Source organism: Mycobacteriales bacterium (assembly GCA_035504215.1).
Classification (GTDB): Bacteria; Actinomycetota; Actinomycetes; order JAFAQI01; family JAFAQI01; genus DATAUK01.
The window spans coordinates 1-115,343 of sequence record DATJSI010000036.1; the positions used below are offsets into that span (position 1 = coordinate 1).

The following is a 115,343-nucleotide window of genomic DNA, read 5'->3' on the forward strand; positions in this document are numbered from 1 at the left end:
CGGCCGTTTGTGCGCCTCCAACGCCAAGATCACGAAGGGTGTGCGCCTCCAACGTCAAGATCACGAAGGGGGATGGCGGAGGGTGCGGAGCGGGCAGAGCCGGGCTCAGGCCAGGTGGGCGAGCCAGCCGACCAGCGGCACCATCACGATCGGGGCGGTCAGCACGAGCAGGCCGACGATCACCAGCGCGGCGAGCAGCCGGACCCGGATCCGGGGCGCGCCCTGGGTGTCCTGCAACCGGCTCAGCACAGCCGCACGCTACGCCGCTCCCGGCGGCGGCGCACCTCGGTCGGCACCCGGACCCGCCCGGGGACAACGCCGCCGACGCGCTCGCGCCGGCTGTCCCCCGAACGCCGGTTGTGGGCGGATTCGAGATTGTCATATGATTCGTAAAAAAGTTGAGCCAATCCGGCTCAAGAAAGGAATGACGTCGCAGCTCGCGGCGTTGACCTGATGACACGCGGCTCAACCCTGAGCCGCACCCACAAGCAAGCGAAAGGTCAACTCACATGGGACGAGCGGTCGGCATCGACCTCGGTACGACGAACAGCGTCGTGACCGTCCTCGAGGGCGGGGAGCCCAACGTCATCGCGAACGCCGAGGGCTCGCGGACCACGCCCAGCGTCGTCGCGTTCGCCAAGAACGGCGAGGTGCTGGTCGGCGAGGTCGCCAAGCGCCAGGCGGTCACGAACCCGGACCGGACCATCCGGTCGGTCAAGCGCCACATGGGCACCGATTGGACGATCGAGATCGACGGCAAGAAGCAGACGCCGCAGCAGATCTCGGCTTTCATCCTGCAAAAGCTCAAGCGCGATGCGGAGGCCTACCTCGGCGAGTCGGTCAGCGACGCCGTGATCACGGTTCCGGCGTACTTCTCCGACGCCCAGCGCCAGGCCACCAAGGAGGCCGGCCAGATCGCCGGGCTCAACGTGCTGCGGATCATCAACGAGCCCACCGCGGCCGCACTGGCGTACGGCCTGGACAAGGAGGCCGACCAGACCATCCTGGTCTTCGACCTCGGCGGTGGCACGTTCGACGTGTCGCTGCTGGAGATCGGCGACGGCGTGATCGAGGTCAAGGCCACCAGTGGTGACAACCACCTCGGGGGCGACGACTGGGACCAGAAGGTCGTCGACTGGCTGGTCGAGAAGTTCAAGGGCGGCCACGGCATCGACCTGTCCAAGGACAAGATGGCGATGCAGCGGCTGCGTGAAGCGGCCGAGAAGGCGAAGATCGAGCTCTCGTCGTCCTCCGACACCACGATCAACCTGCCCTACATCACCGCCAGCGACGCCGGCCCGTTGCACCTCGACGAGAAGCTGACCCGTGCGGAGTTCCAGCGGATCACCTCCGATCTGCTCGACCGGACCAAGGGCCCCTTCGAGCAGGCCATCCGTGACGCCGGAATCAAGATCGCCGACATCCACCACGTGGTGCTCGTCGGTGGCTCGACCCGGATGCCCGCGGTCGTCGACGTCGTCAAGGAGCTGACCGGCGGGCGTGAGCCCAACAAGGGCGTCAACCCCGACGAGGTCGTCGCGGTCGGCGCGGCCCTGCAGGCCGGCGTGCTCAAGGGCGAGGTCAAGGACGTCCTGCTGCTCGACGTGACCCCGCTGTCGCTGGGCATCGAGACCAAGGGCGGCATCTTCACCAAGCTGATCGAGCGCAACACGACGATCCCGACCAAGCGCAGCGAGATCTTCACGACCGCCGACGACGCACAACCGTCGGTGCAGATCCAGGTCTTCCAGGGCGAGCGCGAGATCGCGGCGTACAACAAGAAGCTCGGCATGTTCGAGCTGACCGGCCTTCCGCCGGCGCCGCGTGGCGTCCCGCAGATCGAGGTCACCTTCGACATCGACGCGAACGGCATCGTGCACGTCAGCGCGAAGGACCTCGGGACCGGCAAGGAGCAGTCGATGACGATCACCGGCGGCTCGGCGCTGCCGAAGGACGACATCGAGCGGATGATGAAGGAAGCCGAGCAGTACGCCGAGGAGGACCGCAAGCGGCGGGAGTCCGCGGAGGCCCGCAACCAGGCGGACCAGCTCGTCTACACCACGGAGAAGTTCCTCGCGGACAACGGGGACAAGGTCCCGAGCGACGTGCGCGACGAGGTGACCGCTGCGGTCGCCGAGGTCAAGCAGGCGCTCGAGTCTGACGACCTGGACGCGATCACCCGCACGTCGGCCGCGCTCGCGACCGTGAGCCAGAAGATGGGTCAGGCGATGTACGCCGCGAACCCCGACGCCGGCCAGGCGACGCCAGGAGCCGACGCGACGAGTGAGTCCGCCGACGGCGACGACAACGTCGTGGACGCGGAGATCGTCGACGAGCCAGGCGACGGTGGCTCTGAGTGAGCGATTTCCCCGAGGAGGTCGGCCCGGTCATTCGTGACCGGCGCCGCCTCGATCCGACCACCGGCGAGGTGCGGGCCGGCGCGGCGCAGGTCGCCGCTGCCGCCGGCTCGGCCGCGCCGGCACCGGAGGCGGGAGCCTCGGCCGAGCTGCAAGCCCAGCTTGCCGAGCGCACCGCCGACCTGCAGCGGCTCCAGGCGGAGTACGCCAACTACCGGCGCCGGGTCGATCGCGATCGGCAGGCGGTCGGCGAGGCTGCGCTCGCGTCGGTGTTCGCCAACCTGCTGCCGTTGCTCGACGACATCGACCGGGCGCGCGCGCACGGCGAGGTGTCGGGCGGGTTCGCGCTCGTCGCCGACGGCCTCGAGGCGACGCTCACCAAGCTGGGCCTGACCCGCTTCGGTCAGGTCGGCGAGCCGTTCGACCCCACCCAGCACGAGGCGCTGACCCACGGCTTCTCCGACGAGGTTCAGGAGCCGACCTGTGCCGAGGTGCTGCAGTCCGGCTACCGGGTCGGCGAGCGGATCCTGCGGCCCGCACGGGTCGCGGTGGTGGAGCCCGAGACCGCGGTGCTTCCCGACCAGCCGTCCCGCACCGCCGCACCGAACGAGGACGACGACCAGCCGGACACCGACCCGCCGGCCAACCCGGCGTACTGAGCAAAGCGCGGGCACTACGACGACGATCACCATGAGTAGCGGGAAGGAGGCGCAGGAACCCCGATGAGCGTTCGCGACTATGTCGAGAAGGACTACTACGCGGCGCTCGGAGTCCCGAAGACCGCCTCTGCCGCTGAGATCAAGAAGGCGTACCGCAAGCTGGCCCGCACCTACCACCCGGACGCAAACTCCGGTGACGCCAAGGCCGAGGAGAAGTTCAAGGAGATCTCCGAGGCCTACGACGTGCTCTCCGACGCCGACAAGCGCAAGGAGTATGACGAGGCCCGGACGCTGTTCGGGTCCGGCGGGTTCCGGATGCCGCCGGGTGGCGGCGCGGGCGGCCCGGGCGGCGTGCCGTTCGACCTCGGCGACCTGTTCGGTGGTGCCGGCGCCGGTGCCGCCGGTGGTGGGCTCGGCGACCTGTTCGGGGGGTTGTTCGGTGGTGGCCGCCGCAGTCAGACCGCGGCGCCGCGTCGCGGGGTCGACGTCGAGGCCGAGGTGACGCTGTCGTTCACCGACGCGACCGAGGGCGCGACCATCCCGCTCACCTTGTCCGGACCGCACGCCTGCCCGACCTGCAAGGGCAGCGGCGCCAAGCCGGGTACGACGACCCGGGTCTGCCCCGGCTGCTCGGGCACCGGCATGTCCTCGCGCAACCAGGGCGGCTTCGCCTTCGCCGAGCCGTGCCGTGACTGCCGGGGACGGGGTCTGATCGTCGACGAGCCGTGCGCGGACTGCGGCGGGTCGGGTCAGGCGATCACCTCGCGCAGCTTGCGCGTGCGGATCCCCGCCGGCGTCGCCGACGGGCAGAAGATCCGGCTGAAGGGCAAGGGTGAGGCCGGCACTCGCGGCGGGCCCGCCGGGGACCTGATCGTCACCGTGCACGTCAGCCCGCACGATCTGTTCGGCCGCAAGGGTCACAACCTGACCCTGAAGCTGCCGGTGACCTACGCCGAGGCGGCGCTCGGCGCCACGGTCAAGGTCCCGACCTTGAACGGGCCGATGGTGTCGATGAAGATCCCGGCCGGCACCGCCAACGGCCGCGTACTTCGGCTCCGCGGCAAGGGCGTGGCGAAACGCGACGGCAGCAAGGGCGACCTGCTGGTCACGGTCGAGGTCGTCGTACCCGAACAGCTCTCCGACGAGGCCCGCGAGGCACTCAAGGCGTACGCGACCGCACACCCGCACGACCCGCGGACCCATCTCGGATCGGGAGGCGCTCACCATGGCTGACGGGCTCGGCTTCGGTGCACCGGATGACGACTCGCCGGTTTTTGTGATCTCCGTTGCGGCGACACTCGCCGGAATGCACCCTCAGACGCTGCGCTCCTACGACCGGATCGGCCTGGTCTCTCCCGGGCGGACCCAAGGTCGCGGCCGTCGCTACTCGGCGCGTGACATCGCGCTGCTGCGTGAGGTGCAACGGCTCAGCCAGGACGAGGGCATCAACCTCGCCGGCGTGAAGCGCATCCTGGAGCTCGAAGACCAGGTCGCCGCCCTCCAGGCGCGCGTGCACGAACTGCACGCACAGCTCGAAGCGACGGCACACGAGGCGGCTCGCCGCGAGCGGAAGGTCCACCAGTCCTACCGCCGCGATCTCGTGCCGATCGACCAGTCCGCCGTCGTGGTCTGGCGGCGCCAGCCCGACCACCACTGACTTTCCCCTTTCCGCCTTCCCCCAAGAGAAGAACCAGCTGATGGACACCTACCGATTCACCGCTCGTAGCCAGGAGGCGCTCGGCGCTGCCGTGCAGGCCGCCGGCGCCGCCGGGCATCCGCATGTCGAGCCGCTGCACATGCTGCACGCGCTGCTCATCCCGGCCGACGGGGTGCCGCGACCGCTGATCGAGGCGGCCGGCGGTGATCCGGCGCTCGTCGCGCGGGAGGTGCAGGCCGCACTCAACCGGTTGCCCACCGCGACCGGGGCAACCGTCGCGGCCCCCGGCCTGTCGTCCGTTGCCCTCGCCGTCGTCAACACCGCGGCCGAGATCGCGAAGTCGCTCGGTGACGAGTTCGTCTCGACCGAGCACCTGATCGTCGGACTGGCCCGCTCCGGCGGCCACCCGGTGGCCGACTTCCTGCCCGACCCGGATGCGCTGCAGGACGCCTTCAAGGCCGTTCGCGGTTCGGCTCGGGTGACCAGCCCCGAGCCGGAGGCGACGTACCAGACCTTGGAGAAGTACGGCGTCGACCTCACCGCGCAGGCTCGCGAGGGCAAGCTCGACCCGGTGATCGGTCGCGACACCGAGATCCGCCGGGTCGTCCAGGTGCTGTCGCGGCGGACGAAGAACAACCCGGTGCTGATCGGCGAGCCGGGCGTCGGCAAGACCGCCGTGGTCGAGGGGCTCGCCCAGCGGATCGTTGCCGGTGACGTGCCGGAGTCGCTGCGCGACAAGCGGTTGGTCTCGTTGGACCTCGCTGCGATGGTTGCCGGCGCGAAGTACCGCGGCGAGTTCGAGGAGCGGCTCAAGGCCGTCCTCGCCGAGATCCGCGACAGCGACGGTCAGATCGTCACCTTCATCGACGAGCTGCACACGGTCGTCGGTGCCGGTGCGACCGGCGAAGGCGCGATGGACGCCGGCAACATGTTGAAACCGATGCTCGCGCGCGGCGAGCTGCGGCTGATCGGTGCGACGACGCTCGATGAGTACCGCACCTCGATCGAGAAGGACCCCGCCCTCGAGCGCCGGTTCGCTCCGGTGATGGTGGGCGAGCCCAGCGTCGAGGACACGATCGCGATCCTGCGCGGCCTCAAGGGCCGCTATGAAGCGCATCACAAGGTCGAGATCGCCGATGCCGCGCTGGTCGCTGCCGCGACGCTTTCGAACCGCTACATCACCTCACGCTTCCTTCCGGACAAGGCGATCGACCTCATCGACGAAGCGGCATCGAGGCTGCGGATGGAGATCGACTCCCGTCCGGTCGAGATCGACGAGCTGCAACGCTCGGTCGACCGGCTGCGGATGGAGGAGATGGCGCTCGAGCGCGAGGAGGACGAGGCCTCGCGCGCCCGGCTCGACCGGCTACGCGCGGAGCTCGCCGACCGATCCGAGCAGCTGGCCGCGCTCACCGCGCGGTGGGAGCGCGAGAAGAGTGGTCTCAACCGGGTCGGTGAGCTGAAGCAGCGGCTCGACAGCCTGCGCACGCAGGCCGAGTCCGCGCAGCGTCAGGGCGACTTCGAGGCTGCGTCGCGCCTGCTCTACGCCGACATCCCGGCCGCCGAAGCCGAGCTCGCCGCGGCCGCCAGCGCCTCCGAGCAACGCGAGGCGATGGTGAAGGAAGAGGTCGGTGCGGACGACGTCGCCGAGGTCGTGGCGTCGTGGACCGGCATCCCCGCCGGCCGCCTGCTCGAAGGCGAGACCGCGAAGCTGTTGCGGATGGACGAGGCGCTGTCGGCGCGGGTGGTCGGCCAGGACGACGCCGTCCACGCGGTATCGGACGCGGTTCGCCGGGCGCGGTCCGGCATCTCCGACCCGGACCGGCCGACCGGCTCGTTCCTGTTCCTCGGCCCGACCGGGGTCGGCAAGACCGAGCTCGCGAAGGCGCTGGCCGGCTACCTGTTCGACGACGAGCGGGCGATGGTGCGCATCGACATGAGCGAGTACGGCGAGAAGCACACCGTCTCGCGTCTCGTCGGCGCGCCGCCCGGCTACGTCGGCTACGACGAGGGCGGCCAGCTGACCGAGGCGGTCCGCCGCCGGCCCTACACCGTGATCCTGCTCGACGAGGTCGAGAAGGCACATGCCGACGTCTTCGACGTACTGCTGCAGGTGCTCGACGACGGCCGGCTCACGGATGGGCAGGGCCGCACCGTCGACTTCCGCAACACGATCCTGCTGATGACGTCCAACCTCGGCTCGGTCTTCATCAATGACCCGGCGTTGGACGACAAGGCGAAGCACGAGGCCGCGATGCGTGCCGCGCGCGAACACTTCAAGCCGGAGTTCCTGAACCGGCTCGACGACATCGTGGTCTTCCACTCTCTCGGCAGCGAGCAGCTGGCGCAGATCGTCGAGATCCAGATCGAGCGGCTGATGACGCGGCTGGCCGACCGGCGGCTGACCCTCGAGGTCACTGACGGCGCCCGCGAGTGGCTCGCGATCACCGGCTTCGACCCGGTCTACGGGGCCCGGCCGCTGCGGCGGCTGATCCAGACCGCGATCGGAGACCCGCTGGCGAAGGCGTTGCTCAGCGGCGCGATCGCCGATGGCGACACGGTGCTGGTCGACGTGAACGAAGACCGCTCGGGACTCTCGGTGGTCTCGGCGGCCGAGAAAGCCGCCGCGCCGTTGATCGCCTGAGCGGGCGCTGCCTGGGCCGGCGCGGCCGCACCGTCCCGATGACGGGTAATCCCGTGGCCGGGCGTACGGCGGCGTCGGTAGGGTCGCTGGCGTGAGCGACGGCGACCGCGACGAGCTGCTGACCCGGATCAAACAGGACGCGGTGGTGCACGGCCGTGTGACGCTGTCCTCCGGGCAGGACGCGGACTACTACGTGGACCTGCGGCGAGTCACGTTGTCTGCCGCGGCGGCTCCGCTCGTCGGCCGGGTGATGCTTGACCTCACCGCGGACCTCGACTTCGACGCCGTCGGCGGGCTGACCCTGGGGGCCGACCCGGTCGCTGCGGCGATGTTGCACGCGGCCGCCGCGTCCGGGCGCAAGCTCGACGCGTTCGTCGTGCGCAAGCAAGGCAAGGCACACGGCTTGCAACGCCGGATCGAGGGTCCGGATGTGGCGGGTCGGCGAGTGCTCGCCGTCGAGGACACCTCGACGACCGGGGGCTCGGTGCTGACCGCGGTCGGGGCGCTGCGCGAAGCCGGGGCCGACGTGGTCGGTGTCGCGGTGATCGTCGAGCGCGGCGCCGCAGACGCGGTGCGGGCCACGGGCCTCGACTACCTGGCGGCGTACTCGCTCGCCGATCTCGACCTGGCCTGACTCCGGCGTTTCCGCTCAGGAGCTCGCGGCCCCGCGGTGGCGAGCCATGTGCACGAGCGCGGGCACGATCGCGAGGATGACGATGATGACCGCGAGCCCTTCGATGTAGTGCCGGATGAAGGAGATGTGTCCGAGCCAGTGGCCGAGCAGGATGATCGGTACGGTCCAGACCAGCCCGCCGATCAGGTTCCACGTCGTGTATGACGGCACCGGCATCGCGGCCACCCCGACGATCGGGCTGGCGAAGGTGCGCACGATCGGGACGAACCTCGACAGCACGACCGTCCGCGCCATGCCGAACCGCTCCAGGAAGCGATCGGCGCGTTCGACGTACTCGCGCTTGTAGTACCTGGACTCGGGGCGGTCCTGCAGCCGGAGCTCCGCGCGACGGCCGACCTCGTAGCCGACTTGCCCCCCGATCACCGCCCCGGCGGCGGCCGCGATCATCAGCCAGCCGAGCGGCAGGTGCAGGTGCAGCGAGTTGTGGCCGTTCGTCGCATAGCCGGCGACGAACAGCAGCGAGTCGCCGGGCAGGAAGAAGCCGACCAGCACTCCCATCTCGGCCAGCAGGATGACCAGTACGCCGATGACGCCGAAGGTCGAAAGCAGGTGCGTCGGGCTGATCGCACCGAGCAACGCCTGCTGGTGCAGCGCGAGCTGGTGCAAGGCCGGCGCGTCCGCCGCCTGCGAGGCAAGGTGCTGGTGCACGCGCGCAGGGTAGCGCCCATACTTCAGGACAAGGCATGGTGAGCAGTGCCCCGGGAAAGACAGCCAACGGTCTGTGCTGAGGAGAGCCGAGATGCCCGTCGCGAACCCTGAGGTCTACGCCGAGATGATCGACCGGGCGAAGGCCGGTGGCTTTGCCTATCCGGCGATCAACGTGACGTCGTCGGGGAGTCTGAACGCCGCGCTGCGCGGGTTCGCCGATGCCGAAAGCGACGGCATCATCCAGATCTCCTGGGGCGGCGCCGAGTTCGCCTCCGGTGCCTCGATCAAGAACATGGTGTCCGGGGCGGTGGCGATGGCGGCGTTCGCCAAGGTCGTCGCGACGAACTACCCGGTCAACGTCGGTCTGCACACCGACCACTGCCCGCCGGACAAGCTGGCCGGCTACATGCGTCCGCTGCTGGAGCTTTCGATCGAGCGCGTAAAAGCCGGAGGCGACCCGATCTTCGGCTCGCACATGTGGGACGGCTCGGGCCTGGATCTCGAGGACAACCTCAAGACCGCCGACGAGCTGTTCGCGATGTCGATCGAGGCGCACACGATCATGGAGCTCGAGATCGGCGTCGTCGGTGGCGAGGAGGACGGCGTCAGCAACGAGCAGAACGAGAAGCTCTACACCTCGCCGAAGGACATGATGCGGGTCGCCGAGGTCCTCGGCGCTCCGGGCGAGCGCGGCCGCTACCTGCTCGCCGCGGTCTTCGGCAACGTGCACGGCGTCTACAAGCCCGGATCGGTCAAGCTCAAGCCCTCGATCCTCAAGGAGGGTCAGGAGTACGTCGGCAAGAAGCTCGGTGTGGAGCGGCCGTTCGACCTCGTGTTCCACGGCGGTTCGGGCTCGATGTTCGACGAGATCCGCGAGACGCTGAACTACGGCGTGGTCAAGATGAACGTGGACACCGACACGCAGTACGCGTTCACCAGGCCGGTGGTCGACCACATGATGAAGAACTACGACGGGGTGCTGAAGGTCGACGGCGACGTGGGCAGCAAGAAGGCGTACGACCCGCGGGCGTGGGGCCGGGCGGCTGAGGAGGGCATGGCCGCGCGGGTGACCAAGGCGTGCGAGGACCTGAAGAGCACCGGCACCCGGATGACCTGACCCGGCCGGGCGGCGTTCCACTTGGCCGATCGGCCGTCACAAGTGGATCACGACTGGGCGCTCAGCAGGTCGATGTGCGCCGCAAAACCGGCAAGTACGACGTATCGTTGGAGAGCTTTCTTCCATCCGAGTAGGGGAACGATGTCGTCGACGCTGCGCGCGTTCGCTGTGGCGAGCTGCTCCGCGCTTCTCGTGGCCGGTGTGGCCACTTCAGCCGCCGCCTCCGGCGGCACCGACTTCAGCCTGCATCCGGCGTACGGCGTCCAGGGCAGCACGCTCACGCTGACCGGTGCCACCTTCACCGGCGAGACCGCCGCCACCATCAATGGCATTACCGCCGCTCACTTCCACCACGTCAACGCGCAGAAGGTGACGATCGTCGTGCCGGCCGGCGCGACCTCTGGTCCCGTGGTCGTGACCGGTGCGAAGACGCTGAACGGGCCGGACTTCTCGCTCCAGCAGCAGACCACCGCTACCGCGACCCTGTCGCGCAGCAGCCTGACCTTCACCCAGTCGCTCGTGGTGACCGGCGACCTGACCGAAAAGAGCACTGGCCACCCGGTGAGCGGGCAGCCGGCGGTGCTCCAGCACCGGGTCGCGGGGTCGACGTCCTGGCACCGTGCGAAGGGCACGCCGCAGCGCACGACCGGCTCGCAGGGCCAGGTCGGGTGGACGGTGCAGCCCGCGGTCAGTGGCGCTTACCGGGTGGCGTTCAAGAACACCCCGAGCTACACGAGCGCGACGACGTCCGGGCACAAGTACGCGTTGCGCCCGCTGCTGTCGTTCAACCCGCAGCACACCGTTCCGGTCTACTCGGACTCGGTGCTGCGCGGCCGGGTCCGGCCGCACCTGACCGGCACCATCTATCTCTGGAAGCAGGTCGACGGCGTCTGGAAGCACGCCGGCAAGACGACGGCGTACGACGGTCGGTTCTCCTTCACGATCCATCCCGATGCGCTCGGTCCGGTGCTCTACCGCGTGGTCCGGCACTACGACGGATTGCACGCGCACGCCCAGTCCGCGACCTTGCACCTGCAGGTCGTGCACCGCGAACTGGTGCTGGGTGACTCGGGCTCGGACGTGAAGGCACTGCAGAAGCGGTTGCGCAAGCTGCACTACTGGCTCGGCTCGGTGAGCAAGTACTACGGCGACGACACCCTGCACGCGGTGACCGCGTTCGAGAAGGTGCAGAAGCTTCCGCCCAACGGCGAGGTCACGATGGCGGTGTGGAACAAGCTGAACCACCCGCGCCACATCCACCTGCGCCATCCGCACGCCGCGACCTACGAGGTTGAGGTCAACATCGGCCGGCAGGTGCTGCTGATGGCCAAGGACGGCCACATCACGCACATCCTCGACACCTCGACCGCGGGCGGCTACCTCTACAAGAACTCCGAAGGCGGGATCTCCAGGGCGATCACCCCGACCGGTCACTTCTCGATCCAGTACAAGCTGACCGGCACCCGCGTCTCGAAGCTCGGCACGCTGTACTACCCGTCGTACTTCACCGACACCGGCTACGCGATCCACGGTGAGGGCAACGGCAACAGCGGCGGCGAGGTGCCGCCGTACCCGAACAGCCACGGCTGCGTCCGGATCACCGATGACGCCGTGCTGCACTTCTTCAGCTCGGCCTACCTCGCGGTCGGCGCTTCGGTCTGGATCTACCACTGAGCCGGCTGCCACGAGGCCGCCGGTGACCCACGGCGGCAACCTGCTGGGCGAGCCACCGGAGACGCTGCTGCCGGATGACCCGCAGGCTCGTACGGCGCTAGAGGCGGGCGAGGATCCGGCCGCGGTCGCGGCTCGGTTCCCGTCGTACCTCGCCGCCTGGGCGGCACTGGCCGACGCGGCCTACGAGCGCGGCGCGGTGATCGAGTCCTACGCCTACGCGCGGGTCGGCTACCACCGCGGGCTCGACGCGCTGCGGCGGTCGGGGTGGAAGGGTTGGGGACCGGTGCCGCGGTCGCACGAGCCCAACCAGGGGTTCCTGCGTTCGCTCAACGCGCTCGCCCGCGCTGCGCAAGCGATCGGTGAGAGCGACGAGGCGGAGCGCTGCCGGTCCTTTCTGGCCGAGAGCGATCCCTCCGCGCCGCTCGGCTGACCGTCGCCCGCTCAGCTGCTGATCGCGTCCGCCAGGACGTGCTCGACCTGTGTCGGGCTCATCCCGATCGAGTCGACCATCAGCAGGTCGCCGTCCGGGAAGGTGATTGCGGTGCTCACGTGATCCGGCAGGGCAGCGGCGCTCTTGGTCGCGCGGGCGCAGCCGGGCTGAGGGACACCGACGCCGAATCCGGCCGGGCTGAGCTTCGAGAACCGGGCCGTCCTGAGGCTCTTGAGCAGCGCGCTCCGCATCGGCAGCGGGGTGTGGGAGATGAGGCGCTTGACCGTCGCCGCCGCTGGTGCGTGCACCACCGACATCGGGCAGACCGGTGAGGTGCCGAACTGATCGATGACGGCCGGCAGCCCAGCGATCGTCGTGGTGATCCGCTTCCTCTCGGCGGCGGGGACGACCGCCCGCTCGGCCGTGGCGATCGGACCGCGGAACATGCTCATGCCGAGGCTCATGCGGGCGCTTCGATCCATCAGCTTGGCGCCTTGGTCCTTGCCCCCGAGATGGTGGGTGGCCGGCCCGAGGTTCATCACCGTGCCGGCGCTCCCGCTCCAGCCGGCGGGGAACTGCAGCCGGTGGTTGAGCAGCGTCACGCTGACCCCGGACTGCGCTGCGTTGCTCGTGAGGCCGTTGATGCCGCTGACGGCGCCGCTGCCCACGGCGTTGGCGGCCAGTATCGAGCCGGCCGCGAGCGCCGCAACCCCGAGCGGGGCACCCAGGAGCACCAGCCGCTGCTGGCGGGCGTACCTGCGACGTACGACGGCCACCAGCGCCGGATCCACGGCCAGGTCCGCCAACTCTGTGCCGAAGCGGGCGTGGAACGCGTCGCGGATCTGCTCGTCAGTGGTCATGGCCGGCTCCGATCGCAGTGGGGACGGTAGGGAGGTCGAGGACGTGGCGCAGGTGGGCGAGCGCCTTGCTGGTCGTTGACTTGACGGTGCCCTCCGAGCAGCCGAGCAGGCTCGCCGTGTCGGCGACCGAGAGGTCCTCCCAGAACCGCAGGACCACGGTCGCGCGCTGGCGGTCCGGGAGCTCACGCAACGCACAGAGCAGCTCCGTGCGGTCCTCGAACGCGGACTCGGTCGCCGGCTGGACCGCCATCAGATCGGGTTCGGGTGCCGGCGACTCCGGATGGCGGCGGCGACGGCGGGCATGGTCGTGCGCGAGGTTGACCAGCACCCGCCGCGTGTAGGCGTCCGGGTTCTCGATCGCCTTGGACCAGTGCCGCGCGACCCGCAGCAGCGCGGTCTGCAGCAGGTCTTCGGCGTCGGTCCGGTCACCGAGCAGCAGGGTCGCGGTACGCAGCAGCGCGGGCGAGCGCGCGACGACGAACTCGTCGAAGTCCGAGCCCAGCCGGGTCACAGCCACACTGTCTCAACGCCGGCGGGCTCGGTCAGGTTGCCTGCGGGTTCCGGCGGGGTAGCCTCGATCCGCAAGAGGCCCCGGTCGATTGCGACCGGGGTTCGTTGTTTGCGGGGCCGGGTGGGCGGTCGTTGCGACGGCGTGCCTCGAGCGGAAGGGACGGCGCAGATGCCCGCGATCGCGCTGCTCGGCGCACAGTGGGGCGACGAGGGCAAGGGCAAGGCGACCGACCTGCTCGGCGAGCGGGTGGACTACGTCGTGAAGTTCAACGGCGGCAACAACGCCGGCCACACGATCGTGATCGGCGCCGAGAAGTACGCGCTGCATCTGCTGCCGGCCGGCATCCTCACGCCCGGCGTCACCCCCGTCATCGGCAACGGAGTGGTGGTCGACCTCGGCGTGCTGTTCAGCGAGATCGAGGCGATCTCGGCCCGTGGGGTCGACTGCTCGCGGTTGGTCGTGTCCGCCGATGCGCACGTCATCACGCCGTACCACGTCCTGATGGACAAGGTCGGCGAACGCTTTCTCGGCAAGTCGAAGATCGGTACGACGGGTCGCGGGATCGGTCCGGCGTACGCCGACAAGATGTCGCGGCTGGGCGTGCGGATCCAGGACCTGTTCGACGAGAAGATCCTTCGCCAGAAGGTGGAGGGCGCGCTCGAGCTGAAGAACCAGATCCTGGTGAAGGTCTACAACCGCAAGGCGATGTCGGTCGACGAGGTGGTCAGTGAGCTGATCGCGTCTGCCGACCGGTTGCGTCCCATGGTTGCCGACACGCAGCTGATGCTTGGCGCGGCACTCGATGCCGGGAAGGTCGTCCTGCTCGAGGCCGGACAGGCCACGATGCTCGACGTCGACCACGGGACCTATCCGTTCGTCACGTCGTCCAACCCGACCGCGGGCGGGGCGTGCACCGGTTCGGGAATCCCGCCGACGCGGATCGACCGCGTGGTCGCGGTTGCGAAGGCCTACACGACCCGGGTCGGCGAAGGACCGATGCCGACCGAGCTGCTCGACGCGGGCGGCGATCGGCTGCGCAGCGTCGGGGCGGAGTTCGGCGTGACCACCGGCCGCCCGCGCCGATGTGGCTGGTACGACGCGGTCGTCGCGCGCTACGCAGCGAGGGTCAACGGCGTGACCGACTTCGTGCTGACCAAGCTCGACGTTCTCACCGGGCTCGAACAGATCCCCGTGTGCGTCGCGTACGACGTGGACGGCACCAGGCACGAGCAGATGCCGATGACCCAGACCGAGTTCCACCATGCGCGACCGATCTACGAGCAGTTCTCGGGGTGGGACGAGGACATCACGGCGGCCCGGTCGCTCGACGACCTGCCCAAGGCGGCGCGCGCGTACGTCGAGGCGATCGAGTCGCTCAGCGGCGCGCCGGTCTCGGTTGTGGGCGTCGGCGCAGAGCGCGAGCAGACCGTCGCGATCCGGCCGCTGCTGTGAGGGCCCGATGCGCGTCCTGGTGATCGGCGGCGGCGGCCGCGAGCACGCGCTGTGCCTCGCGCTGTCCCGCGACTCTGCGGTGACCGCGTTGTTCTGCGCACCGGGCAATCCCGGGATCGCCAAGGTGGCGAGCCTGCTGGCGATCACCGACCCGGTCGATGCCGCCCGCGAGGCGACCGCCGATCTGGTCGTGATCGGCCCCGAGGCGCCGCTCGTGGCGGGGGTCGCGGACGAGCTTCGAGCCGCCGGCTTCGTGGTCTTCGGCCCGAGCGCCGCGGCCGCGCAGCTCGAAGGCAGCAAGGCGTTCGCCAAGGACGTGATGGCGGCCGCGGGCGTGCCGACAGCCGGGCACTGGGTGGCCGAGACGCCCGCTGAGGTCGCGGAAGTGCTGGACCGGCTCGAACCGCCGTACGTCGTGAAGCACGACGAGCTCGCGGCCGGCAAGGGCGTGGTGGTCACCGGCGACCGGGGCGAGGCGCGGCGTCACGCCGCCGGGCATCGGGTCGTGATCGAGGAGTACCTCGACGGGCCGGAGGTATCTCTGTTCTGCCTGACCGACGGTGTCGCGGTCGTGCCGTTGCTTCCGGCGCAGGACTTCAAGCGGGTGGGCGACGGCGACACCGGGCCGAACACCGGTGGCATGGGCGCGTATGCGCCGTTGCCCTGGGCGCCGGCCGACCTGGTCGACGAGGTCGTCGCCCGGGTGGCGCGACCCACGATCGAGGAGATGGCGCGGCGGGGCACGCCGTTCGCCGGCCTGCTCTACGTCGGTCTCGCTCTCACCTCGACCGGGGTGAAGGTGGTGGAGTTCAACGCCCGGTTCGGCGATCCCGAGACGCAGTCGGTGCTCGCCCTGCTCGAGACGCCGCTGGCCGGCGTACTCCACGCGACCGCCACCGGCACCCTCGCCGGCCTGCCGCCGTTGCAGTGGCGCGACGGCTTCGCGGTGACCGTCGTCCTGGCCTCGGCCGGCTATCCCGCGGCGCCGCGGACCGGCGACCCCGTTCATGGCCTAGACGCGGTCAGCGGCGCGGACGTGCTGCATGCCGGGACCGCGGAGGTCGACGGCGCGCTGGTCACGGCCGGCGGGCGGATCCTTGCGGTCACGGCGGTCGCCGCCGAGCTCGCCGGTGCGAGAGAATCGGCGTACGCCGGGATCGAGCGGATCACGATCGAAGGCGCGCATTACCGCACCGACATCGCAGAGGCGGCCTCATGATCGAGCGCTACACGCTCCCCGAGATGGGCCGGGTGTGGAGCGAGGCGCACAAGTACGAGCTGTGGTGCCGGGTCGAGACCGTCGTGCTCGAGGCGCACGCCGCCGCCGGCACGGTGCCCGCGGATGCGCTCGGGCCGGTCCGCGCCGCGCCGCCGCCCACGCCCGAGGCGGTCGCAGCGGTCGAGGCGGTCACGCAGCACGACGTGATCGCGTTCCTCACCGCGTGGGCCGACAACACCACTCCGCGCGAGGCGGCGGCCTGGGTGCACTTCGGCATGACGTCGTCGGACCTGCTCGACACCGCGCTCGCCCTGCAGCTGGTCGGCGCCACGGACCTGTTGTTGGCGAAGACGACCGCACTGGTCGGCGGGCTCCGCGATCATGCGCTCAGCCATCGCGACACGATCCGGGTCGGACGCACGCACGGCGTGCACGCCGAGCCGGATGTGTGGGGTCATCGGGTCGCCGACTTCGCGTTCGCGATGGCGCGGTCGCGTGACCGGCTGCTCCGGGCCCGCGACGCGGTCGGCATCGCGAAGATCTCCGGCGTACTCGGGACGTACTCGAACATCGATCCGGCGGTCGAGCGCCAGGTCGCGGCCGAGCTCGGCCTGCGGCCCGCGGACGTCGCGACCCAGGTGGTCCTCCGTGACGGGATCAGCGAGTGGGTCTCGTCGCTTGCTCTTCTTGCGTCGGTCTGCGAGGCCGTCGCGCTCGAGGTCCGGCACGGCCAGCGCACCGAGGTCCGCGAGCTGGCCGAGCCGTTCGGCGCCGGCCAGAAGGGCTCGAGCGCGATGCCGCACAAGCGCAACCCGGTGATGTGCGAGCGGATCTGCGGCCTGGCGCGCATCGTGCGCGCGCAGATCGTGCCGGTCATGGAGGGCATCGCGCTCTGGCACGAGCGCGACATCTCCCACTCGTCCGTGGAACGGATCGCCCTCCCGGATGCGGCGATCGGCACCGACTACCTGCTGCACCTGACCGGCCGGCTGGTCAACGGTCTGGTGGTCGACGTCGAGCGCATGCGCTCCAACCTCGACGCCACCGGCGGCCTGATCTACACCAGCGCGGTCCTGCTGGAACTGGTCGAGGCCGGGCTCTCGCGCGAGGACGCCTACGCCCTCACCCAGGCGGCAGCGATGGACACCTGGACCACCGGCGTTCCGTTCCGCGAGACGTTGCGCAAGCACGCGGCGGATGCCGGCCAGGAGCTCGACGAGGCCCGCCTGGACGAGGTGTGCCGGCCGCAGCGCTACCTGAAACGGCTGGATGGAGTCTTCGAGCGACTGGAGGGGCTGAGCTAGTGCCGGAACACGCACTGGCCGGGCTGGACGAGTTCCGGCTGCATTCGGGCAAGGTCCGCGATCTCTACGTCGCCGGCGAGGACCAGCTGCTGATGGTCGCGAGCGACCGGATCTCGGCCTTCGACTACGTGCTGCCGACCGAGATCCCGGACAAGGGCGCGGTGCTCACCGGCATCTCGCTCTGGTGGTTCGAGCGGCTCGCCGACCTCGTGCCCAACCACGTCATCACCGCAGACGTCGCCGAGTACCCGCTGGTGTTTGCGCCGTACGCCGATGCGCTGCGCGGGCGGTCGGTGCTGTGCCGGACGCTGGAGATGGTCAGCGTCGAGTGCGTCGCCCGCGGCTACCTCGCCGGCAGCGGCGCCGCGGACTACCGGGCGACCGGCAGCGTGTGCGGGGTCGACCTGCCGCCGGGGCTGCGCGACGGCTCGCGGTTGCCGGCGCCGATCTTCACGCCGACGACGAAGGCGCCGAGCGGGGAGCACGACGCGGCGATGACGTTCGACCAGGTGGTGGAGGCGGTGGGGCCCGAGCTCGCCGGCGAGCTGCGCAAACTGACGCTTGCGGTCTACGCGCGCGGGCGCGAGCTTGCCGAACAGGCCGGGATCATCCTCGCCGACACCAAGATCGAGCTCGGTCACGACCAGGACGGGACCCTGACCCTCGGCGACGAGGTCCTCACCCCGGACTCGTCGCGGTTCTGGCCTTCACTCACCTGGGCCCCCGGCGGCCCGCAGGAGTCCTACGACAAGCAGTACGTGCGCGACTGGCTCAGCGACGAGTCCGGCTGGGATCGCAAGAGCGAGCCTCCGCCGCTTCCCGACGACGTCGTCGCACGGACCAGGGAGAAGTACGTCGAGGCCTACGAGCGGCTGACCGGGCGCGACTTCCACGACTACCTCGCCGCCACTCCCTGACTGCCGTCAAGATCACGGCAGCGAGGGGTGCGGCGTGGTCGGTAGGGTTTGGCAGGTGACCCGAGTCGTCGTCGACGTCATGCCCAAGCCCGAGATCCTCGACCCTCAGGGCCAGGCGATCGCTCGCGCGCTGCCCGACCTCGGCTTCGACACGGTGACGTCCGTGCGCCAGGGCAAGCGGTTCGAGATCGAGATCGCCGACGGAGCGGACGCCCGCGAGATCGCCAGCCGCGCCGCCGAGGCGGTGCTCGCGAACCCGGTGATCGAGGACTTCACCATCCACATCGAGGACTGACCGTCGCGGCCGGGGCGTGGCCACGCCGAGGGCGCGGAGACCGCGCGGCCGGTGCCACCCCGCTCGGTATCCTCGGCCTGTGAGCGCCACGACCACCATCGGCGTGGTGACGTTCCCCGGCTCGCTCGACGACCACGACGCGATTCGCGCCGTGCGCGCGGTCGGAGTCGAGGCGGTGCCGCTGTGGCACGGCGACGCCGCTCTGCACGGCGTCGACGCAGTCATCCTTCCGGGCGGGTTCTCGTACGGCGACTACCTCCGTGGCGGTGCGATCGCGCGGTTCTCACCGGTGGTCGGATCGGTCGTTGCCGCCGCCCGCTCGGGGCTCCCGGTGCTCGGTATCTGCAACGGCTTCCAGGTGCTCTGCGAGGCGCAGCTGCTCCCTGGGGCCCTGGTGCGCAACGCCGGGCTGCGATTCGTCTGCCGGGACCAGGTCCTGACCGTCGAGAACACCTCGACTCGCTGGACGAGCGACTATTCGCCGGGCGAGGAGATCCTCGTCCCGGTCAAGCACGGCGAAGGCCGGTACGTCGCCGACGCCGCGACCGTCGAGCAGCTGGAAGCCGAGGGACTGGTCGTGTTCCGCTACGCGGGAGGCAACCCGAACGGTGCGCTGCACGACATCGCCGGCATCACCAACTCGGCCGGAAACGTGGTCGGCCTCATGCCGCACCCGGAGCACGCGATCGACACGTTGACCGGGCCGAGCGCCGACGGCCTTCCGATGTTCACGTCGGTTGTCGCCGCCATGGTCTCTGCATGACCGACTTCGAGACCGTTGCGGCCGCCGCGGACGCGCCCGACCTCGCCCAGCCGTATGTCGAGCTCGGCCTCAAGGACGACGAGTACTCGCGGATCCGCGAGATCCTCGGGCGTCGCCCGACCGACACCGAGCTCGCGATGTACAGCGTCATGTGGAGCGAGCACTGCTCGTACAAGTCCAGCAAGGTCCACTTGCGGCAGTTCGCCGACAACCCGCCAGCGAGCGCGGCGATGCTCGTCGGCATCGGCGAGAACGCCGGCGTCGTCGACGTCGGCGACGGGCTCGCGGTCACCTTCAAGGTGGAGAGCCACAACCATCCGTCGTACGTCGAGCCCTATCAGGGTGCGGCGACCGGTGTGGGCGGGATCGTCCGCGACATCCTGACGATGGGAGCGCGGCCGATCGCCGTGATGGACTCGCTGCGCTTCGGCGACGCGACCGCGCCGGACACCAAGCGGCTGGTTCGCGGGGTCGTTGCGGGCGTCGGCGGCTACGGCAACTGCCTCGGCCTGCCGAACATCGGCGGCGAGGTGGGCTTCGACCCGACCTATGCCGGCAACCCGCTGGTCAACGCGCTCTGTGTGGGCGTGCTGCCGCACGAGCGGCTGCAGCTGGCGAAGGCCACCGGCGTCGGCAACCAGGTCGTCCTGCTCGGCGCCAAGACCGGCCGCGACGGGATCGGCGGCGTTTCCGTCCTGGCCAGCGCGACCTTCGACGAGGGCTCGTCGGCGAAGCGGCCCAGCGTCCAGGTCGGCGACCCGTTCACCGAGAAGATCCTGATCGAGTGCTGCCTGGAGCTCTTCGATGCCGGCCTGGTGACCGGCATCCAGGACCTCGGCGGCGCCGGGCTGTCCTGTGCGACCAGCGAGACGGCCGGCCACGGCGACGGCGGCATGCGGGTTGCCCTCGACCGAGTGCCGCTGCGCGAGCCGTCGATGTCGCCGCTCGAGGTCATCACGAGCGAGTCGCAGGAGCGGATGCTGGCGATCGTCGCTCCGGGCAACGTGGCGGCCGTGCTCGCGCACTGTGCCAAGTGGGGTGTCCTCGCGACGGTGATCGGAGAGGTCACCGACGGCGACCGGCTGGTGGTCACGTGGTACGGCGAGACCGTGGTCGACGTACCGCCCGGCTCGCTCGCCGACGACGGGCCGGTCTACCACCGGCCGGTGGCGCGCCCGGACGCTGAGCAGGATGCGCTGAACGCGGACACCTCGTCCCGGCTACCGAGGCCGCGCACCGCGGACCAGCTTCGCGCCGCGTTGCTCCAGCTGGCGGGATCTCCCGAGCTGTGCTCCCGCCGCTGGGTGACGGAGCAGTACGACCGCTACGTCCTCGGTGGCACTGTCCTCGCGATGCCGCACGACGGCGGCGTCGTGCGGCTCGGCGACGGCACCTGGCGCGGCATCGCGCTCGCACTGGACGGCAACGGACGGTTCGCCCGCCTCGATCCGTACGCCGGAGCGCAGCTCGCCCTCGCCGAGGCGCATCGCAACGTGGCCTGCACCGGCGCCACGCCGATCGCGGTGACCGACTGCCTGAACTTCGGCTCGCCCGAGGACCCGGCCGTCATGTGGCAGTTCGCCGAGGCGACCCGCGGCCTGGCCGAAGCCTGCCGCGAGCTGGGCACTCCGGTCACGGGTGGCAACGTCAGCTTCTACAACCAGACCGGCGCGACCGCGATCAACCCGACTCCGGTGATCGGAGTCCTCGGTGTGCTCGACGACGTACGCCGGCGGGTGCCGAGCGGGTTCGACGCTGCGGGCCGGACGATCGTGCTGCTGGGGGAGACCGCGGACGAGCTCGACGGATCGGCGTGGGCCTGGGTGGTGCACGGCCATCTCGGCGGTCGGCCCCCGCACGTGCGGCTCGCCGCCGAGCGCGCGCTTGCCACGCTGCTGGCGAGGATGGCGGCGGCCGGCTCGATCGTCTCCGCGCACGATCTCTCGGAGGGCGGTCTCGCACAGGCACTGGTCGAGGCGACCTTGATCGGTGGCGTGGGCGCGACCGTCGGGGTCGACGGCGACGCGTTTGTGGCGCTGTTCAGCGAGTCCGGGGCGCGGGCGATGGTCACCACCGACGACGTCGACGGCGTACTCGAGCTGGCCGGCGAGCTCGAGGTCCCGGCGAAGGTCATCGGCGTGACCGGCGGTGACCGGCTGGCGATCACCGAGCTGTTCGAGCTCCCGCTCGCCGAGCTCGCCGAGGCTTTCGAGCGCACGTTGCCCGCGCTGTTCGACTGATGGCGACGCTCGACGAGCTGAAGGCGGCGTACGTCGCCCAGCAGTCGGCTCTCGCGGCGTGGTTGAGGCAGGTCCCGGACGCCGCTGTCGAGCGGCCGTCCCGCCTGGCCGGCTGGACCGTGCAGCAGCTCGCGTTCCACACGACCGAGGTGCCGCGGGCTCTGACCAACGCGATCGCCGCCCCCGGAGCGAGCGACCGGCCGCTGTCGATCGCTGGCTACACCGCGAAATGGCGCGAGTCGGTGGCCGAGATCGAGCAACGCGGCCGCGATGGGGCGCGCGGGCTCTCGGTCCCTGACATCGCCGACCGGCTGCTCGCCGAAGGAGATGCCCTGATGCAGGCGCTCGAGGGCATGACCGCCGAACAGGTGGTCGCGGCGCGCCGCGGCCCGATCCGGCTGGGCGACATGATGACGACCCGGGTCAACGAGCTGGTCGTGCACAGCACCGATCTCAGCGCGTCGGTGCCGGAGATCGATCCGGTCGCGATCGACTCCGGTGCCCTCGGGACCGCCTGCCGGATGCTCGCGGCGATCCTCGCCGAGCGCGCGCCCGGCCGCTCGGTCGAGGTACGCGTGCCGCCGTACGCCGCGATCCAATGCGTCGAGGGACCGCGGCATACCCGCGGAACGCCGCCGAACGTGGTCGAGATGCCCGCGCTGACCTGGGTGGCGCTCGCGACCGGCCGGATGCGGTGGGCCGACGCGGTCGCCACCGGGGGCGTACGGGCGAGCGGCGAGCGCGCCGACCTCTCGGCACTGCTGCCCGTACTCTCCTGACCGCGCTCTCTTCACCCCACCAACGCTTTCGTGATCTTGACGTTGGAGGCGCACAATCGCGATTTCTGCGCCTCCAACGTCAAGATCACCGAAGGCGAGTGGGCGCGCCTCTACACTGGGGCGCGGTTTCCCTCCGTCGCCAATGCCAAGGAGCCTGGTCGGTGCCGCACCACGCAGCCGACAGTCACGCAGCCGACACCTACGCAGCCGACGACGAGCACATCCCCGACGAGCAACCTCCGCGTGATGCATGCGGGGTTTTCGGGGTCTGGGCGCCGGGCGAAGAGGTTGCCAAGCTCACCTACTACGGGCTCTATGCGCTTCAGCACCGTGGCCAGGAAGCGGCCGGCATGGCGGTCTCCGACGGCACTGCCGTTGTCGTCTACAAGGACCTCGGCCTGGTCGCCCAGGTGTTCGACGAGCCGATCCTCGGCGCGCTCTCCGGTCATCTCGCGATCGGCCACACCCGCTACTCGACCACCGGCTCGTGCACGTGGGAGAACGCGCAGCCGTCGTACCGTCCTTCGCCCGAGGGCGGCGGAATCGCGTTAGGGCACAACGGAAACCTGACGAATACCGCTGAGCTGGCTGCGCGCCTCGCGGAGGATCAGAACGATGACCGTGGAGACGAGTCACCGAAGGCGACCAGCGACTCGGACCTGATCACCGCGATGCTCGCCGGGCACTCCGACCTTTCGCTCGAGGCGGCCGCGATGGACGTGCTGCCGCAGCTGCGCGGTGCGTTCTCGCTCGTCTTCATGGACGAGAACACGATCTACGCCGCGCGGGACCGGCACGGAGTGCGGCCGCTGGTGCTCGGCCGGCTGGAGCGTGGCTGGGTGGTCGCGAGCGAAAGCGCGGCACTGGACATCGTCGGCGCGTCGTTCGTCCGCGAGGTCGAGCCCGGCGAGCTGGTCGCGGTCGACGAGCACGGGCTGCGCTCGCAGCACTTCGCGGAGGCATCGCCCAAGGGCTGCCTGTTCGAGTACGTCTATCTCGCCCGTCCCGACACCGCGATCGCCGGGCGATCGGTGCAGGCGACCCGGGTGGAGGTCGGCCGGCGGCTGGCGCAGCAGCACCCTGCCGATGCCGACCTGGTGATCCCGGTACCCGAGAGCGGGACGCCCGCGGCGGTCGGGTACGCCGAAGCGAGCGGCATCCCCTACGGGATCGGTCTGGTGAAGAACGCCTACGTCGGCCGGACCTTCATCCAGCCGTCCAACACGATTCGCCAGCTGGGCATCCGGCTGAAGCTCAACCCGTTGCGCGCCACGATCGCCGGAAAGCGACTGGTCGTGGTCGACGACTCGATCGTGCGCGGCAACACCCAGCGCGCGCTCGTACGGATGCTGCGTGAGGCGGGCGCGCGCGAGGTCCACGTGCGGATCTCCTCGCCGCCGGTGCAGTGGCCGTGCTTCTACGGGATCGACTTCGCATCCCGGGCCGAGCTGATCGCGAACGGCTTGACCGTCGAGCAGGTGTGCGCGTCGATCGGGGCGGACTCCCTCGGCTACATCTCGCTGGACGAGCTGGTGTCGGCGACGACGCTGCCGGGCGATCGCCTGTGCACGGCTTGTTTCACCGGCGACTACCCGATCGAGCTGCCCGCGCCGGAGCTGCTCGGCAAGCACATGCTCGAAGGCATCTCGCGAGTGGTCGAGAGCGCGCCGACGTTGCACGAGATCGCTACTGATCCGGCGTACGAGCCGATGCTGCCGGGCGTCGGCGCAGCCGACGCGCTCCAGCGGCCGTAGAGCTGGGGACCACCTCCGCATGACCGGGGAAGTCGAGGGGTCGGCGACGTACGCCGCGGCCGGCGTCGACATCGCGGCCGGTGATCGTGCGGTCGAGCTGATCAAGTCGCGCCTCACGTCGACCCGTGCCGAGGTGGTTGGTGGCCTCGGCGGTTTTGCCGGGCTGTTCCGCATCGACGCGGACCGCCTGCTCGCCACGTCGACCGACGGTGTCGGCACGAAGGTCGCGATCGCCCAGGCGATGGACCGCCACGACACGATCGGGCACGACCTCGTCGGCATGGTGGTCGACGACATCGTCGTGTGCGGCGCCGAGCCGCTGTTCATGACCGACTACATCGCCTGCGGCAAGGTGGTGCCGGAGCGGATCGCGGACATCGTCGCGGGCATCGACGCCGGCTGCGCTCTCGCCGGGTGCGCGCTGATCGGGGGCGAGACTGCTGAGCACCCGGGCCTGCTCGCCCCGGACGACTACGACCTCGCGGGCGCGGCGACCGGGATGGTGCGCGCGGACGCGCTGCTCGGCCCCGACCGCGTGCGAGCGGGTGACGTCGTCATCGCGATGGGCTCGAGCGGGCTGCATGCCAACGGCTATTCCCTCGCGCGGCACGTGCTGCTGGTCGTGAGCAAGCTCTCGCTCGACTCGACCGCGGATCTCGGCGAAGCGCTCGGCGACGTGCTGCTCACACCGACCCGGATCTACGCCAAGGACTGCTTGGCGCTTGCGGTCACGGTCGAGGTTCACGCGTTCGCGCACGTCACCGGCGGCGGGCTGACCGCGAACCTGCAGCGCGTTCTGCCGCCTGACTCGGCTGCCGTGATCGACCGTACGACGTGGACCCCGGGGCCGATCTTCGATCTGATTGCCGACCGCGGCAACGTGAGCGCGGAGGAGATGGAGCGCACCTTCAACCTCGGGGTGGGGATGGTGGCCGTCGTACCCGCTGCGGCGGCCTCGACCGCGCTCGACCTGCTGGCCGCTCGCGGCGTCCCCGCCTGGGTGGCCGGCGAGATCCGCCCGGCCCCCCGTTCGTGATCAAGATCACCGAAGCGGAGGGGCGGTGGCCTGTGGATGACGCCGTCGTCGCGGAGGCGGTCCCGGCATGCTCGCCCGATGACCTCCCGCGCGATCCCCCGGCAACTTGTCTCGGCACCCTTCACGACCGCCCAGGCGGCGGCATTCGGGGTATCCCGCTCCGCGCTTCGAAGCGCCTCCTGGCGGCACATCTTCCGAGACGTGTGGGCGCACACCGCACTTGCCGACACGCGTGCGACGAGGCTCGCGGCCGTTCGGATCGTGCTGCCTGACGATGTGTTCCTCTGCGGCCTGACCGCCGCCTGGATCTACGACGTCGACGTGCAAGATCGCCGAAACGAGCGCATCTGGATCGGGTGTCGTACGTCGCACCGGTTGCGCACCGTCCGGGGTGCCTCACCCGAGAGATCACGGTCGAGGACAGCGATCTGATCGGGCTCGACGGCGTACTGATCACCTCGCCGTTGCGCACCGCCTTCGACTGTGCGCGCTGGCTCTCGTTGGTAGAGGCGGTCGTGGTCGTCGACGCACTTTCGCACCGAGCGGCGATCACCACCGACGAGCTAGCCGGGTACCGCGCCGACCACCGAGGGCTCCGTGGGGTACGTCGGGTTGACGACGTGCTCGAGCTCGTCGATCCGCTGAGCGAGTCCGCGATGGAGACGCGAGTGCGGGTGCTGATGGTGAGGAGCGGGCTACCGAAGCCGACCTCTCAGCTCGAGATCCGGGACCGCGACGGCCGGCTGGTCGGGCGGGCCGATTTCGGGTACAAGGAGCAGCGGCTGCTCGTGGAGTACGACGGCGCGTTCCATTGGGAGCAGCGCCGGGCCGATGACCGGCGGCGGGATGCCATGCGGGCCCTCGGCTGGACCGTGATCGTGCTCAGCGCCGACGACTACTACCTGACCCCGGAAGCGACCGTCGCCCGGATCGGCCGGGCACTCGCGGCCCGTAGCACCCGCCTCGAGGCCTCCGCCTAGCGCGCCGCCCGTTCACCGAGAGGCGTTGTCCGCGTCGGCCTCGTCTTCGTCATCGTCCGCGTAGGCGGCGTACGGTTCGTCGTCGTCCGTGTCGTCGTCGTCCGCTTGGTCTGCGCTCTCGTCGTCGTGCTCGTCAGCGTCGCCGGCCCAGCTGTGGTTGGTGCTCGACGGCGGGTAGGTGCTGGCGCCGGCGCGCTCGGCGGCGAGCTCCTCCTGGAGACGGTCGAGGTCGGTGCCGCCGCTGGAGTACTTCAGCTGGCGGGCAACCTTCGTCTGCTTGGCCTTGGCCCGGCCGCGCCCCATGTGGCTCGACCCCCTCGTGCCCCGGGGCCGACCCGGTGCGTTTCGGACGTATTCGACTAGGAGGATCCGGCGTGGCCGGAATCCCCTTCAGGATAACGCGACCGAGCTACCGGGTGGGAAGCCAGACCCGGCGCAGCGCGCCGATCTGCTCCATCCTGCGCTCGGCCAGCCGGTCGGCGGCCACCGACGGCGGGACGCCTTCGGCGTCGGCGAGGGAGAAGATCCGCAGCGTGGTGTCGTAGATCTCGGTCGCCTTCGAGCGCGCTCGCGCCTCGATGTAGCCCTCGATCTCGTCCGCGACCTGGATCAGGCCACCGGAGTTGACCACGTAGTCGGGCGCGTAGAGCACGCCACGCTCGTCGAGCAGCTTCTCGATCCCTGGGTGGGCGAGCTGGTTGTTGGCCGCCCCGCAGACGATCCGCGCGGACAGCCGCGGAACGCTCTCATCCGACAGAGCCGCACCTAGCGCGCAGGGCGCGTAAACGTCCATCTGCTCGTCGATCAGCGCATCGGGTGCGACCGCGTCGACCTCGGGGTGCAACAACCGGACCCGGTCCACGGCGTCCTGCGCGACGTCGGCGACGACGACCTCCGCGCCGTCCTCGAGCAGGTGCTCGACGAGGTAGTGGCCGACCTTGCCCACCCCCGAAATCCCGACCCGGCGGCCGCGGAGCGTCGCGACACCCCAGGCGACCTGCGCCGCGGCGCGCATCCCCTGGAAAACGCCGTACGCCGTGAGGATCGAGGAGTCGCCGGCGCCGCCGTGGGCCGGCGAGCGGCCGGTCACGAACGAGCACTCCCGGGCGATGACGTCCATGTCCTCGACGTAGGTGCCGACATCGCACGCGGTGTAGTAGCGCCCGCCGACCGCCTGGACGAACCGGCCGTACGCGCGCAGCAGCGCCTCGGTCTTGTCGGTGGCCGGGTCGCCGATGATGACCGCCTTGCCGCCGCCGAGGTCGAGCCCGGCGCACGCCGCCTTGTAGGCCATCGCCTTCGACAGGTTGAGAACGTCGGCGAGCGCGTCGTCCTCACTGTCGTACGGGTAGAACCGGGTGCCTCCCAGCGCGGGCCCGAGGGCGGTCGAGTAGATGGCGATGATGGCGCGCAGACCGCTCGCAGGGTCGTTGCAGAACACGACCTGCTCGTGCGACGCGCCGAGCTCGAAGACGCTCACACCCGCAGGTTAGACCCGCCCACCACGGCACGGTTCGCGTGACAGGATGAACCCGTGCTGGGGTACGCCGCGCATCTTCGGGTCTACGAGCCGATGTCGGGGCTCTCCGACGCGGAGCGCGCGCGCTGGCAGGAGTACGTCAGCCACGGCGACGTTCCCAGCCGCCCGCTGCAGATGGCCCGCGAGCACGAGGTCGCGCTGTCCGCCGTACTGGCGGTGCCACCGCGGCTCGACCTGTCCGTCGGTGTCGACCATGCTTACGTACGCCAGGTCGACGGCCTGACCTACGTGTGCCCGTGGCGGCTGCAGCTGCGGGCCTGGGACGCGCTGGACAGCTTCCGCTCGCAGCTTCCCGATGAGTTGCGCGACGCGTTCTTCCCGCCCGCGCTGACCGCCGAGGCAGACCTCGCCCGCGAGGCGTGGCTGGCCCGTCACCCCGAGCTCAAGGCCGGCATCATCACCTCCACCTGGCAGGTGCCGGTGGCCTGGTTCACGGTGTTCGAGGCTTCCGAGCGACGGCTCGTGCTCGGCGACCGGCGGGCCGTCCGCGATCCGCGGCAGGTCGGCCTCGACCGCACGTTGATCTACCTCACCCAGATGTCCCGGGCCCGCCGCCGGGTTGCGCAGGCGTTGCGGATCGTGCGGCGCGTGTTCGACGAGGGCCCGGCCACCTCCGCGATCGAAGACGTCGGGCGCTGGCTCGAGGACTTCCACCCGCACTCGCTGGTCGAGCTCGACTACGGCGGGCTGGTGCATTTGTTCGACGACGAGGCGCTGTCCGCCGACACGTCGGTCGCCGAGGTCAACGAGTCGCTGGAACGCCTCGCGGCGGGTGACGTCCGCGCCGCCGGCGAGTGCTACGAGCGGGTGGTCGGGCGCTGGCGCGCGGTCGCCGCCCTCGAACACGCCAACTAAAACCCGCCCGCCGGCCCGCTCCGCCAACCGGCCGTGTGCGCCATACGGCGGACGGATGAACGGTCGATGGACCGGGTGCCGCGCCAAAAAGGATGAAATCGGACAGAGCGGGGGACTTTCGTCGGTCCAAAGATGGTTCGGATGGGCCATACCGGACAGAACGCTGAATCTGCACTATGGACCCTGATCGACCGTGCAAACGGTCACCACGACGGGAGTCCTGATGAGCACTCGCACCGCCGATGCCGAGCCGTTGCTCACCCCCGCCGAGGTTGCCACGATGTTCCGGGTCGACCCGAAAACGGTCACCCGCTGGGCCAAGGCCGGCAAGTTGACCTCGATCCGGACGCTGGGGGGACACCGTCGCTACCGCGAGTCGGAGGTTCGCTCGCTGCTCGCGGGTGTCCCGCAGCAGCGCGCCACCTGATCCGCCACTTCCCCCTTCCCCGCGCCGGCTGATCGCCGGCCACGCCGCGTTGCCCTCGCCGGCCGCGGGCGCTTCCGCACGTACTCTCGACGGATGGACCTGCGCCAGTCCGACAAGCTGCAAGGGGTCGCCTACGACGTCCGCGGGCCGCTGCTCGACGAGGCCGCGCGGATGGAGGACGAGGGCCACCGCATCCTCAAGCTGAACATCGGCAACCCGGCGCCGTTCGGTTTCGAGGCGCCCGACGACATCCTGCACGCGGTGGCGCACAACCTGCCCACCGCGCAGGGCTACAGCGAGTCCAAAGGCCTGTTCTCGGCCCGGACCGCGGTCGAGCAGTACTACCAGCTCAACGGGCTCGAGTCGGTCGGCGTCGAGGACATCTATCTCGGCAACGGGGTCAGCGAGCTGATCTCGATGACGCTGCAGGCGTTGCTGAACGACGGCGACGAGGTGCTCATCCCCGCGCCGGACTACCCGCTGTGGACCGCGGTCACGAGCCTGTGCGGCGGCCGGGCGGTGCACTACCGCTGTGACGAGCAGGCCGACTGGCTGCCCGATCTCGACGACCTGGCCGCGAAGGTCAGTGACCGCACCCGCGCGCTCGTCGTGATCAACCCCAACAACCCGACCGGTGCCGTGTACCCGCGGCCGATGCTCGAGTCGCTGGTCGAGTTCGCGCGCCAGCACGATCTCGTCGTCCTCTCGGATGAGATCTACGACAAGATCCTGTACGACGACGCGAGCCATACCGTGCTCGCATCGCTCGCGCCGGACGTCTTCTGCCTCACGTTCAGTGGGCTGTCGAAGTCCTATCGGGTCGCCGGCTTCCGGGCCGGCTGGGTGGTCGTCAGCGGCCCGAAGCAGCACGCGCAGAGCTACATCAGCGGGCTGAACATCCTCGCGAACATGCGACTGTGCCCGAACGTGCCGTCGCAGCACGCGATCCAGACCGCGCTCGGCGGCTACCAGAGCATCAACGACCTGGTGCTGCCGGGCGGTCGGTTGCTCGCACAGCGCGACACCGCCTGGGAGCTGCTCAACGCGATTCCCGGTGTCAGCTGCACGAAGCCGAAGGGTGCGCTCTACGTCTTCCCGCGCCTCGACCCGGCGGTCCACCCGATCGCTGACGACGAGCGGATGGCGCTCGACCTGCTGCGCGCGGAGAAGATCCTGGTCACCCACGGCCGGGGGTTCAACTGGCCCGAGCCGGATCACCTGAGGATCGTGACGCTGCCCTCGGTCGAGCTGCTCGAGGACGCGATCGGGCGGTTTGCCCGGTTCCTCGGCGGTTACCAGCAGTAGCGCCGGCGCGTGATCCGTTCGCGTAACTAGCCGTTGATCTTCGCCTTCTGCACCACAGGTTTCGGTGTGTTTGCGCGACCCGCCGTTGAACCGGTCACGAGGGCGAAGATCAAGACACTTCTAAGCCACGCGCGCCGCGGCCGGGTCAGCGGGCGACGAGATCCAGTGCAGCCTTCTCGATCGTCGCCTCTGAGAGCAGTACGTGGTTGGCCGCGTCTCCCAGCGGGATGAAGCTGTCCGTCGAGGTGACCCTCGCCACGCGACCGGTGTATCCGGCGTCGGTCAGCGCAGTGATCACGCCTTCGGACACCCCGCCGGAAGCCCGCGTCTCGTCGACGACGAGCGCCCGACCGGTTGCGGCGGCCTCGCGCAGGATGTCGCCGGCCGGTAGCGGCGCGATCCAGCGCAGGTCGACGACCCGCGCACGCACCCCGCTGTCGGCCAGCCGGCGCGCGACGCGCAACGACATCGGGACGCCGTTGCCGAATGTCAGCATCGTGAGGTCGGCACCGTCGCCGTACACGCGGGCGCGTCCGATCGGTGCGTGCGCGTCGGGCCACTGCGAAGGCGGGGCGTACGACGACAACCAGGCGGCGTCGCCCGGCTCGTACAGGTCGCGCGTGTGGTAGAGCGCGATCGGCTCGAGGAACACCGACACCGTGCCGTCCACTTCCGCGGCTGCGATGCAGGACCGCAGCATCGCGGCAGCGTCGTCGCCGCGAGCCGGGACGGCAATGACGATGCCGGGAATGTCGCGCAGCACCCCTACCGCGTTGTCGTTGTGGAAGTGCCCGCCGAACCCCTTCTGGTAGGCGAGTCCCGCGACCCGCACGACCATCGGGTTGCGGTACTGACCGTTGGAGAAGAACCGCAGGCTCGCCGCCTCACCGCGCAGCTGGTCCTCCGCGTTGTGCAGGTAGGCGAGGTACTGGATCTCCGGGATCGGCAGCAGGCCGGACACCGCCGAGCCGAGGGCAACGCCGAGGATGGTCTGCTCGTCGAGCAGCGTGTCGAACACCCGGCTCGCGCCGAACCGGCGCGCAAGTCCCCGGGTCACGCCGTAGACGCCGCCCTTGCGCCCGACGTCCTCGCCGAAGGTGATCGCATTCGGGTAGCTCGCGAGCGCATCGGCAAGCGCGCGGTTGATGCTGTCCGCCAGCGTGAGCGGCTCGCCGTCCTCGGGCAGCCGGCCGCCGAAGGCATCGAAACGCTGCCCGGCCGGCGCCGGCTGCGCGGCCCGTACGGCGACCGCATCCGGATGCCGCGGCGCGAGCGGGGCGATCACCTCCTCGACGCTGCCGAGCTGACGGTCGGCGCTGACCTCCCGGGCCAGAGCGTGGACCCTCGCGCGGGTCTCGTCGTACGTCGCAAGGACCTCGTCCGGAGTCCGTACGCCGGACTCGACGAGCAGGCGCGCGGTTGCGAGCAGCGGGTCGCGCTCGTAGTCGGCGGCGATCGCAGCTTGCGACCGGTAGGTGATCTCGGCGTCCGTGCCGGCGTGCGCCATGAAACGGACGACGCGAAGATGCAGGAACGCCGGCGCCCGGCGCGACCGCACATAGTTGGCGGCCGCGATGGTGGCGTTGTAGCAGCCGATCAGATCGTCGCCGTCCGCGCTGAAGTAGCGCAGCCGCTCGCGGTTGCCGTACGCCGCCGCGATCCAGCCTTCCGGTGTCGGCACGCTGATCCCGATGCCGTTGTCCTCGCAGACGAACAGGATCGGCATCGGCAGGCCTTGGTACGACGCCTGGCAGGCCGCGTTGATCGCACCGACCGCGGTCGAGTGGTTGGCCGACGCGTCGCCGAAGCTCGTGACCGCGATGGCGTACGCCGGCCACTCGCAGAGCACCCCGAGCTTCTTCGCCCGCTCGATCGCGAACGCGACACCGACCGCGCGCGGCAGGTGCGACGCGATCGTCGAGGTCTGCGGAATCACGGCGAGGTCGTGGTGACCGAACACCTTGTGCCGCCCGCCCGCGATCGGCTCGTTGACCGAGGACACCAGGCCTTGCAGGACGTCGCGCAGCCCGGTCGACCCGGGCACCTGCGCGGCGCGCGCGAGGTAGAACGCACCGGAGCGGTAGTGCAGCAGCGCCGGGTCCTCGGGGCTCAGCACCGCCCCGACGACGGCGTTCGCCTCGTGCCCGGCCGAGCCGATCGTGTAGAAGCCGCGTCCCGAGGCGCGCAACGCGCGCGCCTCGAGGTCGAGCGCCCGGTTGCCGACCTGCGCGTCGAACAGCGCGAGCGCCGTCGCACCGGTCAGCGAGGTGTCCGGACGCAGCGGCGCATCGGGGCCGACCGGATCATGGCCGGCTCGATCCGGCAGTGCCACGACGGCGCGCCGGAACTGCTGGTCGAGCGCCTCGTCAGGCGTCAGGTCGCTCACGTCGACAACTCTCGCGCGATGCCGCTCGACGGTCCAGGTCAGCCCGGCAGCCGGAACGACTCGTCCGGCACCAGCTCGGCCACGTCCATCTGCGCCTTCTGCAGCCGGCCCGAGTAGTCCCAGTTCATCGCCTGCCAGCGGGTGAACTGGTCGAGCACCCATACGCCGGACTGCCGCGATCCATTACCCGACTTGCCGTTGCCCCCGAACGGCAGGTGCGCCTCGGCGCCGGACGTCGAGTTGTTGATGCTGACCATGCCCGCGCTGATGCCCCGGCGGAACCGGAACGCGTCGTTGGCATCGGTCGTGTAGATCGACGAGGACAGGCCGTAGCCGGGCGCGTTCGCCAGCCGGATCGCCTCGTCGAGGTCGCGGTAGGTCGTGACGCCGACGAGCGGGCCGAACGTCTCGTTGCGAAACACATCGTCGGTCTCGCGCACGCCGTCGAGGATCGTGGGGTGGTAGTAGACGCCCGCCTCCGGGTCGCCGACGAAGCCCTCGCGCGGGTTGGCTGACGTGATCCGGCCGGTGCTCGACGAGCCGAGCACGGTGTGATGCGGCTGGATCCAGCCGAGGAACTCCTCGAACCGCTCGCCGAACTTCTCGTCCAGCATCGGGCCGTAGACCACGGCCTGGGTCGGGTCGCCGACCGCCGCCTGCTGGGTCGCCTTGTCGAAGCGTGCGATGAAGTCGCCGTGCACGCTCTCGTGCACGATCACCGTGCCGAGCGACGTACATCTCTGTCCGGCCGTGCCGAATCCCGAGAACAGCGCGGCCTCGGCCGCGAGGTCGAGATCGGCCGATGGCGTCACGACCATCGGGTTCTTCCCGCCGAGCTCCAGGCATGCGGACTGCAGGTGGCGGCCGGTGAGCTCGCCGATCTTCGACCCGACTGCGCTCGACCCGGTGAACCCGACCTTGTCCACCAGCCCGGCCTCGAGCGCCTGGGAAAGCCCGGCGAAGGTGTTCTCACCGTCGGCCAGCACGAGGTTGAGAACGCCGTCAGGAAGACCCCCGCCGCGGACGAACAGCTCGTACATCGCCTCGCCGCACGCCGGTGAGTAGTCGGCCGGCTTCCACACGACCGCGTTGCCGCAGAGCAGCGCGGGCACGAGATACCAGGCCGGTACGGCGACCGGGAAGTTCCCCGCCGTGATGATCGCCGCAACCCCGACCGGGTTGCGGAACGTGAACAGCTGCTTGTCCGGCATCTCACTCGGCACCGTCTGGCCGTAAAGCCGGCGGCCCTCGCCGAGGAAGAAGTCGCAGGTGTCGACGATCTCTCGGACCTCGCCGAGCGCCTCGGTGTAGGGCTTGCCGATCTCGCGGGTGACCAGCCGGGCAAGCGACTCCGCGTTGGCCTCGACGACCCGGCCGATGTGGGCGATCGCGCGACCGCGCACCGGTGCGGGGACGTCGGCCCACGCGCGTTGTGCCTCGCGCGCGGCCCTCGCGGCGGCGACGAACGTGCCGGCGTCGCCGAGCTCGACCTCGCCGACCACGTCGTCGAGCCGGGCGGGGTTGCGGTCGTCTACGCGGCCACCGGGCGCGCCGCTGACCGGCGCACCCCCGATGACGGACGTGATCGTGCGCGTCATGTCGCTGCTCTTTTCAGTCTTCGGTGGTCCGGGTTGCCGGCGCCTCAGGACGCCAATGATGCAAGCACGCGGTCGACCGCCGCGATGCCGAAGCCGAGCTCCTCCTCGGTCACCGACAGCGTCGGGCGGAAGCGGATCGTCCGCTCGCCGCAGGGCAGCAGCACTACCCGCTCCCCGAGCAGGTCCTTCTGCACCTTGTCGCGGACCGCTTCGGTCGGCAGGTCGAACGCGCACATCAGGCCGCGGCCGCGGACGTTGGAGACGACCGCCGAGTGCCGCTCGCCCAGGTCCCGAAGCTGCCCGAGGAAGACGTCGCCGAGCTTCGCCGCGTGGTCGATCAGACCGTTGGCCTCGATGATCTCGAGGATCCGCCGGGAACGGACCATGTCCACCAGGCCGCCGCCCCACGTTGAGTTGATCCGGCCGGACTTGCGGAACACGTTGTCCTCGACCTCGTCGATCCGCCGCCCGGCCATGACCCCGCCGACCTGAACCTTCTTGGCGAAGGACACCAGGTCGGGCTCGAGCCCGAGCTGCTGGTAGAGCCACGGCGTACCGGTCATGCCGACGCCGGTCTGCACCTCGTCCAGCGCGAACAGCGCGTCGTACTCGTGGCACATCGCCTGCATCGCCTGCAGGAACTCCGCACGCAGGTGCTTGTCGCCGCCCTCGCACTGGATCGGCTCGGCGATGAAGCAGGCGATGTCGTGCGGGTTGGCCTCGAACGCCGCCCGCGCCTGCTCGAGCGTGCGCGCCTCGGCGGCTTCGATCTCGGCTAGGTGGTCCGCGACCGGGAAGATCACCTCCGGGGTGGTGATCCGCGGCCAGTCGAAGATCGGGAACCGGTCGGTCTTGTTGGGGTCGGTGTTCGTCAGCGACAGCGTGTAGCCGGACCGGCCGTGGAAGGCGTTGGTCAGGTGCATCGCCTTCGTGCCGAGCTCGCGCGACCGGCCGGCCGCTTCGTTCTTCCGGCTCTTCCAGTCGAAGGCGGCCTTCAGCGCGTTCTCGACCGCGAGCGCGCCGCCCTCGACGAAGAACAGGTGCGGAAGCGCCGGGTCGCCGAGCACCCGGTCGAAGGTCTCGACGAACTCCGCGAGATGCGTGGAGTACATGTCCGGGTTGGCCGGCTTGGCGGTCGCGACCCGGCCGAGCAACGCCAGGAACTCGGGGTCATCGGCCAGCCCGGGCGGGTTGGCGCCGAGCGGGGAGGACGCGAAGAAGGTGTAGAGGTCGAGGTACTCGGTTCCGTCCCGAGCGTCGACCAGCCAGCTGCCGTGGCTGCGCTCGAGGTCGAGCACGATCTCGAGCCCGTCGGTGAGCAGGTGCTCGCCCAGCGTGGCGCGCACGCGATCCGCGGGTACGTGGGCGGCTCGGCGCTCCGGCATGTGGCCTCCTGGATGATCAAGCGGGATCTCTTCGCTGAATCCTCCAGTATGGCGAAGAACATTCGGTACGTCACGGCGTTATCGGGATGATCTGTTCCAGGCCGAGCCTGCCGGAGCACTGGCGAGAGCTGCCCAGAGCGCCCGGGACGCCCATCAGAGCGTGCTCAAACCCGCCCGCACCCGGCCGGCCTTGAGCCGGTCACGATTGGGCGTCGATTCGGCGGTGATCGTCGCGGGCTCTCGTCGCGGTCGGTCACAGTGCACGGGAGAGAAGCGAGGTCCCGGGGTGCGGCGGTCGAAAGCGTGGGCGTGGGCCTCGTACTCCGCTGCCGGCGTCTGGCATCGGCGCGGGATCGCCGTGATGATCCTCCTGACCACGATGCTTGCCGCGGGTTCCGCGGCAGGCGCCTTCATCTATCGCGACGCGGCCGCGACGTCCGGGTTGCGCGCCCGGTTGGAGGCCGCGCCACCCGCGCAGTCGGGAGTGGTGATCTCGGCGGCGGGCACTCCGCGCTTCGACCCGCTCAAGGACCTCGAGACCTACGTGAGCAGCAACCTGCCGCTCGCATCGCAGCGCATCACCGGTACGTCGATCGCCGCCTACCTGTGGCGGCCGGGACACCTCGTCAGCGACCCGATCAACCTCGTGACGAGCAGCGGCCTGTGTGCTCAGGTGCAGATGGTGTCGGGCACCTGCCCCACTACCGGGCCGGACGTTGCGTTGCCGGCGGGGGTCGCCGCTCAGGACGGCCTGAAGATCGGCAGCCGGCTGCGGATCAACCAGTGGGAGGTCGAGCCGAACGGGCAGATCAACACGACCATTCTCGGGGTCACCATTCACACCAAGAAGGGGCCGCCGACCGGTGTGACGCCGTCGCGGTTCGTCACGCTGGTCGGGACCTACCAGGTCCGGCAGCCGGGCGCGGCGTACTGGATGGGCGCCGCGCCGGTGACGACGGCGTCGCCGGAACAGGCGCTGCCGACCACGGTGCTGACCACTCCGGCGTTGTTCCACGCGATCCCGCTCTACACCTTCGCGCAGGTCTTCGTTCGTGAGCCGCTGCAGGCCTCGCGCGTGGTGCCGGCCGATGCTGCGTCGTTGCGGCACGCGATCACCGTGTTCCAGGCGATCGACAACACCGGCCACGTCGTGGTCACCACCGACCTGCCGCAGCTGCTCACGCTCGATGCCGCGGATCGCAGCACGCTCGGCAGGGTGACGCTGGTATCGGTCGCGCAGCTGCTCGCGCTGCTCGCGCTCGTTCTCGCCGTCGTGTTGTGCGTGTCCTCGACCGCGCGGCGTACCGAGATGATGGCTGCCAATGTTCGCGGTCGGCATGCGCTGCTCGTCGCTGCCGAGCTCGCGATCGAGCCGATCGTCCTGGTGGTCCTCGGCAGCGCGGCGGGGGCGGCCCTCGCCCGGCTTGCGGTGCGGCTCGCGCTCGGGCACTGGTTGCTGCCAGGCACCCCGGTGCCCGTCCTGCCGCACGACAGCCAGCTCGGCGTTGCGGCGGTCGCGGCCGGTGGCATCCTCACCGCTGGCGTGATTGCGCTGTGGGCGGCTCGTCGTACGACGTTGCTGTCGGCGACCGCGGAGCCCGGCAACGCTGCGACCTGGTGGGAAGTCGCGATCTTCACCCTTGCCGTAGCCGGCCTGATCGAGCTCGTGGTCGCCGGCGGGATCCGATCGAAGGCCACTCCGTGGGCGCTCGTGACACCGACGATCTGCGGCCTCGCCGTCGCGTTGCTCCTCGCCCGCGGCATCCCGCCGTTGCTCGGGCCCGTGGTGCGACGGACCCGGCGTACTCGCCGGCTGTCGGTGTACCTGCTGGTCCGAGAGCTGCGGCGCGACGTCAATGCGTGGCGAGTGACCGCGGTCGTGGCGATGGCGGTCAGCCTGCTGGCCTTCGCGGTCGCCATCGACCGGGGCGCGGTCAGGGACCGCGACGATCGTGCCGGGCTGATCGTCGGCGCGGACCGGGTCGTGTCCGTCGACCTTGCGTCGGTCAGGACACTGCCCGGCATCGTGCAGCAGCTTGACCCGAACGGCCGGTGGGCGATGGCCGCCGTGCAGGTAGTGCCGCTCGGATCGCCGGACGAGCGAACCCTGGCCGTCGACGCGCCGCGGCTGGCCGCGGTGGCCGGCTGGTCACGACGAGTGGCCGGGCGCACGCCGGCACAGCTCGCCAAGCTGATCGACCCGATGCGGGTCAGGCCGTTCACCTTCAAGGGCGCGCCGCTGCGGCTTGCCATCGACAACTCGAAGCCGGGCAAGGTCCCCGAGTCGCTCACCCTCGACTACGCACTGCCGAACGGTGCACTGCGGTCTGCGAAGGGGCAGGACCTGCGCGCCGGCCGGCACCACTACATCTGGCGCACCCCCGGATGCGCGGTGGGCGGCTGCCGCATTCTGTCGTTCAGCATTCCGAACCCCCCGCGCCACCAGCCGCTGGACATCACGATCGGCGGGCTCGGCAACGGCCCGTGGATCGGTGACGCGCTCCACCTGCAGCCGGTGCCGATCGGCCTGCGGATCACGGCCGGTCACTACGACTCGGTGCTCGGTGGCGAAGCACTGGTGCGGCGCGAGGCGGCGAAGAAGATCCCGGCGGTCTTCTCGCCGGGCGAACCACTCGTGGTCGGAGTCGACTCCTTCGAACCGCCCGCCCACGTCGTTGCGCGTGCCGCAGCGCTGCCCCGGCTGCTGAACAACGGCACGCTCGTCGACCTGTCGTACCTGTTGCTGGCCGACCGGGGTGCCAATCCTGGTACGACGCTGGTGCAGCCGCAGATCTGGCTCGGAAGCCGGGCCCCCGCAGACGCCGTGGCCCGCATCGAGGCGTTGCACGTGCGGGTCGAAGGCGTCAGTACCAAGGCCGCGGCGATCCACCGGCTGAACCAGCTCGATCCCGCACTCGGCCTCGACGCCTACCTCGCGGTGGCCGCGATGGCGGTGCTGCTCGCGCTGGCCCTGCTGTGCGGGCAAGGGGCGGTCGCGGCTCGCCGGCGGCGAAGCGAGTACGTCGCGCTGGCGACGGCCGGTGTTTCGCGGTTCTCGCTCGGCTGCGGATGGTTTGCCGCTGCCGTCGTACGGATGGCGTTCTGCGTCGGTGCCGGGTCGGCAGCCGGACTGTTCGTCGCCCGGCTGGCCGCCGCCGGCGTGCCGCTGGCTGCGCGCGGCACCCAACCGGCGCCGATCCTTTCCGTGCAGACCGAGCCCGCGGTCATCGCCGCCGCAGCGACGCTGCTGCCGCTCCTGCTCGTCGAGGCGTTCAGCGTGCGCTGGTCGATCCGCACCTCGGGGCTGCGCCGGGCGAGGGAGACCGCGGTATGAAGGCGACCGAGACCAGCCGGGGAGCCGAGGTCTGGCTGCGCGAGGTCACGCACCTCTACCAGCGCCAGGGCGAACAGGTCGTCGCCTTGCGCGACGTCTACCTGCACGTCGAGCCGGGCGAGTCGATCGCCTTGCTCGGACCGTCCGGGTCCGGGAAGTCGACGCTGCTGTCGTTGCTTGCGGGCCTACAGGTCCCGACGACCGGTGAGGTCTCGGTCGACAGCCGCACCATGAGCTCGCGCGACGCCGGCGGTGGCCGGCAGCTGCGCCGCGACCGCGTCGGGTTGCTCGTTCAGGACCCGACCACGGTGTTGCCCCCGTTCGCGACTCCGGTGCAGCTGCTGCGCCGCGCCGGCGACCGTGCGCCCGAACGAACCCTCGCGCGTTACGGGATGCGGCCGCAGGGGCATCAGCGGGTGGGCACGATGTCGGCTGGCGAGCAGCAGCGCATCGCGCTCGCGGTCACGATGGCGCGCCGGCCGGCGCTGCTGCTCGCGGACGAGCCCACCAGCCGGCTCGATGCGGAATCCAAGGCGACGGTCGTCGCGACGCTGCACGAGACGACCCGCGAGGCGGGTACGACGGTGATCGCCGTCACGCATGACCGCAGCGTCGCCTCGACGTTCCCACGCACCGTGACGATGCAGAACGGGCGGGTCGGCCTGGACGGAACGGCGGGCGAGCAGTTCGCGATCGTTGGTCCGGACGGCACGGTGCCGCTCAGCCCCGAGGCGCTGGCCCTGCTCCCTCCGGGTAGCCGGGTGCGGATCGTGGCCGACGCGCCTCACGTCCGGCTCAGTCGCGGTGATGGCGAGGTCGACCGATGACGCTCCGGTTGGACGGCTTCGGCGTACGCGTCGGGGAACGCCGGTTGCTCGAGCCGCTCGACCTCACCGTCGAGGACGGGGTGATCTTGGCGGTCGTCGGCGCGAGCGGATCCGGGAAGACCAGCGTGCTGGCGGCGCTCGCCGGCCTCGCACCCCCCTCGGACGGGGTCGCGCTGGTCGACGACGTACCCGCTGATGTCGTCGACCGGCGCCGGATCGGCGTGGTGACACAGCCGGTCGTGCTCGCGGCGACGCTGACCGTCGAGGAGAACGTGAGCTTGCCGCTGCAGGCGTCCGGCCACCCGGACGAGGAGATCGACAGCGCAACCGAGGCAGTGCTCGCCCAGCTCCGGTTGGACCGGCTCGCCGGCCGGCTACCGGCGCAGCTGTCCGGCGGTCAGCGCCAGCGGGTGGCGACCGCGCGAGCGGTCATCGGCCGGCCGCGCCTGCTGGTCGCCGATGAGCCGACCAGCGAGCTTGACGAGGCTTCGCGTGACCGGGTGATGGACGTGCTGCGGATCGCCGCCGGTTACGGCGCCGCAGTGGTGATCGCGACCCACGACGCCGCGATCGCGGACGCCTGCGACCAACGCCTGATCCTCACCGGCTGAACCCCGCGCCCGCGCGTTCCTCACGTCAAGATCACGACGGGGCGCGACGGTCAGGGGGTCACGAGGGTTGAGGGCGAAGCGGGTCAGCCGGCGCGGTCGGCGAACGCGCTCACCTTCCCGCTGGTCTGCGTGTTGTCGCCGAGGGCGTAACACTCGCCGTGGTGCACGCAGCCGTCGCCGTCGAGCTCGCTGAACCCTCCTGACGGCTGCGCGATCGCGGCCGCCGCGGTGAGCTTGTGCCCGTTCCAGCGCATCGCATAGGCGCGCCCGGTAGCGCCGGCCGACGAGCTGTACTCGAAGCCGATCAGCCAGCAGGTGCTGCTCGAGGAGCATGCGACGTCGTCGAACGCGCCGCCGGCCTGCACGAACGACTTCGGCAGGGTGAGCAGCTTCCACTTCGTACCGTTGTAGCTCCACGCCTCCGGGGTGTACGACGTACGTCCCTGTGCGTCAGGTGCCGCGTAGCCGGTCATCACGCACGACTTCGCAGAGCTGCACTTCACGTCGGAGTCCGCGGCGTAGGCATAAGTGCCTTGGAAGGGCTGTGGCACCGTCATCAGCGACCACTTCTTGCCGTGCAGCCGGTCGGCGTACGTGTGCGAGTCGAAGCCACCCTTCGGGATGAACGAGCCGATCGCGATGCACGAGGTCTTCGACACGCAGTTGAGCGCGTTGAGGCTCGCGCTCTGCGCATCTGACGGCACCGGGGGTGCCTTGGCGATCGACCACTTCTTTCCCGTCGAGCGCTCGAGCAACGGATGCAGCGTGATCGGGTTCACGGTGCTGTCGCCGTACCAACCAACCACCATGCACAAATGCGCGGAAGGGCAGGCGGGATCCAGCAGTTCGTTGTCATTGCCTTTCGGATTGGGTGCGGCGACCTTCGACCACTTGTGCCCGTTCCACTTCTCGAGGATCGGCTTCGTGGTCGTGGCGCCCGCGACGGAGCCGGCGAGAACGCAGTTCCGGGTGCTGCGGCAGACGACTCCTTCGAGCGTGGCGTGTGCGACGGGGGTCGAGACGGCGTGGAACTTGCCCTTGTGCAGGCGCTCAAGGACCGGCGAGACGCCCTTGGCGGTGTTCGCCGATCCGGTCGCCCAGCACATCGTCTTGCTCGGGCAGGCGAGGGTGGCGAAGAAGATCGAGTACGGCGTACCCGGCGGCGTCTGCGCGGAGACCTTGGACCAGTCCAGCGCGGCGCCGGTCGCCGCTCCGGCCTGAGCCGCCAGCAACGCGAGGGTCACGAGCCCGAGACCGCCGGCCCGCCAGGTCCGGCGCGAGACTGATCGAAACGTGGTCATGGCGCTACCTCGCCCACTCCGATCCGGCGGGCGGGGACGTTATCACCGCCGGTCCTGGCGCGCGGCCCAACCGCCAAAAACCTCACGAAGCGGGGGCGCGGGCCTAGGTGCGGCCCAGGATGTCTTCGACGAGCCCGGTGCGCCAGGACTCGTAGCGCGGCTTCCAGCCGAGCTGCTCCATCGCCCGTGTGTTGTCCGCTCCGCGCAGCTTGGTCATGTAGGCAACTCCCCAGCTGCCGGCGGCGAGCCGGGCGAGCCCAGCGGGCACCTTGCGTGGACGCGGCGCCTTGAGCGCGGTGGCGACCTCGGGGATCCAGACGTGCGCCGGCGTCGGATCGCTGTCCACGACGTTGAAGGCTCCGGTCGCGGACGAGTCGAGCGCGGCGAGCACCGAGGTCGCCGCGTCGTAGGTGTGGGTGAAGGAGAACACCGCGCCTCCGCCGCCGACGATCGGCAGCTTGCCTGCACGCAGGGCGAGGATCACCCCGCCGTTGCTGGCGAAGCTCGTACCCGGCCCGTAGAGATGGCCGAACCGGAGTACGACGCCGCTCGCGCCCAGCACCTGTTGCTCGAGCTCGCGCAGCGCGGCGAAGGTGTCGACGGCGGGCTTCGGCGGCGTGGTCCACAGGGGCGCGTCTTCGTCGGCGAGGTCGGGCGCCGGCTCGTAGCCGAACGCGATGCTCTGCGCGATGACCCGGTGCACGCCGTGCTGTGCCGCCGCGCGCAGCAGGTGCCGGGTGCCCTCGCGGCGCAGCCGGTCGGTGGCCGCGAACTGCGTCGCGAAGCGACGTGGGTTGAGGTCGCGGGGTATGGCGGTCGCCATGTGGATGATCGCCTCGGGCTCGACCCGCTCGGTTGCCTGCATGACCTGGCCGGCGTCGAGCAGGTCCCCGATGATCGCCGTACCGCCGAGGTCCCGCACGCGGCCCGGCCCGCGATCCGGGCGGATCAGGCCGAAGACCTGATGGCCGTTCGCAGCGAGCAGCGGCGTCAGCTGGCGGCCGATCGCACCGGTCGCGCCGGCGAGCAGGACGCGCATGCGGTTCGCTCCTCGGTCAGTGGCGGCCCGGCGCTGGTCGACGCCCTCGTGCAGGTCTGCCTCACCTCGATTGTTACGGGCTCGGCGCGGAATATCACGGACACTCGCCTTGTCGACAATGGTGAGGCGAAGCGGCCGGAGGTCGAGCAGGTGAGCGGTGGCGGGGCAACGAGCGGTTCGGGACAAGGCACGGCGCCTGAGCGTGGTCGGGTCAAAACCGAGCCGAGCGCCAAGCGCGTGCGCGGTTACGTCGAAGGGCGGCTCGCCTTCGAGACGACGTCGGCGCTGATGGTGTGGGAAGGCCCGGCCTATCCGCAGTACTACATCCCCGCGAAGGACGTCCTCGGTGAGCTGCGCGCGAACGGCGAGACGCAGCACTCGCCGAGCCGTGGCGATGCCGAAGTCGTCAACCTGCACCTCGACACGATCGTCCGGGAGTCGGCCGGCCGCCGCTACCCGGTGTCCCCGATCGAGGACATCGTGGATCACGTCCGGTTCGAGTGGGACGCGATCGATGAGTGGCTCGAGGAGGACGAGCCGATCTACACGCATCCGCGCGACCCCTATACGCGAGTCGACATCCTCCAGTCCTCGCGACACGTGCGCGTCGTCGTCGACGGCGTGACCGTCGCTGACAGCCACTCACCGCACATCCTGTTCGAGACCGGTCTCCCGTCGCGCTATTACCTGCCGATGTCTGACGTGCGGCTCGATCTGCTGACGCCCACCCACTCATCGACCCATTGCCCCTACAAAGGCACCGCGTCGTACTGGTCGCTGAACGTCAACGGAAAGACGTACGACGACCTGGTCTGGACCTACCGCACGCCGCTGCCCGAGTCGCAGAAGATCGCCGGCCTGGTCTGCTTCTACAACGAGAAGGTCGAGCTCTGGGTCGACGGCGAGCTCGAGGACCGTCCGCGCACCAAGCTCTCCTGATCGCGCGCATCCGGTGGCGCCGGGCTGGCGCCGCCCGGAGCGATCGGCAGCGCGATCGAGAACGTGCAGCCGTCGTCGATATTGGCGGCCGTGATCGAGCCGCCATGCGCCTGGACGATCGCGCTCGCGATCGCGAGCCCGAGCCCGGCACCGCGATCGGTTTCCGGGGTCCGCGCGACGCTGCCGCGGAACGCGATGTCGAACACGCGCGGCAGGTGCTCCTCCGGAATCCCGCCGCATTGGTCGTGCACGCCGATCTCGCTCCGGCCGGAGCTCGTCCGGCTAGTGATGGCGATCACTCCGCCAGGCGGGGTGTGCCGGATCGCGTTGGACAGCAGGTTGCGGAGGACGCGGCCGAACTCCTCGATGTCGACGTCCACAACCGCGCCGTCGAGGTCGGCGGCTACCTCGATGTCCTTCTCCGCGCCGAGCGCCGCTGCGGTTGGCAGCGCCTGGGCGACCAGATCGGCGACTGGGACGCGTTCTCGTTGCAGGGCAAGAGATCCGCTGTGCAGCCGGGCCAGCTCGAACAAGCCATCGACCATGGCCGCGAGGCGCACCGACTCGTCACGGATCGTGTGGTGGTACGCAGCGACCGTTGCCTCGTCGCTGACCACACCGTCCTCGAGCGCCTCGGCCATCGCGCGGATGCCTGCGATCGGCGTACGCAGGTCGTGTGACATCCAGGCAACCAGCTCGCGGCGGCTCGCCTCGACCGCGCGGTCCGACTCGTAATGCGCGAGGGCGTCGGCGTGTGCCCTCATGGTTGAGGTGACGCCGCGCCCGACTGCCCATGCGCAGCCTCCGGCGACCAGCGCCGAAACGATGACAACCACGATGAGTACGGCGCTGTCGTGCGCGGAGATCGTCATTGTCTCGACCGCGGCAACGACCCCGGCGATGGTCGCCAGCGCGGCGACCGCGACCGTCGAGACGATCAGCGCCGAGCTGATCCGTCGCCGCAGCAACCACACGGCGGCCGCGCCCACCAGCCCGGTGACGAGGGCAGCAGCGACCGAGATGACGATCATGTGGGTCACGGTTGAGCCACCGTCTCGTAGCGGTAGCCGACGCCCCAGACCGTCACCAACCGCTGCGGCCGGCTCGGGTCGTCCTCGATCTTCTCCCGCAGCCGGCGTACGTGGACCGTCACGGTCGACACGTCACCGAAGCTCCAGCCCCACACGCGTTCGAAGAGCTGCTCGCGGGTGAACGCGACCTGCGGGTGGGCCAGGAGAAAGGCGAGTAGGTCGTACTCGCGCGCCGTAAGCGAGAGGACGTCGCCCGCCTTGGTCGCCTGATGAGCGGCGTGGTCGATCACGAGGTCGCCGTCGACCAGCCGACCTTCGCTGCCCGCGACCAGTGCTCCGGACGCGCGGCGCAGTACGGCGTCCACCCGCAACGCGAGCTCACGAGGGCTGAACGGTTTCGTCACGTAGTCGTCGGCGCCGAGCTCGAGGCCGGCTACGCGGTCGCTCTCCTCGCTGCGCGCGGTGAGCATGATCACCGGCACCGGCCCGGCCTCGCGAAGCCGGCGGCAGACGTCCAGTCCCGACATCGACGGAAGCATCAGGTCGAGAACGACGAGATCCGGCGGGTTCGAGGCGGCCCGTTGCAACGCATCCAGGCCGTCACCGACGATCTCGACGTCGTGACCGTCGCGCGTGAGGTAGCGAGCGACGACGTCGCTGACCGTCGGGTCGTCATCGACGACCAGGACGTGCCCCATGACTCGAGGTTAGGTGTCCAAGCTCGATGGTGGATGGGGGTTAAGGATTCCGTAAGGCGGAACGCAAAACGGCGGGGACGGCGGTGATGAGCCGCCGACCCCGCCGGATGCGAGTCGGGATCGTCAGTTCACGACGATCCCTGCCGGCGCAACCGATCCGGTGACGCTCACCGGTGCGCCCGGAAGTGCCGTGAGGCTCCCGCCGCTCACGTGGAACGCGCTGATCGTCGCCGCGCCACCGTCGACGACGTACAGGGTGTGGCCACCTGGCGAGAGCCGCAGGTCGATCGGGGCCTTCTCGGTGGTCGGGTCGAGCGCGGTGCTGCCGAGCAGCGTCATGGTGCCGTCGCCCGCGATCGAGTACCGCGAGATGCTCGGCACCGCAGTATTGGTGGTGAACAGGTAGCGGCCGTTGTGGCTGATCTCAACCCAGCACGGCGCGGTCTGGTTGTCGGCGTACGGACCGGCGCCGATCGAGGTGAGGTTGCCGTTGCGCGAGACCGAGAACGCCGAGATCGTGCCGTTGTTCTGGCCGCCGTGTGCGTTGGACACGAACAGCTGCTGCGGGTTGGTCGGCCGGAACTCGGAGCCGAGCGGCCCGGGCCCCTGTGCGGTGTACGGGGAGCCGGGTGCGGGATAGAGCAACGCGTTCCGCCCGACGTTGAAGCTGTCGACCAGCGAGGTTGCAACCCGCGTGCCGACGAGCGACGTACCGGTCGAGTTGAACAACACGTCACCGAGCTGCGAGCCGTCCGGCACCGCGACGGTCGACCCGCTGATGTGGTGCAGGATGCCGGCGCGGCTGAGGAAGAAGCCGGTGTAGTTGCCGCCGGTGTAGCCGTTGGACGGGTCGCCCGCGTTGGCGACATAGACCAGATCGGCTCGGCCCCACGGCGTGATTGCGATGCTGACCGGCTCGCTGCCGTGAGAGGAGACGGTGCCGCTGGAGACCTCGTGCGGCACGCCGGCTCGGTCGAGGCGAAGCACCGAGATCTGGTCGCTGCCGGCGTCCACCGCCACCAGGAAGCGGTCGCCTGGCGTCTCCTGCAAGGCACCCTGCGATGCGGTGCCCGCACCCGAGCCCTGGCCGCCGGTGGCGTACGGCGATCCCGACTCCGGCGTCAGGGATCCGTCGGCGTGCCGGTCGAAGCCTCCGATCGTGTTGGTGCCGGTGGTGTTGTCGTTGACGTAGACGTGCCCGATGACCGGTGAGCTGTGATGTGGGGCGGCCTGGGCCGCGAGGGCAGGACCGGCCAGGCTCAGGGCGGCGACGCTGCCCAGGCTGACGGCGAGCTTGAGGGGTTTCACGAGCAATCTCCTTGGGTCGACGAGCCGGTCTGTCGACCGGCACACACCAGGAGGTACACCGCTGGTCGCTGTCGCATTGCCGTCGGCGACGACTGTTCAGAACCCCGTAAGAAGCCTTACGGGGCGAGCGAGCCCGGTAACACCGGCCGCTGCACAACGCCGGCGGGCTCCACAAATCCTTTCCGAAGTGCGATGATCAGGTATTGGCGGATTCGAGTTCGAGGCGGGTCAGGTGCAGCACGCTGTAGACCTCGACTACGAGGCGCTACTTCGGTTCCGGGTCGCGATGCGCGAGTTCAGTCATTGGAGCGAGCAGCAGGCGGCGGCAGTGGGTCTCACCCACGCGCAGCATCAACTTCTGCTGGCGGTGAAGGGCCATCCTGACCCGAAGGGCCCGACGATCGGCGACGTCGCTGGCTATCTGTTGATCCGGCATCACAGTGCCGTAGAACTCGCCGGCCGTACCGAGACGCTCGGTTTCATCAAGCGGCAAAGAGACAAGCAGGACCGGCGGGTCGTGCGGCTCGCCCTGACCGCGCGTGGCGAGCGCAGCATCAAGAAGCTGACCTCTGCTCATCTACGAGAACTGAGAACCCTCGGCCCTGCCCTGCGTGGGGTCACCGAGGAGTCCGGCGGCCTACCGCGGCAGCGAGTGAGCTAGCCGCCGCGCGGCCCTGCGCACACCCCGCGACCCCCAGCGACACCACCGGCCGGAGCCTCGCCTGAGGTTGTTTACCCAGCGTTTGCCTCGGCTTCCGCTGGTGGCCATCGAATGTGGACCACCCGTTGGATCTGCACTCATATCGTCTCCCGATACATGTACATCGTCCCACGATAGATATGTGCGTCGGCTGGACCGGCTGTGCGCACGACTGCTCCGACTCGGTGTCGGAGCCAACCGAGCGAGAGGTGACCGTGAAACGCCTGCTAACCGCTGCTGTGATCGCAGTCCTCGGCCTGACCATGGCCGCCTGCGGTTCGAGTTCCTCGGGGGGATCCGGGGGATCGGGATCAGGATCGGGAAGTGGGGGCACCCTCAACGAGGCAGGTTCGAGCCTGCTCTATCCCTACCTACAGGAGTTGGTCTCGCCGCTGAAGCAGGCTTACCCGTCGATCAAGCTCGCACCTGCGGCTGGCGGCTCAGGCGTCGGAATCAGTGACGCGATCAGCGGTACGGTCCAGATGGGCGGCTCAGACGCCTACTTGAGTCAAGGCCAGTTCAGCCAGACGCCTGGCATCATGAATGTCCCGGTCGTGGTGTCAGCGCAGGCGGTCAACTACAACCTCAAGGGGATCCAGCACCTCAAGCTGTCCGGCAACATCCTCGCGGAGATCTACGAGGGCAAGATCACCAAGTGGAACGATCCCGCCATCGCCGCGCTCAACCCCGGGGTGAAGCTCCCGGCCGAAACGATCGTGCCGGTTCGCCGGGTCGACTCCTCAGGTGACACCTTCCTGTTCACCAGCCTGCTCTCCGCGACGAACGCGGCGTGGAAGAACGGGCCCGCCTTCGGCACCACGGTGACGTGGCCGGCCGCCGCAGGCGAGGTGACCGCAAATGGCAACCCGGGCATGGTGCAGACCTGCCAGTCGACACCGGGCTGTGTCGCGTACGTCGGCGTGAGCGCAGAGGCGCAGGCCCAGCAGGCCGGTCTCGGTGAGGCAATGCTGCAGAACAAGTCCGGCAAGTTCCTTCTGCCAACCGCCAAGACGATCACCGCGGCGGCCGCCCAAGGTTCGTCCAACTTGCCCTCGAACCTGGCCCAGTCGCTGATCTACGAGCCCGGTGCGGACTCCTACCCCACGGTCAACTTCGAGTACATCGTCGTGAAGTCGCAGCAGTCCAGCTCGACCACGGCCCAGGCGATCCGCAACTTCCTCGATTGGACGATGAGTCCGAGCGGTGGGAGCACGCAGAAGCTGCTCTCGGCCGAGGACTTCGTGAAGTTGCCGTCGTCGGTGGTCCCCATGGCGAAGGCGGCGGTAGCGAAGATTACTGGCTGACGGATGAGCGTCACCGCTGAGGGCCGTACCGGGTCGTGGCGCCGTTGGCGCGCGACCCGGGCGGCCCGCTCGGTCGGCCCGACCGAGCGAATCGTCCGAAGTCTGCTCGCCCTTGCTGCAGTCGTCCCCACCGCGGCATTGGCCTTTCTTGCCTACGAGATCGTTCGTTCCGCTTACCCAGCAATCGTCTTCAACGGCTGGCACTTCTTTACGACGAAGACGTTTACCCTCGGCAATCTCTACGGCGGCAGCCTCGAGGTGCACCATGGCTACAAAGCGCCGCATGGGGCGGCGTACGGCGTGCTGCCCCTGCTTGTCGGAACCCTGCTGTCCTCGTTCATCGCGTTGCTCGTCGCCGTACCGGTTGCCGTCGGCGGCGTGATCGTCCTGGTCGAGAAACTGCCGGAACGCCTGCAAGGTCCGCTCGGCGTGTTTCTCGAGCTCCTCGCAGGTGTTCCGAGCGTGATCTTCGGGCTGTGGGGTGTCTACGCGTTCGGTCCGCTGGTGTCGCGAACCGTCTTTCGTTGGATTGCGGCGCTGCACATTCCTTGGCTCTCAGGAGAGATTCCGGCCCGGCAGGGCTTGTTGACGGCGTCACTGGTTCTCGCGGTGATGATCATCCCGATCATCGCCTCGATCACTCGCGAGCTCGTGCGCTCGGTCCCGGCGATCTCGAAGGAGGGTGCGGTTGCGCTCGGCCTGACGCACTCGGAGACGATTCGGACCGTCACGTTGCCGTTCATCAGGACGGGTCTCATCGCCGCATCGATCCTCGGACTCGCCCGGGCGCTCGGGGAGACCATTGCGGTCCTCATCATCAGCGGCAACGCCCTTAATACCTATCCACGTAACATCTTTGCGCCGTTCTCTTCAATGGCGAGCACGATCGCTGCGATCCTCGACGGCGCGTTGACGGACTCCACGAAGATGGCGGTTCACTCTCTCGCCGAGGTCGGACTGGTACTGCTCGTGGTGACGCTGGCTGCCAACCTGGGCGGTCGTGCCCTTGCGAACCGCTTCAGCCCGGTCGGACTGCCGGTCGGCAGGGGTGTGTGATGCGGCGACGTCGCTGGAAGGACCGCGTCTTCTGGGGTGGTTGCACGCTTGCCCTTGCGCTGATCATCGCGCCCGCTATCTCGGTGCTGGTGAGCGTGTTTCATCAGGCGGCGCCGGCGATGAGCTGGTCACTCATCACCCACCGCACGAATGCAGGCGGGATCGAGAACGCGATCTTGGGCACGCTCCTGCTCCTGTTGGGAGTCCTCATCGTCGCCGGCAGCATCGGAGTCGGTGCCGGCATCTATCTCGCGGAGTTCGCCTCCGGACGCACCGAGCGAATCCTCCGGTTCTACTCCGAGGTCCTTGCCGGCTCACCCTCCATCATCATCGGGTACGTCGGCTACGTCACCCTGGTCGTCGGGTTCCACTGGGGATTCTCGCTGCTTGCCGCGGTTATCGCACTTTCCACGCTTGTCGTCCCGTACATCGTGAAGACCACCGAGGTCGCTCTCCGGCAGCTGCCGACGTACCTGCGGGAAGGGGCAGCCGGCCTTGGCATGCGTGAGACCACCATCCTTTGGCGGATCCTGCTACCCCCCGCTCTGCCGGGCATTGTGAGCGGGCTGATAGTCGCGCTGGCGATCTCGACCGGGGAGTTGGCGCCGCTGCTCTACACGGCCGGCTTCTCGGATTCGAATCCGAGCCTGCACTTGTTCCATCAGGCCGTGCCTTATCTGACGAATGTCACGTACACCGACCTGGCGCTGCCCGGTGCGCAGGCCCACGCGACGGCCGCGGCGGCCGGCGCGTTCAGTCTCATCCTGCTGATCGTTCTGATCGGGATCGGCCGGCTGCTCTCCCGCCGGGCCCGAATGGCAACCAGGCAGATGACGCTATGACGGCGGCACCGGCACCGGCACCGGGCCCGGTGTCGTCCCCCTCCTCCACGCCGGAACCCGAACCTTCGATGAGTGGTGACATGGTCGACCCGATGAACTGGTCTCCCGGCCGGCTGCCCCTGCCGGACGATGAGCCGCTGAACCCAGTATTCGAGATCAGCAACCTGAGCTTCTACTACGGCCAGGTCCGAGCCCTTCGGGACGTCACGGCCAGCATCGGCCGCAAGGAGATTACGGCGCTGATCGGCCCTTCGGGGTGCGGCAAGACGACTTTCCTTCGATGCTTGAACCGGCTCAACGACATGGTCGCGGCGGCCCGCGTCGAAGGCTCGATTGAGTTCGACGGCGAGTCGGTCTATGCGCCGTCGGTGCGCCCCGCCGACCTTCGCCGCCGCGTGGGAATGGTCTTCCAGCGTCCGAACCCGTTCCCCAAGTCGATCTATGAGAATGTCGCGATCGCTCCCCGTACGAATGGTTACTCGGGCGATCTCGACGAGCTGGTCGAGCAGTCGCTGCGACGTGCTGCGTTGTGGGACGAGGTGAAGGACAAGCTGAAGGCAAGCGCCTTCAGCTTGTCAGGCGGGCAGCAGCAGCGGCTATGTATCGCTCGCGCGGTCGCCGTGAAGCCCGATGTGATCCTGATGGATGAGCCGGCGTCGGCGCTCGATCCGGTCGCTACCTATGCGATCGAGGAGCTGATGGCCGAACTCAAGAACGAGTACACGATTGTGGTCGTCACCCACAACATGCAGCAGGCCGCACGGGTGTCCGACCGTACGGGCTTCTTCACGGTCGAGGTCACTCCCGAGGGGCGAACGGGTGTCCTCGTGGAGATGGGCTCGACGACGAGGTTGTTCACCAACCCGACGGAGAAGCGGACCGAGGACTACATCACGGGCCGGTTCGGCTGAACACGCGAAGGCTCGGTCACTGTGGAATCCGCCATACCCGTCCGACCTGAGCGCCGAGTGCTCTGCGTCGGGCGCGTGGTCCTCGATCTCGACGGCCACTCGGTGCAGGTGGGTAACCGTCCGCCGATGGCCCTGCCGGCCAAGGAGTTCGAGCTACTGCGGATACTCATGCAGCACGCGGGCGAGACGGTCTCCTACGAGTCGGTGATGTCGGCGCTCTGGCCCACCTTGCGCGCGCACGTCTCGCGGACGCTGCCGATCCACATCCGGCGCCTGCGCGATCGCCTCTGCGACGACCAAGAACCGTGTGGCGTGATTGTCAATGTTCGCTGCGTGGGTTACCGCTACGAGTCAGGCTCGGAATGACTCTGGCAGAACGCGCGTGCCACAGTGCCGCCGAGGTCGACCCGGAGATGCTCGTCGTGGGCCCGATCGAGGTCTCAGCAGATCGCTACCTTGTCCTGGTCTCGGGTCGCGCACTGCCGCCCTTGCCACTCGGGCAGTTTCGGTTGTTGACCGCCCTCGCTCGTCAGGCCGGTCGGATTCTCAGCTATGCAGACGCCGCTGCGGCCGCGCTGCCTCATCAGCCGTGTCGCGATCCGCGCCGGCGTACTGGTGCCCTGGTCTCGGGCTTGCGGCGGCGACTCGGTGGCGACGCGGGTGCGCTCCTTCGCAACGTCCGCGGTTTCGGCTATGTCCTTGATGCCACGCCGGTTGCACCCTCGCGATGCCGCGACTCTCACCGGCACCGTCGGGAACAGCCACCGCGACCCCGTTCGTGATCTTGACGTAGGAGGCGCACAAATCGCGATTGTGCGCCTCCTACGTCAAGATCAGCGGAGACGGCGGGGGTTTGCCTGCCACGGCAGACCATGATAGATTCATAACAATGTCGAAAGTAGAAGCACTTGCCCAGCGGATCGGTACGCCGACCGACGTCGCGATCCACGAGCTCGGCCGCGGCCGCCGGATCGGCATCCTGCTGATCTGCTGCATGAGCCTGCTGATCGTCGGGCTCGACGTCACGATCGTGAACGTCGCCCTGCCCGTCATCGGCCGCGACCTGCACGGCAGCATCTCCGGGCTGCAGTGGACGCTCGACGCCTACACGCTCGTGCTCGCCACATTGCTGATGCTCTCCGGCTCGACCGCCGACCGGCTCGGCCGCAAGCGCACGTTCGTGGTGGGCCTGGCGCTGTTCTCGCTCGGGTCGCTGCTGTGCAGCCTCGCGCCGAGCCTGCTGTTCCTCGTGATCTTCCGGATGGTCCAGGCGATCGGCGGCTCGATGCTGAACCCGGTCGCGATGTCCATCATCACCAACACCTTCACCGATCCGCGCGAGCGCGCGCAGGCGGTCGGCGTCTGGGGCGGTGTGGTCGGGATCTCGATGGCGCTAGGCCCGATCGTCGGCGGCCTGCTCGTCACCTCGGCCGGCTGGCGCTCGATCTTCTGGATCAACCTTCCGGTCGGCCTCGCCGCGATCATCCTGTCGCTGCGCTACGTCCCCGAGTCGAAGGCACCGCGCGCGCGTCGCTTCGACCCGGTCGGCCAGGCGCTCATGCTTGTCCTGCTTGCCACGCTGACCTACGGCATCATCGAGGCGCCGCGCCGCGGCTGGAGCTCGCCGATCATCGTGGCCGCGTTCGTCGTAGCGGCGGTCGCGCTCGTTACCTTCCTGTACGCCGAGTCGCACCGCGCCGAGCCGTTGGTCGACCTTCGGTTCTTCCGCTCGGTGCCGTTCTCGTCGGCAACGCTCACCGCGGTCGCGGCGTTCGCCACGCTCGGCGGGTTCCTACTGATCAACACGCTGTACCTGCAGGACGTGCGCGGCCTGTCCCCGCTGGACGCCGGTCTCGACACGCTTCCGATGGCGATCATGACGATGATCTTCGCCCCGATCTCGGGGCGCATCGTCGGGCATCGCGGCCCGCGCGTGCCGTCGATCGTTGCCGGGCTCTCGCTGCTCGTTGCCTGCGTGATGCTCGCAAGGATCACACCGACGACGTCGTTCACCCTGCTGTTCGCGGCGTACGTCGTCTTCGGGCTGGGGTTCGGCCTGGTCAACGCGCCGATCACGAACGCCGCCGTCTCCGGCATGCCGCGGGCACAGGCGGGCGTCGCGTCGGCGATCGCATCGACCTCTCGACAGATCGGCTCCACGCTCGGCGTGGCCGTGGTCGGCGCGCTCGTCACGTCGCGGATCGGGCAGTCGACCCACGGCGGCGACCTCGCCGCCGCGAGCCACGCGGGCTGGTGGGTGCTGGGCGGCTGCGGCGCCGTGGTCGCCGCGCTCGGCTGGATCGCGACCTCGCGGTCGGCGCTTGCCTCGGCTCGCCGTACGGCGGAGGAGCTCAACCCCGAGGTCCTCGGAGCGAATGGGGGATCGCGGTGATCAAGGAACCGGCCGGGCCCGAGCAGGCGGCGCCATCGATCGATGCGCGCGAGGTCTGGGCGGTCATGTGTGAGCTCGTGCTCGACAACGTCCGGCGCCGCGAGGTGTCCGAGACGCTCGGGATGAGCTTCAGCCGGGTGCGTGCGATCCGCCGCATCGCGCGCCGGCCGATGTCGATGGGCGAGCTGGCGCGCTCGCTCGAGATGGACCCGCCCAATGTCACGACGATGGTCGACGAGCTGGAGGAGCTGGGACTCGCGAAGCGCCGCCCGCACCCGACCGATCGGCGCGCCAAGCTGGTCGAGGCGACCCGCAAAGGCACCGACATCGCCCGCCGCGCCGACGAGATCCTCAGCACGCCGCCGCAGGCGATGAACACCCTCGATCCCGCCGATCTCGAGCAGCTACGCCGGATCCTTCGCCCGATCGCCGCTCAACGCGGGTCGTGATCACCGCGGTGCCAGCCGCTGATCGCTGTGGGACGATCGCGCTTGGCCCGCGGCGGGGGAGGCGGTCATGAAGGCTCCGGTCAGTCGCTTCGGACTGGCCGTGATCGCACTCGCCGCTGTGCTCGGCATGACCGGGTGCGCAAACGGGTCATCCGGCGATCGGGGCGCGGCGTCTCCGACACCGACCGCCAGCGAGGCGGCGGCGACGCGGCTGGCGGTCGACGCCGCGTTCTCCATCACGGACTCGGCCATCCGCACGTTCGTCAAGGTCAAGCACCCGTACCTGGTGGACAGTCAGTACGAAGCATTGGCGCAGGGCAGCGACGAGATGCTCTCAGCGGCCTTTGGGCTCGTGCCGGCGCCAATCGGAGTTCCGGCATCGGTCGCGGGCGCGGCGTATCACCGTCTGGTCACGATGGCGCATGTGCTGCAGCGCTCTGCGACCTGCCTGGCGAAGCGTTACCGTCCGAAGCGCGCGAACTATCGACCCTGTTTCGCGGCCTTCCAGACCAACGGTGCCGGCCTCACCGACCTCGTCCTGCTGGTCAAGGCGATGATTGCGCTCGAGCCGTACGGGTCACCGTCGGCGGCTGCACAGTTCCGCGAGCTGTTTGAAAGCTTCGTGCCGCAGGCGACGACGTCGGCGTGAGCGGCAGCTCCGGACCGCCGACGAACTGATGCAGGCCTGGTCCCCGTGGCCGAACCAATGCCGAATCTTGATTGCTTTGTGACCCGCCGCGGACGTGAGCGCGCCACGATCACGATGGATCAACAGACCGCGGTTGCCGCTGACGATGGGTCGGAGCTTTTGATCAACCTCAAGTTCGCGGCGGACGACGTTGCTGCGACCCGCTTCACGATCTCGCCTCTGCACGAGACGATCGCGAGCCTGTTTCCCGTTTACATGTGCCCCGACTCTCCGCCGACGGCGTGGGCCCGGCCGGTACGCCGACTACCGGACCTCGACCACGCGGTGCTGCGCGGCCTGATCAGCCCGATCAGCTGGATCCCTGACTTCGTGACGCCTGCTCCGATGCGTGCTCGTCCCGCCATCGACGAGCAGCTCGCGCAGGTCCGCGCGACTCCCGCCGAGACGGTGCTCGACGACTTCCACGTCGTCTATCCCGACGGCAGGCTGCCCGCCGCGTTAGTCGGCCTCGAGCGCGACCCGATCGGCGTACGGGACCGCATCGCGGACGCGCTCACCCACTACTGGGAGGTCGTCATCGCGCCGCGCTGGCCACGAATGCGCGCGATCCTCGAAGCCGACCTGCTCTACCGCGGCGTGCAGTGCGCCGAGATCGGGCCCGGCGCCGCCTTCGACCGGATCGACCCGCAGATCCACTGGACCGGGAGCAGCCTCAACGTCAACATCGCCGCCGACTTGCACCGGGCGATCGCGCCGGGCACGGTCGTCCAGCTGATCCCGAGCGTGATCATGCCCGGGCCGGTGGCGCAGATCGACATCGAAGCCGCACCCGTGGTGCAGTACCGCGCCCGCCGGGCCGGGTTCGCGTGGCGCGATGCCACGCCGGTGTCTTCGGCCGCGATCTGCAACCTGCTCGGCCGTCGCCGCGCCGGCGTGCTCGCGGCTCTCGACCAACCTCGATCCACCAGCGAGATCGCCCGCCTGCTCGACGTGACACCCAGCGCGGTGTCGCAGCATCTCGCCGTCTTGTCGGTGGCTCGGCTGGTCGAGCGCGCTCGCGTCGGCCGCGTCGTTCTCTACTCACAGTCCCCGCTCGCCCAGGAGCTCCTGACGGGAAGCGCCTGGGTCGACGACGAGTACGACGGCGAACGCAGCGACCTGACCGCCTAGCAACCGAACCTCGCTGCGCGACGGCACACCGGATTTAGCCCGCACCTAACTCTCTTCGTTCGCCGGCCCGGCCGTGGTGGGGTCCGACTGCCGACCGGTCGGACAAGGAAGGGACGTCACCGAACATGCCACGGAAACCTTGGCTTCTCCGTACGGGAGTAGCGGTCGCGACGGTTGCGCTCGGCGCCGCGGCCTGCGGAAGCAGTAGCAGCAGCGGAGGGGGAACCGCATCCCCGACGCCCGGTACGACGTCGGCCGCCATCCAGGGCAACCCGCAAGGCACCGGCGGCGGGTTCCCGGCGAAGGTGCCGCTGAACCCGTCCACCGCGAAGGGCGGCACGCTCAATGTCGGGGTCGCCGGCGACCTGGACTACATGGACCCGGGACGCACCTACTACGCGTTCAGCTGGGACATCCACCAGCTGTTCTCGCGCACGATGCTCACCTTCCCGGACGGCACCGGCTCGGACGCGCTGATGCCGACCGGAGACATCGCCACCGGCCCCGCGACCGGGACCCACAACAACACCGTGTGGTCCTACACGCTGAAGAGCGGCATCAAGTTCCAGGACGGCACCACGGTGACGTCCAAGGACATCAAGTACGCCATCGAGCGCACCTTCGCCACCAGCGTGATCAACGGCGGTCCGACCTACTTCGCGACCTTCCTGTGTCCCGGTGGCGAGAACTCCTCGGGCGCCTGCACGACGTACGGCGGTCCGTACAAGGGCAAGAGCTCGGTCTACGGGCTGAGCACGATCAAGACGCCGTCGGCGAACAAGATCGTGTTCCACCTCAACCAGCCGTTCGCGGAGTGGAACTACGTCATGACCCTCGACGGCACCTCGCCGGTCGAGGTGAGTGTCGACCAGAACCCGAAGACCGGCGGCGCGAACTACAACAACCACGTCCAGTCGACCGGGCCGTACGAGGTTCAGTCCTACGTCGCGAACAAGCACATCGACCTGGTCCGCAACCCGAACTACAACCCGGCGACCGACGGCACCCGGCCGGCGCTGCCGAACAAGATCGACATCGTCACCAGCTATGACTCGCCGACCCTCGACAGCGACATCCTGGCGAACACGGTCGACCTCGACATCGGTGGCACGGGCGTCCAGGCGGCGACCCAGGCGAAGATCCTCAGCTCGCCGTCGCTGAAGGCGCGGGCGCTGGACCCGATCACCGGGTTCACCCGCTACGTCTCGGTCCTGTCCGAGACCCCGCCGTTCAACAACATCCACTGCCGGCAGGCGATCGAGTGGGCGTTGAACAAGAAGGAGCAGCAGGACGCACGTGGCGGTGTCTACGGTGGCGCGATCGCGACCACGCTGGCCCCGCCGACCCTCGCGGGCTGGAAGAACTACAACCTCTACCCCGGCACGCAGAACGGCCCGGTGATCTCGCAGGCGAAGAACCAGCTCAAGCTCTGCGGAAAGCCGAACGGGTTCCACACGACGATCGTCGTGACCAACCAGGGCAAGGGGCCGCAGCAGGCGCAGTTCCTGCAGAACGACCTCAAGGCGATCGGGATCACGGCCAACATCAAGGAGTTCGACCCGGCGACGTACTACTCGTCGGTCATCGGTGTGCCGGCAAACATCAAGAAGGACGGGTACGGCCTGGCGTTCGCCGGCTGGGGCCCGGACTGGCCGGCTCCGTACGGGTACTACGAGAACATCGTCGACCCGCGCAAGATCCTCGCTCAGGGCAACAGCAACTACGGAGCTTGTAGCGACCCGAAGATCACGTCGTTGATCGACCAGGCGCTCAAGCAGACCAGCCCAGCTGCGGAATACCCGTTCTGGCAGCAGGTGGACCAGACCGCGCTGAAGGACGCCTGCGACGTACCCTTCACGTACGACAAGGCGCTCGACCTGTTCAGCAACCGGCTCACGAACGTTTACATCGAGCCGGACTTCGGGATAGTCGACCTGCGGACCGTCGGAGTGGGCGGGTAGCCGCACCTATCTGCTCGCGGGGTCGGCCGAGGCTTATCCGGTCGCGGGCCGACCCCGCTGAGCGCTCCCGCGCGCGAGGCGCGATCGCGAGGCAAGGATGGCACGGGTTCGGTCCGGCCGCTAGTAGAACCGAACGAACCGAGCCAACCGGCCGAGCTAGGCGATCCGGCGCTTGACCCACCAGAAGCAGGCGACGAACGCAGCGACCGCGAGCGCGGCGAAGATGCCGGTCTCGATCCACTGGAACGGCCAGAACCGGCTCGCCGGCTGGTAGGTCACGAGCAGGTGGAAGTAACGCGCAGCCGCTGTCTGGCACTGCTGCAGCTGTGGCGATGCTGGTCCCACGACGACCAGGTGATGCCCACCACTGCTCACGGATGCGGACCCCGGAATCGCACCGTGAGCGACGGACGTGCAGTGCTGATGGACGAACGCCGACTGTGCGGCTGCTTTCACCGGCTGACCAGCATTGTTGACCAGCCGGCTGCTGAGCACCCAGTCGTTGTTCGGCGACGAGTACTGAGTGGCGATCGTGCTGACCGAGCCGTTGTAGAGGATGGTGAACCCGCCGCCGAGCAGCGATGCGGTCTTGTGCAGCGGAGGCATCAGGTGCGGGCGGAGCCAGAGTCCGATGGCAACCCGCACGAAGACGAACACCGCAAGGGTCGCCGTCATCGCCGGCAGCACTCGACGCAGAACGGCGCCGACCAGCGTCCCGAGCGCAAACGCGAAGAGCGCGTAGCCAACCGCGACGAGGCCGCGCTGGTCGAACACCGAGAACGAGTGCACGTTGTTGTTGGCGAGATCGAACGACCGGTACCACCACGTGACGGCGAGCGTGTAGATGCCCGCCGCGAGGATCGAGTACGTCGCGCCGAGCGCAAGCTTGGTGAGGATCCAGCGGGTGCGGCTCACGCCCTGCGTCCAGGCGACCCGGAACGTCCCCGTCTCGAGCTCGCGCGCGAACAGCGGCGCCCCCCAGAAGATCCCGATCAGCGCGGGGACGAGCCGGATGACAAGCTGGAAGGCGTTCTGGAGAAACAGGTCGTGGTTGAAAAAGCTCTCGAGCTGGAAGCTGCACCCGGCGTGCGTCGACGTACACGGGACTACGTCGTTGTTGTAGAGATGCGCGAGGTGCGGGCCGGTGGCCAGCGTGAGCGCGACCAGGACGAGCAGGCAGACGGCGGCGGTGTATGCCTGCGCGCGGGTCTGTAGCCAGGCGAAGCGGATCATCCCGCCACCTCCAGGTGCGGCCGCTCGGCCGGCCGGCTGCTGCTGGCCTGCCTCATGTAGGCGAGCACGAGGTCGTCGAGCGACACCGGACCGACGGACAACGCCGGGTCGAAGATCGGCGCGTCTCCTCGTACGACGAACGTGCTCTGCTTGTCGGTGTAGCTCTCCTCGACCACGGTCAGATCCTTCGGCAGCGACGCAGCGTCACGCCGCGGGCCGGTGATCCGCCGATGCGAGGACAGCATGTCGTTGACGTCATCGGCGAGCGCCACCCGCGACGAGACGAGGACCACGAAGTAGTCACACACGCGTTCCAGGTCACCGACGAGATGGGACGACATCACGACCGTGACCCCACCGTCGGCGACCAGCTGCATCAGCGTCTGCAGGAACTCCCGGCGCGCCAGCGGGTCGAGGCTGGCGACCGGCTCGTCGAGGATCAGCAGTTCGGGCCGCTTCGCCACCGCAAGGGTCAGCGCCAGCTGGGCCCGCTGCCCGCCGGACAGCGAGCCCGCTCGCTGCTTGCGGTCCAGCCCGAGCTCGGCCACCCGCCGGTTGGCGAGTTCGTCGTCCCAGGTCGGGTTGAGCCAGCGTCCCATCTGCAGGTGCTGGCCGACCGTCAACCGCGCGTACGCCGGGCTGTCCTGTGCGAGGAAGCCGACCTTCGACAGCATCTGCGGGCTCGACGCCGGCCGGTCGCCGAGCACCCGCAGGCTGCCTGCGCTCGGCGTCAGTAGCCCGACCGCGAGGTGCAGCAGGGTGGTCTTGCCGGCGCCGTTCGGCCCGACCAGTCCCACGACGCGGCCCTCGGGGATCGTCAAGGTGCAGTCGCTCAACGCCCAGCGATCGGCGTACCGCTTGCCGAGCCCCACCGCCTCCATCGCCGCGGTCACGCGACCTCCTTCGCGGAGAAGTCGCGCTGCGCCGTACGGAAGATCGCCTCGATCTCCTCGGGTGCGAGCCCGGCGGCCTGTGCCGATCGCAGCCAGGCGAGCGCCGAGCGGCGGAACTTGGCCAGCGTCGCGGGGTCGGTGCCCGGCGGGCGGTCGAGCACGAAGGTGCCGAGCCCGGGTCGCGCCCGCACCAGGCCCTCGCGCTCCAGGTCGCGGTAGGCCTTCAGCACCGTGTTGGGGTTGATCGCGAGCGACCCCACGACCTGTTGCGCGGTCGGCAGCCGGTCCCCCGGCTGCAGGACACCGACGTGCAGCGCCTGGTGCACCTGCTGCACGAGCTGCAGGTACGTCGCGACCCCCGATGTCGGATCCAGATGAAACTCGATCACGGTTCCCCTATTCCACCAAGGTATTAGTGGAATAATGGAACACGCGCGAGCCCGAGGTCAAGCGGTATCTCGAACTCGAACTCGATCCGGCTGGCGCACCCTGGCGCCGGCGGCTCAGCCCTTCGTGTGCTTGTGGTGCTTCCTCGACGGCTTGAGCTCGTAGGCGCCGATGTCACACTTCGGGCCCTGCGGCCGGTGCACGCCGCGCTGGTCGGTCTTCACCGTGCAGGCCGACTTGGGTACGGCGTTGACCGCCGGGCTGGCCGACTTCAACGCCATCGTCTCTGTCGGGCCGCCGTTCGCGTGCAGGGCATCCAGCTTCGGGCTCACGCCGATCCTGTCGGTGGACTTCTTCGTGTAGGTGCAGCCGGTCTTCGTCCCGAGCAGGACGTAGCCGCCCGAGGCCACCGTGCTGGAACAGTCCCGTCCGTCAGCGGCGGAGGGCGCGGTGTTGTCGGCGAGGATGGTCGCGGTCAGCGTCGGCGTCACGCCGGAGGCGTAGAGCCCGCCGCCCGACGGCGCCACCAATCCGCCGGCGTTCACTCCGTTGCGGGCGATCGTGGAGTCGGTCACTTTCAAGGCGGCCTGGTAGTCGTATACGCCACCGCCTTGCACGGTCGGGCCGGCGCTGCCCGTGGTCGTCAGCGCGATCTCGTTGCCGGTGATCGTGGAGTCGACGATGTGGTCGCTGGGCTTCGGGCTCGGTGGCATCACCTGGTAGAAGACGACGCCACCACCGGAGAGCTCGCCCCCTTGCGACACGGCGCCGAACTTCGCGACGTTGTCCGCGATCGTCGAGTGGGTGATCGTCGTACTGGCTTCGCTGTAGACACCGCCGCCGTCCCACTCCGCGAACTTTGTCGCGCCCTTGTTCACCAGCGAGGTCCCCGAGATCGTGTCGTGGTCGAGGGTGAGGGAGAACTTGCCGGTGAAGCCCTCCTCGTCGAACACCGCACCACCGCGCCACAGCTTCGCCGGCGCGTCGGCGGTCAAACGTGAGTTGGTGATGCGGCTGTCGCTGACCGTCACCACACCGTAGGCGTCCAGCGCTGTGCCGCCACCGTCGATCTCGTAGCCGGAGACCCCGCGGATCCGTGACCCGGTGATGGTCGAGTGGGTGACCGTCCCGGACTTCGTCGCGTTGATCCCCAGACCCGCGGTGCTGACGTCGGCACGCGTCGTGGCGCCGCTGGCTATGCCGAGGACGGAGTCGTCGTTGAAGGTCGAGCTCGAGACGCTGGCCCGCGCGACGACCAGGTCAGCTCCGGCGCCGTCGGCACCGGCCGCAACGCCGCCGGTGCTGGTAGCCGCCGTCGTGTTGCGGTCGAAGTGTGACGTCTCGACTGTCGCCGCGCCGCTCAGCGCAAGGTCGAACAGGCCGCCGCCCTCGGCGATCGGATAGTCGTCGCCGTCCGACGACGCCCGGTTGGAGGCAGCGGTCGTGCTCTTCATGATCAGCTCGTTGCCGCTGGCGTAGATGCCTCCGCCGTCGGACGTCGAGTCGCTTCCGCCCGTGGCGTGTGCTTCGTTGGCTGCCAATGTCGAGTGGACGATCTCGAGCCGCCCCGAGCTCCACACGCCGCCGCCCTGTGCCGTGCTGTCGTCGTCGCTTCCGTCGTACTGCCCGGCCAGCGCGCGGTTGTGCGCCACGGTGCACGAGTCGAGCGTCAACGACCCGCCCGCGGCGTAGATGCCGCCGCCATCGGCGGTCGCCTCCGTGCCCGGCGTCGTGTTGGTGACGTAGGCGAGGTTGTCGTCGACGGTGACGTGGCTCAGGTGCAACGTGGCCGAGCCTGCCGCAGCGATGCCGCCGCCGAGCGGGGCGTAGCCGTCGGTGATCGTCAGGTGCTCGAGCGTGACCTTTGCCGCGCCGTTGACCGTCAGTGTCGTGCCGATGCCGCCGCCGTCCAACGTCGCGGACGGAGCGCCCGCCAAGGTGAGGTCGACGCCGAGCGTGTAGTCGCCGACGCAGTCGCCCTTCAGGTGGATGGTCGATCCCGGCTTCGCGCCCGACAGCACCGGCCCGAGCGGCGTCGTACTGCAGTTGACCGTGACCGATGCTGCGGCGGGCAGCGCGGTCATCCAGCTCGAGGCGGCCAGGACTCCGATGATGAGCCCCACTCGGGCCCGGCGGGCACGGATCACGACAAGTCCCCTTTCGCCGGGGACATCCTGGCAGCCGCCGTACGCCGCAACAAGCAGCCGTGCGGGTGCCGCCGGGTCGCGTGCTCCTACCGGCGCCCGACCGCGGTGTCTCCATAGCTGTCGCCGACCACGCACAGCTTCGTCGACGCGCAAGCGAGATAGTCGATCCCGTTCTTGATCTTGTGCGACTTGGACAGGAACGTCGTGTCCCAGTGCCCCTTGGCCGGGTCGCCCGACACCGAGATGAACTGCTCGCCCTTGGCGGTCACGCCACCGACTGCGCAGACGTCGCCGGTGCACTTGATCGCTCCGACGTCCGCGTGCTTTCCGACCTTCGGCAACGTGACCGTCTTGAAGCCCTTCGGCCACGCCTTGACCGTCTTGCCGTGGGTACGCAGCAACGTGCCGTCATTGTCGATGAGGCACGCCCCCGGCCCGAAGCAGGCGATGTTCATGAGGTTGTACTTGTGCCCGAGGTTGGTGCGGTGCCAGGTCATGCCGGGGTCGTCCGGGTTCGTCGTCCAGGCAACACTGCCCTTCGAGTTGCCGTCAACAAGGGCACAGAACGGGTTCGGCTGGCTCTTTGACCACTGCGCGCAGGAGATCGACCAGATGCCCGCGAACCCGGTGTCGTCCTTGAAGACGGTTGCGGTGGCTCGGACATTTGCACCTGCCGTGCTGAACACGATGCCGTTGTCGTTGATCTCGACGCACTGCACATTGACCCAGCACGAGACACTGCCGAATGCTGCATATCCATTGAAGTTGTCGGCGCCCCAGTTCGCCGACGTCGGCGTGCCGGTCTGGAAGATCGTGCCGCCATAGCTCTCGTCGTAGCTGCCGATGACCGGCTCCTGGCCGGCGATGATGCAGTCGGTCGCCTTGCCGGCCGGCTCGCAGGCGATGTTGTCGAGGCTGCCGGAGTCGGACGGCTCGTAGTCCTCGTTCCACTTCGAGAACTTCCAGCCCTTCTCACCCTTCGCCGGGTCCGTCGCGTAGAAGTCGCCGGCCGGGGAGAAGGTGTAGGTGCCGCCGTTGTGGAACATCGGGATCACGCAGAGATGCGTGTCGGGGCAGGCCACGCCGGTGGTCTCGTACTGCAGGTGCTTCTTCAAGCCGGTGACCCGGCCGAGATTGAACTCCGGCGACCACTTCCAGCCGCCCGAGCTCTTCGCCGGCGCCTTCGCGGCCGTCGTCGGGGACGTCATGACCGCGTGCATGCGCTGGGGCGCGATCCGTGCCGCCGATGCGATCGCCGGTGCGCTCACCAACCCTCCGATCACGCCGAGCGTGAGCACCGCCGCGAGCAACGGACGGCGGCGTCGAGCAGACTGCGACATGAGTTCCCCTCCCAAGCCCCTGTGGCTCGGGATCCTAGGGCGGGACCGGAAGCGCTGTCCGCCGTACCGGGCAGCTAGCCCTTCTTGTGGTGTTTCAGCGGTTTGAGCTCGTAGGCCCCGATGTCGCATTTCGGGCTCTGCGGCCGGTGCACGCCGCGCTGGTCGCTCGTCACGGCGCATGCCGACTTCGGTACGGCGTTGACCGCGGGGCTGCTTGCCTTCAACGCCATCGTGTCGGTGGGGCCGCCGTTTGCGTGCAGCGCGTCCAGCTTCGGCTTGGCACCGACCTTGTCGGTCGGCCGCTTCGTGTAGGTGCAGCCGGACTTCGAGCGATGCGAGCCCCCCTGCCCGCACCCGGGTGATGTTTGAAGCCGCGGCTCGGTGCAATCATCGCGGGGTGGCAGCAGATCTCAACGAACCCGACCGGGCTGCACTTCTCGAGACGCTGGAGTACCAGCGCGCGTCCGTGCGGGCAATCGTCAACGGCCTGTCGGAGGAGCACTGGCACACCTCCGTCGTACCGTCCGGCTGGACTCCGGCCGGGATGGTGGCGCACATCGGCGGCGCCGAGCGGCACTGGGCGTACGTCATCCGCGACGAAGACACCGGGCACCCGTTCGATGCGGACTTCGACGACGAGGAGTACGACCCGAACGCTCCGTTCGTCATCGACTGGCCGTCGGAGAAGGTGCTCGCCTACTACGCCGACATGGGCAAGCGGACCGACGAGCTGCTCGCGGTCACTGCGCTCGACTCACCGCCGAAGGGCTCCCATGGCAGCCCCGATGCCGAGCAGCCGAAGACCGTGCGCGAGATCGTGCTGCACCTGATCGAGGAGACCGCCGCGCACACCGGACATCTCGAGATCGGCCGCGAGCTGCTGGACGGCCAGACCCGGCTCGGCCTGCGCTGAAGCGCCGTCCCGACCCCCGGTCTCGCGGTGGCGTCGAATCGAGCCAGCGAGGGAGCAAGCAATGACCGGCAACGGCGGTGGCGACCGCTGCGACGCCGAGTCCCGGTGGGCTGAGCTGGTGCCCGGCTACCGGGCGCTCGCCGCCGATCTCGAGTAGCGCGCCTTCCGCGTCGAAAGTGCGCCGGCGCTCTCGCCGGCGCTTTCCGAATGGCTCGCCCGGTCCGACTGGCCCGCTGCCGCCAGCCGGGCGCGCGCCGCGTGGGCAAGGTCGAGCAGCTTGAGGTCGGCCTCGTTGTGCAGGCGAGCAGCGTCGATCAGCAGCTGCACGAGCGCGTCGTCGGCATGCGACTCGCGAAGGTCGGCGAGGGTGCGAAGCTGCGCGAGCTGGTAGGCCCGCTGGCGGCTGACGACGCCGGTGACGGCCGCGGTGCCCTGGCGCGCGGCGACCAGCAGCTTGAAGAACAGCTCGTCGCGGTAGCCGTTGTTGCGCTCGGCCGGTTGCTCCAGCCACTCGGCCAGCTCGGTCCGGCCGACCGCGCTGAGGGTGAACATCCGTCGGTCCGGGCGTGTGTCGGCCACCACCCGCTCGCTCGACACCAGGCCGTCGCGCTCGAGCCGGTCGAGGGTCTGGTAGAGGTGGCCGATGTTGAGCCGGCCCCACTGCGGGCCGATCGCGGCCTCGAACTTCGCCTTCAGCTCGTAGCCGTACGACGGGCCGTCCTCGAGCAGGCCCAGCACCGCGTGTTGTATCGGCATGGTCACGATCCTCGGTAGGTGGCTTGGCAGCGGGTCGACGTCATGGTTGCATACCGGCAATGTATTCGGCGACCGGGCACCAGGCGGCGGCGGACGGCGCGGCGACGATCGAGCTCGACCGGGTGACCCGCCGGTTCGGCAGTGGCGCGACGACGATCACGGCGCTCGATGACGTGAGCTTCGAGATCGCGGCCGGCTCGATGGTTGCGCTGATGGGCCCGTCCGGGTCGGGCAAGTCGACGCTGCTGCAGCTGATCGGCGCGCTCGATGCCCCTGACGCAGGCAGGATCACCGTCGGCGGGGTCACCATCACCGCGGCCGGGCGCCGCGACCTCGTCGCCTACCGGCGTCGTACCGGGTTCGTCTTCCAGCGCTTCCACCTGCTGCCGGCCCTGACCGCGCTGGACAACGTGCTCGCGCCGGTGCTGCCCTACCGCGTCGAGTTCGACAAGGTGGCCCGCGCCGAGCAGCTGCTCGCCGAGGTCGGGCTGGGCGGCCGCGGCGGGGCACTGCCCTCGGAGCTGTCCGGGGGCGAGCAGCAGCGGGTGGCGATCGCACGGGCGCTGATCGGCTACCCCCACCTGCTGCTGGCCGACGAGCCCACCGGCAACCTCGACTCGGCGACCGGCGCAGAGGTGATGGCGCTGATCGCGACGCTGCGCGCCGAGCACTCGATGACGGTGCTCGTCGCGACCCACGACCCGGGAATCGCAGCGCGGGCGGACCGGGTGATCCACCTGTACGACGGCGCGGTCACCGACGACACCGAGATCGACCCGACGGCCGCGCCGGAGGAGCTGTTGGCGCGCATCAACGAACTGCGCCAGTAGTGGGTGCACTTTGGCCGGCGAACCGCGGCCGGCTCGTTCTCGGCCAGATTCGCGGCGACCGGCCGCGGGTGGCGACAACGTTCGCGGCGATCGCGGTTGCCACTGCGTCGTTCGCCGTGCTGACCGGCGCCGCCGACACGTCGAAGGTTGTCGCCGACCAGAAGGTCGCGGCGAGTGGGCGTAGCGCCTACGACATCCTGGTGCGACCGCGGGGGACGCAGACGCCGGTCGAGAAGGCGAGCGGCGAGGTCCGGCCGGGCTTCCTCGACGGTGTGTTCGGCGGGATCAGCCTCGCGCAGTGGCACGAGATCGAGAAGATCCCAGGCGTCTCGGTCGCGGCTCCGGTCGCGATGGTCGGATACACGATCCAGAACGTCTTCCTGCCGGTGCATCTCGCACCCATCGTCGGCTCGGGCTCACGCCAGCTGTTCTCGCTCTCGGTCGACACCGTCACCGATCGCGGGCTGTCACACATCCCCAGCCCGCCGTCGTACCTGTACCTCACGCGGCACCGGCTGCAGGAGCCGCCGCGCTCCGGCACGCTGCCCCAGCTCAACGAGCCGGTCCGCGAGATCGAAGCGAACGGTCGCAAGGTGCCGGTGTGCAGCTCGTCCGGCAGGCACTATTCCAACCCGTACGACGCGGTGGCGCGCGAGTTCGACGAGTGCATCTCGCTAGCGGGCGGCCACCCCGACCTGACCACCTCGTTGAAGGTTGCGGTGCCCTTGTTGATCGAGGCGATCAGCCCGACCGCCGAGGCCAAGCTCGACGGGCTCAACCACAGCATCGTCGCGGGCCGTTACCTGCGTGCCGGCGATGTGCCGTCGAGGGGCACCGGAGCCAATGGTGGCTCGACCGTCTTCCCGGTGATCGTCTCGAGCCGTAACTATCTCGATGACGCCTTCGACCTCGCGATCCGCCGGCTGCCGGCCTCCGCGGCGAACGGTGTCCTCACCCAGGAGCTCGCCTCGCACGACAACGCCTCGCGTGGCACCGGTCCTGTGGTCGAGCGGCGGCGGGTTGGCATCAATGCGGCGTACCAGGTTCTGGTCCGCCAGCTGCGCGGGCTGGTGGACCGCGACGTGTTCAGCCCGGTCGACGGGCTGTGGCGGGTCGGCCCGGTGAGCTACGGGTCGTCGACGTCGGTGCTGCATCCGATCTCGACGGCGAACCCGGCGTCGGTGTGGAGGTCGCACTTCCAGTACGACGGGTTCGTCGCGGTGCCGCCGGACAACCAGGACACGGCGTTCCGCAAGGTGCACGAGCATCTCGCGTTCAACAACGCGGTGCCTGGGGCGCTGCCGGCGCCGACGGCCGTCGGGGTCTTCGACCCGAGCAAGATCGAGCCCTTCAACCCGTTGACCCACGTCCCGCTCGGCGGCTACGAGCCGATCCAGGCGACTCCGGCCGATGCGAGCAGCCGGGCCGCGCTCAAGGGTCGGGACCTGTTGCCGAACGGCAACCTGGCGGGCTACCTCGCCCAACCGCCGCAGCTGGTGACGACGCTGTCGTCGTTGCCACTGCTGGAGAGTTCGCAGGCCTACGCCGGGAAGCTCGACGCGAGCCGGCCGATCAGCGCGATCCGGATCCGGGTGGCCGGCATCACGGGCCTCAACGCGTTGAGCCGCGCTCGGGTCAACCTGGTTGCGCAGGACATCATCCAGAAGACCGGCCTGCAGGTGGACATCACGTCGGGCTCGTCGCCGTCGACGCGGGCGACCGATCTGCCCGCGGGGAAGTTCGGCCGGCCGCCGCTCGCGATCGACGAGGGCTGGATCGTCAAGGGCGTCGCACTGCAGATCCTGCGCGCGGTCGACCGCAAGAGCCTCGTGCTGTTCGTCCTCGTGCTGTTCGTGTGCGGCTTGTTCGTGCTCAACGCGACGACCGCGGCGGTCCGGGCTCGCCGCTCGGAGCTGGGCTTGCTGGCCTGCGTGGGCTGGTCACCGGCGCAGCTGTTCCTGACCGTGCTGACCGAGCAGGCCTTGGTCGGGTTGGTCGCCGGTGCAGTCGGGGTCGCTGTCGCGGTGCCGATCGCCCACGCGACCAACCTCCATGTCACCGCCGCGCGCATCGGCATCGCCGTGTTCGCTGCGGTGGTGCTGACGATGCTCGCGGGAATGGTGCCGGCGCGGGCAGCCGCTCGGGCGAGACCGCTGGAGGCGCTGCGTCCTGCGGTCGGTCGGTTCCGCTCCCGCCGCGCGGTGCGCGGCCGGCTCGGGCTCGCGACCCGCACTCTGGTTCGTACTCGCGGCCGCAGCCTGGTCGCGATCGCCGGCCTCGCGTTCGGGATCGCGTCGACCGTGTTGCTGCTCGCGGTCACGACCAGCTTCAACGGGCAGCTCGCCGGCGACCTGCTCGGTCAGGCGGTGACCGTGCGGGTACGCGGCGTCGACTACGCGGCCGTGATCGTCATGCTGGCGATCGGGGTGTTCGGGATCGCGGACGTCCTCTATCTCAACGTCCGCGAGCGCGCCGCTGAGCTCGCGACCCTGCAGGCGGCGGGCTGGTCTCGAGTTGATGTGACCCGCTTGGTCGTGCTGGAAGGCGGGCTGCTCGGCCTGGCGGGGTCGTTGATCGGTGCGGCCGGTGGCGTCGTACTGATCAGCAACTTCACCAGCGAGCCGCTCGGCAACGCGATTGATCTGTCCGTGGTCGCGCTCGCGGCCGGGGTCGTCCTCGGCGCGGTCGCGGCGCTGCTGCCGGCCCAGACCCTGCCCCGGAGGCTGGCGGCGGCGCTCGCCGAGGACTGACCGCTACCGGGGTTCAGAGCGCACCCTGCGACGATGGGCGCGTGGTTGACCCGCGTCGGTCGCGCCGGGCGGCGTACGGCGACGCGACGGGTGCGCTCGGGCTGGTCTCCGCTGCCTGCGTCGTGCCACGGCTGGCTGCTGCCACCGACCGGGTGTCGTCGTACTCCGGTGCACATTCGCGCGGTGGCGTCGGGCCGGTGCCCCGCCTGCACTACGCACCAGGGAGCAACTTCGGGCGGCATGGCGCCTACCTGCCGAAGGCCGACGGGTTCAACCTCGCCGATCTGAATACGCCGGGTGACCTGTCCCTGCTGCCTGCGCACGTGAAGGCGCTCGTCTACCTCGGGCTGTGCACCGGCGCGACGACGGAGTTCAAGAAGGCGGTCCGGCCGTTCGTCGGCAAGCAGAAGGTGTACGGCTTCTACCTGATGGACGAGCCGATCCCGCCGAAGTACTCCGGCTCTGCACCGGGCTGCCGGGCCGCGAGCCTGAAGGCAGAGTCCGGCTGGATCCACGCGCACGACCGCGGGGCGCTCACGTTCGTCGTGCTGGACGACCAGGGAACCGACACCAAGCCGATCTATCGAGGCACCTACTCGCCGAGCAACACGCACGTCGACCTGTTCGGCCTCGACCCCTACCCGTGCCAGCGGCAGTGGCACGGCTGCCACGACGGCATCATCAAGGCGGCGGTCAAGGCGGCGAGGGCGGACCACATCCGGGTCAAGCAGATCGTGCCGGTCTACCAGGCCTTTGGCGGCGGTGGCTACCGGCACTGGACGCTGCCCACGCCGAAGCAGGAGCGGGCAATCCTCGACAGCTGGCAGCGGTTGGTGCCGGCGCCCGACTTCGACTACGCCTACGCCTGGGGGCAGCAGAGCGGCGACCGCTCGCTCGCCGATGCGCCGAAGCTGCGTGCCGTGTTCGCCGAACACAACAGGTGACTCCCGCAGCGGCCTTGGGCGCATGGTCGGCGTCCCAGCGACAAGACGAAGAACGGCGCGACGCTCGAGCTGAGCGCCGCGCCGTTCCGCGTTACATGTGACTGAGGCTCGGTCGCCGCAGTCCTTGTCGCACTTAGTAGCTGTAGTGCCCCTTCTTGCCGGTGCCGTCAGGTGAGGTCACCCACACCGAAACCGTGCCACCGCCGGCCGGCACGGTCGCGACGATCTTGGTGTTGCTGACGACGCGGAACTTCGCCTTGTGCGAGCCGAAGTGCACGGCTGACGCGAACCTGAAGCCCGACCCGGTGATGGTGACGTGGCCGCCCGCGTGACCGCTGCCCTTCACATGGCTGACCGAAGCCGGTGCTCGCTGGTAGGCGCCGGCGTCGCAGTGGTTCGACGGCCGCGACTGACCTCGTTCGTCGGTCGAGTCGCAGAACTGCGTGCCGCGACCCTTCGCCGGGCTCTTCGAGGTCAACGCCATCGTCGGGATGCCGCCGCCGTAGTTGTGCAGCTTGCGTAGGCCCGCCTTAGTCGTGATGACGTCGTGGGCACCCGGTGTCACGACGCACTTCGACTGGCCGAGGACGTTTGCGCCGAGCGAGTTGAGCATCGTCGCCGCATCGTCGTTCATGCAGTCGTTCTCGCCCTTCCCGTCGGCATTGTGGTTGTCGGAAACGATGGTCGACAGCAGGGTGCCGCCGTCACCGTCGGTGTAGATCCCGCCACCGTCCTTGGCCCGGTTGCCGGAGATCGTCGTGTACCGGGCGTCGATGTGGGCGTCGTCAGCGTAGAGCCCGCCGCCGTACCCCGGTTTCGAGGAGCTCGACACGACCCGGTTGTTCGCGATGGTTGTCTCGCTCAGCTGAAGCACTTCATCGACGTAGATGCCGCCGCCGTAGCCGTTGGCCGCCGAGCTGCCCGCGCTGTTGCCTGAGATGGTCGAGTTGGTGATGTACGTCTCTTCGTCGTCGCCGAAGATCGCTCCGCCCTCGGCGCCGGCGGTGTTCCCGGAGATCGTGACGCGGTTGTACCGAGAGCCGTTGTAGACCTCGCTGTAGATGGCACCGCCGTACCCCTCGTTGGTCGAGGGGCCCGCGCTGTTGTTGAGGATGCGGGTTCCGTCGAGGCGTACTGACATGTAGGTGAAGAAGGCGGCCGCGCCGCCTTCCGCGCTCTTGCCTTCTGCCTTGTTGCCGGAGAACACCGAACCTGAGTCGGAGATCGTGACGTAGTAGTAGGCCGTGAGAGCGCCGCCGTACCCAGGCGTCGTGCTCGTGCCCGCCTTGTTGTCAGTGAAGTGGTTGGAGGCGGACTGCAGGGAGATCGGCGCGTACTCGGCGTCGTCGAACAGGCCGACCGCGCCGCCGTAGCCGTCAGCGCCGGTCGAGTTGTGCGCGAAGGTCGAGTGCGTCAGCGAGACGCTGGCGCCGCCGTAGTAGTAGCCGACCACGTTCACGGCTCCACCGGAGTACACACCCGCGCTCGAGTTGTCGGTGACCTTGTCGTGACTCATCGCGAGATTGGTCCCTGAGTACTCCTCAGCCAAGTCGCAGATCGCGCCGCCACAGCCGTAGCCCGTGTAGTAGCCGTTGTCGGCCTTGTCGTGGTTTCCCGACAGTGTGCTGTCGGTGATCGTGGTGTCGGCGTTTCCGTAGTAGCCGTAGACGTAGATCGCGCTGGCGTTAGAGCCGGTGAGCGAGCTGTTGTTCATGTCCAGCGCCGTGGGGTATTCGTAGGCGTACTCGTAGATCGCGCCGCCGCCATCGCCGGCCGCGCTTGTGCCGTGGACGACGTTGTCCTTCATCGTGAGATGGTGGAGGCCGATCTGGGCTCCGTACACGGCGTAGATCGCGCCGCCGTCGCCGCCGTCGTAGACGCTGTTGTGCGACATCGATCCGGCGGTGATGTCCAGCATTGCGAACTCGAGAAAGAACGCACCCCCGGCTCCGGATTCGGCGCCCGCAGACCCGGCGGAGTTGCCGTCGACCGTCACGCCATCGAGCTCGATGTCGGAGTAGTCGTAGCCGAAGATGGCGCCGCCGTCGCCGCTCACGGTCGGCGTACCGGCGGTATTGTCGCTGATCGACCCGCCTTTCATGTCAAACGTGCCGTACTCCATCCATACCCCGCCGCCCTCACCGTCGGTGGTCGCCGAGTTTCCGGTGAAGTGAGACCCGACGAAGTGGGCGTCCAAGAAGTACGCGTACATGCCGCCGCCCTCGGGCGCGGTGTTGCCGGACACCGTGACGTTCTTCATGTACATGGTGTTGGCGTCGGCGGCGTATATGCCGCCGCCCTCGTTCGTGGCCCCGTTGTTCGTGATGACGTCGTCGGTCAGCACGGCTGACGGCGCGCCGCTGCTGGAAGGGTCGTCGAGGTAGAGCCCACCACCGTCATAGGCGTCGCCGTCAGTGATCTCGGCGTCGCTGAGGAACAGCAGGCCGGCGGACTTCCCCGAAACGGAAGAGACGTCGATCACACCGGAGCCGTCACCCTCGATCTTCGTGTGCGAGGCGCCCGCGCCGACGATGTCGGTGCCTCCCGGGTTGGTGACCAGGAGATATTCGGCGAGAGTGAGCTTGTAGGCGTGCTTGCCGAGGACGATCTTGACCGGTTTCTTCAGGTTGTTCGCCGCGTCGACGGCCGCGCGCAGCGAGCAGTGCGCGGTCGCCTCGCTGTCGACGCAGTGCGTGCTGGTGGCGCTCGCCAGGTCGTAGTCCGCGGTCGTATTGACGGTGAACGTCGCCGCCGGAACCTTCACGGCAGGCCTGACCGCGTTCGCCTCGTGGGTGCGACGCTCCTTTGCCAGGGCCTTTGCGAAGGCCTGAGGCGAGCCGTGCATCGCCGGCAGGCGGCTCGTGCCCGGCGCCGCATGCGGCGCGGCGGTCACGCGCGGTGGCATGGCCGGGTGTGCAACGACCGGATGTGCAACGGCCGGGTGCGCGCTGGCGTGATTGGCCGCCTCGGCGATCGCCGGTGCGGTTGCGACCATCGCGACGACGGTGCCCGCAACGGTGACGGCGGAGCCGATGGCGCGGATGACTGACGAAGTCTTCATGTGATTCCCTACCGCTTCTCTGGCGTAACTCCCAGCACAGGGGTCACCTCAACCCCGATCCGAAGCGAACCTATTGCACTTCCGCCGAATTGCCGTGCTCCGAAAGTGGGATGTCGGAGGGAATTTCACCCGGTTGCCGGAGGCTCCGGCGCCGGTCCCGGGCCTGGACTCGTGCTGATCTTCGCGCCCGAGCCCGCCTTTTTGCGTGTCACGGCGTGACCCGCGGTGGCGCCGGTGACGGCGGCGAAGATCAGCGGCCCGCGCGATTCCGCGGATGCGTCGAGGCAACCGATCGGGGCCTCGATGAGTCTTGGTGGGCAGGGGCGGGGTCGAACCGCCGACCTTCCGCTTTTCAGGCGGACGCTCGTACCAACTGAGCTACCTGCCCCGGAGGGGACCGATCGAGTCTAAGGGCAGGATGGACCGGGTGACGGCGAGGCGGCTTGGCTAGCGGGCTGCGGACCTCGCGCGGGCGCGTGCGGCCTCGCTCGCGGCGTACTCGGCTGGGTCGCGTGCCTGCTCCGCGCCGGCCGGCTCGCGGCGGCCTGTCCGGTGAGGTACGCCGCTGGCTGCGCCGGCACCCGATCGGCAAGGTGATCGTCGCGGCGGCCGGCCTGGTGGTCGTGGTCGCGATTGTGGTGGTGGGCATCGTCGTACTCGGGCCGTCGTCGGCGCCGAGCCGGCCGCTCGGGCCCGCGCCGATCGGCAGCCACGGGTACGACGTGTCGTGGCCGCAGTGCTCGGGTCTGACCGCCGGCACCGTGCCTCCTGGCCGGCCGCCGTATGTGTTGCTCGGGCTGACCCACGGTGACGGGCTGGAGGTCAACCCGTGCCTGGACGCGCAGCTCGCGTGGGCGAGGCAGAACGGTGTGCGGGTCGGGGCGTACCTGGTCGTCTCCTACCCGAACGCGGCGCTCCGGACCGCGATCGCGGACCGGTTCACCTCGGCGTGCAACGGCAGTTCGCGGTGCCTGCTGCGTAAGGCGGGCAGCGCGCAAGCGCAGGTCGCGGTTTCGCTGCTGCACGGTGACGGACTGACCGTGCCCCGGCTGTGGCTCGATGTCGAGGTGGGCAACTCGGTGCCGTGGTCGCCGCGCGTCACGCGCAACATCGCGGTGCTGCGCGGCGCGGTCGAGGGGCTGCGCGCGGCGGACGAGTCGGTCGGGGTCTACACGACGCCGGCGATGTGGACGCAGATCACGCGCGGCTGGCGGCTGGCCGTGCCGAACTGGCTGCCCAGCGGCGACGGGCGGCCGCATCACGCCGCGCGGTTGTGCCGGGCGACGGCGACCGGTGGGGTGACCTGGCTGGTGCAGTACACGAAGACGCTCGACTCGGATCTGACCTGCCCGGTGCTCGCGGCGATTCCCGGCAAGCCGGGGCCGCTGTGGGCGTACCGGTCGTTGACGCTCGGCGCGGGTTCGTCGGGTGCGGCGGTGCGGGCGGTGCAGCAGCGGGTGGCGGCGCCGGTGACCGGCTCATACTTGTCGGCGACCGTGAGCGCAGTGAAGACCTGGCAGTCCGAGAACCACCTGCCGGTGACCGGGACGGTCTCGCCTCAGGACTGGCGGGCGATGGGAGCGGACCAGAAGGTCGGCGGCCGCCCACTCCAGTTGGCCCGCTTCGCCAGCTCGCCTTAGACGCGGCTAGGGGATGAGGACGGTGCGCCGGCCGCCGGTGTCCGGCGTGCGCCAGGCTTGCTCGACATCTGCGAGCGGGACCGGGTGCGCGTCGATGGCGATCGTGCCGCGGTCGATCTCCTCGATTAGCGACGGCAGCTCGGCGAGGTAGCCCGCCGGCGAGACGGCGCCTTGGCCGTTGCCCTGGATCCGCAGGTTGGCTGAGCGCAGCGCGACGGACGGCAGCTCGATCGTGGGGCCGGCGATCGCGCCGATCTGGATCCAGTTCAGCTGGTGGCTGCGGTCCTCGCGGGCGCGGAGCATGGCCATCATCGCCGTCGTCGCGGGCTCACCCCAGAGATAGTCGATGACGATGTCGACGTCAGCGGCTGCTTCGGCGGCCCCCTTGGCGCCGACCTCGGGATCGTCGGTCAGGGCGACCACGTCGTCCGCTCCCAGACGGGTGAGGTCGGCCAGCCGCTCCGGGTTGCGGCCGGCGCCGACGACCCGGCCGGCGCCGAGCAGCTTGGCGACCTGGATCGCCATCGCACCGGCGTTGCCGGTCGCGCCGAGCACGAGCACCGACTGTCCCGCCTCGATCGGCACCCGGCGGCGCAGCGCGACCCACGACGACATCGCCGGGTTCATCGCCGCCGCGACCTGTACTGCATCGACGCTGTCCGGCAGCTCGAGGGTGCGCCGTACGTCGACAAGTGTTCGCTCGGCCATCGAGCCGAGGGTGTCGTCGTGGCTGAGGAAGTAGACCCGGCGACCGTCGGCGAGCCGGCCAACGCCGTCGATGCCGGGGATCATTGGCAGCGTGCCGCTGCTTGAGTAGTGCCGGCCGGAAGCGTCGGTGCGGACGCGCGGGTGCAGCCCGGCCGCGAGCACGTCGAGCACTGCCTCGTCCGGGCCGGTGGGCTCGGGGAGGTCGAAGGTCTCGTAACGCGGTGGGTGGTCGAAGGACCGCACCACTGCTGCATGCATCGTCGTGGCCATTGGTTGCTCCGGCGGGTTGGAGAAGTAGTTTGTGTTACCATCCACTATAGTTGGTGTCACGAACTACCTCAAGAGGGGTACGGATGCCGGCGATCGACCATCGAGTTGCGCTCACGCCCGTCCCGGGGTCGCGAAATCTCGGCCTGGTGGACGGGTTGGCGCAGCTGACCTTCGCGGTGCAGGGGGCGTTGACCCGGATCGCCGCGAGCCATGACGTGTCGGTGGTGCAGGCGCGGCTGCTCGGGATCCTGCGGGATCGCGAGCCGACGATCAAGGAGCTGGCCGCATTCCTGGGGCTGGACAAGTCGAGTGTGACCGGGCTGGTGGACCGGGCCGAAGAGCGCGGCCTGGTCCACCGGGTTCCGTCCACGGTCGACGGCCGCAGCGTGCACGTGCGGATCACCGCGCCGGGGCGGGCGCTGATCAAGCGGGCGACCGCACAGTTCGAGGCCGAGATCGGGGAACTGGTTGCTGGCCTCAGCGCCAGTCAGAGAAAGCAGCTGTCGGAGGCCGCAACGGTGATCGCCGCGTCGGATGCCGGCCGGCGAGGGGTCGACATCTTCGCCGTCCGGGAGTAGCCGCCGGCTCGGTATGCGGCGACCGTGCGGGTGAGCGCCCTGCCTTGAGGTCTAACTGCTACGGCCTGATCGACGAGCTCGCGGTGGAGTAGCCGGCCTCATTGAAGGCGATGACGTCGTATGAGAAGCCCTTGTGCGGGTGGGACTTCGTGTACGACGGCTTGGTCGTGGTCTTGACGACCTTCCAGTGACCGCTCTTCTTGCGGTCGCGGACCTGGTAGCCGAGGATCCCGCCGCCCTTGACCTTGGGCGTGGACCAGGTGAGGTGCAGCTTCTTCGTGGTGGCCTTGGCATGCACCGCCCGCGGCGCGCTGGGTGGGGCCATGAAGACCGCGATGCTGCCGGGATTGCTCGTCCGGTCGAGGAAAAGTCGCTCGGGGACGGCGTTGCCATGGGCGGTGGGCCCGAACCGAGCCACCTCGGAGTTCTCGGCGCTCGGCACCCAGATGTCGCCGACTGCATCGAGCGCCTGCAGCACCGGGAGCTCGATACCGGTGTTGAATCCTGAGACGACAGTCGGCTTTGCATCCCCCCGCGCGCCCGGGGCGAACCGCAGAAGGCCGGAACTGCCCGCGACGTAGTTGACCGTGGTCGGATCGTTGCCGTCAACGCCGACCGTGATCCCGTTGGGGTCGTTCAGCTTGGTGTCGGGCCCGGAGATCTGCACGAGCGGTTTGGCGTCCCCGTGGGCGGAGCCGGCGTACTCGTTTAGTGAAGGGGTCTGGCTCCGGCTGCGGTACTCGCTGACCCAGACGCGTGTCCCCTCTGGGCTGACAGCGATTCCGGACAGGTCCGAGAGGGCGGTGTTGCTGCCGGCGATCGTGCGGATCGGGGCGACGTTGCCCTGCGCGCCGGCGCTGAATTCGACGATCGTGTTCACGCCGTCATTTGCTACCCACACGTCACCTCGCTGGGTCAGCGCCACCGCGATCGGCTGGTTCAACCCGGTCTTGGAGCCGGCGATCGTGATGACCGGCGTCGCGTTGCCGTTGGCGTTCGCGGCAAAGACCACGATTGAGTTGGCTGAGGAGTTCGCGACCCAGAGCCGCCCCTGATGATCGATCGCCAGACCGTTCGGGTCGTCGAGCGTGGTGTTCGAGCCGCTGATGGTGGCGACCGCGGTCTGCGAGATGTTGGCGGTCGGCGGTGCGTACCGCGAGATGCTGCCGAGGAACGTCGCGGTGATCCAGAGCGTCCCGTACGCAGGCAGCCTCGCGGCCTTCTGAGGTCGAGCCGGTCGCGCATGCGCAGCGGGAGCGGATGCGACTGCCAGTGCGCCGATCAGGACGGCCACCGCTGCGCCTGAGCTTGGAATGAGACGAGAACGAAGCGACGGGGACAGACTTCTGAGCACAAGGACTCCCTGGCCCCCGGCGCACTGAATATATCGGCGATCTGCCTGAGCGGTCAGTGCGCTGGCCAGACTCGAGCGCAGCTGCGTAGCGCGGATGCACCGGTTCTGGAGCTGTGAACCGTCGGACCGGTGCCCGGCGGCCGCCCGGCTCGTCGCGCTGCTTGTGGCTTAGACCTTTACCTTGAGCGACGAGCTCGCCGTGGAGTAGCCGGCCTCGTTGAACGCGATGACGTCGTACGAGAAGCCCGTGTGCGGGTGGGACTTCGTGTACGACGGCTTGGCGGTGGTCTTGACGACCTTCCAGTGGCCGCCTTTCTTGCGGTCGCGGACCTCATAGCCGAGGATGCCGCCACCCTTCACCTTGGGAGCGGACCAGGTGAGGTGGAGCTTCTTCGAGGTGGCCTTTGCATGCATCGCCCGCGGTGCGCTCGGGGGCACGATGAACACCGCAAGGCTGCCCGGATTGTTGAGGTCGGTCCCCAGGAACAGCTTCTGCGGGGCGACGTTGCCGTGCTGTGTCGGCCCGAACCGCACGACCTCGCTGTTCTCGGGGTTCGGCACCCAGATGTTCCCGACCGCGTCGAGTCCTGGTAGCTGAGATTCCTCGAGCCCGGTGTTTTCTCCGCTGACCACGGTTCCCTTCGCGTTGCCATGAGCACCGGGCGCGAACCGCACGACCGCGGACTTCTCGTCGGTGGCAGCGTTGACGGCGATCGGGTCGGTGCCCGCGACGCCGACGACGACGCCGTTGGGTTGGTCCAGCCCGGTCTTGGAGCCGGTGATGACGGCGATCGGCTTGACGTTGCCGTGCGCGGAGCCGGAGTACTCGTCCAGCGACGGGCCGTCCTTGATGATGCGGGTCTCGCTGACCCAGACTCGTTTCCCGTCGGGGCTGACCGCGACGCCGGTCAGCTTGGCGAGCAGCGTGTTGCTGCCGGCGATCCTGCGTAGGGGCTTGGCGTCGCCATGCGAGCCGGCGGCATACTCGACCAGCGAGTTGTCGCCGGTGTTGACCGCCCAGATGTTGCCCTTCTGGGTGAGCGCAACGTCGACCGGGGAGTTCAGGTGGGTGTCGGCGCCCGAGATGGTCACGACCGGCTTGGCGTCGCCGTTGGCGTTCGCGGCGAAGACTACGATCGAGTTGGCGGATTGGTTGGCGACCCAGAGCCGGCCCTGGTGGTCCATGGCCATGCCGCTCACGCCGTTCAGTGTGGTGTCGGCGCCCTCGATCGTGGCGATCGGATTGGGGAACCGGTTGCTGCCCGGAGGCGAGAACTCCAAGATGCTCTGGTCAGAGGGAGAACTGATCCAAAGCGTCCCGTACGCCGGCAACTTTTCCGCGGCAGGCGCGGGCCCGGCCAACCGAGCCTGCGCCGCAGGCGCCGCCGACACGGTAAGCGCACCGGCAACGACGACAAGCGCGGCAGCACTGGGCACGCCGACGCGACGCAGCCGAGGCGCGTGCTGGTGAGCGCTCATGAGAACCCCCGGGATGGCGTGCCGGCAATATATCCGCGACGTGGCATCATGCGCTGCCGGACTATCTACGAATTAGTCACCGACTGTTACCAGACAACCCACCGGTGTCTTCACTCATGCTCGGACTTGAGCCTGAGGAGGAGATCATGACGAGCCCTTCCAACGCGGAACTGATCCAGAGGGCAGCCCTCTTGCTAACCGGCGAGGGGCACACGCCATTTAGCCGGATAGAGGTATTTCGACGCATCTGGCAGCGCTACCCCGAGCGGCGGCGCCCGAGCCTCGATCCCACGTTCCAAGGGATGATCAGGAATGCTCCTGGAGGACCTCAGCCCGAACTTGGGGCGCCCCTGAGTCGCGTCGATCACGGTCTATACGTCCTGCGCTGATCGACTTCGAGGCGATATGCATAACAACTGGCCGCACAGATGGCGATCTGGAAGATGACCGAGGCAGGCCTTCGATGTGCCGCTTCCCGACGTGTTCAATCCCGCCCAACCGTTCATCGCGGGTGGCGGGCCCTGGTACTCGTAACCTCTCCGCAACCCGGTCGCGGGCAAGCGAATCTTCGCCTATGTAGGCGCTGCCGATGACGTCGGAGTCGGCGAGGTTATCGGAACGGCCACAGACTGCGCGATCTAGAGGTGTCTGACGCCGGCGTAGAGGTCAGGGTTGTAGACCGGCGGAGGTTGCCGAGCCCTGTCCGCGAACGCGCAATGCCCGACGATGAGGATCAAACTGAGTACGCCGTGCCAGTGCGCTGGTTAGTGACCCGCGAACTCGACTCAGCCGTCACGGAACGTGGCCTGTTCGCCTCTCAGGTGTCGGTGTGCACGGTGCGAGACGAGCGAACCACGGATCTGGTCATTACCGCTTTCGACCTTCGAGGCGAGTAGCTCACTTACCTCCCGTCGAGCCCGGCCTTGTCGAAAGTTCGCTGACGCGGCACCATTCGCCGCACGAGGTCCGTGCGGGTTAGCCGGGCTACAGGCGCGCTGGAGGCGGCTGGTGAGGGCGTATGTCGGAGTCACCGACGCCGACTGGTACAGCTTCCTCGCCGCGCGGCCGCACATCACAGAAGTGAACTTCTGGCAGCCGAGTGGCGGACGCTCCTTTCGAATCCTTGAAACGGGGGAGCCGTTCTTCTTCAAGACGCACCATCCACACAACCGCGTTGTCGGCGGTGGATTCTTCAGCGGATTCGCCGTACTGCCACTATCGGATGCATGGAACTTGCTCGGAGAGGCGAACGGCGCAGGAGACATTACGACGATGCGACAGAGGATAAGCCAGTATCGGAGCACTGCAATCGCGCCGGATGAGGACCCACTGATCGGGTCGATCTTCGTTCGGGACGTGATGTTCTACCCACCGGGGCTCGAGATGGAGTCACCACCCGGGCTCGCCCGTAACGTCGTCCAGGGCAAGTCCTATCCACTCGCTGAGGAGCCGGCAGCGTCCTACTTCGACGAGGCGCTACGCAGGCTGCTTGGGCACGATCTTGATGGTGACCTCGAGCTGGCGTGGCGGCTGCCCGGACCAGTGTTCGGCGATCCTCGGCTAGCACCCCGACGGCTCGGACAGCAGGCCTTCCAGGCCGTAGTCGCGGGCGCCTACCACCGGCGGTGCGCGATCACAGGCGACCGCATCCGTCCGGTGCTGCAGGCGGCCCACATCAGACCGGTCTCGTCCGGTGGGGAGCATCGACTCGACAATGGCCTCCTGTTGCGCTCCGACGCGCACACCCTGTTTGACGCTGGCTATCTCGGCGTTGACCTGAAACACCGGCTACTAGTGAGCCCTCGGCTGCGAAGCGAGTTCGGCAACGGCGAGCAGTTCTACGCGCGTTCAGGGCGGCACATAGAACTGCCCGACCGTCGCGTAGACCGACCAGGACGTGAGTACCTGGAATGGCATCTTGACGAGAAGTTCCTTGCGTCGTAGCCGTCCCGTACAGGAGATCGCCTAGGTATCGGCGTGACTTGCTCAGCTCTCGGCTGACGACGCCCGAATTCACAGTGACATCTCACGAGATAGGAGAGGCTGGCTGCCGTGTCAGGGCTCGAGCCAGGCGTTTACGAGACGCTCATCACTGGACGGCTCAAGCGACTCCTATCCGACCTGGATCCGATGCTCGCTGCCGTCGTCGGTGATCTTCGCTCCTCAGACGCTGCCGACCGGCTCGCGCGGCACGTCGCGGGCCTCATACGAGACGCCATCGACGCGCTGGCCGAGGAAGAGCGAGTGGCGGCCGCTACCGAGCTCGTGAGCGACGTCCTCGTTCGTCTCGCTGAGCGATCGGAGGGTGAGTTTGGGGGACCGCTGGATCAGCTCGTTGGGAAGGGTGAGGTTCTCGGTGAAGTTGCTCGCCTGAAACCTGATGGCTCAGCAACCCACCTGGAGCGACCTCTTACACCGTTGCTTGACACAACCATCCTGACCAACTCGCACGGCGAGCCGCAGGTCGCTCGTGAGTTGGTTGCAGAGTGCAGGTCGGCGAACCGAATCGATGCACTTGTTGCGTTCGTCCGTTGGAGCGGTATCCGAACAATGCTCGATGCCCTTCGGGAGGCTCTGGAGCAGGGTCGGCGCGTGCGGCTGCTGACAACGACGTACACCAACTCAACCGAGCCTCGCGCCTTGGACGCGCTCACGGCGCTTGGCGCGGAGGTGAAGGTCTCTTACGACACATCGTTGACGCGGCTGCACGCGAAGGCGTGGTTATTTCATCGCGCGAGCGGCTATTCAACCGCGTACATCGGCTCCTCCAACCTGACCTTCGCCGCGCAACAGACAGGTCTCGAGTGGAACGTGCGGGTTTCCGGCGCCCGGAATCCGGACGTTGTGGAGAAGATGACGGCTGTCTTCGATAGCTACTGGCAGAACGGGGACTTTGTCCCGTACGACCGGGACGAGTTTCTAGGACGTACGAGGCTCGAAAAGCAGGGTGCACTCCCGCTTCCGGGTGTCGAGCTGGTTCTCCGACCGTTCCAAGAGCAGCTGCTCGAGCAACTTGAGCTCGCCCGATCCCGCGGGCACCACCGAAACCTCGTGGTTGCAGCGACCGGTACTGGAAAGACGGTTATGGCGGCAGTGGACTACGCGCGGCTACGCCGCAGAATGCCGAGGGCACGGCTGCTGTTCGTTGCCCATCGCGATGAGATCCTCGGGCAAAGCCGCGCGACCTTCGCGCTCGCGCTACGCGATGCAAGTTTCGGCGAGCGTTGGGTCGGTGGCGATCGCCCAGAGCGCTTTGAGCACGTGTTTGCGTCAATCCAGAGCCTTCACGCAGCTGGCCTCGCGCACCTGCCACCCGACCACTTCGATGTGGTGATCGTTGACGAGTTCCACCATGCGGCGGCTCAGTCGTACCAGACGCTGCTTCGACACTTGCAGCCGAAGCAGCTTCTAGGCTTGACCGCGACCCCGGAACGTGCTGACGGTTTGGACGTTCTGAGTTTCTTCGACGGCCGGATCGCCGCCGAGCTGCGGCTCTGGGACGCGATCGATCAACAGCATCTGTGTCCGTTCGACTATTTCGGCGCATTCGATGGTGCGGATCTCAGCCACGTGACATGGCGCAGGGGACAGGGTTATGACGCCTCGGAGCTGTCCAACCTCCTGACAGCCGATGATGTGTGGGCTAACCGAGTGATCGCGCAGGTCGATTCGACCGTGGCAGACCCCAAGCGTATGCGGGCTCTAGGGTTCTGCGTCGGCGTTGGTCATGCGACCTTCATGGCAGATCGGTTCAACGCGGCGGGGATTCCGGCTGTTGCGATCTCCGGACAGTCCTCGACTGAGGAGCGTCGTAAGGCACTGATAGACCTCCGAGATGGCCGTGTAGCGGTGGTCTTCACCGTTGACCTCTTCAACGAAGGCGTCGACCTGCCCACCATTGACACCTTGCTGATGCTTCGGCCGACCGACAGTGCAACGTTGTTCCTCCAGCAGCTCGGTCGCGGTCTGCGCAAGGCGATCGACAAGCCTGTCTGTACTGTCCTCGACTTCGTCTCGCTTCACCACAAGGAGTTTCGCTATGACCGTCGCTACATTGCGCTGGTCGGCGGCTCGCGCCGTTCGCTCGTGCAACAGGTCGAGTCCGGATTCCCGTTCTTGCCCGCGGGTTGTCAGATAACTCTCGATCGGGTTGCGCGCGACGTCGTCCTCAAGAGTATTAGAGAGTCCATCCCGAGCAGATGGCGGGAGAAATGCGAGGAGCTCAGGGCGATAGGCGATGTCAGCCTCTCCCGGTACATCGAGGAGTCCGGGCTCGACCTCGAGGACGTCTACGACAACGGTCACAGCTGGGGCGAAATAAGGCGGGCAGCCGGCTTCGAGCGTGGTGTGAAGACGCCGGAGGAGTTGGCCATGCTGCGTGCGGTGGGACGACTTGCTCATGTCGATGACAACGAACGGATTCGCACGTACCAACGTTTGGCTGCAAGCCCAATACCGCCTGACCTGACCGACCTATCACTGCGGGAGCGCCGCCTCTTTCGCATGCTGCTGGCTTCAGTCACGACGCTGCCAAAGTCCTCGCCGATCGCGGCAGGTGCTGCGCAACTGTGGGCCAATCCCGTCGTGCGGAGCGAACTCGGCGAGCTGCTTTCCGTCCTGGAAGACCGGATCACACATGTCACCACGGCTCTCGAGCCCGCCGGAGCAGTGCCGTTGCAGGTGCACGCGCGCTACACCCGGGTCGAGGTTCTCTCGGCGCTCGGCTACGGCGACGGACTCAAGCCTATGACCTGGCAGACCGGCGTGCTCTGGGATGAAGACAACAGGACAGACCTGTTTGCCTTCACGTTGGACAAGAGCAGTGGTGGCTTCTCGCCATCCACGCGCTATAGGGACTACGCGATTAGCCGGGATCTCATTCATTGGGAGAGCCAGTCGACGACATCGGAAGCAGGGGAGGTGGGCCAGCGCTACATACATCACCGCGCCCGGGGCACTCGCATCCTCCTGTTCGCCCGACTGAACTCGAACGAACGCGCCTTCTGGTGCCTTGGACCCGCGACATACGTTAGTCACCAAGGCGAGCGGCCGATCTCGTTCACCTGGCGCCTTGAACACGCCCTCCCCGCGGACCTCTATATGGCCTTCGCTGCCGCCGTTGCGTGATGTCGCGTGCCGAGGCACGCAACCCCTGCCACCCCCTGTGCCGGAGCTCGTGTCGAGTCCCACCGATGACCTGCAGCTGCTCTCGCTCATGAAGGAGATCCGCAAGACCTTCGCGTCTTAGGCGAATCAGTGCGCAGCCGGCTGCTCGACGGCGGGGCCAAATGCGGCGGCATCACGCCGTGCCCCAGGGGATGTCAAGACCGACCGCAGAGTTGCCGATTCACATGGTGCGTGCGGAAAGGAAACAGCCAGATGACCACGTCCATCGGCGGTCCGGGACCCGAAGCACCATCACGAACCCCGAACCCGCGAGATGAGCAACCAGGCCGAGGTACGCCGGCCGGTCGTCGGACCCGCGCGCAGAAGAGGCGATGGGCTGAGTGGAATCGCAAGCTCCAGTCACCGCCGCCGTCGGCACCAGCGCATGCGACCCGCGCGCCCAACGCCACTTGGCAGGCCCCTCCCGCGTGGTACCCGGATCCGTGCGACCCTCGCCAGTTGAGATGGTGGGACGGCGTTCAATGGACCGAGGCGGTTCAGTGGTCCATGCACGTCGCGGCTCCCCCACAGGTCGCAGTTGACGACGTGGCGGGCGTGGGCGTGTTCGGGGTCAACGGGTTTGCGGTGGCGTCGTTCGTATTGTCGCTGCTGTGGCTGTTCTGGATCGGTTCTCTTCTTGGTACGGTCTTTGGCTTCGTGGCCCTCAGTCAGTTCCGGAACGCCGGAGACAAGAAACGCGGGCGGGGCCTGGCTATCGCGGGCACGGTGCTCGGCGTTGTGGGATTGCTCATCTTCGTCGCGGCGCTCGTCGGCGGTGCTCGGCGCGGAAGCTAGCCAAGGTTCGGTGCGGCAACACTCCGAGCCCTAGGCCGAGCCGCGACCGTTGGTTGGATCGGAGCACTGGCGGCACCGATACCTTCTGAGTCGCTGCCCATCTCCTCACGGGTCGGCGCGGCTCAACACCAGGCTCGCGCAAGCCGATGACCAGAGGGCGGTCTGAAGGAGCGGGTGCCCCTATCAGGTTCCGCCGCTGCGTTGGGTCGACCGATAGGAGAAGCACTGTTGGCGCTTGCAGCGATTTCGAGCCGCCGCCGGAGATCTGCACTCGCGTCAGACGCGAGAGCAGGTCGCTATTCACGTTGGCGCTACCGCCGAGAGACGCGGTCATACCTTCGCGAGTACTGGCCGTCTCTTGCTCGGGCGTCATGGCCGCCTTTCCTTGCGGTGGGAGCAGCGGCCGCTGTCGCTCGTGACCCGCTCGTTCGCGGCCTTCTCGTTGGCGCGGGTGTCACAGCCACGGCGTCCGCAATCATGATGTGGATCGTCCTCGACTCTGGCGTCGGGCCTCGCTACATGGGGGAGGTTGCCGAGCAGCGAACGGCCGCTGAGCTGCGGCGCATAAAGGGCGCACGTCTCGTCAACCACTTTGGTCTCGATGGTGGTGATGTTGACCATTTGCTCGTCGGAGCCGCCGGAGTCTTCGTCGTCGAAACGAAATGGTCAGCGAGCGATTGGAAACGTGGTCGCATCGATGTACGGCGCCTTGAGACGGCCAGGGTCGAAGCAGTGGGCGTCGCCAAGAAGCTCGCGCTGTGGGAGCCGTACAAACGGCTTGGGTTGCCCGCGCCACACGCCGTCGTTGCACTGTGGGGCCCTGGAGCGGAGGAACTGACCGCTCAACTTGGTACGTCCGATGTCGTTGCCGGGTCGCAGCTCCGATCTCGACTAGAGGGTTTCGGCATGCTCGTCCGAACGCTGACGCCTGATCAGATTGATGCGGTCTGGCGGGTGCTCAGCGATCACCTCGTGGGCCGTGACCGTGAAGAGCGAGCGGCGCGGCCAATGCCCCCCTCGATCGCAGGTCTGGGAGCGCGCGTGCTCGTCGGCACCCTGGCTGGGTTAGTCGGGTTCCTAGGTGCTGCAGGAGGTACGAGCCTTCCCCTTCCGCTTTGGGCGTGGGCAATCGCAGTGTGCGCCACGGCGTGCGCCGCGGCGCCCGTGCGTCACTGGGCGCGCTTGCGCATCGCAGTCTCAGGTTTGTGGGCCGGCCTTGCCGTCGCCCTGAGTCTGGCTGCAGTCTCAGCTGGCGGCCAGCTTCTGCGTTAGGCGGTCACGACAACCGGAGCCCGTGGCTTGCGGACGTCTGCAGGACGACCGATGTCACGCTAAGGCGAGGCGACCACAGATCGCCGAACGCGCTACATAGTTGCGCTGCGCGACCGTCTGCCGGGCTAGTCGCACCGACAGGCCCTGGTCCACGTCGTGCAGCGCCGTGCTGCGTCGAAGAGTACGGCGACCTCCTTCGGGTTGAGCGTCGCTGGCCGTCGTCTGAAATCGGTGGGCACGTTCAGGCTGCCCATGACGAGAACGTCCGGTGGTCGTTGCTTGACGTGCATCTCGCCGTACGCAAAAACCAGTGCCGGTGTCACCGGCACCGGGAGACCTGTGACAGCGAAGAGCAGTTTCTCCGCACGCTCGGCCTCACGCCGCGACTTGTAGAGGTAGTCCGTCGGGTGGCCGTCGATCCGGATTGAGCGCGACGCAACCCAGATCCGGTGCCCGGGATGGTTCTTCGTATTGACCGTGATCACGCCGCCGGGACCGATCAGGACGTGGTCGATGTCGCAGCTGTTCGAGCCGACCGGAATCGAGTGCAGGACATGCCACCCACCGGGCCGCAGTCGTTCTAGCCGCGTGCCAACGGTCTCCTCGCCTCTGGCCCCCACCCGCCAGTTTCGCTCCACCGTCTTCTGGTCGGTCACACGCGCTACGAAGGTGGCGACCTTCGAGCGGTTCAGCGCCGCCTCCTCCAGCAGAGCACGCTCCCGCGCTCCCACGCCGGGACGGTTCAGTGCGAGGTCGTGCCAGGCCGGAGGCGCGGTGTCGGCGAACCAGCCACGGATGGCTGCGTCGAACGCCGCTTCGTTCGCCGGGTTGTTGACCCTGCGCGTGTTGGTCTGGAGATCAACCCAACCGATCTGGCTGCCGTCCGGCCCGTTCACATAGAGCCGATCCTTGCCGTACCTCTTCCACGGGTTCACCTGGTATCCGGACATACGTCCATGTCGGGCACTGAATCGCTCTGCTATAGCCGAACCGGTCGATACCACCCAGATGCCGTAGCGAGGCTCATGGCAGCCCGCGCCGGAAGGTGGCAGGCCGCCGAGCCGTGAAAGCGCGGAAATTGGCGTGCGTGCCGACGAGCGCGTTGCCATACTCCGGCGGCTGATTTTCTTTGAAGGGAGGTGACAGCCATGAAGCTGGCAGAGGCACTCGCGCTGCGGTCCGACGCGGTCAAGCGCGTCGAGCAGCTGCGTGCGCGGGTGCAGACGAACGCCCGCTACCAGGAGGGTGAGGAGCCGACCGAGGACGCCAACGCGCTGCTCGCGGAGGCCGGCCGGGTGCTCGACCAACTCGAGGACCTGATCCGCCGGGTCAACCGCACCAACGCGACCGCGACGGTCGAGGACGGCATGACGCTCACCGACGCGCTCGCGCGTCGCGACGTGCTCCGGCTGCGGCACGCGTTCTGGAGCCGCGCCGCCGACGCGGCGTCCGGGCGCGAGTCGAGCTCCGGCGGGTTCCGGCAGCTTCGTTCCGAGCTGCGCACGCTTCCGGCGCTCCCGGTCCGCGAGCTGCGTACGGCGGTCGACGAGCTGGCTCGCGAGCACCGCGAGCTCGACGTCAAGATCCAGCGGGCCAACTGGCAGGCGGATCTCGTCGACTGAGTGAAGGCAACCGCATGAGTCGGTAGCCGTCGATCGAGAAGTGAACACCGAACCGCTCTTGCGCCGGCGGTTAACTCACGGCGCAACCTGGCGCGCGATGGGCAGCGCAATCGGTTCAACTCCGGACCCACAGGGCAGCCCAGTACGGCGTACCGGGGACAGGGCAAGGCGCACGACGCACTACCTGGTGTTGGTCTCGATCGACGGTGAGGGTGGGTCAGGGGACTGCGGTTGCTCCACTCGAGAGACGTACAACCCCCACGCATGGCCCATACGTGGTGCCATAGCCCCACCGATGGGCCATGCGTGGGGCCACAGCACCACCGATGGGCCATGCGTGCGACGCGGCTAGGGGCCGATCGGCTGGGTTACGCCACGCGGGTGTCGAGGCCGCGCCAGGTCGGGGCGATCGTACGGCGATAGTTGCGGCCGCCGATCCGGACGATCATCGCCAGCACCGGCGGCGGGATCGTCTCGCGCAGCCCGCGGGCATCGGCATCGCTCGCGCCGTCGAGCAGCCAGGCGAAGAAGGTGCCCGTGTTGCCGCGATGCGCCCGGCGCACGGCCTTCTGCGCGTTCTTCATCTGCGACGAGTCTTCGTGCTCCGCGGCGAACGGGTCGAGGTCGGCCTCCTCGTGGTCGAGGTGGCTGGTCAGTACGGCGGCAAGCTCACCGACCGAGATGCGCGCGCCGCCCGCCGAGTCGGCGGAGGGAAAGGTCCGGTAGGACTGCATCGCGGCAGTTGCCTTGTCCAGCGCGGTCAGCATCTGCGCATGCTCGCTCTCGAGCTCGCCGGCAAGCGTCGTATCGACACCGAGCGACCGGACCGCCGGCCAGAAGATGTTCTCCTCGTCCTCGTGGTGGTCGTGCAGCTGCTTGGCGAAGTTGTCCCACGCGACCGACAGCTGGTCGGCCCGCTGCGGGTTGGCCGCGCCCGGATCCGCCAGCGCAACGTCGAAGCGCCGCAGGTCACGGCGGAATGCGTCGTGAATGATCGAGTTCATCGATTTGTGCTCTGTCATCGTCTGGCCTCCAGCGGCGTCATCACTCGAACGTATGCACCCACGCCCAAGCGCCCTCATCCACCCTGCCCCGGGTCGAAGGTCATTAACGCGGGGGCCAGAGCGCCGAAGGGCCGATCGATTCGCGCGAATTGGTGATGCTTTCCGCGCCAGCGGCCGCAGAGTCGGCTAGGTGGCGCTTCGACCCGAGCCAGGAAAGCGGATTCTGTGAATTCGCTGAATACCGAATGTGCTGCCGCTAGGCTGCGCGCGCCGGGGGCGCTCGGGAGGCGCGCATGACCGATCCGTCGCTCACGTTGTCGCATCCACTCCGCCGATTCGGCCGGCGGTCACCACTCGTCGTCGCGATCATCGCGGCCGTCGCCGTACTCATGGCGCAGGCGCAGGGCGAGGCAATCACAAAGACGGCCGCGTCCGCTAAGACTCCGACCTACTCGCAAGCGCTTGTTCTGAACAAGGACGCTAACGGCTCGAGTACGACGGTCGCGAGCAAGGATCTCAACGGTGACGGGCGGCCCGACATCGTCAGCGGCGACAGCGCAGGCAAGGTCGAGGTAGAGCTCAACCTGGGCAACGGCAGGTTCGGCAACTCGAGGACGTACTCCGTCGACGGTAACGTCACGACGCTGGTCGTCGCCGACGTGAACGGCGACGGCCATCCCGACATCGTCACTGCCGACGACTCCTCGGGAAACGTCGCCGTACTGCTGAACAAGGGCAACGGCACCTTCGACGCACCGGTCTTCTACTCCACCGGTGGCAAGCCGTGGGGGCTCGCTGTCGGCGATGTGACCGGCGACGGGCGCCCGGACATCGTGACCTCCGACCAGACCACGGAGCAGATCTCGGTGCTCGCCGGCAAGGGCAACGGCACGTTCGGTACGGCGAAGACCTACAGCAACGGGCTGACGAGCGACTACCCGGCGCCGCAGGGTCTGGCGCTCGGTGACTTCCAGGGCAACGGCCGGCTCGATGTCGTCGTCGCCGACGGCGGCACCGGATCGGCCGGTGGGACGTACGTCACCTACCTGGCGAACAACGGGCACGGCGCCTTCCCGACGGCCGACACGATGGAGGTCGGCGACACCTATCAGGATCCGGCCGCGATCGTCACCGGCGACTTCAATGGCGATGGCCACCTCGACTACGCTGTCGATCTCGAAGGTGGCTGCTTCGGCGTCGGGGACGGCGACGTCCTGATCTACCTCGGCAACGGGCATGGAACGTTCACCGGAGGCAAGGGGATCGGGACCGACTGCAACTACGGCACCGTTGTGACCGACGTCAACGGCGACGGCATCCCGGACCTGGTGACGGCGGTCGGCAACTTCTTCGCCGGCGGCAGCTACGTCGAGGTCAACATCGGCAAGGGCGACGGCACCTTCTATCCGGGGGTGATCACGCCGGTCGACTCTCTGGCGTCACCCAACGGCATCGCATTGGCGGCCCTGACCGGGCACGGTGGGCACGACGTCGTCATCCCGGCGCAGAACGGCGACATCTCGGCCGTCTTCGACGAGCACTCCGGCGGTCCCGACCTGCTGCTCGGAACGGTGCGGCAGAGCAACACCGCGGTCGCGGGCGCGCCGGTGCAGGTCTGCCATGCGACGTCGGGGGCCCAGCCCTCAGCCTGTCGCGACGCCGGCCAGTCCTCGCAGGCGGGCGACTTCGCGGAAACCGTGTCGCGCGGTGACACGTACGGCGTGACCGCCTTCCCGCCGTCCGACTCGGACGGCCTGGCGCCTCGCACCGTCGGCCCGATCAAGATCGACCAGCACGTCACGGTCACCGCGGCGGACTTCACCGCGACTCTGCCACCGAGCGGCAGCATGTTGACCACGGCCGCCGGCAACGTCGAGCAGAACGAGGTGCCGACGATCAACTGGGGCGAGCCGAGCACCTACTCGACGACCGGTTGCAGCGGTGGGTTCGGCGATCTCCTGGTCGGTGCGACCAACACCGCAACCGGACAGCCCGAGACCGAGGCGTTCCCGATGCCGGAGGACCCCTCCGGGTCGGGCACGTACGTCTCGCACATCCCCGCGCTAGCGCCGTTGCACGGCGACGGTGGAGTGCAGCAGTTCGTGACCTGCCCCGAGGCAACCCACCTCGCGCCCGATGGCGGCTCGCCCACCGGCGGCACGTACGTTCTCGTGACCGGCAGCGGGTTCAGCGGTGCCACTGCCGTGCATTTCGGCAGCACCCGGGCGACGTCGTACACCGTGCTGGGTGACGACTTGATCGATGCGGTCGCGCCGGCGGGAACCGGCTCCGTGACCGTGACAGTGACCAAGTCCGGCGGCGGGACGGAGACCGTCGGCAGCTACGGGTACGTCGGTGTCAGCTCGCTCGACATGACGTCGGGCCCGGCGGCCGGCGGCACCTCCGTCACCATTCACGGGTCTGGCTTCACGCACGTGGGCGGCGTGATCTTCGGCGTCGTGCCAGCGGCATCGTTCAGCGTCGTCAACTCCACCGAGATCCAGGCGACCTCGCCGGAAGGTGTCGGCACTGTGCAGGTGCAGGTCGTCAACAACGAGTCGGTCACCGCGCCGAGCAACAACAGTGCGTTCCGCTTCTCGGAGGTCCGGCCGGGACGTCGGGCATCGTCGAAGGAACCGGTGCCGACGGCCTCCGGCAGTACGTCGAGGCCGTCGACGCGGTCGGCGCATCGGGCGCCTCGACGTCCTCGGATGTCACACCCGCTGCTCGCGGCCACATGCGATCCGCCGACGACGGGGACGACAGCGGTGGCGGGTTGGACTGCTCGCAGTCGCTGCAAGCCGAGCAGGAGACGGGTATTGCATTTGGGCAGATGTGCGGCTACGTCAACCAAGCCGTGAGCAGTTACGGCCCGATGGGTGACATCCAGACGCAGGTGGTCACCGGCTCCATCATCGGCGGGGCGGGGACGCTCGCGCTGGCCGGCCTCGCCGTGCCCGGGATCGACGCCGTGGTCGCGGCGTTGATCGTTGCCGCCTTCATCTACGGCTTCCTCACCGACTGGACGTTCAAGATCGACCCGAGCGGCACTGTGGTCGACACCGCCGGCAACCCGATCGCCGGTGCGACCGCAACGTTACAGAGCTACGACCGCAGCAGCGGGCACTATGCGAAGACACCCGCGAGCGCGGACTACATCGACCCCGCGACCAACCCGGAGCAAACGACATCGGCCGGCGGGTTCGACTGGGATGCGATCGCGGGGACCTATCGCATCACCGCGAGCGCAAGTGGCTGCCACGCGCCGGGTCACGGCGGGCAGAAGAGCGTGGCTACCACGCCGTTCACCCTGCCGCCCCCGGCGGTCGGCTTGCTGCTCACGCTTCAGTGCGCGCACGCCGAGGTGCCGAAGCCGACCGTGACTGCGCTCTCGCCTTCGTCTGCGCTAGGTACCGGCGGTTACGTGATCCAGATCGACGGCACCGGGTTGACTCACGTCACCGCCGTCCACTTCGGCAAGGCCAAGGCGAGCGGGATCCACGTGTTGTCGCCGTACGCGATCGACGTTACTGCGCCGGCCGGCAGCGGCTCGACCCACGTCACCGTCACCTCGTCCGGTGGCACCAGCAGCAAGACCTCGGCCTCGAAGTTCGACTGGCTGAAGGCGCCGAAGGACTCGCGGCGTCCGAAGGTCACCCACATCGGCCCGGCGCACGGTCCGATCACCGGCGGTACGACGATCACCGTCCGCGGCTCGCACTTCGAGAGCACGGCAACCGTCGCGGTCGGTGGACTGCCCGCGACCGATGTGCGGGTGAAGGGCCCATCGAGGCTCACGGCTCTCGTCCCGGCAGCCTCTGCGGCCGGCCGCGCGAGCGTGACCGTCACGACAGCGCATGGGACGTCGACCCCGATGTCGCGGTCGCGCTATGAGTACACCAAGCCGGCGCTTGCCGGGGTCCTGTCGAGAGTCCGGCATCTGAGCGTCGTACCGTCTCTTACCGGCAAAGGCGTGGCACATGTGAAGGTGCACTGGAGCTTGCCCAAGCGTGCGAGCAGAGCGCTGGTGTGCCTCACCCCGGGCCGCTCGGCGGCGGCGCAGAGCTGCACGACTCGCGTGCGGGCGGGCCACTCCGCGACGCTCGTGGACAGGCACCTCGGTCAACCTGTGACGGTCACGGTCTATGCGCGCGACTCCCTGGGTGACTTGTCGGTCCCGGCCGTCATCAGGCTGGATGCGACGACGATCGGGATCTCGGCGCGCGGCGCGGGATCGCGCGACGAGATCACCGCGTTCGTCAAGGACACGACCACGCATCATCGGGTCGGGAGCGGCCGGATCCAGCTGTGGCGCCGGGTCGGTTCGCATGGCTGGCAACGCGTCGCGACGGCCCACCTTCGCAACGGCAGGGCGACGGTGTCCGTGGCCGCGCAGGCGGTATACCAGTGGCGGTATCCCGGGCAGCGCGATCGGCTCCAGCCTGCGCTGTCGCACCCCCACCGTGGCTGAGCCGCTTGGCCAGCCGGGGACGGCCAGTCGGGCAGCACGTCAGACGGTCGGCGCTTAGGCGGCGAAGGTGCGGCGGTAGGCGTGCGGCGAGGTGTGCAGCACGCGGGAGAAGTGCTTGCGCAGGTTGACCGCGCTGACGAAGCCGCTGCGCTCGGCGACCGAGTCGACGGTCAGGTCGGTGGTCTCGAGCAGCCGTTGCGCGAAGTGCAGCCGGCGGCGCAGCAGCCACTGGTACGGCGTCACGCCCACCGTCGCGGTGAACCGCCGGATGAACGTGCGCCGGCTCATCGCCGACCGCCGAGCCAGGTCGTCGATCGTCACCTGCTGGTCGAGGTTCGCCTCCATCCAGGCCAGGGTCTGCTGGAACGGATCGTCGAGGTGCGGGCGCGGCATCGGCGCTTCGATGTACTGCGCCTGCCCGCCTTCTCGATGCGGAGGTACGACGAGGTCGCGCGCGATGTGGCTCGCAACCTCGGCGCCGAAGTCCTGCCGGACCACGGACAGGCACAGGTCGATGCCGGCCGCGCTGCCGGCGGAGGTGAGGATGTCGCCGTCGTCGGTGTAGAGGACCTTCGGGTCGACGTCGAGGCGCGGGAAGGACCGCTTCAGCTGCTCGCACTCGGCCCAGTGCGTGGTCACCCGACGACCGTCGAGCAGTCCGGCCTCGGCGAGGGTGAACGCGGCGCTGCACAGCGACACCAGCCGCACGCCGCGCTCGTGCGCCCGGCGTAACGCGCGCAGCACGGCTTCCGGTGCTTCCCGAACCGGCTCGGTCGGGAGGACCACGATCGTGTCGGCGCGTTCGAGGGCGCGCAACCCGTTCGGCACATGCAGCACGAGCCCGGCGTCGGTCGTCACCGGCCCGCGCTGCGCGGCGCAGACGACCGCGTCGTACCACGTCGGCCCGCGATGGTCCTCGCAGCGATGGCCGAACACCGCGTGCGCGATGCCGAACTCGAACGTCGAGAGGTCGTCGAAGACCAGGATCGCCAGGGTTCTCGGGGGCGCCGCAACGACGTTGGCATCTTTCGAGCGCATAGTGACAATATTGCCACTCGTTTCGGTACGCCGCAAGGCGCATCGTGGCCTTATGACGGCGACATGGGTGCTCTACATCTCGGCAGCCGGGCTCACCGAACGACCGGTGCGTCCCTGGCATCGCGGGCTGGTCCGGCTGCGTGGCGACAACCTCGACCGGCGGATCGCCGCGGGCGAGTCGACCGACAGCGGTCGGCTGATCGCCGCGCGCGCTCGCGAGCTCATGAGCGACGGTTATCGCGCCGAGCTCGCCACCTTCTGGGAGGACGTCCTGCTGCGCGCAGATCGTCAGCTGCCGCCGAGGCGGCACGAGGTCGCGGTGTCGCGGTCGCAGGTGCACGCCGCCGAACGCGAGGTCGATGAGCTGGTCGAGCTGCTGCGCTCCCGGCGTCCGGTGTCCGCGCGCGGCATAGCGATGGCGTCGCTCCTGCTGAGCGACGGCGCCGGCCCGGTGTTCCGGCGTACCGCGCCGCGCCTGTCCGGCGTGCTTCGCGCGGTCATCGACGTGACCGGCTTCGCCAGCGTGCGGGGCAGCTTCGCCGCCTGAGCCTTTGCCAGCCGCGTGGCGAGGTGCGAGGCTGCTGGCGAGCGTCGTACGGGGGAGGCGATATGCGGATCCACGCGCGCTGGGCGTGTCTCGCGGCTTCCGGCCTGGTGGCGTTCGGCTTGCTGAGTGTGTCGAACGCCGGCGTTGCCGCCACTCGGCATCCCGCCTCGCCGGCGGCGACCGCTTCGGCCGCGCCGCTCAAACACTCGCAGATCTTCTCGGTCAGCGTGGTGCCGCACTCGACGTCCGCGTGGGCGCTCGCCGCGCACCCGGTGTCGATCAGCAAGGCCTATTTCTATGCGCTGCACCGCGTCGGCGGCGGTCATTGGTCGGTGCACGCCCTGCCGCGGCCGAAGAAGCTGAACCTCGAGCAGGTCTACGCACCGTCCGCGCACTCGATCTGGATCGACGGCACCCTCGGCAGCGGCCGCAAGGCCGCGCCATACCTCTTGCACTCCACCGGCGGCGCCTTCCATCGAGTCGCGATCCCCGGTCTCCCGCACGGCATCCTCAACGCGATCGGTGGCTCGTCGACGCACGACATCTGGGCCGGCGGCGCGACGACCGTGAACGAGCCGACGCCGATCTCGCTGCACTACAACGGCAAGAAGTGGTCGGTCGTGCCGTTCGCCGGCGAGCCGTCCGACAGCGGACTGGTCGCGGTGGCGTCTTCGGGCGCGCACAACGCGTGGGCGATCTCGGAGAGCGGCTACTCGATCGACGACCTGTCGCCGTCGACGTACCACTGGAACGGTACGTCGTGGACCGAGATGGCGATCCCGAACCCGGACGCGGCTTTGGGTGCGATCGCGACGACGGGTACGTCGCACGCGTGGGCGGTCGGTTCGAACGTGCTCACCAGCGGCCGGCTCGTGACCTACCTGCTGTCGTGGAACGGCCACGCCTGGGTGCACGCGCACACCGCGTCGCCGAGCAAGACCAACAACGTGCTGCAGGATGTCGCGGCCGCGGGCAAGCGGGTGTGGGCCGTCGGCTACCGCGACCAGGGTGCGGCGTTCGAGAACCCGATCGTCGAGCGGCTGGTCGGCGCGAAGTGGAAGGTCGTCGCTGCACCGCACATCGGCCGGAAGACCTACCTCAGTGCGGTCGGCGTCTCGTCCAAGGCGGTCGTCGGCGTCGGCTACTACTACCCGGGCAGTCGCAAGTTCATCATCGGCGGCTCCGACAGCCCGGCGCCGCTGGTCGAAGGACCGCACGGCTCGCACTGGGCGATCGAGTCCGCCCCGCATTGAGCCGCCCGCCCTTTCGTGATCTTGACGTTGGAGGCGCACAAATCGCGTTTGTGCGCCTCCAACGTCAAGATCACCGAAGGCGCTGCCTTGCGCCGAGCGCTCAGACGCAGTAGTGCTTCGGTCGCTTGTAGACGGTCAGCGTGCCGCCGGTCGCCTGCTTCATCGCGTACGTCACCGTCCAGAGCCGGGCGCCTCGGGCGCTGAGTACGGCGGCCTCGCCGTGCGGGGTCGACGCTGCGTTGCGCCAGCCGCCGCCCGCGATCTCCTCGACGGGCGGGGCGGTCTGCGCGATCAGCGCGATGTCGCTGCACGAGTGCCCGGTGAGCCGGGCACCGGCGGACCACGCCGACGCCGTACCCGACAAGGTGTGCACGAGCCGCGAGTAGTAGCGCTTGCCCGTGCTTCCGTGGAAGGCGACAAGCCGGGTCTTGCCCTTGTCGGCGTGGGTCTGCAGCAGGTCGACGAGCTTGCCCTTGCGCAGGCTGCCGTCGGCCGGAGAGTCGAACACGACGCTGTGGAATGCGCCGGTCCGGCCGCTGATGATCCCGTCTTTGACGTGTACGACCCGCTTCGCCGCCGGCGAGCCGGCGATCAGCGAGTACTCCGGCTCGTTGTCGATGGTCACGTGTACGTCGGCGGTGCCGTCACCGTTCACGTCGCCAATCGCGCCGATCGTCGCGTGAGTGAAGTAGGCGGCGGTGCCGGGGTTGTCGATGGTGGCGGTGACGTGCCTGGCGTAGAGCACCTTGTTCGCCGCCGAGATCGTGGAGTAGTGCCAGGTCTCGGAGTATTTCGATGCCGAGGACGAGGTCGACATCGTCGCGAGCATCACGGCGGGAGTCTTGTGCGATCCCACTTTGCCGATCGTCATCATGTCGTCGGCCTCGCGCTGCCAGAGCAGGTGCCCCATCGATGCTCCCGAGAGCACGGTGTACTCGAAGCGCGGGTGGAGCGGGCCGGCGTAGGACGCCAGTACGACGTCGGGGACGTGCGGGTGGCTGTAGTCCGGAATCGTGCTGACCTCGGTGGTGGAGTCCGGAGAGATCGTCGTGTTCCACAGCTGGACCCCGGTCGGGCTCGCGCCGCTCAGCGCCTGCACGTCGCTGCCCTCGCTGTCGACGACCACGTCCTCGAAGCCGTCTCGATTGAGGTCCGGCACGACCGTCTCGGTCGGGAAGCTGTTGTCGACTGCGAACGACCCCGCGAAGCTTTGCACCGACCCGTCGACGCCTGACATCAACTCGCCCTGGGTCTGGTCTTCGGGGCTGACCAGTGTGGTGAGCAACGGCACGAGGAAGTCGATGGCCTTGTGATGCGAGTCGCGGAACGGCTGCACGTTGAAGGCGACCCCGCTCTCGGAGAAGGTGTTCGTGTCGTAGATGCCGTCGAACGATTGGGTCCACAGCACCGATCCGCTCTTGCCGGACAGCGCGGTGACTTGGAGGTCGTCGTCGAAATCGTCGGTATAGACCGGGTCCGGAGTCGAGGTCCACTGCTCGACCAGCACGCCGTCGAGCCCCTTGGCGCCGAGCGGTTCGACGAGGACGTCGACGCCGTCGACGTAGGAGCCCGTGAAGGTGGCGTGCCAGTACGCGTGACCGGTACTGCCCGCCCTGGCGGTGATCCCGACCGTGCCCTCGGCTGCGCCGGGCGCGGTGTCACGGATGTCGAGCACGGCGACCTGCTTGCGCCCGCCGAGATGACCGGCCGGCAGCAGATGGTCGATCTGCTGAACTTCGGAGCTGTTCGCTCTCGGGGCGAGCAACGTCGCCGGGGCATGAGCGGCCTCCGCGCTGGCTGCGCTGGCCGCGCTCGCGGCCCGCACCCAACCGAGCCCTGACGTCGCAGCGGCGAGGCGGGCAGTGGCGAGGCGGGCAGCGGTGGTGCGGTCGGCGACGCCCGGTCGGTCGGCGCCGGCAGCGGCGGCCGGCGCGCCGACGACGCCGAACCCGACGAGCGCAAGGCTCGTGGCCGCGGCGATCGACCGGCGTACCGACCATGGCGCGACTGACCGCCGTACCCCTGGTTCGCTGATCTTGACGTTGGAGGCGCACAAACGCGATTTGTGCGCCTCCAACGTCAAGATCACGGATGGAAGGTGACGGTGTGGCCGCGACATTGGGTACCCCCGCTCCGGTCGCGCGGTGTCCCCGGGATGCGTCGACCTAACCCGAGATAATGCCGCAATCCCTCGTCGGCGCAACCCGTCGAGCCCGAGATCACGCGCGACCGAGACCTGCCGCTCGGGCGCGGGGTACGGCGGGCTAGCGGCCGATCAGATGGTCACGGACCGCGTCGAGGTGGCGGCTCATCCGGGATACCGCGGTGTCGGCGTCGCCGGCGAGGACGGCCTCTGCGATCCGCTCGTGTGCCCGGTGTGCTTCCTGCTCCTTCTGTTTCGACGTCCTCTCGCGCGGCTCCTGCTCGCCGAGGACCCGGTTGATCATCTGGACGAAGACGCCCATCGCCGGGTTGCCGGTCAGCCTCGCGAGCAGCAGGTGAAAGTCGGGAAACACCAGCTGGCCGCTACCGTGCTGGCGCGTGCCGCGGCGGCCGACCTGCTTGTGTTCGTCGTCGAGAGAGGCGCGCACCTGCTCCGCGCCCGCCGGCGTGATGCGCTCCGCGGCGAGCCGCACGCAGGTCAGGTCCAGTGCGTTGCGGGCCTCGGCGACCTGGCCGGGGCTGATCTTCTGGAACCGCAGGTGCAGGGACACCGCGCGTACCCCAGCCTCGATGTCCGGCTCCGTGATCATCAGCCCGCCGCGGGGCCCGCGCCGCATCGCGGCGACGCCGTGATGATCGACCAGCCGCATCGCTTCACGGAACACGGCGCGGCTCACGCCGTACCTCGCCATCAGCTCGGCCTCGGAGCCGACCACGGTCCCGACCGGCCAGTCGCCGGAGATGATCTCGTCCTCGATGTGCTGGGCGAGGATCTCGCCCAGCTTGCGCTCGCCGCCGCTCTTGCGCACGGGAGGCTCGTGGCGGCCGGCCGGCATGGGGAGCAATGTAGTAGTCGTTCCGGCCTTAGTGCGTCGTCTCGACCCTTCTGCCGCTATCGCGTCGCAGGAGTACTGTCGGCCCTGTACCGAGAGGTTGATGGCGATGCGAGCGCTCGTTGACACCAGGATCTGCCAGGGTCACAACTTGTGCGCCGCCGCCGCTCCCGAGGTCTTCGCGCCGGATGAGGACGACGGCCACGCGATCGTCACGCTCGATCTGATCCCGGCCGAGTTCGAGGAGTCGGTGCGCAAGGCGGCGGCGAACTGCCCGGAGTCCGCGATCGAGGTCCTCGACGACTGAGGCTCCTCCGTACGCATGGCCCATAAGGGGTGCTATCGCACCACCCATGGGCCATGCGTGGGGCCGGAGCACCACCCATGGGCCATGCGTGGGGCCGGAGCACCACTGATGGGCCATGCGTGGCGCCGGAGCACCACCGATGGGCCATGCGTTCCAGTCAGTCGTAGTGGCGGAGGCTCGGCCACATCTGACCCCACGGATGGCGCGGGCCGGTGCACAGGTAGACGTGCCCGCCCCACTCCTGGTTGTGGATCCCGTACGGGTTACGCAACGTCGCGACCACGCGCACGCTGGTGAAGTAGTGCCGCAGGAACCCGCCGTACCCGGTCGTGTCCACCGGTCCCGGTGCCACCGCCAGCACCGTGGTCGCGTTCGGGTTGCCCGGCCCCCACCACCATTCGTTGTTGTGCCCGCTCATCGCGGTCGGCAGCCCGTCGCCGCGGCCGAGTTCGTTGATCGCGCCGGCCTCGCCGTACTCCGCGGTGAAGATCACCGCGTTCGCCCGCGTCGCCGGCGGGAGCGCGTCCCACTGGGTCTTGACGGTCTGCACGAGCTGCGGCCAGCCGAGTGACTCGCCCGGCACCTGGTTGATGCCGTAGGTCCAGCCGATGTCGCTCGGCGGCAGCACCGGCAGCGTGAGCGGGAGCGAGCCGAGCGCCGTGATGGCCGCGAGCCAGTAGAACCTCCGTAGCCGCCGCGGGTGCTCGTCGAAGGACTTGTCGACCGCGACCGCGCCGGCCGCGATCAGGTAGATGTACGCACCCGCGAGGTAGTAGATCTTGCCGCCGGTCGTGACGGCGAAGAAGACGAACAGCAAGCCGTAGGCCCACGCGAGCGACCGCCAGAGCGGCCGGCCGGACTTCCAGAGCCAGCGCAACCCCTTGACCCAGACCCAGATGAACGCGAACGTCGTCATGAGCAGCTGGCCGAAGATCCAGTTGCCGATGTTGCCGGCGCCGCCGTTCTCCTGGTTGAGCCGCCGCGTCATCGCGATGGTCGCCCAGTTGTGCCCCGCCTGCCAGACCAGGTCCGGTACGGCGAAGACCCCCGCGATCAGCGCGCCGGCGAGGAACCACCAGTTGAGGACCTGCTTGCGCCCACCGCTGAGCAGCGCGCCTACCAGCATCGCGATCGCCAGGAAGACGACACTGTGCTTGTTGGTCAGCCCGAGCCCGAGCACGACACCGCCGAGCAGCCACCAGCGCGGATTGCCGGTGCGGCCGACACGCAGCACCACCAGCGCGAGGCCGGACCACGCGAGCAGGTCGAACGCCGTCGGCCCCTCGAGATGGTCGACCGCGAGCAGCACGGGCGTCGTCGCGGCACCGATCGCGGTGAGCAGCTGGGCGCGCCGGCCGCCGCCGAGCTCGCGCGCGGTGAGCCCCGCGACGGTGATCGTTGCGAACGCCGCCAGCGCCGGCCAGAGTCGCAAGCCGGGCAGCGAGACGCCGAACAGGTCGATGGTGAGCCGGGCGAGCAGCGGCGTGAAGATCGGCTGGTCGACGTACCCGCCCTGCAGGTGCCGCCCGGAGTCGAGGAAGTACAGCTCGTCGCGATGCCAGCCGTACCACGGCGACAGGATCATCAGTACGGCGAAGACGATCGCCGCGACAATGAGGATGCGGCGGTCGAACGCCGGAAGCTCGGCGAGGTCGGCGCTGCACTCGTCGGCGCTGCCCTTGTCGGTATCGGTCCGCTCGGCGGGCGGCTCCGAGCCAACCGGCGGCTCACCGGCACCCGGCGACGCCGCGCCCGTGGAGCGGCGACGCAGCCGTCGTACGCCGAGTCCGCCCGTCATCGTCAGCCCTCCGCGCGCGTCTGCGGTCGCTCCGGCAGGATCAACCAACCACACCGGATCGGGGTCGGGCAGCCGGTGGCGAGTAACGACATGGCCTCAGATCCGCCGGAGCCGGCCAATCCAGCGCCGACCAGACGCGGGGTATTCGGGTCCGATCGAGGCGGCCGAGCGGCTGTCACGATCCGCGCCCGCGTTCTAACGTCGGGGCCATGACCGAATCAGCACACGACTGGGACCAGTCGTACGAGCGGCAGGGCCACGCGCCGTGGGACATCGGCCGCCCGCAGGCCGCGTTCGTGGCGCTCGCCGACGCCGGCCGGCTCCGTGGCGAGGTGCTCGACGCGGGATGCGGGACCGGCGAGCACGCGCTGCTCGTGGCGAGTCGCGGCGGTCGGGCGACCGGGGTCGACGTGTCGCAGGCGGCGATCCGCTTTGCCCGGCAGAAGGCGGTCGACCGCGCGCTGGATGCGACGTTCGAGGCCGGCGACATCCTGACCATGACCCTGCCGGGTGACGGGTTCGACACCGTGATTGACAGCGGGCTGTTCCACGTCTTCGACGACGAGCAACGTGCGCAGTACGTGGAGGTCCTCGCCGGCGCGGTCCGCCCGGGCGGCAGCGCCTTCGTCATCTGCTTCAGTGACCGGCAGCCGGGCGACTGGGGCCCGCGGCGGGTCACCAGGGACGAGCTCGAGGCCGCGTTCGCGGACGGTTGGGCGATCGAGCAGATCGAGCCTGCGCTGTTCGACATCAACCCGGTCTTCGAGATCGATCCGGCCGGTGGCCTCACGACCGCGTCGGCATGGCTGGCCGAGGTCCGGCGTACCTGACGCTCGCCGCCGACGGGTTCGGCATTCGCCCCATTTGAGGCGTGGTCGGCGACTTAGGATCGCGTCGTGCCGGACGGGAGGGGGCCAGCGCGTACGTTTCAGCACACAACTGTGCCGGTACGCCGTACTCGAACCGGACTTGGCCCGCGCCGTCGGCACGAACGTCCGAGCGTTGTGTGCTGAAACGAACGCGCTTCGCCCGCGCCTCCGCGAACCTTTCAGCAGTACGCCGGTCTCGCCCGGCATGACCCGATCGTGGCGCAGTACACCTAGCTCATTGCATGCGGTCGGTCGCGGAGCGTCAGCTCACGGTTTGCACGTGCCAGCCATGCCCGCTCGTCGCGATCACATAGGGATGGCTGACATACGTCACGCGGTTGTACGTGTCGCCAACAACGGTCGCCTTCTTAGCCGAGGCTGCGGAGACGGAAAACAACTCGTACTTTGCTTTGGGGGTGAACTGGATCTTCCAGGGGCCGCCGGTGCTGTGGAGGACGACGCTGTGAGTGCCTTTGCCGCCGACGAGCCAACCACTGCTACCCGAGGTCGAGATCGCGTCAAACCTCGACGGCTTGCTGTGCTTCGCGAACGCAACCTTTGACCAGGTGGTGCCATTGAACTTCAGGAGTGACGAGCCGCCCACCGCATAAATTGTCTTCCCCGGGCCTTGAGCAATCTTGAATGGATCGGTGTTCGTGGGCGCGGTCGAGACGACTGTCCATTCCGTGCCGGTCCACTTGAGTAGCTCGGCAGAGTCGTCGAGTGCCCACGTCCCGTTGGCCTTGGTCGAGATGACGCTGATCAGCGGACCGGTCGGTGTGTTGACCTGACTCCACTTCTTCCCGTTCCAATGAAGAGCGACGGAGTTTAGGTCGGTCAATGTCGAGAAGATCGCGCCAACGGCCCACGCGTTGTTCGGCCCGCTCGCGGCGATGGACGTCACACCGTCGGCCCCGTTGCCGAGGTTGGGGGTGCTCATCTCGACGAAGCGGTGGCCATTCCATCGCCAGATTGTGGGGATTTCCTGAATCGAGCCGTGCCCGACTTCGCGCCCGCCGCCAAGCCAGACGGTGCGCGCCGAGCCGGCCCCCAGGGACAGCAGCGTTCCGTACCGGCCATTGAGCTTGGGTGCCTTGACCAGATGCCAGTGGGTGCCCTTTCGCATCGCGATGTGGTAGACCGTGTTCGCCGTGGTGCCGTTGCCGTCTATGGCGAACGCCTCCGTGGAGTGCGGCACAGTCGTTACGGTCAGGAGCTGACCGTGGACCTGCGCCGCGGACGGCGGGCGGACGACGTGGGTGCCCAGTGGGCGAGCTCCCGGCGCCGCGTACCCGCTCTGCGCGAATCCACCTGAGGCGGCTGCGACCGCGACCGCACCGCAGATCGCCGCACCCGCTGCGAGGGATCGGGCCGAGAAGAACGAGCGCTGCATCATGCCTCCTGCCGAGACCCCCGCCGTGATCCTCGACGCCTAGCTGCGCCGGTGTCACGCGAATCACGAAACATAGTTCGAACGACGTCCGGTCGGATAAGGCAAAGAGGGCAAACGGGAACTCCACACTCACGACGATGGACGCTCGGTCCATCTTGGCGCGGCCGGCGTAGAGGCCCCGCTGGGCCCTGCGCCCGCCGTACATTCGGGCTGTTCACCACTCGCGGCCATGGATGGAGCAGGCGTGAAGATCCACCGGCGCATCGTCGTGTTCGACGCGCGCGATGTCGAGGCTGAGAGCACCTTCTGGGCAGGATTGCTGGACGGCGAGGTCTTCCGGGACGAGGGCTGGCACAGCGTCGCCGTTGACGGAAAGTGGGTGATCGGCGTCCAGCACGCACCGAACCACGTGTCGCCGGACTGGCCGAGCGGCGCTCAGCAGCAACAGATGCACCTCGACCTGCACGTTGACGACCTGGAGGCGGCCGGTCGACGCGCGATCCAGCTCGGTGCGCGACAGCTTCAGGTCGCGAAGGCGCCGGCTGACAACCCCGACGGAGACGAGCGGTTCGCCGTGTACGCCAGCCCGGCCGGCCACCCGTTCTGTTTCGGGATCCACTGACCGCGAACTGCGGCCCGGCTCGGATGCTGAGCGGTCCCGACGGGACTTGAACCCGCGACCTCCGCCTTGACAGGGCGGCGAGCACTCCAACTGCTCCACGGGACCTCGAAAGGTCGTGCCCCCAACGGGATTCGAACCCGTGCTACCGCCTTGAAAGGGCGGCGTCCTAGGCCTCTAGACGATGAGGGCAAATCCACGCCTCGGCGTCCGCCGTCGGGGACCGAGCCAGTGTAGGGGACGATGCGGTGATCGTGCTCGGTCGTATCGGCGGCGGGCCGGATCGAGCGCGGTACGGCGATCAACGGGAGGCTCGATGGCGGTCGACGAGGTACGCGTGGAGCGGGTCGGGGCGGCCACCCTGGTCACGATCGACCGCCAGCACCGGCGCAACGCGATCAATGGTCCGACCGCGGACGCGCTCGTTGCGGCGCTGGACGGTTTCGAGGCGGATGACGCATCGCGGGTGCTCGTCCTCACCGGCGCCGGCGGCGCGTTCTGCGCGGGCGCCGACCTCACCGAGCTCGAGTCGCTGACCCCGCGGCTGCTCGCGGGTGAGGGGCCGCTCGGTTTCACCCGCCGGGTCGCGACCAAGCCGACGATCGCCGCGATCGACGGGTGGGCGGTTGCGGGCGGGCTTGAGCTGGCGATCTGGTGCGACCTGAGGGTGGCGTCGCCGGGATCGCAGTTCGGCTGCCTCGAGCGCCGGTTCGGCGTACCGCTGGTAGATGGAGGCACCTGGCGGTTGCCGCGGCTGGTCGGCCTCGGCCGCGCACTCGATCTGATCCTCACCGGGCGGACCGTCGCGGCCGACGAGGCGCTGGCGATCGGGCTGCTGACCGAGATCGCCGACGATCCCTTGGCTCGCGCGCTGGAGCTCGCCGAGCTGCTGGCCGCACACCCGCAGCCGACGATGCTGTCCGACCGCGCGTCGGTCTACGACGGGTACGGCCTCAGCCGCGAGGAGGCGCTCGCCCTTGAAGGCCGGTACGGCGTGGCTGTGCTCGCAGACGCCGAGAACGGAGCGGGAAGGTTCTCCGGCGGCGAAGGCCGCAGCGGCCGCTGAGCACCTGGCCTGCGGTGCCGACGTGGGGGAAATGTCGCATATCAAGCCGTAGAAGTCCCCGGCCAACGTAGGGTGCCCGGCATGGGATCGGATCGGGTGGGGCGGATGACGGCTGCGTCGGCGGCGATGGCGGTTGCGCTCGGGGCGATGGTCGGCTTGGCGCCGGCGCCGGCAGCGGCGGCGGGGTCACCCAAGCCAGTCCCGTATGTGCTGACCACGCGGCTCGCGGTCACGACCGCCGCGCGGATGGTCTACGCCAACGGCAAGCTCTTCGTCACTTCGGGCTCGCTCGGCTCGGACGTCTACGTCTACTCGACGATCGGGAAGCTGCTGCACACAGTGACCGGCGAGCCCGGCGCGCTGGGCATCGTCGCGTCCGCGGATGGAAGTGAGGTGTACGTAGCACAGTCCTCGGGCTCCGCGATCGGAGTGATCGACACCACGACGTACGCGACGAGCACGCTCGCCGAGGGCGCGGCCTGCCCGAACTACGTTGCGTTGGCTAACGGCTGGCTCTACTACGCCTGGGGCTGCCAGTCGACGTACGGCCAGTTCATGGACGGCATCTCGAGCGTCAACCCCGCCACGGATGCAACGCCGACGGCCGACGTCACGGGCGACTACGCACCGTCTCTTATCGCCGGCGGCGGTGACACGCTCGTGGTGAGCGACCAGGGCGAGGAGCCGTCGACGCTGGAGTCCTACACCGCTAGTGACGGAAACGTGTCGGACATGGTCTCTACCCAGCAGCGGCTTGACGGCTACGGGCTGGCCGACATGGCGGTGAGCTCGAACGGGTCGGAGGTGCTGCTGCCGGGAGTGACGCTGAACGGCGTCGCCGAGTACTCCACGGCGACCATGACGCAGACGAAGAAGTTCAGCGCCGCCGCCAACTCGAGCGCGGTTGCATTCTCACCCGATGGCACGCACGTGGCCGGCGGCTACGGCGGTAGCGATCTCGCGTGTCTCTACACGACCTCGAGCAGCACGCCACTGTGGTCGCGGATCGGCGCATCGACCTCGCCGAGCACGTGGTCCTCGGGCTCCAACAACCAGCTCCTGCCGGGCACCTTGACGTTCTCCTCTGACGGCTCGGAGGTCTTCGGGCTGGTGTCACCGACCTCCGGGACGAAGGCGTACCTGTTCTCCAGCACGCTCGATCCCAAGAAGACCAGCCTGCACTTGTCGTTGAAGCGGTTGACGTCGTCACACCAGGTCATCGCGACGGCGCACTTGTCGTCACCGGGAACGGTTGTGTTCAAGCAACGAGTCGCAGGCCACACCTACGACGTGGGTGTCGGGAACACCGGCCCGGGCGGGCAGCTGAGCATCAAGTTCGGTGCGCCGTACTCCGCCCTGGTGGCAGCTGAGTTCGAGGGCTCGCCGTCGCGCTATCCGTCCGACGCACAGAAGTCGTTCACGATGCCGTCCAGGGCGCGCCTCAAGCTGTCCGGCTACTACGCGGTCTCGCACGGCGTACGTCTGTTCCATAGCCGGAAGAAGGTGCGCTTCACCGCGAGCGTGCTGCCGGTAGTGATCAACCGCCCGGTGACGTTCGACCTGCAGTTCCTCCACAACGGCAAATGGCGAGTGGTCGGCACCGCGAGCGATGTTCTCAACAAGCACGGCATGTTCAAGCTGCGGCTGGGTCCGACTGCGACCAACCAGGTACAGCGGGTCAAGCTGATCTTCAAGGGGGACAAGTTCAACCCCGCGTCGCACGCCTACAGCCCACCGCTGGAGATTACGTAGCGCGGGAGCTATCCGGTCGGTGCGTCGTCGCCGCTCTTGTGGACGGCGGCTGCGCGGTGGCCGGTGAAGGGTCATAGAGGACCCTTATCTCGCCATGGCGAATCCGCCGTCCACAGCCGAGCGGCGCCAGCGGTCGCGGCAGAGCGGCTACTGAGGTTGCGTGGCTCTTGCCGCGGCCTTCAACTGTTTCTTGTAGTCGCGCACCTTCGCCAGGGAGGCGGCGTCGACGATGTCGGCGACGGAGAGATAGGAGCCCGCATCGCCGAAGGCGCCGGCCGCCTCGCGCCACCCCTTGGGCCGTACGCCGTACTGCTTGCCGAGCAACGCGACGAAGATCCTCGCCTTGTGCCGGCCGAACCCGGGAAGTGCCTCGATGCGTTTCAGTAGCTCGTCGCCGTCCTTGACGCCCGACCAGATGTGTCCGGGTACGCCGTCGTAGTCCGCCACGATGATCCGGCAGAGCTGCTGGACCCGCGCGGCCATCGAGCTCGGAAACCGATGTACGGCGGGCGGCGTCGCGAAGACCTTCGCCAGGGCATCCGGGTCGCGATCCGCGAGATCGGCCGCGTCAAGGTCCCGGCCGAGCCGGGTCGCGATCGTCAGCGGCCCGGTGAACGCCCATTCGAGCGGGATCTGCTGGTCCAGCACCATCCCGATCAGGAGCGCGAGCGGGCTGGTGGAGAGCAGGGCATCCGCTTTGGGGTTCTGCGCGAGGCAGATCGTCGTACCCACCCGGCAACGGTAACCGCTCGGCACGTCCGGCTCACCTGCGCGACGATCGCGAGGTCGCCCGCCCGCTAGCCTTTGATCCGTGCCGATGCCTCGCATCGCGAGGGCCGTTAGCTCAACTGGCAGAGCAGCGGACTTTTAATCCGCGGGTTCCGGGTTCGATCCCCGGGCGGCCCACCACTGGCTGTGTGACTTCGGCTGCTGCCACTCACTCGAGCTTCGGGTGATGGGTGTCAGTGTTTCGGGTGATGGGTGACACCTACTTCGGCTGATCCTCGACACCTCGTTCTACCTCTTCCGTCGCGCTCGCACAGCGGCTGCGGTTGTCGCGCCGAGGAAATAATGAAAACGGGTCCCGTATCCGTTAGTGTGGTGGTAGGCCCTAACGACATCGGATACCATTACCACTAACTGGGAGTGCCCGTGATTCCCCTTCGCTCGACTTGGACTCGGACCGTTGTTGGCGCCTCGATGAGTGCAGTGGCCCTATGGGGCGCGGCCGGCTGCTCGTCCTCCTCTTCGGCGGGCAGCCCGGCGGCGACGGGCACCGGGTCGCCGATCGTGGCGGTCGGGGCAGAGAACGAGTACGCGAACGTGATCGCCCAGATCGGCGGCAAGGACGTGACGGTCAGCGCGGTGGAGAGTAACCCGAACACTGACCCGCACACGTTCGAGGCGAGCCCGCAGGTGGCGGAGGAGGTCAGCAAGGCGCAGCTGGTGGTGCAGAACGGCGTCGGCTACGACACCTACATGAACAAGATCGAGTCGGCCGCGCCGAACTCGAGTCGCAAGGTGATCGACGTGCAGACCCTCCTCGGCCTGCCGGACAGCACACCGAATCCTCATCTCTGGTACAAGCCCACCACGATGCCAGCAGTGGCGAAGCAGGTCGCGGCGGACCTGTCGAGCCTGCGACCCGCGCAGGCGACTTACTTCCAAGCCAATGTCACGAAGTTCGACGACTCGTTGAAGCCGTGGCTGGCGGAGATCGCGAAGGTGAAGTCGACGTACCCGAGCGCTCCGGTCGCGGCGACCGAGCCGGTCGGGGACTACATGCTGGAGGCTGCCGGCACGGACAACCTGACGCCGTTCACGTTGCAGGCAGCGATCATGAACGGCACCGATCCCTCGCCACAGAACGTGACCTTGCAGAACGGCCTGTTCACGAACAAGAAGGTGAAGGTCTTCGTGTACAACCAGCAGGTGACGGATTCGATCACCCAGTCGTTCCTGAAGTTGGCGCGGCAGAACGACGTGCCGGTGCTCGGGGTTTACGAGACGATGCCGACCCCTGGCTACACCTACCAGTCGTGGATGTTGGCGGAGACCACCGGCCTGTACAACGCGCTGCGCAACGGCACCTCGACGACGACGCTGTGACCGAGATGGCAATGATCCCCACCGACACCGCCCTCATCTCCTCGGATGAGGCGATCCTGTCGGTCGAAGGGGTCGGCGTCCGCTTCGGCACTCGCACCGTCCTCGACGAGGTGAGCTTCACGATCCGGCCCGGTGAGTTCACCGGGCTGATCGGGTCGAACGGCGCTGGCAAGACGACGCTGCTGCGCGTCATCCTGGGACTGCAGCCGGCGACCGGCACTGTCCTGATCGGTGGCCGGCCGCGACGAGGACGGGACCGGCTGGTCGGCTACGTTCCGCAGAAGATTGCGCTCGACCCCGATATCCCGCTTCGGGCTCGTGACGTCGTCGGGCTCGGGCTCGACGGCCACCGCCTCGGCGTTCCGCTGCCGACCCGCCGCCGCCGTGCGCTGGTCGCCGAGGCGCTTGACGCGGTGGACGCCACCCGCTTCGCCGACGCCCGAATCGGGAACCTCTCCGGCGGTGAGCAGCAGCGGGTCCTGATCGCGCATGCCCTGATCAGCCGGCCGCGGCTGCTGTTGCTCGACGAGCCGCTGGCCAACCTCGACGTCCGCAGCGAGCACGCCGTCGTCGACCTGCTGTCCCGGATCGCCCGCGACCGCCGGATCGGGGTGCTCCTCTCCGCGCACGACATGAACCCCCTGCTCGATGCGATGGACCGGGTCGTGTACATCGCGGATGGGCATGCCGCGAGCGGTCCTACCGATGAGGTGGTTCAGTCCGACGTCCTGAGCCGTCTCTACGGGCACCACGTCGACGTCATCCGCCTCCACGACCGGATCCTGGTCAGTGTCGGGCGGGTCGACCGGCCCGATGAGCCCTCGGAGCACGGCCCGATCGTGGTGCCATGACCGGCTTCTGGCAGGGCGTCGTCGAACCCGGCTTCTTCTCCAGCGCCCCGGTCCACTCCGCGGTCGCGGTCGGCGCGATCGTCGCTGTCGTCTCCGGCATGACCGGGGTGTTCACCGTCATCCGAGGCCACTCCTTCGCCGGGGAAGCGCTCGGCGATATCGGCAGCACGGGCGGCTCCGCCTCCTACCTGCTCGGGATCAACCCGCTGATCGGCTTCCTCGGCCTGTCCGTCCTCGGCGCGGGTCTGATGTCGGCGACGGGCGCCCGCACCCGCAAGGCCCGCGACGTCGAGACCGGGATCGTCGTCGGTGGCGCGCTCGGACTGGCCGCCCTGTTCCTGTACCTCGACACGACCAGGACCAGCACCACCGGCGCGCCGGTCACCATCCTGTTCGGGTCGATCTTCACGGTCCCGTCCAGCACGCTGCCGATCGTTGCCGTCCTCGGTGGGGTGACGCTGACGATCCTGCTGGCGCTGTACCGGATGCTGCTGCTTACCTCGCTGAATCCCGGCCTCGCCGCAGCCCGCGGCACCTCGGTTCGCCTTGTCGCGGTCGCGTATCTCGCGCTCCTCGCGGTGGCGGTGTCGCTGTCCGCGATCACGATCGGCACGATCCTGTCCACCGCGCTGCTCATCGGCCCGCCGGCCACCGCGCTGCGCCTCACCGACTCGCCGGGCCGCGCCACCGTGCTCGCCGCTGTGATCGGCGTGGCCAGTACCTGGCTCGGGATCCTGCTCGCCTACGACAGCGACTACTGGCCCCGCCAGCACGGCTGGCCCGCCAGCTTCCTCATCGTCACGATCATCGTCGCCGGCTACCTCCTTGCCCGGGTCTTCGGCCGCGACATCCGCCAACCGGCCTTCGGATAAGTCGCGGCGATGTTCTCGACGTTCTATATCAACACCTGGTACGCCGCGACGATGGTTGCCTTCGTCGCCGGCACCATCGGCTTCTTCGCCGTCATCCGCGGCTCGGCGTTCCCCGCACACGCCCTCCCGCAGGGCGCATTCGCCGGCGCCGCCGGGGCCAGCCTGATCGGGGTCAACACCATCCTCGGACTCGGCGTCTTCGCGCTGTTAGGAGCGATCGGGATCGGCGTCCTCGGCGACCGCGAACGCCACGACGTCGCCACCGCCCTCACCTTCGTGCTCATGCTCGGTCTCGGTGCGTTCTTCCTATCGCTGACTACCGAGTACGCACCCGAGATCTACTCGCTACTGTTCGGCGAGATCCTTGGCGTCGCGCACAGCGAACTGCTCCCGATCGCTCTGATCGGCGTGGTCTGCCTGGCCGCCATCACCATCCTGTACCGGCCGATGCTGCACTCCTCGTTCTCCCCCGAGCTCGCCGAGGTCAACGGCACCAGCCGCCGACGGATCGACCTCGCATTCCTGATCATCCTCGGCCTCGTCACCACCATGACCGTCCCCGTCGTCGGCGCCCTGTTGATGTTCAGCCTCACCATCGCCCCTGCCGCCACCGCCCGACAGTTCACGGCGCGACCAGCGCTCGCGCTCGCTCTCTCGATCCTCATCGCCCTCGCGACGGTGTGGACCGCGATCGCCATCTCCTATGAGACGAACTACCCGATCGGATTCTTCGTCGGCGCCATTGGCACCACCAGCTACACCCTGGTCAAGACCGTCAAAGGCGCGTACCGGCGCTACGCCTCAGGTCGCCACGTGATGACCGCGGCACCTGCGGCCACGACATGACAGGCAGGCCCGGGGGGCCGGAGAGTCGCGAACGAGATCTCGCAACCCAATCACCAGGTCGAATATCGTCACACGAATAACAACCGCGCCCACGACAACAATCGGACAACCACTGAGCCCCGCCCGACGACCGCCAGCTCCGGCACCGGACACCCCGGAACTGCCGGAGCATCGCCCTGCCGCGCGACTGCGCGCCACGCGACAAGGCGCCGCCATCGACACGGTCCTCGCAGCCGCCGACGGCTTCATGACCGCGCACGAACTCCACGACGAACTCCGCAAACGCGGCGAGTCCGTCGGGATGACCACTGTCTACCGACAGCTGAAGACGCTCGCGGACTCCGGCGTCCTCGACGTCGTCTCCCGACCCGACGGCGAAGCCAGCTACCGGGTATGTGGGCCTGGGTCGGCGAACGAGTCGTCGGAGCACCACCACCACCTGGTCTGCCAGATCTGCGGCTACACGGTCGAGGTCGAAGGCCCCGAGGTGGAGGCCTGGGCCGACCGCGTCGCCAGCGACGCCGGCTTTACCGATGTCACTCACACGCTGGAGATCTTCGGGACCTGTAACCGACACCCCTCGCGCCCTCGACGTAACAGCCGCTAGAGCACCGATCCGGCGTGTCGCGTCCGATAGCGGAGGGCGGGAACGCGATGGCCAGGACTTTTGGCTCTACTGCGCGCACCCTGTTCGCGGTTCAGCGGTCTCATGAAGGCTCTCGTATACGAAGCGCCAGGTCGCCGCGCCTGGCAGGACGCTCCGGACCCCGTGATCCTCGACCCAACCGACGCGATCGTCGGGATCGAGACCACCACAATCTGCGGCACGGATCTGCACATCCTCAAAGGTGACGTTCCTGAGGTGACGCCCGGGCGCATCCTCGGTCATGAGGCGGTCGGCGTGGTCGAGGCGGTCGGCAGTGCGGTGACCGTCGTCCGCCCGGGTGACCGGGTGCTGGTGTCATGCATCAGCGCGTGCGGGCGATGCCGGTTCTGCCGGGAGGGCAGGTACGGGCAGTGCCTCGGCGGCGGGGGCTGGATCCTGGGCCATCTGATCGACGGAACCCAGGCCGACTACGTGCGTGTCCCGTTCGCCGACACCTCGCTGCACCCGCTACCTGCGACGGTGCCGAGCGACAGCGCGGTGATGCTGTCCGACATCCTTCCGACCTCCTACGAGGTCGGAGTCCTCAGTGGGGTCGTACGCCCCGCGGACGTCGTAGCGATCGTCGGTGCGGGGCCGATCGGGCTTGCCGCGGCGCTGACCGCGCGGCTGTTCAGCCCGCGGCACGTTCTCCTGGTTGACGTCGCTGACGCCCGGCTCGATGCAGCGAAGCAGTTCGGCGCGGACCTCGTTGCGAACAGCACCCGAGAGGACGTTCGTGCCCGGGTCGACGCCGTTACCGACGGCCTCGGGGCGGACGTGGTCATCGAGGCGGTCGGCGTGCCGGAGACGTTCGAACTCTGCACCCAGCTGGTCCGCCCGGGTGGCCATGTCGCAAACGTCGGAGTACACGGCAAGCCGGCGTCACTTGCCCTGGACAAACTGTGGATCAAGGACGTCACCATCACAACCGGCCTGGTGGACACCTCGAGTACGCCGACGTTGCTGGCGATGGTAGCTTCCGGGCAACTCGACGTCTCCGGCTTCGCGACCCACAGCTTCGACCTCGGCGACATCGAAGCCGCCTATGACACCTTCGCCGACGCGGCTGGATCCGGGGCACTCAAGGTCCTGCTGAACGCGCAGTAGGCCCGACGCCTCGGGATCACCGAGCGGCGTGCTCGTAGAGTTCGGATCGACGGCTCAAGCGGCCCGGCGCGTCAGCCGGGTCAGTTGGGTCCTGACCGCGCTCTCGGTCGCGGCGAGCAGGTTGTCGTGAACTCCCATCGCGATGAGATACCAGCGCACCCGAGACACCCGACGAATCACCGAGCCAGCGGGAACGATGCCGGCGAACTCGGCGATCAAGCGGTCGACGAGCTCGAGCATTTCGTCGTACGACTCGGGAGCCGTCGTGGTCATCGTCACACTCCGCGCCTTTGCGAGAGAAGCGATCCACACTGCGTCGTCGGCCACGTAGAACAAGCGGGGTCCCGTCTGAGGGCCTGCGGGGCGGCGGCTCCGTTCGAGTGCGGCAGCACGCGTTCGCGACCGCTGCGGGCGTTGTAGATCACGATGCGATGCTCGGCGTACCAGTCGTCGAAATCCGGCGAGGTTGGCGGCAGTGTCGCTTACGCTCGGCGTATGTGCCGCAGCATCAAGCCCTTGCACAACTTCGAGCCGCCGGCGACGGCTGACGAGGCGCACGCTGCCGCCTTGCAGTTCGTGCGGAAGATCAGCGGGTCGGCCAAGCCGTCTCAGGCCAACGCAGCCGTCTTCGAGCAGGCGGTCGAAGACATCACCTCGATCACGATTCGGCTGTTAGGGGAGCTGACGACGTCCGCACCGCCGAAGAACCGTGAAGAAGAGGCGGCGAAGGCGCGCGCTCGCGCCGCCCAGCGCTACGCCTCGTGACGTAGCCGACCTAGCCGACGGTCCCTCTATTAGGTATTAGGGCTGGTGCCGGTGATCTGTCCGAGCTGCCAAGCGCAGGTCGCGGTCGAAGGCGGCTGGACGCCGTGGTGCGAGGCCTGTGGGTGGAACGTCGATCCGAATCCACCCGACCCGAGCCCGTTCCGGATGGTGCGCTGGTGGCAGCGTCGGATCAACCGCGAGGAGCGGCACGAGCTCGAGGCGTTGCTCGCCAGGCCTGAGATCGTGCCGCCGGGTAGCCCGATGAGTGGACTCGCCTTCGCGATCGCGATCACGATCCAGCTCGGAACCGTGGTCGTCGCAGCGCTCGCGGTTGCGGTGTGGTTCACCGGATTCGCGGCGGTGCTGAAGGTCGTCGTTTCGGTGATCCTCGGACTGCTGGTGGTCGGCGTAGTTCCGGTACGACGGCGACAACCGCGTCCTAACGGCTGGGTACGTTCCGACGCCCCGGCGCTCTTCGCGCTTTTGGACGCGGTCGGTGCGGCAATCGGGTCGAGGGCGCCGGATCGGGTCGTGGTGGACGCCGAGATCCAGGCTGCAGTGGGCCGGTTGCGGGGTGAGATCGTCCTCACCATCGGGCTGCCGCTGTGGTTGCTGCTTGACGACGACGGCCGGGTTGCCGTGCTCGGTCATGAGCTCGGACATCTGGTCAACGACGATATCCGGCGTCGTTGGTTGATCGTTTGGTCACGGCGCTCGGCAAGCAAGTGGGTCAACCTGTTCTGGCCCGGCCCATCTCCGACCCAGCAGAAGATGCAGCGCCGGCGCTACCGGATCGGGCGGAGCGGCGCCGGCGGGTTGGCCGGCTACATTCAGCACCTGGTTTTGGCACCGTTCTTCGCGGCTGCGCTCGCTGGCGCATCGACGTAC

The 115,343-nt window shown here is 68.7% G+C and carries 101 protein-coding genes and 4 tRNA genes (1 of these 105 running past the window's edge); 68 read left to right on the forward strand and 37 right to left on the reverse strand.

Going from position 1 to position 115,343, the window contains the following annotated elements; all coding sequences use genetic code 11:
- Positions 1 to 105: 105 nt before the first annotated feature.
- Positions 106 to 249, reverse strand: a complete 144-nt coding sequence (locus tag VME70_03670) for a hypothetical protein (GenBank protein HTW19296.1) — start codon at positions 247 to 249, stop codon at positions 106 to 108.
- Between the two features lie 260 nt (positions 250 to 509).
- Here VME70_03670 and dnaK point away from each other — a divergent pair, with 260 nt between their 5' ends.
- From dnaK to pyrE, 6 genes are all read left to right on the forward strand, one after another.
- Positions 510 to 2,360, forward strand: a complete 1,851-nt coding sequence (gene dnaK, locus VME70_03675) for a molecular chaperone DnaK (protein ID HTW19297.1) — start codon at positions 510 to 512, stop codon at positions 2,358 to 2,360.
- Positions 2,357 to 3,016 (forward strand): nucleotide exchange factor GrpE, encoded by a 660-nt coding sequence (gene grpE / locus VME70_03680; GenBank protein ID HTW19298.1) that lies wholly within the window; start codon positions 2,357 to 2,359, stop codon positions 3,014 to 3,016. Before dnaK ends, grpE begins: the two co-directional genes overlap by 4 nt.
- Positions 3,017 to 3,079: 63 nt before the next feature.
- Positions 3,080 to 4,249: a molecular chaperone DnaJ gene (dnaJ, locus tag VME70_03685; GenBank protein HTW19299.1), complete on the forward strand. Its 1,170-nt coding sequence runs from the start codon at positions 3,080 to 3,082 to the stop codon at positions 4,247 to 4,249.
- Complete coding sequence (locus tag VME70_03690; GenBank protein ID HTW19300.1) at positions 4,242 to 4,673, forward strand: helix-turn-helix transcriptional regulator; 432 nt, start codon at positions 4,242 to 4,244, stop codon at positions 4,671 to 4,673. Before dnaJ ends, VME70_03690 begins: the two co-directional genes overlap by 8 nt.
- A gap of 40 nt (positions 4,674 to 4,713) precedes the next feature.
- Positions 4,714 to 7,317: an ATP-dependent chaperone ClpB gene (clpB, locus tag VME70_03695; GenBank protein HTW19301.1), complete on the forward strand. Its 2,604-nt coding sequence runs from the start codon at positions 4,714 to 4,716 to the stop codon at positions 7,315 to 7,317.
- Positions 7,318 to 7,408: 91 nt separating this feature from the next.
- Positions 7,409 to 7,951, forward strand: coding sequence for an orotate phosphoribosyltransferase (gene pyrE, locus VME70_03700; protein HTW19302.1), 543 nt, complete (start codon positions 7,409 to 7,411; stop codon positions 7,949 to 7,951).
- Between the two features lie 15 nt (positions 7,952 to 7,966).
- Here pyrE and VME70_03705 read toward each other — a convergent pair whose 3' ends face one another.
- Positions 7,967 to 8,659 (reverse strand): VTT domain-containing protein, encoded by a 693-nt coding sequence (locus tag VME70_03705; GenBank protein HTW19303.1) that lies wholly within the window; start codon positions 8,657 to 8,659, stop codon positions 7,967 to 7,969.
- A gap of 76 nt (positions 8,660 to 8,735) precedes the next feature.
- Between VME70_03705 and fbaA the strand changes: the two genes are divergently transcribed.
- The 3 genes from fbaA (at position 8,736) to VME70_03720 (ending at position 11,880) form a co-directional block, all read left to right on the forward strand.
- A complete protein-coding gene (fbaA, locus tag VME70_03710) occupies positions 8,736 to 9,776 on the forward strand; it encodes a class II fructose-bisphosphate aldolase (protein ID HTW19304.1) in 1,041 nt (346 codons plus the stop codon).
- Positions 9,777 to 9,977: 201 nt separating this feature from the next.
- Positions 9,978 to 11,450 carry a L,D-transpeptidase family protein gene (locus tag VME70_03715; protein ID HTW19305.1) on the forward strand — a complete coding sequence of 491 codons (1,473 nt, stop codon included), beginning with the start codon at positions 9,978 to 9,980 and terminating at the stop codon, positions 11,448 to 11,450.
- A 22-nt stretch (positions 11,451 to 11,472) separates the two neighbouring features.
- Positions 11,473 to 11,880 (forward strand): DUF3151 domain-containing protein, encoded by a 408-nt coding sequence (locus tag VME70_03720; GenBank protein HTW19306.1) that lies wholly within the window; start codon positions 11,473 to 11,475, stop codon positions 11,878 to 11,880.
- An 11-nt stretch (positions 11,881 to 11,891) separates the two neighbouring features.
- Here the strand turns inward: VME70_03720 and VME70_03725 are convergent, their stop codons facing one another.
- The gene (locus VME70_03725) at positions 11,892 to 12,740 is read right to left on the reverse strand and encodes a hypothetical protein (GenBank protein HTW19307.1); all 849 of its coding nucleotides are present in this window, start codon (positions 12,738 to 12,740) and stop codon (positions 11,892 to 11,894) included.
- On the reverse strand, positions 12,730 to 13,251 hold the full coding sequence (locus tag VME70_03730) for a SigE family RNA polymerase sigma factor (GenBank protein HTW19308.1): 522 nt from the start codon (positions 13,249 to 13,251) through the stop codon (positions 12,730 to 12,732). Before VME70_03730 ends, VME70_03725 begins: the two co-directional genes overlap by 11 nt.
- Positions 13,252 to 13,419: 168 nt before the next feature.
- On the opposite strand from VME70_03730, the gene VME70_03735 reads away from it, so the two are divergent.
- The 11 genes from VME70_03735 (at position 13,420) to VME70_03785 (ending at position 25,990) form a co-directional block, all read left to right on the forward strand.
- The gene (locus VME70_03735) at positions 13,420 to 14,703 is read left to right on the forward strand and encodes an adenylosuccinate synthase (protein HTW19309.1); all 1,284 of its coding nucleotides are present in this window, start codon (positions 13,420 to 13,422) and stop codon (positions 14,701 to 14,703) included.
- Between the two features lie 7 nt (positions 14,704 to 14,710).
- Entirely contained in the window at positions 14,711 to 15,922 is a 1,212-nt protein-coding gene (gene purD, locus VME70_03740) for a phosphoribosylamine--glycine ligase (GenBank protein ID HTW19310.1), read from the forward strand.
- Positions 15,919 to 17,226, forward strand: coding sequence for an adenylosuccinate lyase (gene purB / locus VME70_03745; GenBank protein ID HTW19311.1), 1,308 nt, complete (start codon positions 15,919 to 15,921; stop codon positions 17,224 to 17,226). Before purD ends, purB begins: the two co-directional genes overlap by 4 nt.
- Positions 17,226 to 18,143, forward strand: a complete 918-nt coding sequence (locus VME70_03750) for a phosphoribosylaminoimidazolesuccinocarboxamide synthase (protein HTW19312.1) — start codon at positions 17,226 to 17,228, stop codon at positions 18,141 to 18,143. Before purB ends, VME70_03750 begins: the two co-directional genes overlap by 1 nt.
- A gap of 55 nt (positions 18,144 to 18,198) precedes the next feature.
- Positions 18,199 to 18,438 carry a phosphoribosylformylglycinamidine synthase subunit PurS gene (purS, locus tag VME70_03755; protein ID HTW19313.1) on the forward strand — a complete coding sequence of 80 codons (240 nt, stop codon included), beginning with the start codon at positions 18,199 to 18,201 and terminating at the stop codon, positions 18,436 to 18,438.
- 79 nt (positions 18,439 to 18,517) lie between these two features.
- Entirely contained in the window at positions 18,518 to 19,201 is a 684-nt protein-coding gene (purQ, locus tag VME70_03760; protein HTW19314.1) for a phosphoribosylformylglycinamidine synthase subunit PurQ, read from the forward strand.
- Entirely contained in the window at positions 19,198 to 21,441 is a 2,244-nt protein-coding gene (gene purL, locus VME70_03765) for a phosphoribosylformylglycinamidine synthase subunit PurL (GenBank protein ID HTW19315.1), read from the forward strand. Before purQ ends, purL begins: the two co-directional genes overlap by 4 nt.
- Positions 21,441 to 22,220 (forward strand): sterol carrier family protein, encoded by a 780-nt coding sequence (locus VME70_03770; GenBank protein HTW19316.1) that lies wholly within the window; start codon positions 21,441 to 21,443, stop codon positions 22,218 to 22,220. Before purL ends, VME70_03770 begins: the two co-directional genes overlap by 1 nt.
- A gap of 221 nt (positions 22,221 to 22,441) precedes the next feature.
- Entirely contained in the window at positions 22,442 to 23,974 is a 1,533-nt protein-coding gene (gene purF, locus VME70_03775) for an amidophosphoribosyltransferase (GenBank protein ID HTW19317.1), read from the forward strand.
- Between the two features lie 19 nt (positions 23,975 to 23,993).
- Entirely contained in the window at positions 23,994 to 25,010 is a 1,017-nt protein-coding gene (gene purM, locus VME70_03780) for a phosphoribosylformylglycinamidine cyclo-ligase (protein HTW19318.1), read from the forward strand.
- A gap of 356 nt (positions 25,011 to 25,366) precedes the next feature.
- Positions 25,367 to 25,990, forward strand: coding sequence for a DUF559 domain-containing protein (locus tag VME70_03785; protein ID HTW19319.1), 624 nt, complete (start codon positions 25,367 to 25,369; stop codon positions 25,988 to 25,990).
- Positions 25,991 to 26,002: 12 nt separating this feature from the next.
- Here VME70_03785 and VME70_03790 read toward each other — a convergent pair whose 3' ends face one another.
- Both VME70_03790 and VME70_03795 read right to left on the reverse strand, forming a co-directional pair.
- Entirely contained in the window at positions 26,003 to 26,293 is a 291-nt protein-coding gene (locus tag VME70_03790; GenBank protein HTW19320.1) for a DUF3073 domain-containing protein, read from the reverse strand.
- Positions 26,294 to 26,399: 106 nt separating this feature from the next.
- Positions 26,400 to 27,470 (reverse strand): Glu/Leu/Phe/Val dehydrogenase dimerization domain-containing protein, encoded by a 1,071-nt coding sequence (locus VME70_03795; protein ID HTW19321.1) that lies wholly within the window; start codon positions 27,468 to 27,470, stop codon positions 26,400 to 26,402.
- A gap of 54 nt (positions 27,471 to 27,524) precedes the next feature.
- Between VME70_03795 and VME70_03800 the strand changes: the two genes are divergently transcribed.
- The 3 genes from VME70_03800 (at position 27,525) to VME70_03810 (ending at position 30,117) form a co-directional block, all read left to right on the forward strand.
- Complete coding sequence (locus VME70_03800) at positions 27,525 to 28,385, forward strand: hypothetical protein (protein HTW19322.1); 861 nt, start codon at positions 27,525 to 27,527, stop codon at positions 28,383 to 28,385.
- 223 nt (positions 28,386 to 28,608) lie between these two features.
- Positions 28,609 to 28,812 (forward strand): developmental transcriptional regulator BldC, encoded by a 204-nt coding sequence (gene bldC / locus VME70_03805; GenBank protein HTW19323.1) that lies wholly within the window; start codon positions 28,609 to 28,611, stop codon positions 28,810 to 28,812.
- Positions 28,813 to 28,905: 93 nt separating this feature from the next.
- On the forward strand, positions 28,906 to 30,117 hold the full coding sequence (locus VME70_03810; protein HTW19324.1) for a pyridoxal phosphate-dependent aminotransferase: 1,212 nt from the start codon (positions 28,906 to 28,908) through the stop codon (positions 30,115 to 30,117).
- A 145-nt stretch (positions 30,118 to 30,262) separates the two neighbouring features.
- On the opposite strand, the gene VME70_03815 is transcribed toward VME70_03810, so the two are convergent.
- The 3 genes from VME70_03815 to lat form a co-directional block, all read right to left on the reverse strand.
- On the reverse strand, positions 30,263 to 32,443 hold the full coding sequence (locus VME70_03815) for a thiamine pyrophosphate-dependent enzyme (GenBank protein ID HTW19325.1): 2,181 nt from the start codon (positions 32,441 to 32,443) through the stop codon (positions 30,263 to 30,265).
- A 98-nt stretch (positions 32,444 to 32,541) separates the two neighbouring features.
- Positions 32,542 to 34,101 carry an aldehyde dehydrogenase family protein gene (locus VME70_03820; GenBank protein HTW19326.1) on the reverse strand — a complete coding sequence of 520 codons (1,560 nt, stop codon included), beginning with the start codon at positions 34,099 to 34,101 and terminating at the stop codon, positions 32,542 to 32,544.
- Between the two features lie 44 nt (positions 34,102 to 34,145).
- Complete coding sequence (gene lat / locus VME70_03825) at positions 34,146 to 35,486, reverse strand: L-lysine 6-transaminase (GenBank protein HTW19327.1); 1,341 nt, start codon at positions 35,484 to 35,486, stop codon at positions 34,146 to 34,148.
- A gap of 286 nt (positions 35,487 to 35,772) precedes the next feature.
- On the opposite strand from lat, the gene VME70_03830 reads away from it, so the two are divergent.
- Genes VME70_03830 through VME70_03840 form a run of 3 tightly spaced genes read left to right on the forward strand, consistent with a single transcriptional unit; the run spans position 35,773 to position 40,258 of the window.
- Positions 35,773 to 38,820, forward strand: coding sequence for a hypothetical protein (locus tag VME70_03830; GenBank protein HTW19328.1), 3,048 nt, complete (start codon positions 35,773 to 35,775; stop codon positions 38,818 to 38,820).
- Positions 38,817 to 39,647: an ATP-binding cassette domain-containing protein gene (locus VME70_03835; protein ID HTW19329.1), complete on the forward strand. Its 831-nt coding sequence runs from the start codon at positions 38,817 to 38,819 to the stop codon at positions 39,645 to 39,647. The genes VME70_03830 and VME70_03835 overlap by 4 nt, the downstream gene beginning before the upstream one ends.
- Positions 39,644 to 40,258 carry an ABC transporter ATP-binding protein gene (locus VME70_03840; protein ID HTW19330.1) on the forward strand — a complete coding sequence of 205 codons (615 nt, stop codon included), beginning with the start codon at positions 39,644 to 39,646 and terminating at the stop codon, positions 40,256 to 40,258. Before VME70_03835 ends, VME70_03840 begins: the two co-directional genes overlap by 4 nt.
- An 83-nt stretch (positions 40,259 to 40,341) precedes the next feature.
- Here the strand turns inward: VME70_03840 and VME70_03845 are convergent, their stop codons facing one another.
- Together VME70_03845 and VME70_03850 are read right to left on the reverse strand one after the other, a co-directional pair.
- Positions 40,342 to 41,559 carry a hypothetical protein gene (locus VME70_03845; GenBank protein HTW19331.1) on the reverse strand — a complete coding sequence of 406 codons (1,218 nt, stop codon included), beginning with the start codon at positions 41,557 to 41,559 and terminating at the stop codon, positions 40,342 to 40,344.
- A gap of 103 nt (positions 41,560 to 41,662) precedes the next feature.
- Positions 41,663 to 42,598: an NAD(P)-dependent oxidoreductase gene (locus tag VME70_03850; protein HTW19332.1), complete on the reverse strand. Its 936-nt coding sequence runs from the start codon at positions 42,596 to 42,598 to the stop codon at positions 41,663 to 41,665.
- A gap of 237 nt (positions 42,599 to 42,835) precedes the next feature.
- Here VME70_03850 and VME70_03855 point away from each other — a divergent pair, with 237 nt between their 5' ends.
- A complete protein-coding gene (locus VME70_03855; protein ID HTW19333.1) occupies positions 42,836 to 43,537 on the forward strand; it encodes a DUF427 domain-containing protein in 702 nt (233 codons plus the stop codon).
- Here VME70_03855 and VME70_03860 read toward each other — a convergent pair.
- From VME70_03860 to VME70_03870, 3 genes are all read right to left on the reverse strand, one after another.
- Positions 43,468 to 44,568, reverse strand: a complete 1,101-nt coding sequence (locus VME70_03860) for an ATP-binding protein (GenBank protein HTW19334.1) — start codon at positions 44,566 to 44,568, stop codon at positions 43,468 to 43,470. The genes VME70_03855 and VME70_03860 overlap by 70 nt on opposite strands.
- 5 nt (positions 44,569 to 44,573) lie before the next feature.
- On the reverse strand, positions 44,574 to 45,266 hold the full coding sequence (locus VME70_03865) for a response regulator transcription factor (GenBank protein HTW19335.1): 693 nt from the start codon (positions 45,264 to 45,266) through the stop codon (positions 44,574 to 44,576).
- Between the two features lie 123 nt (positions 45,267 to 45,389).
- Entirely contained in the window at positions 45,390 to 46,574 is a 1,185-nt protein-coding gene (locus VME70_03870) for a beta-propeller fold lactonase family protein (GenBank protein ID HTW19336.1), read from the reverse strand.
- A 232-nt stretch (positions 46,575 to 46,806) separates the two neighbouring features.
- Between VME70_03870 and VME70_03875 the strand changes: the two genes are divergently transcribed.
- The 11 genes from VME70_03875 (at position 46,807) to VME70_03925 (ending at position 58,008) form a co-directional block, all read left to right on the forward strand.
- Positions 46,807 to 47,235, forward strand: coding sequence for a MarR family winged helix-turn-helix transcriptional regulator (locus tag VME70_03875; protein HTW19337.1), 429 nt, complete (start codon positions 46,807 to 46,809; stop codon positions 47,233 to 47,235).
- Between the two features lie 248 nt (positions 47,236 to 47,483).
- Positions 47,484 to 48,578 carry a phosphate ABC transporter substrate-binding protein PstS gene (gene pstS, locus VME70_03880; protein HTW19338.1) on the forward strand — a complete coding sequence of 365 codons (1,095 nt, stop codon included), beginning with the start codon at positions 47,484 to 47,486 and terminating at the stop codon, positions 48,576 to 48,578.
- A 3-nt stretch (positions 48,579 to 48,581) separates the two neighbouring features.
- A complete protein-coding gene (gene pstC, locus VME70_03885; GenBank protein ID HTW19339.1) occupies positions 48,582 to 49,634 on the forward strand; it encodes a phosphate ABC transporter permease subunit PstC in 1,053 nt (350 codons plus the stop codon).
- The gene (locus tag VME70_03890; protein ID HTW19340.1) at positions 49,634 to 50,476 is read left to right on the forward strand and encodes an ABC transporter permease subunit; all 843 of its coding nucleotides are present in this window, start codon (positions 49,634 to 49,636) and stop codon (positions 50,474 to 50,476) included. Before pstC ends, VME70_03890 begins: the two co-directional genes overlap by 1 nt.
- Before the next feature lie 137 nt (positions 50,477 to 50,613).
- Positions 50,614 to 51,387 carry a phosphate ABC transporter ATP-binding protein PstB gene (pstB, locus tag VME70_03895; protein HTW19341.1) on the forward strand — a complete coding sequence of 258 codons (774 nt, stop codon included), beginning with the start codon at positions 50,614 to 50,616 and terminating at the stop codon, positions 51,385 to 51,387.
- A gap of 75 nt (positions 51,388 to 51,462) precedes the next feature.
- Entirely contained in the window at positions 51,463 to 51,753 is a 291-nt protein-coding gene (locus VME70_03900) for a winged helix-turn-helix domain-containing protein (protein HTW19342.1), read from the forward strand.
- A 523-nt stretch (positions 51,754 to 52,276) separates the two neighbouring features.
- Positions 52,277 to 53,779, forward strand: a complete 1,503-nt coding sequence (locus tag VME70_03905; GenBank protein ID HTW19343.1) for an MFS transporter — start codon at positions 52,277 to 52,279, stop codon at positions 53,777 to 53,779.
- Positions 53,776 to 54,228, forward strand: coding sequence for a MarR family transcriptional regulator (locus VME70_03910; GenBank protein ID HTW19344.1), 453 nt, complete (start codon positions 53,776 to 53,778; stop codon positions 54,226 to 54,228). The genes VME70_03905 and VME70_03910 overlap by 4 nt, the downstream gene beginning before the upstream one ends.
- Positions 54,229 to 54,295: 67 nt before the next feature.
- The gene (locus VME70_03915) at positions 54,296 to 54,877 is read left to right on the forward strand and encodes a hypothetical protein (protein ID HTW19345.1); all 582 of its coding nucleotides are present in this window, start codon (positions 54,296 to 54,298) and stop codon (positions 54,875 to 54,877) included.
- A 114-nt stretch (positions 54,878 to 54,991) separates the two neighbouring features.
- Positions 54,992 to 56,047: a helix-turn-helix domain-containing protein gene (locus VME70_03920; GenBank protein HTW19346.1), complete on the forward strand. Its 1,056-nt coding sequence runs from the start codon at positions 54,992 to 54,994 to the stop codon at positions 56,045 to 56,047.
- Positions 56,048 to 56,172: 125 nt separating this feature from the next.
- The gene (locus VME70_03925) at positions 56,173 to 58,008 is read left to right on the forward strand and encodes an ABC transporter substrate-binding protein (GenBank protein ID HTW19347.1); all 1,836 of its coding nucleotides are present in this window, start codon (positions 56,173 to 56,175) and stop codon (positions 58,006 to 58,008) included.
- 156 nt (positions 58,009 to 58,164) lie between these two features.
- Here the strand turns inward: VME70_03925 and VME70_03930 are convergent, their stop codons facing one another.
- The 5 genes from VME70_03930 to VME70_03950 all read right to left on the reverse strand — a co-directional run bounded on the left by VME70_03930 (position 58,165) and on the right by VME70_03950 (position 64,008).
- Positions 58,165 to 59,241, reverse strand: a complete 1,077-nt coding sequence (locus VME70_03930; GenBank protein HTW19348.1) for an ABC transporter permease — start codon at positions 59,239 to 59,241, stop codon at positions 58,165 to 58,167.
- Positions 59,238 to 60,134 carry an ABC transporter ATP-binding protein gene (locus VME70_03935; protein HTW19349.1) on the reverse strand — a complete coding sequence of 299 codons (897 nt, stop codon included), beginning with the start codon at positions 60,132 to 60,134 and terminating at the stop codon, positions 59,238 to 59,240. The genes VME70_03930 and VME70_03935 overlap by 4 nt, the downstream gene beginning before the upstream one ends.
- The gene (locus VME70_03940) at positions 60,131 to 60,523 is read right to left on the reverse strand and encodes a GntR family transcriptional regulator (GenBank protein HTW19350.1); all 393 of its coding nucleotides are present in this window, start codon (positions 60,521 to 60,523) and stop codon (positions 60,131 to 60,133) included. The genes VME70_03935 and VME70_03940 overlap by 4 nt, the downstream gene beginning before the upstream one ends.
- A gap of 114 nt (positions 60,524 to 60,637) precedes the next feature.
- Positions 60,638 to 62,668: a choice-of-anchor Q domain-containing protein gene (locus VME70_03945; protein HTW19351.1), complete on the reverse strand. Its 2,031-nt coding sequence runs from the start codon at positions 62,666 to 62,668 to the stop codon at positions 60,638 to 60,640.
- A gap of 86 nt (positions 62,669 to 62,754) precedes the next feature.
- The gene (locus VME70_03950; protein HTW19352.1) at positions 62,755 to 64,008 is read right to left on the reverse strand and encodes a hypothetical protein; all 1,254 of its coding nucleotides are present in this window, start codon (positions 64,006 to 64,008) and stop codon (positions 62,755 to 62,757) included.
- 120 nt (positions 64,009 to 64,128) lie between these two features.
- On the opposite strand from VME70_03950, the gene VME70_03955 reads away from it, so the two are divergent.
- Both VME70_03955 and VME70_03960 read left to right on the forward strand, forming a co-directional pair.
- Complete coding sequence (locus VME70_03955) at positions 64,129 to 64,320, forward strand: hypothetical protein (protein ID HTW19353.1); 192 nt, start codon at positions 64,129 to 64,131, stop codon at positions 64,318 to 64,320.
- An 85-nt stretch (positions 64,321 to 64,405) separates the two neighbouring features.
- Complete coding sequence (locus tag VME70_03960; protein ID HTW19354.1) at positions 64,406 to 64,921, forward strand: DUF664 domain-containing protein; 516 nt, start codon at positions 64,406 to 64,408, stop codon at positions 64,919 to 64,921.
- Between the two features lie 126 nt (positions 64,922 to 65,047).
- Here the strand turns inward: VME70_03960 and VME70_03965 are convergent, their stop codons facing one another.
- Positions 65,048 to 65,677: a PadR family transcriptional regulator gene (locus tag VME70_03965; protein HTW19355.1), complete on the reverse strand. Its 630-nt coding sequence runs from the start codon at positions 65,675 to 65,677 to the stop codon at positions 65,048 to 65,050.
- Between the two features lie 59 nt (positions 65,678 to 65,736).
- On the opposite strand from VME70_03965, the gene VME70_03970 reads away from it, so the two are divergent.
- The 3 genes from VME70_03970 (at position 65,737) to VME70_03980 (ending at position 70,201) form a co-directional block, all read left to right on the forward strand.
- Positions 65,737 to 66,507: an ABC transporter ATP-binding protein gene (locus tag VME70_03970; GenBank protein HTW19356.1), complete on the forward strand. Its 771-nt coding sequence runs from the start codon at positions 65,737 to 65,739 to the stop codon at positions 66,505 to 66,507.
- A gap of 68 nt (positions 66,508 to 66,575) precedes the next feature.
- Positions 66,576 to 69,257 (forward strand): FtsX-like permease family protein, encoded by a 2,682-nt coding sequence (locus VME70_03975; GenBank protein ID HTW19357.1) that lies wholly within the window; start codon positions 66,576 to 66,578, stop codon positions 69,255 to 69,257.
- Positions 69,258 to 69,298: 41 nt separating this feature from the next.
- Entirely contained in the window at positions 69,299 to 70,201 is a 903-nt protein-coding gene (locus VME70_03980; protein ID HTW19358.1) for a hypothetical protein, read from the forward strand.
- 133 nt (positions 70,202 to 70,334) lie between these two features.
- Here the strand turns inward: VME70_03980 and VME70_03985 are convergent, their stop codons facing one another.
- Positions 70,335 to 73,262: a choice-of-anchor Q domain-containing protein gene (locus VME70_03985; GenBank protein ID HTW19359.1), complete on the reverse strand. Its 2,928-nt coding sequence runs from the start codon at positions 73,260 to 73,262 to the stop codon at positions 70,335 to 70,337.
- Positions 73,263 to 73,573: 311 nt separating this feature from the next.
- A tRNA-Phe gene (locus VME70_03990) sits at positions 73,574 to 73,650 on the reverse strand.
- 124 nt (positions 73,651 to 73,774) lie between these two features.
- Between VME70_03990 and VME70_03995 the strand changes: the two genes are divergently transcribed.
- On the forward strand, positions 73,775 to 74,902 hold the full coding sequence (locus VME70_03995; protein ID HTW19360.1) for a peptidoglycan-binding protein: 1,128 nt from the start codon (positions 73,775 to 73,777) through the stop codon (positions 74,900 to 74,902).
- 6 nt (positions 74,903 to 74,908) lie between these two features.
- Here the strand turns inward: VME70_03995 and VME70_04000 are convergent, their stop codons facing one another.
- Entirely contained in the window at positions 74,909 to 75,880 is a 972-nt protein-coding gene (locus tag VME70_04000; GenBank protein HTW19361.1) for a zinc-binding alcohol dehydrogenase family protein, read from the reverse strand.
- Positions 75,881 to 75,963: 83 nt separating this feature from the next.
- Between VME70_04000 and VME70_04005 the strand changes: the two genes are divergently transcribed.
- Entirely contained in the window at positions 75,964 to 76,458 is a 495-nt protein-coding gene (locus VME70_04005; protein ID HTW19362.1) for a MarR family transcriptional regulator, read from the forward strand.
- A 58-nt stretch (positions 76,459 to 76,516) separates the two neighbouring features.
- Here VME70_04005 and VME70_04010 read toward each other — a convergent pair whose 3' ends face one another.
- Both VME70_04010 and VME70_04015 read right to left on the reverse strand, forming a co-directional pair.
- Positions 76,517 to 77,752, reverse strand: coding sequence for a fibronectin type III domain-containing protein (locus tag VME70_04010; GenBank protein HTW19363.1), 1,236 nt, complete (start codon positions 77,750 to 77,752; stop codon positions 76,517 to 76,519).
- A gap of 228 nt (positions 77,753 to 77,980) precedes the next feature.
- Entirely contained in the window at positions 77,981 to 79,093 is a 1,113-nt protein-coding gene (locus VME70_04015) for a fibronectin type III domain-containing protein (GenBank protein HTW19364.1), read from the reverse strand.
- Between the two features lie 1,206 nt (positions 79,094 to 80,299).
- Here VME70_04015 and VME70_04020 point away from each other — a divergent pair.
- From VME70_04020 to VME70_04030, 3 genes are all read left to right on the forward strand, one after another.
- Positions 80,300 to 81,235 (forward strand): HNH endonuclease, encoded by a 936-nt coding sequence (locus VME70_04020; protein ID HTW19365.1) that lies wholly within the window; start codon positions 80,300 to 80,302, stop codon positions 81,233 to 81,235.
- 108 nt (positions 81,236 to 81,343) lie between these two features.
- Positions 81,344 to 84,418, forward strand: coding sequence for a DUF3427 domain-containing protein (locus VME70_04025; GenBank protein HTW19366.1), 3,075 nt, complete (start codon positions 81,344 to 81,346; stop codon positions 84,416 to 84,418).
- A 252-nt stretch (positions 84,419 to 84,670) separates the two neighbouring features.
- Positions 84,671 to 85,252, forward strand: a complete 582-nt coding sequence (locus tag VME70_04030) for a DUF4190 domain-containing protein (protein HTW19367.1) — start codon at positions 84,671 to 84,673, stop codon at positions 85,250 to 85,252.
- 369 nt (positions 85,253 to 85,621) lie between these two features.
- Here the strand turns inward: VME70_04030 and VME70_04035 are convergent, their stop codons facing one another.
- Positions 85,622 to 85,873, reverse strand: a complete 252-nt coding sequence (locus VME70_04035; protein ID HTW19368.1) for a hypothetical protein — start codon at positions 85,871 to 85,873, stop codon at positions 85,622 to 85,624.
- A gap of 776 nt (positions 85,874 to 86,649) precedes the next feature.
- Positions 86,650 to 87,474, reverse strand: coding sequence for a nuclease-related domain-containing protein (locus VME70_04040; GenBank protein ID HTW19369.1), 825 nt, complete (start codon positions 87,472 to 87,474; stop codon positions 86,650 to 86,652).
- Between the two features lie 198 nt (positions 87,475 to 87,672).
- Here VME70_04040 and VME70_04045 point away from each other — a divergent pair, with 198 nt between their 5' ends.
- Positions 87,673 to 88,146: a DIP1984 family protein gene (locus VME70_04045; GenBank protein HTW19370.1), complete on the forward strand. Its 474-nt coding sequence runs from the start codon at positions 87,673 to 87,675 to the stop codon at positions 88,144 to 88,146.
- A 368-nt stretch (positions 88,147 to 88,514) separates the two neighbouring features.
- Here the strand turns inward: VME70_04045 and VME70_04050 are convergent, their stop codons facing one another.
- On the reverse strand, positions 88,515 to 89,168 hold the full coding sequence (locus VME70_04050) for a hemerythrin domain-containing protein (protein HTW19371.1): 654 nt from the start codon (positions 89,166 to 89,168) through the stop codon (positions 88,515 to 88,517).
- Positions 89,169 to 89,443: 275 nt separating this feature from the next.
- Between VME70_04050 and VME70_04055 the strand changes: the two genes are divergently transcribed.
- Both VME70_04055 and VME70_04060 read left to right on the forward strand, forming a co-directional pair.
- The gene (locus VME70_04055) at positions 89,444 to 92,011 is read left to right on the forward strand and encodes an FG-GAP-like repeat-containing protein (protein ID HTW19372.1); all 2,568 of its coding nucleotides are present in this window, start codon (positions 89,444 to 89,446) and stop codon (positions 92,009 to 92,011) included.
- Positions 92,008 to 93,621, forward strand: a complete 1,614-nt coding sequence (locus VME70_04060) for an IPT/TIG domain-containing protein (GenBank protein HTW19373.1) — start codon at positions 92,008 to 92,010, stop codon at positions 93,619 to 93,621. Before VME70_04055 ends, VME70_04060 begins: the two co-directional genes overlap by 4 nt.
- Before the next feature lie 54 nt (positions 93,622 to 93,675).
- On the opposite strand, the gene VME70_04065 is transcribed toward VME70_04060, so the two are convergent.
- Entirely contained in the window at positions 93,676 to 94,659 is a 984-nt protein-coding gene (locus tag VME70_04065) for a helix-turn-helix domain-containing protein (protein HTW19374.1), read from the reverse strand.
- Between the two features lie 52 nt (positions 94,660 to 94,711).
- On the opposite strand from VME70_04065, the gene VME70_04070 reads away from it, so the two are divergent.
- Both VME70_04070 and VME70_04075 read left to right on the forward strand, forming a co-directional pair.
- Positions 94,712 to 95,206, forward strand: coding sequence for a hypothetical protein (locus VME70_04070; protein ID HTW19375.1), 495 nt, complete (start codon positions 94,712 to 94,714; stop codon positions 95,204 to 95,206).
- Between the two features lie 62 nt (positions 95,207 to 95,268).
- The gene (locus VME70_04075) at positions 95,269 to 96,459 is read left to right on the forward strand and encodes a hypothetical protein (protein HTW19376.1); all 1,191 of its coding nucleotides are present in this window, start codon (positions 95,269 to 95,271) and stop codon (positions 96,457 to 96,459) included.
- 100 nt (positions 96,460 to 96,559) lie between these two features.
- Here the strand turns inward: VME70_04075 and VME70_04080 are convergent, their stop codons facing one another.
- Together VME70_04080 and VME70_04085 are read right to left on the reverse strand one after the other, a co-directional pair.
- Complete coding sequence (locus tag VME70_04080) at positions 96,560 to 98,548, reverse strand: hypothetical protein (protein ID HTW19377.1); 1,989 nt, start codon at positions 98,546 to 98,548, stop codon at positions 96,560 to 96,562.
- Between the two features lie 175 nt (positions 98,549 to 98,723).
- A complete protein-coding gene (locus VME70_04085) occupies positions 98,724 to 99,458 on the reverse strand; it encodes an FCD domain-containing protein (GenBank protein ID HTW19378.1) in 735 nt (244 codons plus the stop codon).
- Positions 99,459 to 99,564: 106 nt separating this feature from the next.
- On the opposite strand from VME70_04085, the gene VME70_04090 reads away from it, so the two are divergent.
- Complete coding sequence (locus tag VME70_04090) at positions 99,565 to 99,762, forward strand: ferredoxin (protein ID HTW19379.1); 198 nt, start codon at positions 99,565 to 99,567, stop codon at positions 99,760 to 99,762.
- A gap of 157 nt (positions 99,763 to 99,919) precedes the next feature.
- Here VME70_04090 and VME70_04095 read toward each other — a convergent pair whose 3' ends face one another.
- A complete protein-coding gene (locus VME70_04095; protein ID HTW19380.1) occupies positions 99,920 to 101,560 on the reverse strand; it encodes a glycosyltransferase family 39 protein in 1,641 nt (546 codons plus the stop codon).
- A gap of 209 nt (positions 101,561 to 101,769) precedes the next feature.
- On the opposite strand from VME70_04095, the gene VME70_04100 reads away from it, so the two are divergent.
- Positions 101,770 to 102,390, forward strand: a complete 621-nt coding sequence (locus VME70_04100; protein ID HTW19381.1) for a class I SAM-dependent methyltransferase — start codon at positions 101,770 to 101,772, stop codon at positions 102,388 to 102,390.
- 301 nt (positions 102,391 to 102,691) lie between these two features.
- Here VME70_04100 and VME70_04105 read toward each other — a convergent pair whose 3' ends face one another.
- Positions 102,692 to 103,627 (reverse strand): hypothetical protein, encoded by a 936-nt coding sequence (locus VME70_04105; protein HTW19382.1) that lies wholly within the window; start codon positions 103,625 to 103,627, stop codon positions 102,692 to 102,694.
- A gap of 61 nt (positions 103,628 to 103,688) precedes the next feature.
- Here VME70_04105 and VME70_04110 point away from each other — a divergent pair, with 61 nt between their 5' ends.
- Together VME70_04110 and VME70_04115 are read left to right on the forward strand one after the other, a co-directional pair.
- A complete protein-coding gene (locus VME70_04110) occupies positions 103,689 to 103,865 on the forward strand; it encodes a hypothetical protein (protein ID HTW19383.1) in 177 nt (58 codons plus the stop codon).
- Between the two features lie 201 nt (positions 103,866 to 104,066).
- Positions 104,067 to 104,444 carry a VOC family protein gene (locus tag VME70_04115; GenBank protein ID HTW19384.1) on the forward strand — a complete coding sequence of 126 codons (378 nt, stop codon included), beginning with the start codon at positions 104,067 to 104,069 and terminating at the stop codon, positions 104,442 to 104,444.
- 31 nt (positions 104,445 to 104,475) lie between these two features.
- On the opposite strand, the gene VME70_04120 is transcribed toward VME70_04115, so the two are convergent.
- A tRNA-Asp gene (locus VME70_04120) sits at positions 104,476 to 104,549 on the reverse strand.
- Positions 104,550 to 104,560: 11 nt separating this feature from the next.
- Positions 104,561 to 104,633: transfer RNA gene (locus tag VME70_04125), tRNA-Glu, on the reverse strand.
- A 124-nt stretch (positions 104,634 to 104,757) separates the two neighbouring features.
- Here VME70_04125 and VME70_04130 point away from each other — a divergent pair.
- Both VME70_04130 and VME70_04135 read left to right on the forward strand, forming a co-directional pair.
- Positions 104,758 to 105,507: a crotonase/enoyl-CoA hydratase family protein gene (locus tag VME70_04130; protein HTW19385.1), complete on the forward strand. Its 750-nt coding sequence runs from the start codon at positions 104,758 to 104,760 to the stop codon at positions 105,505 to 105,507.
- An 81-nt stretch (positions 105,508 to 105,588) separates the two neighbouring features.
- A complete protein-coding gene (locus VME70_04135; GenBank protein ID HTW19386.1) occupies positions 105,589 to 107,259 on the forward strand; it encodes a hypothetical protein in 1,671 nt (556 codons plus the stop codon).
- 147 nt (positions 107,260 to 107,406) lie between these two features.
- Here the strand turns inward: VME70_04135 and VME70_04140 are convergent, their stop codons facing one another.
- A complete protein-coding gene (locus tag VME70_04140; GenBank protein HTW19387.1) occupies positions 107,407 to 107,991 on the reverse strand; it encodes an HhH-GPD-type base excision DNA repair protein in 585 nt (194 codons plus the stop codon).
- 101 nt (positions 107,992 to 108,092) lie between these two features.
- Here VME70_04140 and VME70_04145 point away from each other — a divergent pair.
- The 7 genes from VME70_04145 to VME70_04175 all read left to right on the forward strand — a co-directional run bounded on the left by VME70_04145 (position 108,093) and on the right by VME70_04175 (position 113,690).
- A tRNA-Lys gene (locus VME70_04145) sits at positions 108,093 to 108,168 on the forward strand.
- Positions 108,169 to 108,459: 291 nt separating this feature from the next.
- A complete protein-coding gene (locus VME70_04150) occupies positions 108,460 to 109,368 on the forward strand; it encodes a zinc ABC transporter substrate-binding protein (GenBank protein ID HTW19388.1) in 909 nt (302 codons plus the stop codon).
- Positions 109,369 to 109,373: 5 nt separating this feature from the next.
- The gene (locus VME70_04155; GenBank protein ID HTW19389.1) at positions 109,374 to 110,219 is read left to right on the forward strand and encodes a metal ABC transporter ATP-binding protein; all 846 of its coding nucleotides are present in this window, start codon (positions 109,374 to 109,376) and stop codon (positions 110,217 to 110,219) included.
- Positions 110,216 to 111,091, forward strand: coding sequence for a metal ABC transporter permease (locus VME70_04160; protein HTW19390.1), 876 nt, complete (start codon positions 110,216 to 110,218; stop codon positions 111,089 to 111,091). The genes VME70_04155 and VME70_04160 overlap by 4 nt, the downstream gene beginning before the upstream one ends.
- 9 nt (positions 111,092 to 111,100) lie before the next feature.
- Complete coding sequence (locus VME70_04165) at positions 111,101 to 111,937, forward strand: metal ABC transporter permease (GenBank protein ID HTW19391.1); 837 nt, start codon at positions 111,101 to 111,103, stop codon at positions 111,935 to 111,937.
- A gap of 187 nt (positions 111,938 to 112,124) precedes the next feature.
- Complete coding sequence (locus tag VME70_04170) at positions 112,125 to 112,544, forward strand: transcriptional repressor (GenBank protein HTW19392.1); 420 nt, start codon at positions 112,125 to 112,127, stop codon at positions 112,542 to 112,544.
- 102 nt (positions 112,545 to 112,646) lie between these two features.
- Positions 112,647 to 113,690 carry a zinc-dependent alcohol dehydrogenase family protein gene (locus VME70_04175; GenBank protein HTW19393.1) on the forward strand — a complete coding sequence of 348 codons (1,044 nt, stop codon included), beginning with the start codon at positions 112,647 to 112,649 and terminating at the stop codon, positions 113,688 to 113,690.
- Between the two features lie 54 nt (positions 113,691 to 113,744).
- Here the strand turns inward: VME70_04175 and VME70_04180 are convergent, their stop codons facing one another.
- Entirely contained in the window at positions 113,745 to 113,963 is a 219-nt protein-coding gene (locus tag VME70_04180; protein ID HTW19394.1) for a hypothetical protein, read from the reverse strand.
- Between the two features lie 222 nt (positions 113,964 to 114,185).
- Between VME70_04180 and VME70_04185 the strand changes: the two genes are divergently transcribed.
- Positions 114,186 to 114,455, forward strand: coding sequence for a DUF2277 domain-containing protein (locus VME70_04185; GenBank protein ID HTW19395.1), 270 nt, complete (start codon positions 114,186 to 114,188; stop codon positions 114,453 to 114,455).
- A gap of 51 nt (positions 114,456 to 114,506) precedes the next feature.
- Positions 114,507 to 115,343: the 5' portion of a M48 family metallopeptidase gene (locus tag VME70_04190; GenBank protein HTW19396.1), read on the forward strand. 423 nt of this gene lie beyond the right edge of the window; only the first 837 of its 1,260 coding nucleotides appear in the window; the start codon lies at positions 114,507 to 114,509; the stop codon falls past the right edge of the window.

Bases quoted from the DNA above. Each gene is read 5' to 3' on its own strand.
- VME70_04055 (HTW19372.1), top strand. From the start codon at position 89,444: ATGACCGATCCGTCGCTCACGTTGTCGCATCCACTCCGCCGATTCGGC.
- VME70_03985 (HTW19359.1), bottom strand. From the start codon at position 73,262: ATGAAGACTTCGTCAGTCATCCGCGCCATCGGCTCCGCCGTCACCGTT.
- VME70_03915 (HTW19345.1), top strand. From the start codon at position 54,296: ATGAAGGCTCCGGTCAGTCGCTTCGGACTGGCCGTGATCGCACTCGCC.
- VME70_03905 (HTW19343.1), top strand. From the start codon at position 52,277: ATGTCGAAAGTAGAAGCACTTGCCCAGCGGATCGGTACGCCGACCGAC.
- VME70_04160 (HTW19390.1), top strand. From the start codon at position 110,216: ATGACCGGCTTCTGGCAGGGCGTCGTCGAACCCGGCTTCTTCTCCAGC.
- dnaJ (HTW19299.1), top strand. From the start codon at position 3,080: ATGAGCGTTCGCGACTATGTCGAGAAGGACTACTACGCGGCGCTCGGA.
- VME70_03890 (HTW19340.1), top strand. From the start codon at position 49,634: ATGCGGCGACGTCGCTGGAAGGACCGCGTCTTCTGGGGTGGTTGCACG.
- VME70_04075 (HTW19376.1), top strand. From the start codon at position 95,269: ATGCGGATCCACGCGCGCTGGGCGTGTCTCGCGGCTTCCGGCCTGGTG.
- VME70_04175 (HTW19393.1), top strand. From the start codon at position 112,647: ATGAAGGCTCTCGTATACGAAGCGCCAGGTCGCCGCGCCTGGCAGGAC.
- VME70_04035 (HTW19368.1), bottom strand. From the start codon at position 85,873: ATGGTCAACATCACCACCATCGAGACCAAAGTGGTTGACGAGACGTGC.
- pstC (HTW19339.1), top strand. From the start codon at position 48,582: ATGAGCGTCACCGCTGAGGGCCGTACCGGGTCGTGGCGCCGTTGGCGC.
- VME70_04065 (HTW19374.1), bottom strand. From the start codon at position 94,659: ATGCGCTCGAAAGATGCCAACGTCGTTGCGGCGCCCCCGAGAACCCTG.
- VME70_03790 (HTW19320.1), bottom strand. From the start codon at position 26,293: ATGGGGCGCGGCCGGGCCAAGGCCAAGCAGACGAAGGTTGCCCGCCAG.
- VME70_03865 (HTW19335.1), bottom strand. From the start codon at position 45,266: ATGGGGCACGTCCTGGTCGTCGATGACGACCCGACGGTCAGCGACGTC.
- bldC (HTW19323.1), top strand. From the start codon at position 28,609: ATGAGCACTCGCACCGCCGATGCCGAGCCGTTGCTCACCCCCGCCGAG.
- clpB (HTW19301.1), top strand. From the start codon at position 4,714: ATGGACACCTACCGATTCACCGCTCGTAGCCAGGAGGCGCTCGGCGCT.
- VME70_03840 (HTW19330.1), top strand. From the start codon at position 39,644: ATGACGCTCCGGTTGGACGGCTTCGGCGTACGCGTCGGGGAACGCCGG.
- VME70_03810 (HTW19324.1), top strand. From the start codon at position 28,906: ATGGACCTGCGCCAGTCCGACAAGCTGCAAGGGGTCGCCTACGACGTC.
- VME70_04040 (HTW19369.1), bottom strand. From the start codon at position 87,474: ATGTCCGGATACCAGGTGAACCCGTGGAAGAGGTACGGCAAGGATCGG.
- VME70_03950 (HTW19352.1), bottom strand. From the start codon at position 64,008: ATGTCGCAGTCTGCTCGACGCCGCCGTCCGTTGCTCGCGGCGGTGCTC.
- VME70_03850 (HTW19332.1), bottom strand. From the start codon at position 42,598: ATGCGCGTCCTGCTCGCCGGCGCGACCGGTGCGATCGGCCGCCAGCTG.
- VME70_04100 (HTW19381.1), top strand. From the start codon at position 101,770: ATGACCGAATCAGCACACGACTGGGACCAGTCGTACGAGCGGCAGGGC.
- VME70_03970 (HTW19356.1), top strand. From the start codon at position 65,737: ATGTATTCGGCGACCGGGCACCAGGCGGCGGCGGACGGCGCGGCGACG.
- VME70_04130 (HTW19385.1), top strand. From the start codon at position 104,758: ATGGCGGTCGACGAGGTACGCGTGGAGCGGGTCGGGGCGGCCACCCTG.
- purL (HTW19315.1), top strand. From the start codon at position 19,198: ATGACCGACTTCGAGACCGTTGCGGCCGCCGCGGACGCGCCCGACCTC.
- VME70_03845 (HTW19331.1), bottom strand. From the start codon at position 41,559: ATGACCACGTTTCGATCAGTCTCGCGCCGGACCTGGCGGGCCGGCGGT.
- purD (HTW19310.1), top strand. From the start codon at position 14,711: ATGCGCGTCCTGGTGATCGGCGGCGGCGGCCGCGAGCACGCGCTGTGC.
- VME70_04000 (HTW19361.1), bottom strand. From the start codon at position 75,880: ATGGCCACGACGATGCATGCAGCAGTGGTGCGGTCCTTCGACCACCCA.
- VME70_03925 (HTW19347.1), top strand. From the start codon at position 56,173: ATGCCACGGAAACCTTGGCTTCTCCGTACGGGAGTAGCGGTCGCGACG.
- VME70_04095 (HTW19380.1), bottom strand. From the start codon at position 101,560: ATGACGGGCGGACTCGGCGTACGACGGCTGCGTCGCCGCTCCACGGGC.
- lat (HTW19327.1), bottom strand. From the start codon at position 35,486: ATGCCGGAGCGCCGAGCCGCCCACGTACCCGCGGATCGCGTGCGCGCC.
- VME70_03955 (HTW19353.1), top strand. From the start codon at position 64,129: ATGTCGCATTTCGGGCTCTGCGGCCGGTGCACGCCGCGCTGGTCGCTC.
- VME70_03920 (HTW19346.1), top strand. From the start codon at position 54,992: ATGGATCAACAGACCGCGGTTGCCGCTGACGATGGGTCGGAGCTTTTG.
- VME70_04165 (HTW19391.1), top strand. From the start codon at position 111,101: ATGTTCTCGACGTTCTATATCAACACCTGGTACGCCGCGACGATGGTT.
- VME70_04185 (HTW19395.1), top strand. From the start codon at position 114,186: ATGTGCCGCAGCATCAAGCCCTTGCACAACTTCGAGCCGCCGGCGACG.
- VME70_03860 (HTW19334.1), bottom strand. From the start codon at position 44,568: ATGATCGTCATCTCGGTCGCTGCTGCCCTCGTCACCGGGCTGGTGGGC.
- VME70_04085 (HTW19378.1), bottom strand. From the start codon at position 99,458: ATGCCGGCCGGCCGCCACGAGCCTCCCGTGCGCAAGAGCGGCGGCGAG.
- dnaK (HTW19297.1), top strand. From the start codon at position 510: ATGGGACGAGCGGTCGGCATCGACCTCGGTACGACGAACAGCGTCGTG.
- VME70_03690 (HTW19300.1), top strand. From the start codon at position 4,242: ATGGCTGACGGGCTCGGCTTCGGTGCACCGGATGACGACTCGCCGGTT.
- purM (HTW19318.1), top strand. From the start codon at position 23,994: ATGACCGGGGAAGTCGAGGGGTCGGCGACGTACGCCGCGGCCGGCGTC.
- VME70_03835 (HTW19329.1), top strand. From the start codon at position 38,817: ATGAAGGCGACCGAGACCAGCCGGGGAGCCGAGGTCTGGCTGCGCGAG.
- VME70_03965 (HTW19355.1), bottom strand. From the start codon at position 65,677: ATGCCGATACAACACGCGGTGCTGGGCCTGCTCGAGGACGGCCCGTCG.
- VME70_03930 (HTW19348.1), bottom strand. From the start codon at position 59,241: ATGATCCGCTTCGCCTGGCTACAGACCCGCGCGCAGGCATACACCGCC.
- VME70_04155 (HTW19389.1), top strand. From the start codon at position 109,374: ATGGCAATGATCCCCACCGACACCGCCCTCATCTCCTCGGATGAGGCG.
- purB (HTW19311.1), top strand. From the start codon at position 15,919: ATGATCGAGCGCTACACGCTCCCCGAGATGGGCCGGGTGTGGAGCGAG.
- VME70_03820 (HTW19326.1), bottom strand. From the start codon at position 34,101: ATGACGCGCACGATCACGTCCGTCATCGGGGGTGCGCCGGTCAGCGGC.
- VME70_04135 (HTW19386.1), top strand. From the start codon at position 105,589: ATGGGATCGGATCGGGTGGGGCGGATGACGGCTGCGTCGGCGGCGATG.
- VME70_03770 (HTW19316.1), top strand. From the start codon at position 21,441: ATGGCGACGCTCGACGAGCTGAAGGCGGCGTACGTCGCCCAGCAGTCG.
- VME70_04005 (HTW19362.1), top strand. From the start codon at position 75,964: ATGCCGGCGATCGACCATCGAGTTGCGCTCACGCCCGTCCCGGGGTCG.
- VME70_04030 (HTW19367.1), top strand. From the start codon at position 84,671: ATGACCACGTCCATCGGCGGTCCGGGACCCGAAGCACCATCACGAACC.
- VME70_04150 (HTW19388.1), top strand. From the start codon at position 108,460: ATGAGTGCAGTGGCCCTATGGGGCGCGGCCGGCTGCTCGTCCTCCTCT.
- VME70_03735 (HTW19309.1), top strand. From the start codon at position 13,420: ATGCCCGCGATCGCGCTGCTCGGCGCACAGTGGGGCGACGAGGGCAAG.
- VME70_04050 (HTW19371.1), bottom strand. From the start codon at position 89,168: ATGACAGAGCACAAATCGATGAACTCGATCATTCACGACGCATTCCGC.
- VME70_04070 (HTW19375.1), top strand. From the start codon at position 94,712: ATGACGGCGACATGGGTGCTCTACATCTCGGCAGCCGGGCTCACCGAA.
- VME70_03725 (HTW19307.1), bottom strand. From the start codon at position 12,740: ATGACCACTGACGAGCAGATCCGCGACGCGTTCCACGCCCGCTTCGGC.
- VME70_04180 (HTW19394.1), bottom strand. From the start codon at position 113,963: ATGACCACGACGGCTCCCGAGTCGTACGACGAAATGCTCGAGCTCGTC.
- VME70_04045 (HTW19370.1), top strand. From the start codon at position 87,673: ATGAAGCTGGCAGAGGCACTCGCGCTGCGGTCCGACGCGGTCAAGCGC.
- VME70_04090 (HTW19379.1), top strand. From the start codon at position 99,565: ATGCGAGCGCTCGTTGACACCAGGATCTGCCAGGGTCACAACTTGTGC.